Source organism: Acidilutibacter cellobiosedens (assembly GCF_004103715.1).
Classification (GTDB): Bacteria; Bacillota; Clostridia; order Tissierellales; family Acidilutibacteraceae; genus Acidilutibacter; species Acidilutibacter cellobiosedens.
The window spans coordinates 519,045-634,387 of sequence record NZ_CP035282.1; the positions used below are offsets into that span (position 1 = coordinate 519,045).

Here is a 115,343-nt window from a genome sequence, read left to right on the forward strand (position 1 = left end):
AACAAGGAGGAACAAATATATTTATAATGAATGTTGATAAATTTAGGAAGATGTAGTTGGGGGAATTATATGAATTTTCAGGATATAATAGGTCAGGAAAGAATAATTGAAAATCTTAAAAGAGCTTTTAAAAATAATAAACTCAGCCACAGTTATCTTTTTCAGGGAGCCGACGGAATAGGGAAAAAGATGACTGCCTTGGCTTTTTCAAAGGCTCTTTTATGTAAAGAAAAGGGAGAAGAGCCATGCAATCGATGCAGTTCATGCGTTAAATTTGAAACAGGAAATCATCCGGATTTTTTTTTAATTCAGCCGGATAGAGATATAATAAGGAAAGAACAGATTGAAGATGTTATAAGTGATATAAATTTTAAACCCTTTGAGAGCAGCAGAAAAATTTATGTAATAGATGACAGCCAGAAGATGACCAGAGAAGCTCAAAACTGCTTTTTAAAAACCTTGGAGGAACCTCCTGACTATGCTATATTTTTTCTCATTATCGGACAGAACATGGGACTTCTTCCTACAATATTGTCAAGATGTGAGATAATTAAATTTTTCCCTGTGAGAAAAGACGAATTGGAAAAATTTTTAATAAGTAAGTATAAAAAGAGCAAGGAAGAAGCGGAATTTATATCTTCATATTCCAAAGGCAGTGTGGAAAAAGCGATAAGCATTGCTTCATCTGATGAATTCGTTGAATTGAGAGAAGAAACCATAAAAATTATTACGGATATAGTAGAGGGAAACAGTTTAAAACCATTTACTTCAATGGAATTTTTTATAAAAAACGAAAAAAAGAAAGAAGAAATATTTAATATAATATTATATTGGTTCCGAGATATATACCTGTATAAAGAGCTGAAGAAAAAAGACCTGATAATAAATAAAGACAAATTAAAATTGATTTCTGATCAAACTTTTTTAGATATAGATAAAATCAATGATATAATAGATAATGTACAATATACAAAAAATAATGTAGATAGAAAAGCTAATTACCAACTTTCGATAGAAACAATGCTCTTAAACATACAGGAGGGATGAGATGGTAACCGTTGTAGGAATTAGATTTAAAAAAGCAGGAAAGATATATTATTTTGATCCGGACGGATTGAATATAGAAAAAGACGATTGTGTTATAGTTGAAACATCAAGGGGAATAGAATTTGGATACGTGGTGGTAGGAATGAAACAAGTCACGGAAGATGAGATAGTTCCGCCCCTTAAGAAAGTTTTAAGAATCGCAACGGAGGAAGATTATGAAACTCATAGGCTGAATAAAGCAAAAGCTAAAGAAGCCTTTGATATATGTTTGAAAAAAATTGCAGAACACAAATTAGATATGAAACTTATAGATGTGGAATACACGTTTGATAATAATAAGGTCATATTTTATTTTACCGCAGACGGCAGAATAGATTTCAGAGAACTGGTAAAGGATTTGGCAAGTATATTCAGAACGCGTATTGAGTTAAGGCAAATAGGAGTAAGAGATGAAGCAAAGATGATAGGGGGACTTGGTCCCTGCGGGAAGCCTATATGTTGTGCCGCCTTTTTAGGGGAGTTTGAGCCTGTTTCCATTAAGATGGCAAAAGAACAGAATTTATCCCTTAATCCTTCAAAAATTTCAGGTATCTGCGGAAGACTTATGTGTTGTTTAAAATATGAATATGAAGTCTATGAAGAGCTCCTCAAAAAAATTCCTTCTGTAGGCACTATAGTTATTACGCCTTTGGGAAGAGGAACAGTAGTAGACACTTATATCATATTGGAAGCTGTGAAGGTAAAAGTAAAATTAAGCGACGGTACTGAAGGGTTAGTCAATTATAAGGTTTCCGAATTGGAAGTAACGGAAGAAAGGGATCCGGATTATGTTGTCCCTGTGGAAGAAAATCAGGAATTAGAGAATATAGAAAATTTTTGTAATAATACAGGCTGTGAAAGAAACATAGATTGCAAAGGCTGTGAAAGAAATATGAACTGCCCCATGAGAGAAGAAATAGAAAAACGTAAAGAATGAATAATAAATAATAATTCCCCTTTAAATCTTTCTGAATAAATGGTAAAATAACTTTAGTTGTTAAGATAAGTATTTTAGGGGGTGAATGTAAATGGCATATGTAATAGGTGATGCATGTATAGCCTGTGGCAGCTGCGCAGCTGAATGCCCAGTTGAAGCAATAAGTGCCGGAGATGATAAATACGTTATTGATCCAGATAAATGTATTGAGTGTGGATCTTGTGCAAATGTATGTCCGGTAGATGCACCAAAACCAGAATAATGATCTTTAAAAGGCCCCCTAATAGGGCCTTTTTTGATAATGGGAGAGAAAATCTATGGGCATAACTTTGAATTCTGATGAAAGATTGGATACAGTACCGGGAAGTTGTTATAAAATAATACAGAATATAAAAAAATTTTCTTATGGAACAGATGCAGTTCTTCTTGCTAATTACTGTAATATAAAAAGAGGTTCAAAAGTTGTGGATCTGGGAACCGGAACGGGAATTATTCCTCTTTTGCTTGTGGGAAGATTTGAAGCGGATAAGATATATGGATTGGAGATTCAAAAGGATATGGCAGAAATGGCGGAAAGAAGCATTATATTGAATAAACTACAAGATAAAGTTAAAATAATTAATATGGATTTAAGGAATGTTTCTGATTTTTTTAAAAAAGAAAGTTTTGATGTAGTAACTTCAAACCCGCCCTATATGGTTAATGGAGGGGGAATTATAAATTCCGACGATAATTTCAGTATTTCCCGCCATGAAATATGTGCTACCTTAGAAGACATAGTGAAATCCGCAGAATTCCTTTTAAGGGATAAAGGGGAATTTTACATGATTCACAGACCATACAGAATAGCAGATATAATATGGAATCTCAGAAAGTATAAATTAGAACCTAAATCCATATGTTTAGTTTATCCCAAAATTGGGAAAAAACCTAATATGGTATTGATAAAAGGCGTGAAAAGAGGAAATCCCGAATTAAGGTTTGACGATCCTATATATGTTTATAACGAAGACGGAAGTTATACTGATGAAATATATAAAATTTATCGTATGAATAAGGAGAAAAATGATGGATAAAGGTACTCTGTATATATGTCCTACTCCTATCGGCAACCTGGAAGATATAACTTTAAGGACATTAAATATTCTTAAAGAGGCAGACCTAATTGCTGCGGAGGATACCAGACATACATTAAAATTACTAAATTACTATAATATAAAGAAACCCCTCATCAGTTATCACGAGCACAACAAAAGGGAAAGAGGAGAAAAAGTAATTAAAGAGATAATTGAAGGAAAAAGGGTAGCTTTGGTTTCTGATGCGGGAATGCCCTGTATACAAGACCCGGGAGAAGATCTTATTAAACTTGCAATAGAAAAGGAAATACAAATAGTAGCCCTTCCCGGAGCAAGTGCTTTTATTCTGGCATTGGTTCTCTCAGGATTTCCTACGGACAAATTTGTATTTGAAGGGTTTCTTTCTTCATCAAAAAAAGACAGAATTAAAGATCTAAACAGGATTAGAGACGAAAATAGGACCATAATTCTTTATGAGGCTCCTCATAGATTTTTAGATCTGATGGAGGATATAATTCAGGTACTGGGAGATAGGAAAATATCAGTATCAAGAGAACTTACAAAGATTCATGAAGAAACTTTTAGAGGAAAAGTATCGGAAGGAATTAAAAAATTCAAGGAGGAAGGAGTAAAGGGAGAGCTTGTCATAATTCTTGAAGGGAAAAAAGAAGAGGAAAAAAATTTTGATGATTTACCTGTAAAGGAACATATTAAACAGTACATGAGAGAAGGACTTTCTAAAAAAGAAGCAGTTAAAAAGGTAGCCAAGGAGAGAAAATTGCCAAGAAACCAAATATATAAAGAAGGAATAAATATAGAGGATAAATAACCCCTTCTGTAAGAAGGGGCAAATGGAATTATTTCTTTCTTAATTCTTCCAAGCAAGCAGGGCATATATTTTTACCTTTAAAAACTTGAACATCTTTAGCTTGTCCACAGAAAATACATGCTGGGGCATATTTCTTAAGTATAATTTGCTCTCCTTCAACATAAATTTCCAATGCGTCTTTCTCGGCAATATCCAGTGTCCTTCTTAATTCAATAGGTATAACCACTCTTCCAAGCTCATCCACTTTTCTTACAATTCCAGTTGATTTCATATTTCATTCCTCCCATTTATTTAATTTATATCGACTTTATTCTACAAGTTAAATAGTATCATATATGCCAAATTAAGTCAACATTTTTCTGAGTGAATTATGAAAAAATTTTGAGGATATAAAGTTGTAAAGTTTAAATGGAACGGAAAGGGGAAAACATGTATAAAGTTAGTAAGGAACTCAAAGATAGGACAAAAGAACTAAATGAAAAATTAAAAACCAAATACAACAAGGTTTTTCAGATGAGCAAGAATGAAATTATTTCATATATTGAAGAAAATATCGGGGAAATAATTAAACTGGAAAGTTTACCTTTGGAGGAACTTAAAAAATATTATGAAAAGGGAGGAATAATAGGAGTTGATGGCTCAAAAAACAGGATAGGGAGTGCTTCTCCTCATTTTGTGGAATTATATCAGGGCCTTGCTAAATGTACTAAAGGACAAGATTCCTCAGTATATAAGGGGGATTTTTATACTCCTTTGTACAATGAGGAAGAGAAAAATATTTTAAATGAAAATGAGGTAAAGACAAATTCGGAAGAAAAAATTCTTAATTATAAATTATCGAAAATAGAAGTGGATGCGGCTCTTGAAGGCATTAATAAATTTAATCCTTCCGTTGTGATGATGGATGGTTCCTTGATAAGGTACAATATTGAATGTAACAATGAATGGATAAAATTAAAAGATGAATGTGAAAAAAGAAAAATAATACTTATAGGCGTGATAAAAGAAATAGAAACCTCAATTATAGGAAACTCCATGATTAAAAACAAAATTCTCAAAGATTACGAAATATTTGGAGATAGGGAGATGCTCTACGGACTATTGGAATATAAGGATATGATTTTAATAGAAACAAATGTAGGAAATAAAAATGAGGCAGGGCTTTCTTCGGCATTCATCAGAAGTTCCTTTTCACCTACGGCTATCGGATTGGATATATTGGAAAGCCAAAGGGATTGTATAATCGATATGGGGAGGCTTGTTGTTTCACTTACGGCAGAAAACAGCAGGGGTGTTCCCCTGTGGCTTGATATTGTGGATAAAGAAGTAAAGATTTCAGATAAAATGATGAGAGGAATACTGGAAACCGCTTTGGACAGAGAAATATTGGAGAAACTTTTTATTTCCGAAAGAGATAAAAGATGGTTATAGGAGGGAAAGATATGAAGGTTGTGGGAGTAACTACGTGTCAGGAAATATATATAGGCTCAAGGTCCAGAAATTTCAGAATGAATGAATTTCTAATAATACAGGACTCATATCAGGGAGACCTTTTGGGAGAAGTAGTGGAGGCTCAGACTTATAACCGCTACATTCCTTTAAATATAAACGGAGATTTGGCAGACAATCATGTCTTAGAGTCCTTACGAGCAATAGGCTATGATATTGATGAAGATACTATTTACATAGCCAAAATCAGATTGGTAAACGAAGCTTCTTATCCTGTGGAAACCGGGTCGGATGTACGAATTCCGGAATTTTCCGAAGTAAAGGATTTAATGATTAAATCTTCTCTGGAAGAAGGGCTGATATTGGGAGAAATAAAAAATACGGATCAAATGGTAAAAGATATGGATGATGAATTCAAAGATATTCTATATACCTTTGAAAATAATGAACTTAATGAACAGAAAGGCATCCCTTTTATATTTAATTTAAGAAGTATGCATCAATATCCTCATATAGGTGTGTTTGGCGGTTCAGGCTCGGGAAAATCATTTGGACTCAGGGTTATTCTTGAAGAACTTATGAAATTGAGCATTCCGACCATTGTTTTAGATCCTCATTTCGAGATGGATTTTTCTCAGGAAGGAGAATATATTCCGAAGGATTTAAGAAAGGATTTCTCGGAGAAATTTAAGTGTTTTCAAGTAGGATATCATATAGGAGTGAAATTTGAAGAGCTTTCCAATCAGGATTTGAAAAATTTGCTGGAATCTTCGGGTAGAATGTCTGATTCCATGAATAATGTGGTAGATATCCTATTTAAAACGAGAGACTCCTATTTGAGCTTTCATGAAAGATTGAAAATGCTTATGGATGCTCAGGAAGAAGGCTCCTTAGATAAAATAATCAACAAAATAAACGCTGCCACTACAGCTCAAGAAAGGAAAGGATGGGAAAGAAGAAAAGAAATATTTTTAAATTATGATAAAATATGTCCTTACAGTTCAGTAAAAGGAATAATGTGGAGACTCAATAGGCTCAATAATGAAGGGATATTCAGCAAGGATATAAGAGAGGTGGAAGAAAACCTTAAAATGGGTAAACTTGTGGTAATTCAGGGAAGTACAAGAATTCTTCAGGTATTTTCTACCTATCTTTTGAACAATCTTTATCATAAGAGAAGGGAATATAAAGATGCCCAGTATAAAGGAATAGCAGAAGATTATTTTCCGCCTTTTATCATAGTTACGGACGAAGCCCACAATTTTGCCCCGAAGGGATATGAAAGCCCTTCTAAGTCCATACTTAGAGAGATATCCCAGGAAGGAAGAAAATACGGAACCTTTTTAATTTTGGCTACCCAGAGGCCTACCCTCCTTGATGAAACCATCACTGCTCAATTAAACACTAAATTTATATTCAGAACCGTAAGAGCATCGGATATTCAGACAATAAAAGAAGAAACGGATATCACGGAAGAAGAATCAAGAAGGCTTCCATATTTAAAATCGGGAGATGTATTTATTTCTTCTGCCGTAATGGGCAGAACGGTATTTGTAAGAGTAAGAGCAGCGGATACTACAAGTCCCCATATAGAGAATCCCTTTGATGAACTGGTAAGAAACAAATCAGATGATGAAGAAAAATTTTATGATATTATTAAGAACAGTATTCCCATAAATGAGCCTGATATTATATATATAATTCAAGATATAGAAAAAGAAACGGGAATAACATATACGGTGGAAGTTTTTAAGGAAAGGCTGGAAAAATTAGTACAGTCGGGAAGGTTAAAAAAAGAATCCACTCCGTTTTATGACGTATATAGATAGTGATGTTCTATAAAAAAGACTCTCCTCATATATTTAAACAAAAGGAGAGTTTTTTAATGATAAATACCATATGGTTTTTGCTTATATTTTTAGGAATAATTTATTCTCTGTTTTCAGGAAATCTTCAGGAAATAAATAATGCAATCTTAAAAGAAGCCGAGGCAGGAGTACTATTTTCTATAAATCTTATCGGAATTATGTCTTTTTGGCTTGGGGTAATGAACATAGCCGAAAAATCAGGAATATTGAAAAAGATTTCAAGACTGTTCAAAATACCCATTAAAATGCTTTTCCCCGGAGTTCCCGATAATCATCCTGCTCAAAGATGGATAATAATGAATTTGATTTCCAATATGTTTGGAATAGGAAACGGAGCAACAGCCTTTGGGCTGAAAGCAATGAAGGAATTGAATAGTCTTAATCAGAATAAAAAAAGAGCTTCTAATGCTATGTGTATGTTTCTCGTGATAAACATGTCATCAGTTCAATTAGTTCCGTTGACTGTCATCAAGATGAGAATGGATTTGGGATCTAAAAATCCCATGGAAATAATAGCCCCTGCTTTTTTGGCAACATCTGTTTCTTTAATAGTGGGAATAATAACCGTTAAGTTATTGGAGGTAAAATACAGATGTTAAATGCCATATCCGTAATCATCATACCGTTTATTGTAGGGACAATATTATTATATGGTTGGCTTAAAGGAGAAGATATATATTCTCTTTTTATAGAAGGAGCAAAAGAAGGACTAAAGACTTCCATGAAAATCATGCCCTATCTTATAGCGATATTTATAGCGGTAGGGATATTTAGGGCCTCCGGAGCAATGGATATGATGCAAACTTTATTTGAACCGGTGAATAAGATCTTAAAAATACCCGAAGGAATACTTCCGCTTATAATAATCCGTCCCATATCCGGAAGCGGAGCTTTGGGAGCGGTTAAAGACGTGTTGGAACACTGGGGGCCCGATTCTTTTCAAGGAAGAGTTGCGTCAATAATGATGGGCTCTACGGAAACTATTTTTTATACCATATCGGTTTATTTTGGCTCAATAGGAGTAAAAGACTACAGATATACCTTAAAAGCTGCTCTTATTTCTTATGCTGTTTCCATATTCTCATCAATATTGATTGCCGGAATTTTTTTTAGATAATGATAAATTTTAACTAAATTAAAAAAATAGGAGCTCTGAGCTCCTATTTTTTTAAAACATATACCCTTACCTTCCTTCTGCCAAAATCTTTGCAATCATCAGCAGAAGAAAAAAACAGATCTACTCTGCTTCCCTTTATAGCGCTTCCTGTATCTTCAGCTACAGCAAATCCATAATCCTGAGTATGGTCTAAACTTTCTATATACAGTTTAGAACCTAAAGGAATAATGCTTGGATCAACGGAAACTACCCCAGGCCGTGCTTTAGTACCCAAGGCGGTTAAGCCGTAACTATTGTCCCCGGGATTTTTACCTGTACTTTCATAAGATAAATCATAAGCCGTGGCAACGGCTACAAAAGAATGAGTATACCTTATGGCACCACGGGAAGACACAAAGTAATCCTTGGAACCTTTTTCCACAATTCTGGGAATTGGCTGAGAAACAATACTCTCTGATATTGTATCTTGAGAAGATAATTTTCCATCCTTAAATGTTGATTTTACAGTTATTTCTTTTAATCCGTTTGTTCCCTCTTGTACTACCTTTGTAGTTCCCTTTTCTAATTTATCCGTATGTTTTATGATACTCTCAAAGGGTAATTCTTTTTTAACTGTGTTAATCTTTTCTTCTACTCTTACGATTTTAATTTCTTCCATAGGTTCTATTTTTTCTCCTAATGCAGGATATGTGTAATCAAGTTCCCCCAATTTATAATTTAAATCTTTAAGTATATCTTCCACTCTATTATTTACAGATTGAACTTCGGCTGTTTTCCCTCCCATATTTATAACATAAGTTTTAGGCGTCTTAATGACGATAGTTGTGTCTCTATCAATCTTATAATTAGGTTTTAAATTTATTTTGGAACCTTCGGGAAGAGATATTTTTTCGCTTTTCAATAATTCTCCCACAGTAGACTGAAACGTATTTACTTTTCTTGTTTTATTGTCTATAGAAATAATAACCTCTTTTTGCTCCGCTTGATAAATCCCCAGAATTAATACAGCTGCTAATGATAATAAGGTCAAAATTTTTAGGTATTTGTTATTTTTATTCCAAAAAATTTTCATATTTTTTCCTCCTTCAATTTTGACTGTATAGTATTTTATTTCAAAATTATATGTTTGTCAAATTTTATAATAAAAAAGTGTAAACTTATGTAAATACAATAGCTCTATCAATAGGTTAGTATTGCCATAATATTTAATATTATTACATTTTGGATTTTAGTGGGTTGGAACAACAAAATAGATTGAATATTCTTGCATTTATAAAGAATTTATAATTCGCCCCTTGACAAAAATAGCTTTTTCCTATATATTATTTAAATAAATCATTATATGTGACAAATAATGAAGGGAAGAGTAAGCTTAAAAGAAAACTTTAGAGAGCCGGGTTTGGTGAAAACCGGTATTGGAAGTTAAGCTGAATATGGCCCCGGAGTTTTACGGCTAAACATGAAAGTGAAGCCGTAACGGAGTTATGTACGTTAACACATAAGGTTATTATTTGTAACTTAATGAGGTTTGAACTGCGAAGTTTAAACAAATTAGAGTGGTAACATGAAAAATAAGTCTTCATCTCTATAACAGAGGGGAAGACTTTTTTATTTGGAAAATATAATTTGGAGGGATTAAATTGAAGACTTATTATTTAACTACACCTATTTTTTATCCCAGTGACAATCTTCATATAGGGCATGCTTATACTACAGTAGCAGCAGATACATTAAAAAGGTATAAGAAACTTATGGGATATGATGTTTTATTAGTAACGGGAACGGATGAACATGGACAAAAAATTCAACAAAAAGCATTAGAATCCGGGGAAACTCCCAAGGAATATGTAGACGGAATTGTTGAAGATATAAAGAAACTTTGGAATATGCTGGATATTTCCTATGATATATTTATCAGAACTACAGACGAATATCATGAAAAAGCCGTTCAGAAAATATTTCAGAAGCTCTATGAAAAGGGAGATATTTATAAATCATATTATGAAGGACTTTATTGTACTCCCTGTGAATCGTTTTGGAGTGAAAGCCAATTAGTTGACGGAAAATGTCCCGATTGTGGCAGAGAAGTCCATTTTGAGAGAGAAGAGGCATATTTCTTCAGACTATCAAAATATAAGGACAGAATAATAAAATTATTTAATGAAAACCCGAATTTTATACAACCTGATTCCAGAAGGCATGAAATGATAAACAACTTTTTGAATGAAGGATTAGAGGACCTTTGTGTTTCAAGAACAGCCTTTGATTGGGGGATTAAAGTTCCCTTTGATCCGAAGCATGTAGTATATGTATGGATAGATGCTCTTTTATGCTATATAACTGCATTAGGATACGGAAGTGAAAATGATGAAAGATTTAAAAAGTATTGGCCTTGCGATGTCCATTTGATAGGTAAAGAAATAGTCAGATTTCATACTATCATATGGCCTGCCGTATTGATGGCTTTAGATATTGAGATACCTAAAAAGGTATTTGGCCATGGATGGATACTTCTTGAAAATGATAAGATGTCTAAGTCAAAGGGAAATGTCATATATCCGGAGCCTATGATTAAATTATACGGATTGGATTCCTTTAAATATTTTCTTTTACGAGAATTCTCATTTGGGCAAGACGGTTCTTTTTCAAGAGAGAAATTTTTGCAAAGGCTTAATTCGGATTTAGCAAATGATTTAGGAAACCTGGTCAGCAGAACCGTTACAATGATAGAAAAATATAGTGAAGGATTAGTACCTGAACCATCCGAAGAAGGGGAATATGATAAAGATTTAAAATCCTTGGCTTTGGAAATTCCAAAACAAGTTGAAAAGTATATGGACGCTTTGAATTTCAGCGATGCATTGGAAGAAATATGGAAACTGATTAGGAGAGCCAATAAGTATGTAGACGAAACATGTCCTTGGATTTTGGAAAAGGAAGGGAAAAAAGAAAGGCTGGATACGGTTCTTTATAATCTATTGGAGTCTTTAAGAATTATTTCTGTGCTAATAAGACCTTTCATGGAAAAAACTTCTGATGAGATATTTTCAAGATTAGGATATGAGACTAAAGACCATTCTTGGGAAGAAAGTAAAACATGGGGATTAATTCCTTCCGGCCAGAAAGTCCATAGAGGAGATGTATTGTTCCCCAGATTGGATATTGAAAAGGAACTGCTAAGATTAAACAAAGAAAACGAGAAGCTTATGGAAGAAAGAAGAGAGAAAAGATCTTTAGGAAAAAAACCAAAAGAAAAACTTAAGAAAAGCTATATAGATATTGATGATTTTGATAAAATAGATTTAAGAATCGGAAAAGTTCTTGAAGTAAAAAAACATCCCAGAGCAGATAAACTTTTAGTATTTAAAATCCAATTAGGAGAAGAAATAAGACAGATAGTATCGGGAATAGCAAAATATTATTCTCCTGAAGAATTAGTAGGGAAAAATGTAGTTGTAGTCGCTAATCTGAAACCTATAAAGCTAAGAGGGGAAGAATCTCAGGGAATGATATTGTCTGCTGCAGATGAAAAAAAACTTTCCGTAATTACTACCTTGTCCGGTATTGATTCGGGGGCAAAGGTAGAATAGGAGGTAGAAAATGTTAATAGACAGTCATGCTCATTTAGACGATGAACGGTTTGATCCCGACCGGGAAAATATTATTAGTTCCTTAAAGGAAAATGGAATATCTTTAGTTGTAAATCCCGGGTCGGATCTTTCTTCCAGCATTAAAGCAGTAAGGCTATCGGAGGAATATGAAAATATTTATGCCGCTGTGGGGGTACACCCCCATGAGGCAAAGGCAATGAGCGAGGAAACAATAGAAGCATTGAGAAGTCTTTCTGCAAGAGAAAAAGTTGTTGCCATAGGAGAAATCGGTCTTGACTATTTTTATGATAATTCTCCGAGGGACATCCAAAAAAAATGGTTCTTGGAACAGATAAGACTTGCTAAAGAAGCAGACCTTCCTATCATTGTTCATTCAAGAGATGCTTTTCAGGATACTTTTGATATAATTAATCAGGAAAAGGATAACAGGCTTAGGGGGGTTCTTCATTGTTACTCCGGAAGCGAAGAAATGGCAAGGGAATATATAAAATTAGGTTTCTACATTTCCTTTGGGGGACCAGTAACATTCAAGAACTCTAAAGTTTCAAAAAAGGTGGCTCAGGATATTCCTTTAGACAAGATGCTTATTGAGACCGATTCTCCTTATTTAACTCCCGAACCTAACAGAGGGAAAAGAAATGAACCCTCATATGTAAAATATGTAGCGCGCACTATTGCAGAGATAAGGGGAATAAGCTTTGAAGAGTTGGCGGAAAAAACAGCGGAAAACGCGAAAAATCTTTTTAAAATCAAAGAATAGATATGGAGGATATAATTGATTAAGGAAATAATAGTGGTAGAAGGCAAAGATGATATTCGGGCGGTAAAAAACGCCGTAGATGCGGAAGTCATAGCTACAGGAGGCTATGGATATTCTAAAGAACTTATAAACAGATTAAAAAAAATATCGGAGCGAAGAGGTGTGATTATTCTTACGGATCCTGATTTTGAAGGAGAAAGAATACGAAGGAATATCTCAAAGGATTTAAAAAATTGCAAGCATGCTTTTCTCCCGAGAAGAAAAGCATTGAAAAAAGGTGATATCGGAGTAGAAAATGCAGGTAAGGAAGATATAATAGAAGCTTTAAAAAAAGCAAGGCCTGCTTCTGTAAAAAGAATCGAAAAATTTACTCATGATGACATGATAAATTTTGGATTAACAGGCAGCAATAATTCTAAAAGAAGAAGAGAAATCTTGGGGGAAATCTTGGGTATAGGATACGGAAATTCTAAGCAGTTTTTAAACAGGCTAAATAATTATGGTATATCCAAAGAAGAATTTATAGATGGATTAAAGGAAATGGAGAAATGGAATGGAAGATAGAAGACTTTACTCTCCCAAAATGGTGAGAGATATCTTAGAAAAACATAATTTCAAACTATCGAAAAGCCTTGGGCAAAATTTTCTGATAGATGGGAATATTGTAAGAAGCATCGTAGAAAAAGGAGGGATAACTGAAAAGGATTTTATTCTTGAAATAGGGCCGGGAATCGGAACGCTAACGGAAGAACTGAGTATAAAGGCAAAATATGTTGTAGGAATAGAATTAGACGAAGCCCTTCTTCCCATATTAAAAGAAACACTCCGAGAGAGAAAGAATGTGGAAATAATTCATGGAGATATATTAAAAATAGATCTTGAAGAGCTTTTTCATAAAGAATTTAAGGGAGAAAGTATAAAAATAGTGGCAAATCTTCCCTACTATATAACTACTCCCATTATTGGAAGGTTGCTCGAAGAAGAATTAAACATCCAAGGAATAATAGTAATGATTCAAAAAGAAGTAGCAAGAAGAATGATTGCTAAAACTAATTCAAAAGATTACAGTGCATTATCCATATTTGTTCAATATTATACCGACCCTGAAATAATTCTTAATGTTCCCCGCTCCGTATTTCTTCCCAAACCCAAAGTCGATTCTTCCGTTATAAGGTTAAATTTGAAAAACCAAAAAATGAAGGTCGAAAATAAAGAAATATTTTTCAAAGTAGTACGGTCAGCATTCAATCAAAGGAGAAAAACTATCCAAAATTCTTTATCTTCCAAGGAATTAAATATTTCAAAGGAAAAAATAAAGGAAATACTAACTTTATGCAATATAGATCCCCAAAAAAGAGCGGAAAATTTAACTGCAGAAGATTTTGCAAAGATTAGTTCACTTTTTCCTCCTATTTAACATATATTAATAATAGTAACAAAAAGGGAGGGAGATATATGGGGACATCTTATATGAGAAAATTTTTTATACTTAAAGATGATCATTGTATGTTTTTAAATATTAAGCCTAAAGGTTTTGGCAAAATTATGGTAAAAGGGATAAAGGGAGAATTAGAGCTAAATATTGAAAACTGCGAGACGGAAGAAGATTATAAAATATTTTTAATAGGAAGAGGCAATCAGAAAATAGTATCACCCCTATTGGGGAGGATAATGACTGATGAAAGAGGTAAAGGAGCCGCAAAACTTACATTTAACTTGAATAGTATGGGAGAAGAAAAAATATCAATAGAAAAATATAGCGGAATAATTCTTAAAAGAGGAGAAAATATTTTGCTTACAGGATATATTGTTAAAGATGATGGTATAATAAATCAATATATAAGAAATTCTTCCCATGAAAAAGCATTTCCTCAGGAGGAAATTGTTAAAGAGCCTATTGAAAAAGAGGATAAAGTACCGGAAATATCTCATATACCTGAAAATCAGGAAAATATCTCAGAGCCGGAGCAACCTCTTCAGGGGCTTCACGAGGAACAGGAAATAGTAGAAGAAGAAAAGATACAAGATGTAGAAAATATGGTGGCAGATTCGGAAAACCAAGAACCATCTGATGATACTTTTGAAGAACAGGAAATGAAATACAAAGAGAGACAGCAAGATATGGAATACATAAAGAGAGTCAATTATAAATCTCAGATGACAAACTATTTATTGAGTATCCTCAGATTTTTTCCTAATATAAAACCATTTAAACTTGATCTTAAAGGATATGAATGGTGGAGAATAGAAAGTGGAGATCCTGACATGCACAGAGGTTTTCTTCCTTTTTATAATTATATATTTAATATGGGAAATGAATATGATTTTATGGGTGATACCCCCAATTGTAAAAGTATGATGAAAAAATACGGACATTATATCTTTGGAATGTATAAAGAAAGTGGAGAAGTTAAATATTATATATATGGGATTCCCGGAGAATTCTCTGCAGAAGAGCATCCATTAAGAGGTGTTACGGGGTTTAACACGTGGTTTGAGGGAGAAAGTGCCATAGGATATTGGTTAATATATATTGACCCTATGACAGGACATGTAATTCGTCTTCTTAATCCAATGGTTCCTTCTAATTGAACAGTATATGATATAATTATATTAAGGAATAGGAAAGGAGGAAATTTATAATCTTGCAATATATAAATAAAGGAAAAACTGAAGAAAATGGTTCAAGTTGTGCAGTCTGTTTCGACGAGAGAAATCTTAAAAAGGTTAAAGAGAATATGATTGAAGAAAAGAAAATAAAACTGCTTTCAGAAACTTTTAAAGCCTTGTCAGATCCGACGAGACTTAATATTATCTACGCTCTTTCTCAGAGCCCATTATGTGTGTATGATATAGCTCGGGCTTTAGATATGAGTCAGTCGGCAATATCTCATCAATTAAGAATTCTCAGGAATTTAAGATTGATAAAATATAAAAAGGAAGGGAGAATGATGATTTATTCTTTAGACGATGATCATGTTCTACAGCTTTTTAATCAAGGCTTGGATCATGTTAAGCATCAATAAAGAAGAGAAAAACTATAAATTCTTTGTTACTATATTAATGGCACTTATAATTTCGGACAAAACAGCTATTCGTTTTTGCCTATCTAAAATAAAAGCTTTTTTTTCTCCTTCGCTTATATTTGATAAAAAATACATTGGGGGCAGGTTATTAAGTGCTATGGATTTGACATCATTTGAATAATTAATATTTTTAAGGAAGGGGTAACCTTCTTTAATTTCATTTAATATTTCACATACCAAAATTTCCATATAATTTTTTACCATTTAATCCAGCTTCCCTTACATTAGATTTGTAATAAATATAATTTAAATTATATCATATAGTCTTTTAGTCATGCAATACTTTAGAGCAGAGGTCCTATAAGTTTTTAAAGAAAAAATTAACGAACCAATAAAAGGATTAAAAAAACTTGTTATATTTATAATGGAATGAGGTATATATATAATAGGTTTTTAATAAGGAGGAATTTAAATGTCAAATGTTGTAGTATATTCAACAAGTACTTGCCCTCATTGTGTAGCTGCAAAAGAATATCTTTCGGATAATGGAATAGAGTATACGGAAAAAAATGTACAAACGGACCCGGCTGCAAGAAAGGAACTTATGGCAATGGGGCATATGGGAGTTCCAGTTATATTGGTAGATGGAGAAGAAGTAGTCGGATTTGATAAGCAGAGATTAGATGATCTTTTATCATTAAACAAACAAAAACAGTAAATACTGTTATCAATTGAAAAATTTAGTAAAAAAGGCTTCCGTCAAAATAAATTAAGGAAGCCTTTTTTGAAGCCCATTTGATGGGAAATATAAATTAATGAAAACAGGATTTCCCTATGGGTTATAAAATAAAAGGCTTTTTCTTTATATATTATATAAAGAAAGAGCCTTTTAAAAGCTATATTTAATTATTCAAAGCTTCTAATAATTTTTCCAAATCCATTCCATGAACCATTGCGGCTTCTTCTAAAGATTCCATCTGGCTGGCAGGGCATCCAATACAACCCATTCCATTTTTTATAAGGATTTCAATAGATTCGGGATACTCTCTGATTATTTCACTAATAAGCATATCCTTTGTTATTGCCAATTTATATTTCCTCCTCTAATTTTTTTAGATAATAATATCATCTTTTATATACCCATTGTACTATATATATATCATTTCATAAACCCTAAAAATTATAAAAAATAATTAAAATTAAAAAATATTGATCATAAAGAATAAAAAAAATAATAATGGACATTCTTATAACAGGAGGTGAAAATATGGAAAATAATGATAATAACAGAAACAGGGAAAATGAAAAAAGCAGGGATAAAAATAATACAGGCGGTAGAACAAGTGTGGGGGAAGTGCTTTTAAGGATACTTGTTACAGCGGTAGTAGTAGCAATAGCAGCGTTTTTGACTCCCGGATTTACTATAAACGGATTGTGGAGTCTTTTATTGGCAGCAGTTGTAATAGCTCTTCTTGACTGGTTGATACAAAAGGTGGCTGGAATAGATGCATCACCTTTTGGAAGAGGAATCACAGGGTTTATAGTGGCAGCAATTATTTTATATGCTACAAAATTTATAGTACCCGGATTTAATATATCAATATGGGGAGCTATCATAGGAGCCTTAGTTATAGGCATATTAGATGTAATAATCCCAGGAAGAGCAATGTAGATGAAATACAGGAAAGCAGATTATTTGCTTTCCTGTATTTTATTGTTTTTGGATATCTCGTTAATTTTTTCATATAGCTTTTTGGTATTCCTATTGCTTATAAAAAATGGGAAATTTTTTATTATAATCTTTGATTCTTTGTATAAAAATAAAAAGCATACATAAAATACATAATGTACATTAAATAAAAATTATGATATAATGGGGGTGAAAGAGAGGTGTTTTTAATGTTATCTATAAATGCTACAGATATGAGAAAAAATTTTGGAAAATATATTGATGAAATTGTTAGGACTAAGCCTATATTTGTGAAACGTTCCAGAGACTGTTTTATGGGTATCAGTATAGAAATGGCTAAAGAATTGGTTAAAGATGTTACTTTTACCGTGGATAAATATATAGAAAAAGACAATTCTGTTACTTTATCACTCAATGGATTTGACTTGGTAGTAAATGAAAAGGATGAGACTACTGCAATAAATTCTTTGATAAAAGATTTTAGAGAATATGCCTTGGAATATTATAAAGATATAGAGTTTTGGTCAAGTGATATGAATAGAAGAAACCAGATGAAATCTATATTGAAAGTTCTCCTAACCGATAATGACGAAGAGATAAGAGAGAGTTTTGTATGCCAAGTTGGAAAGAATTAAAAAGATTTTGCGATAGATATGGATGGGAATTATATAAAAATACTGACCATTACTTCTATCGAAAAGTAGAAAAGGATGGAACCATCAGAAGGGTAAAGATTTCAAAAGGTTCGGGAGAAATAAAATATCATCTTTGGCGAGAGATACTTAAAAAACAATTAGGAATAACTCAGGAATATTTTAATAGTAAAATTTAACAACAGAATAAAGGAGGAATTATTGTTGGATAAAAATGAAATATACAAAGCGCTGGCAAAAGTCAATGATCCGGAACTTAACAGAAATTTAGCGGAATTAAATATGATAAAGGAAGTAACGGAAGAACAAGGAAATATTAATGTGGTACTTTCTCTGACTGTAATGGGATGTCCCATGAAAAATAAAATAGAGAACGACGTAGTTGATGAATTGATGAAGTTGGACGGAGCAAAAAATGTGACTGTAAAGTTTGTAGAGATGACCAATGAAGAAAAGAAAAAATTGTTTTCCGACAATAAAAAAACTATAAATGATTTTAAAAATACTGTTATTCTTGCAATAGGAAGCGGAAAAGGCGGAGTTGGAAAATCTACGATTACGGCTAATATTTCTATAGCATTAAGCAGACTTGGATTTAAAGTAGGGGTTCTTGATGCGGATATATTAGGTTATAGTATTCCTCAGATAATGGGTATTAAGGATCAAAGACCTAAAGTAATAGGAGAAAATATAATAATTCCGATAGAAAAGTTTGGGATAAAAATAATAAGTATGGGAAATTTGGTAGATGATGAAAAGCCTCTTATATGGCGAGGACCAATTCTTGCAGGAATATTTACTCAATTTTTAAATGAAGTAAGTTGGGGGAAACTGGATTTTTTGTTATTGGATCTTCCACCCGGAACGGGAGATATTCCTTTAAGCATTATGCAGCAAGTTAACGATTCAAAATTTATTATAGTTACTACTCCTCAGATTACGGCAAAGGATGTTGCCAGAAGACTGGGGTATATGGCTCAAAGAACCAATACAAAGATATTGGGAGTAATTGAAAATATGTCTTATTTTGTATGTGATAAATGCGGTGAAAAGCATTATATATTCGGTAAAGGAGAAGGGCTGAATTTGAGCAAAGAATTAGGAGTTGATTTGTTGGGAGAAGTTCCTTTGCTTAAAGAGATAAGAGAGGGAAGCGATAAAGGCAAGCTGCCTATTTTGAAATATAAAGAAGTAGAAAGAATATATATGAATATAGGAGAAAATATAGTTAACCATTTAAAATAAATTTGAAGCGGAGAGATTATCATGATAAAACCAAAAGCATTGAAAGTTGGAGATACTATAGGGGTTATATCACCTTCCGGACCTACTTCAAGGGAAAATGTTGAAAAAGCTCATGATGTACTTATGAAAATGGGCTTTAAAGTAAAAATGGGGAAAAGTGTATATGAGCATTATGGCTATTTATCAGGCCGGGATGAAATAAGAGCAGAAGATATAAATAATATGTTTTCGGATGATGAGATAGATGCAATAATATGCATGAGAGGGGGATATGGGGCTTCAAGGATATTGGATATGATAGAATATGATAAAATCAGGAACAATCCTAAGATATTTGTGGGATATAGCGATATCACCGTTCTTCATATAGTATTTAATCAGATATGCGGACTTGTCACCTTTCATGGGCCTATGGTTTCATCAGATATGATAGAAAATTTCAGCAATTTTTCGAGAAAAAGTCTTTTTAACTTTATATCCGAAAAGAATCCCGAAAAGAAAATCAAAAACCCAGGGGATGAAAAGATAGAAACCTTTAGTATGGGTGTATGTGAAGGAGAGATAACAGGAGGTAATTTGTCCCTTATAACGGCAACCTTAGGGACACCTTATGAAATAAATACAAAGGGAAAGATACTTTTTCTTGAAGACGTAAATGAGGAACCTTATAGTATAGACAAAATGCTTACTCAGTTGAAACTTTCAGGGAAATTTTCGGATGCCGCAGGGCTTATTCTCGGAGATTGGAATAATTGTACTCCTAAATCCCATGAATATTCAAACAGCCTTACTCTTGAACAAATATTTGAAGATATCATTAAGCCTTTAAAAAAACCTGTCATAAAAAATTTGAAATCAGGTCACTGCAAACCTAAAATCACAATACCCTTTGGAGTCAAAGCGCGGTTAGATGCGTCTAAGGGAGAATTATATATATTGGAAAATACAGTAGAATAAAAAATTGGACAAAATAAGCACCTGAGATTTAAGCTAAAAATAAATCTCAGGTGCTTTTTATTTATGGAAAATGACCACTTTCATCTTATTAAATGCTTTTGAAAGATATAACTATATTCTGCTGCTCATTTTTTAACAAATAATTAAAAAACGTATTGCATTTTGTTTTATAAGTAGTATAATAAGCTTAAGAAATATTTCTTAAGTGAAATTTTGTGCAAGGGAGTTGAGTTAACAAATGAAAGCAGCGGTTTTTCACGGTATAGAAGATATAAGAATCGAAGAAAGAGAAATTCCTAAAATAGATGATGACGGTATTTTAATAAAAGTCAGCTATTGTGCTATATGTGGAACTGATGTAAGAATATATTTTAATGGGCAAGATAATGTAATTCCACCGAGAATAACAGGCCACGAAATTTCTGGAGTAATTGATTCAATAGGAAAAAATGTGCAAGGATATAAAGTAGGGGACAAGGTTGTAGTAGTTCCTCAAATTGCCTGCGGAAAATGTTTTGAATGTTTAAGAGGAAATAGCAATATGTGCAATTCAGCAGACGTTATCGGCTACGGGCTTGACGGAGGATTTGCAGAATACATGGCCGTCCCCGGAAAGGCAGTGGAACATGGAAATGTAATAAAGCTTGAGAAAGATCAGGATTTAAAATTTTCGTGCATAGCAGAACCTCTTTCCTGTGTAATAAACGGGCATAAGAATTTAAATATAAAATTAGGAGATGATGTATTAATCGTAGGTGCCGGACCTATCGGGACAATGCACGCGCTTCTTTCAAAAGCCCAAGGAGCAACCCGTGTAATATTAGCAGATATCGAGGAGAACAGATTAAATTTAGCTCATGAATTGGGTACTGATTTTGTAATAGATACCAGCAAAACAGATCTATATGAAGAAGTTAATGAAATAACTAAAGGTCAGGGGGTGGATGTAGGTATCGCAGCGTGTTCAGTTCCATCTGTTCAGAGTCAGGTATTGAGTGTTATAAAAAAGGGGGGAAAAGCTCTTTTTTTTGCTGGTCTTCCTAAAGGTAAATCTATAAATCCTATAGATACAAATATTATTCATTATAAAGAGATATCATTGTACGGATCCTTTGGTTCAACTATAACTCAGCATATCACAGCACTTAAGTTGATAAATTCAAAGGTTATAAATGCAGATAGGCTGATAACTACAATACTTCCAATTGATAAACTTGTAGACGGGATTAAAATGGTAAGAAGAGGAGAAGGACTTAAAATAGCAATAAAGATGTCATAAAATATATATTTACAAACCACCTCAGTATATTATACAATTATATTATACGCATAATTTCTTATAAGAAAATTTGTGCATAAATAATTGTTATGAGGTGATAAAGTGATAGATATAAATCAAGAAAGATTGATGCTTAGAGTGCTGGATATGTATTATAATAAGGAACTTTCTCAGGAAGTTATAGCTAAAAAATTTCATATATCCAGGTCAACCGTATCGAGACTGATTAGTAAAGCTAAAAAACAAGGATATGTAAGCATTCATATTAACTATCCGGTGAATAACTGTATTGAATTGGAAGAGAAATTTGAAGGAAAGTTCCACTTAGAAGAAGCTATTATATTGAATGCTACCAGTACGGAATTTTCCGACATGGTTGTTCCTCGGGCGGCGGCAGAATATTTACTCAGGATAATTGATGACGATATGTACATATCTATGTCCTGGGGTACAACTCTGAGAAAAACAGTAGATAATATTGCTGCTTTAATGCCTGGAGTAAAAAGAATCTTTAAGGGAGTTAAAATTATTCCTCTCTTGGGATCTCCTAAAATGACTTTAAATATTGATGCTCAGCTTAATTATTCCAATGAGTTGGTTGAAAGGTTGGGGAAAATTTTGAATTCAGCCAGTTATAATTTATCCGCACCGATGATAGTTGAAAATAAGACTGTCAAAGGGGTATTAGAATCAGAGAAGCAAATAAGTGACATTTTAAATATGGCTAAAAAAGCAGATGTCGCTATTGTAGGAATTGGTTCGGTAGATGAAAAATCATCACCATTATTTTCAGGATTGATAACAAAAGAAGAGCAGAAAAAACTTCTTAGTCTGGGGATAGTGGGAGAAATTGCATTTCACTACTATAATGAATCGGGAGATATAATATCAACTGAGTTTGATGACAGGTGTATAGGGTTAAAAATAGGTGAAATATTAAATATACCATTGAGAGTAGGAATAGCTTATGGGGAGAAGAAGATTAAATCAATTCGGGCTGCTCTTAAAGGAAAATTAATAAATGTAATTATAACGGACAGCATTACAGCGGAGAAAATTTTGAAGGAAGGTTAAATTATGAATGATTTTTCTTTCATAGTTTTATTTTCAGCTTTAGGGTTATTCTGGATAATACAAGGAATTTTTACTTATTATCAAATGAAGAATATTAAAAGGAACTACCAAGATATTTGTAAGAATTATGATAAAGGATATTTTTTCGGAATGGGAAATAAAAAGGGAATACTGTCAAAGGGGTATATAGTATTCCTTGTGGCTAAAAAAAGCGGAGAAATTGTTCAAGGAAAAATATTAGGCGGAGTGTCGGTTTTCAATAGGTTTAAGAATTATGATGAGATAATTGGTAAGAATATCTACAATTATAAGCCGGACAGTACGACTTCAAAATATAAAGCTGTAATTATGGCAATAGAAAATATAAAAAATTATATAGAAGAGAAAAAAATTGAAACTAAGGAGTGTTAAAATGCTTGTAAATACAAAGGAAATGCTTTTAGATGCAAGAAGGAAAAAATATGGAGTTGTACAAGCCAATGCATGGGATTTAAATAGCTTGAGAGCTATTTTAAGAGCAAGTGAGGAGAAATCCTCTCCTGTAATAATCGGCCTTGCAGAAGCTCATTTTAAATATATATCTTTAGCTGAAGTTTATAGTTTAATTAGATACTATGAAAATACGTTTTCTGTTCCGATAGCCCTGCATTTAGATCATGGAAATTCTTATGAAGCAGTGATTGGTGCTATAAGGAATGGTTTTACTTCTGTAATGATAGATGCATCCGGTGAAAAGTATGAAGAGAATGTAAGAAGGGTTTCCGAAGTGGTAAAGGTTGCTCATGCTTGTGATGTGACTGTTGAAGCCGAATTAGGACATGTAGGCATGGGAGAGGATTATGAAAAAATAGATGGAGAATTAAAAGATAAGTTTACAAATCCAAAACAGGCCAAAGAATTTGTTGAACTAACAGGAGTAGATAGTTTAGCTGTAGCTATTGGAACAGCTCATGGTGAATATAAGGGAAAACCCAAATTGGATTTTGAAAGATTAAAGGAAATAGCAGATGCAGTAAAAGTCCCATTAGTTCTTCATGGAGGTTCCGGAACGGGAGATGAAGCTCTTAAAAAAACAGTAAAACTGGGGATTTCTAAAATAAATATTTGTACTGATCTGATGAAAGCGGCAAAGGCTGAGTTTAATTCAGTAATCAATAATAATAATGTAAATTATGCTGATGCGTTACTTGCCGGAGAAGATGCAATCAAAAATTGCTTGGAACATTATTTTGACATATTCGAATCATCGAATAAGGTAAATGCCTGCTTGTAAGCAGGTATTTACCAAAGATAATATTTAAACCGATAATAGTTATTTATAAAGTATAGTTTTTAAATATAAAGAAATGAAGTGAAATTATTATTTATTAAATATATTAATTCAAGGAGGGAACTATATGAATGCGTTATCTAAAGGAGCAGAATATTTTATTTCACTGTTTCAGGCAGGAGGTAAAACTTTAGTAGGACAAATTACCGGTATATTGCCGACCTTGGCATGTTTGATGGTAGTTGTAAAAGCAATAATAAAGTTTATCGGTGAAGAAAAGTTGGACAGTTTCGCACAGCACAGTTCGAGTAATACTTTTATGAGACATTTGATATTACCTGCAATTTCGTGGTTTGTACTTACAAATCCGATGTGTTATTCTATGTCAAAGTTCATGCCGGAAAAATATAAAGCATCCTTTATAGATTCGACATTTTCATTGGCACATCCTTTTACAGGGTTATTTCCTCATACTGACCCGGGAGAATTATTTATATGGCTGGGAGTAGCTTCGGGGATTCAAAAACTCGGGCTTCCTATAGGAGGACTTGCAATAAGATATTTGCTGGCAGGATGTGTTTTGGCCTTTATAAGAGGGTCATTAACTGATAAGTTATGGATGTATTTTGCTAAGAAAAATAATCTTCAAGTTGATTAGTATTTTGATGGAATGAAAACGTTGCTTGTTTTGTTAAAGGAGGAATAATATTATGACTTATAAAACAGTTAAAGTAGAAAAGGGTAGAGGAGGATGGGGAATTCCTTTACTAATTACGCCTGTACCCGGAAAAGATAAAATATCATCTATAACGGGAGGAGGAATTCATCCTGTAGCTCAGAAGATTGCCGAACTGTCGGGAGGAACTGCCATTGACGGGTTTAGGCATCCTGTAGCAGATGGTGAAGTAGCCTGTGCTGTTATTGACTGCGGAGGTACATGTAGATTGGGAATACTTCCGAGTAAAAATATTTTAACGATAAATATTAATGGGGGAGGGCCTTCAGGTCCTTTTGCAAAATTTATAAAGGAAGGATTATATGTTTCGGGAGTCAGGGTTGAAAATGTGAGTTTAGCGGAAAAACAAACAGGAGGGGAGAAATAAAATGGATAATAAAGCTGAAAAAAAATCCAATAGCTGGGAAAAAGCGTTAACTTCTTTCGGCAGAGGAGCGGGAGTTTTTACTTCAACATTTTTTCAGGCAGGTAAGGAAACAGTAGAAGTAATTATAAAAACAGTTTTGCCTTTTATGTTTTTTGTATCTGCCCTGATAGGGATAATTACAAAGACCGGAATAGGAAATGCTATAGCTAAAGTTTTGAGCCCTCTTGCATCGACTTTGTGGGGATTAATACTTATATCATTATTCTGTGGCATTCCGGTACTTTCTCCGTTACTGGGACCTGGAGCCGTAATTGCCCAAGTAATAGGAGTTTTAGTCGGGACAGAAATAGGTCGGGGTAATATTCCCCCACAATACGCGCTTCCTGCACTTTTTGCAATAAATGTTCAAGTTGGATGTGATTTTATTCCGGTTGCTATGGGATTAGGAGAAGCTAAACCTGAGACGATAGAATGTGGGGTACCTGCAATTTTAGTTGGAAGATTTTTAACAGGTCCGGTTGCTGTTTTAATAGGAGTATTATTTAGTATAGGATTATTTTAGAGGGTATGATATAAATTGAAGAAAATAATATTTGATACTAAAATTGTGGAAATAGGTAAGGATGCGCAATCAATGCTAAATAATAATCTTCTTATATTGTTTGGAACGGATGCACCTGAAATATTAAGAGATGTATGCTTTATGCATAATAACAAGGATTTAATTGGGAAAATCTCAGCCGGAGATGAAGTAGAAATAGACGACCAAATTTATACTGTCGGGTATGTTGGAAATGTTGCCTGTAGTACTTTGAGCACTATTGGGCATTGTACTTTTGCATTTGGATTAAATAAAAAGCAGTTTCTTCCGGGGACAATATATCTTAATGAAATAGAAATTCCTGAAATTAAACTTGGAACAATAATTAAAATAAGTAGTGGTTATTAATAAAAAAACGGAGGTTTTATAAAACCTCCGTTTTTTTATTAAATATGTTCTTTGGTATTTGCTCTAGAATTATCCTTTCAAAAATCTATTTTAATACATTATTCACTAACTAATCTTGCCGTTCATAAGATATATTAATAGTCGTATAAAAGGGGGAGATAATTATGGAGGACTATTTTTTTGTAAGATATTTTGATGTAGAAAACAATGAAAGAGTGGATAAACCCCTTGAGGAAGTAGTAAAGATATTGTTGCCTTCTCAAATTAATATAGATTTTCATGTGGAAGCATTAAAAGCTCAGGCTATAATACTTAGGACGAATATAATTCGGAAATCTATTAAACTTGGAGGAAAAGGGTGTGATAAACATGAAGGGGTTGATTTTTGCAGAAGTAGCCATTGTTATTCCTTCTCTTATTTAGAAGATTACAAAGACCTATGGAAAGATAAGTATGATGAGAATATAAAAAAAATCGAAACTGCAGTAAAGGAAACAGAAGGGTTGGCATTGACTTTTAATGGGAAACCGATTCTTGCAGAATATCATGAGACTTGCGGAGGCAGTACCCAAAATTCTGAGAATGTAATAAAATCCAATGTAGTATATCTGAGGAAGGTTTTATGCGAAAATTGCAAGTATTCTGCTAATTGGGAAAGCTATAAGGATTTTAATTTAGAAGATTTGGAAAAAATTTTTAATACCACTTTCTCAAAAGAAGCTTTATCTGATAAAGGTCAAATAGAAGGATTTTTAGAAGGAATAGAAAGAGATGAAAATGGAAGAGTATTGAGTATAGATGTGAATGGAGAAAAATATGAAGGCAATTTTATAGTAGAGAAATTAAAATTGAACTCTAATAAATTTAGTATTCACCCTTTGACCATAAGGTTTATTACAAGAGGGAAGGGGCATGGGCTTGGTTTTTGTCAGTACGGAGGAAACCAGATGGCAAAAGAAGGCAAGTCGTTTAATGATATATTGGAGTATTATTATACAGGGATAAAAATAGATAAATATCCTCTGCCATGTATAAAATATCCTCTTTATGGAAAAATAATAGTTATAGATCCAGGTCATGGAGGGAAAGATTTCGGCCATGTGGGAAACCTGGGATTTAAAGAAAAAGATATAACTTTGAATATTTCAAAAGAAATTAAAGAAGTTCTCGAAAATTACGGAGCCAAAGTTTATCTTACGAGAGAAAAAGATGAGGAAGTTCTTCTTATTAAGAGAGCGGAAATAACAAATAATATAAAGCCTGATTTTTTTCTTAGTTTTCATATGGATTATACTGCAAATTCCGAAGGAAAAGGATGTAAGATATATTATTACAGAAAAGATGAAGAAAGTAAAAAATTGGGCACTATATTTTTAGATAATCTTGAAAAAAAATTGTCTGTAGTAAACAAAAATATAAGGGAAGGAAATTTTTATCTTTTGAAATATATTAATGTTAGTTCCTTGATTATAGAAATAGGATATTTATCAAATATTGAGGAAGAAAAAAGATATATGGACGAAGAATATATAAAAAAGTTGGCTAATGTAATATGTGAGAGTTTTTTAGAATATTATGAATATTATTTTTTATGCTCTTAAACATTGACAATAAAACAAAACAATAGTATAATATTTATTTTATTTGACACATTGGACAACTTATGATATAATGAACTTTGTGGGTGTCCCATTGCACTCCTTCGGCCTCCTAAATATAGGAGAGTATCAAAGGGTAGGTGATTACGTTGTTAGAAAAAAACGGATTGTTGAAAATTCGTAAAGATGTTGAGGATTGTATAGGCAAGAAAGTAATACTCAAAGCAAATAAGGGAAGAAAAAAAACTACTGTGAGAGAAGGAATAATTGAAAGTGCTTATCCAAGCATATTTGTCGTAAAAATTTGCAATCAATATGATAATACTCGCAGGGTATCATACACCTATTCAGATATATTAACAGCAACGGTAGAAATAACTGTATGTGATGGAGAAGAGAGAAGAATAATGATTAGTTAAATTAGTTAATTAGCGAGAATTTATAAAAAAGGCTTCCATTAAGATATTAAAAATTAATGAAGCCTTTTTTGAAACCCACTTAACGGAAAATACACATTAAGGAAATCATAATTTTCCTATGGGTTATAAAAAAGGCTTCCATTAAGATATTAAAAATTAATGAAGCCTTTTTTGAAACCCACTTAACGGAAAATACACATTAAGGAAATCATAATTTTCCTATGGGTTATAAAAAAGGCTTCCATTAAGATATTAAAAATTAATGAAGCCTTTTTTGAAACCCACTTAACGGAAAATACACATTAAGGAAATCATAATTTTCCTATGTGTTATAAAAATGCTGCCGAAAACTTTCGGCAGCATTTTTTAAATTGTTATGGAATTTTACTTATGGTATAATTATTAATATAAAATTTTGTGAGGTGTAGTTATGACGACGAGAGAAAAAATGAGGAGAGAGAGGCAAAGGAAGAGAAGAATAAGATTTGGGTTTTTTCTTATAGCTCTAACAGCGGTAACTATATTTTTAGGGGTAAAAATCGGAGAATTTATACGAAAGGCTGATTTCGGTGATAAAAATAGTATAGGGGCTTCCATGGAAGTAAAAGAAGGAGAAGAAGCAGATGACAAAAATGACGATAAAAATGGTGAAGAAGTGTCTTATGAAGGAGAAGCCTTAAATGTGATAGAAAGAAACGGAATTACCAAAGTCTATAAGGAAAAGGATTTAAGCAGTGAAGTGATATATGAATTAAATGATCATGATAAAGTGGAACTATTAGAAACTTTGCCTTTTGGCTGGTTTAAAATAAAACTTCAAAATGGACAAACTGGCTTTGCCGATACCAGATACATACGTTCCAGAAGTATACCGCCTTTTGAATATGACGAAAATTCTTCAGAATGGGTATTGATGTTTACGGAAGAAGATCAAACTTTAAAGATATATAAAAATGGAAAAATCGAAAAGACATCCCTTGGTTCCAGCGGAGAATGGGATAATTTCACTCCTAAGGGAGTGTTTCAAATAGAAAAGGACAGGAGAGGAGATTGGGCTTATATTCCAAGGTTTGAACAGGGGATTAAGTATTGGGTAGGATTTAAGGATAGTTATTTATTTCATTCTTTGCCTTTTGATGAAAATAAGAAATTAATTCAGGAAGAAGCAGAAAAACTTGGAACTCCGGCAAGCCATGGCTGTATAAGACTTCCTGTAGAGATAGCAAAATATATATACGACAATGTGCCTGAAGGTTCAATAGTTATTATAAAATAATAAAAAAAATACCGACTGTCAAAGTCGGTATTTTAAAAAGGGAAATAAGCTAAACTATTTTAGTTAGCTTTTACGGGGAAGAAAGACCACTTGGAAGTCTCTTTTCTATTATATATTTTTTTTTGTATATAAGTAAATAGGACTTTAGAGCTATAAATTGACAATTTTATAAAATCTGTGACAAAAATTTCTCTTTTTTTTTAAATAAATTTTATCTTAATAATTTTGTAATTGACTTCATAATATATTTTGACTATAATAAAAAAATTTATTATAGTCAAAATACAGTACTTTTTTTGGACATTAACTCATATACTTCTCATAGGATATAGATATACAAATGGTATCGATAGGAGGGGTAATATGGCTGTAGAGCTTGTAAAGGACATACTTAAAGTAGATGAATTGAAAGGAAAAGACGAGACTCAAACTATGGTTGAAGCGGAAATATATTTGAATCAATCTAAACCGGAAATAGATAAAATACTGTGGGTAGATGGGAAAGCTCAAATAACAAATTCAAAGATTGTTCAGGATAAAGTAATTATTAATGGTATTGTTAAATTTAAAGCAGTATATAAGTCGAAGGAAGAAAATCCAAGGATATTTAAATTAGAAACAGTTCAAGACTTTAGAAATGAAGTAGAGCTTGAGGGAATAAATGAAAATATGACTTCTGATGTAAAGATAGGGCTGGAATATATAGAATATGAGTTATTAGATGAAAGAAAAGTGGGACTGAAGTCATTGGTAAATATACAAACTAAAGTAGGGCGAACCAACACATTGGAAGTTATAAAGGATATAAGAGGAGGAGAAGATACTCAAATACTTAAAGAAAAGATTAAATATAACGATGTAATAGGCATGAAAGAATCTTATACGATAGTTAAAGAAGCCTTTGAGATAGAAGAGGGGATGCCACCTATAGATGATATATTGAAGGCCGAATTAAATACATATGAAAAAGAATCTAAAGTGGTGGACGGAAGAGTTATAATTTCCGGAATATTGGATTGCTTAATTGTTTATAATGGCGGAGGAAATATTAATTCCTTAAAAAAAGAAATATCTTTCAATCATTTCCTTGAAATAGAAGGAGCGGAGAAGGATTTAAACTGTCAGATTAAAATGGAAGTCGAAAGTGTGGAATATGAAATAAAAGAAGATTCAGAGGGTATTTCAAGAATACTGGAGCTGGAATCAAAAGTTAAAATATTGGGCAAGGTTTATGACAACAGAGAGAAGGAAATAGTACTTGATATGTACTCTACGGATCAGAATATCAATTTGAAAAAGGAAAAGACTTTGCTGCTGGAGAATGTCAAGAATCTTATATGCAGAGAGACCGTTACAAGAGAAATAGATATGTTGGGGGATATACTTACAATCGAAGGCCGTGTTTCAATATTAGACAGTAGATATATAGAGGGAAAGGTAGTAACGGAAGGAACTGTTAATTTAAATATATTGTACGTTGAAGAGAATACCGGCGAAATAAAAAATAGTCAGGAAGAAATTCCCTTCAAGTTTTATAACGATATAGATGAATTAAAAGGGAATATATCCGTAGAAGTGGAGAGCATTTTAGAACAAATATCTTATAAAGTCAACGACGGAGGATTAAATATAGAAGCTGCGGTTAAGAATTCAATCATGTTGAACAGAGAAAAAGAAATAGATATAATAGTGGATTTGGAAGAAACGGGAGAAGCTTTAAATAAGAAAAACAGGCCGAGCATTACTGTATATATAGTTCAGAAAGACGATATTTTGTGGGATATAGCTAAGCGATACCATACTACGGTGAAAGAAATAATGTCAGCAAATAATATCACATCACCCCAAATTCTTATGCCGGGAGAAAAAATAATAATTGAAAAACATGTGGATACGCAATTCTAAGAAATTTATCTAAGCCTCGGGGAAAATCATGCCCGGGCTTATTTATTTTACTAAATTTTCACCGGAGTAAAAATATATGTGATATAATTTTATCTGAAAAATCTTATAACAAAGGAGACGAATTATGGATGAAGTAGTATTGGAAGCTTTCGGGAAAATAAATTTATACTTGGATGTTCTTTGGAAGCGAGAAGATGGTTATCATGAAATACGGAGTATTATGCAGAGTATAGATCTTAAAGATACTATTAAAATCAGAGAAACAAATTCGGGCATGAAAATAGATTGCGCTCATCCTCAAGTTCCTCTGGATTCTTCAAATTTAGTATACAAAGCTTGGGAGAAAATGAAGGAAATAAGTGGGATAGATAAAGAAGTAAATATTACCATACATAAAAGAATACCTGTAGCGGCGGGACTGGCAGGAGGAAGCGCAGATGCCGCGGCGGTTATTAAAGGATTAAATATATTGTGGGATTTAAATCTTAAGGAAGAAGATCTTATGAAAATAGGAATAAAAATAGGGGCAGATGTTCCTTTTTGTATCAAAGGCGGTACATGCTTGGCCGAAGGAATAGGAGAAAAACTTACATCCATTGAACCATTTAAAAGAAAGCTCCTTCTCATAGCTACTCCCAATATTCCTATTTCAACGGAAAAGGCATATAAAAATCTTCCCTTGGATAAGATCCACGCTCATCCGGATATAGACAGGTTTATTAAGGGAATAAAAGATAAGGATTTTAAATTTGTTGCCAAAAATATGATAAATGTTATGGAATACTCGGAATTGGATGAGCTTAAAATAATTCCTTCAATAAAAGAAGAAATGATTAGGTTTGGAGCTCTCGGAAGTATAATGAGCGGAAGTGGGCCAACGGTGTTTGGGCTGTTTGAAGATGAAAAACTAATGATGAAATGTAAAAAAAGTTTGGAAAGAAAAATAGAAAACGTGTTTTTTTCAAGAACAATTTGAATAATATTCCCATTCTTTGCAAATTATATAATTATAATGGCGAAGGGTGGGAATTTTGTTTGTGTACAGAATAATCAGAAACGCATATAATATTTATATTTTATTTACTATTTTTGGGATATCTTTATTTATTCTTTTTAAGGATATCCCAAAATATAAGGCTGATAAATCCATGAAAGAAGCAAAAATTTTAAAGATTATAGGACTTATATACCTTATTGCTAATCCAATAATATATATAATACTGCATATAGGAGGATAAGCATGGAATATAACATACCTTTGAAAAAAACATTAAAAGAGAATTCAGATGAATTAAAGAAAATATTAAATGAGTGCGATGATATAATTTTTAGAGAATTAAAGGTAGGAAGTAATAAACCTGTTTCTATGGAACTGATATTTGTAGATGGAATGATAGATAGGGATGATTTAAGTTCTTTTGTACTCAGGCCTCTTCTTCGTATTTCAGATGATATTCTGTCAAATGGGAATAAATCAATAGATTCGTTGATAGATATGCTTTCAAAAGAAAATATTCAAATTTCAGACATGAAAGTTATTCAAAATATGGAAGAAGTCATAAAAGCTGTTTTATCAGGCGAAACGGTACTTCTAATAGACGGTTCGGAAAAAGCTATAGATCTTTCCACAAGGGGCTGGCCTTCAAGAAGTATAGGAGAACCCGTTTCGGAAGAAACAGTCAGAGGACCGAGAGACGGCATGACGGAAACCCTAAAAACAAATATTGCCCTTATAAGAAGAAGAATTAGAGATACAAATCTTAAAGTAAAAATGATGCAGATAGGAAAAAGATCAAAGACCGATATGGCAGTCATGTATATGGAAGATATTGTAGAACCTAGGTTATTGAATGAAACATACAAAAGGCTTAACAATTTAAAGGTAGATGAAATAATAGACAGTTCCATGCTGGAAAGTCTTATTGAGGATCACTGCTATTCTCCATTCCCCCAAATAGAAAACACGGAAAGGCCGGATGCTGTTGCGGCATCTCTTTATGAAGGCAGAGTTGCCATAATAGTTGATAACTCTCCCTTCGCCTTATTGGTACCGGCTACCGTAGGAACTCTCATGCAGTCGACGGAAGATTATTATACGAGATGGAGTGTTGCCAGCATAGTTAGAATAATAAGGTATTTTGCGGCATTTCTTGCGGTTTTGGCTCCTTCTCTGTATATTGCGGTAACTTCCTATCATCCCGGACTCCTTCCTACCCGCCTTGCTTATTATGTGGCGGCATCCCGGGTGAATGTTCCTTTTCCTTCGGTGATAGAGGCATTTCTAATGGAAATCACATTAGAACTTTTAAGAGAAGCCGGAACAAGAATTTCAGGGCCTATAGGAACTACAATAGGAGTAGTGGGAGGGCTTATAATAGGTCAGGCAGCGGTAGATGCCGGAATAGTCAGTCCACTGATGATTATAATAGTATCCGTGACTACCATATCTTCTTTTGCAATTCCCAGTTACGAATTGGCGACAGCCCTGAGGTTCTTCAGATTTTTGTTCATGATATATGCGGCAGTACTTGGGCTTTACGGAGTGATGCTCGGGATAATAGTTATGATTACTCATATGGCAAAATTGGATAGCTTCGGAATCCCATTTACGTCTCCTTATTCGGGGTTAGGGAGAGAGAAAGGAGATTTGCGTGATACTATCATCAGAGTGCCATTTCAAAATATGAAAAAAAGACCCAGATTTACTTTTCCGAAAAACAGAACAAGATTAAAATAGGTGAAAATATGGAAAAACGAGTATCAAATACACAATTTAAAGCATTGATAATAACGGGAGTAGTCGGAGTGGGAGTCCTTTCCCTACCGAGTTCTATAGCCCGTATTGCAAATAATGACGGTTGGATTTCAATTGTTATGGGAGGAGCGATATCTGCCCTATTGATGTATCTAATGGTATCTCTTGCTCAAATGCATCCCGGGAAGGTCGTATTTGAATATGCCAGAGAACTCTTGGGTAATTTTGGATTTTATATATTTGCCGTAATATACATTATATATTTTATGATGGTGCTTGCCGTTGAAGTGAGGGTATTTGCCGAAGTCATAAAAGTATTTTTACTTGAAAACACTCCCATAGAAGTAATAATTATTTCTATGCTTGTTACTTCTATGTGGATAGGAAGATATAAGATTGAAGTTGTTGCAAGAATTGCTCTTCTTATGTATACGGTTTTATTTATAATCATTATATTTGGAGTCATAGCGGTATTTCCTCAATTGGATTTTACCAACATTTTTCCCCTTTTTCAAACAAATTTGAAGACGATTATTGGAGGCGTAAGAGAAACTTTTTTCAGTTACCTTGGAATTGATTTTGTTCTTGTATCTTTGGCGTATCTGGAAGAACCTAAAGAAGCGATGCACTACAGCATGAGGGCTATACTCTCCGTGACAATTTTATATGTTTTTGCTTTTGTTCTTACTATTTCAACATTCGGAGTCAGTGAGCTTAAACGTCAAGTATGGCCTACCATTGCCTTGGTCAGAGAAGTAGACTTTCCCGGGTTTTTTTTGGAAAATATTGATGGAATTATAATGGCGGCGTGGGTATTGATAATATACGGGAATATAGGACCTACAGCCTATAATTCAACACTTGTTCTTTCAAATATATTTAAAACCAAGGAGCACGGTTTATATGTTTTACCTCTTGTCCCCATTGTGTATTTCATAAGCCTGTTTCCTCAAAATCCTTATGAAGTCTATAAAAACATGTTAATACCAAATATCCTCGGATTTATTATAACGATAATATTTCCTATTTTGCTTTTTATATTATCAAAAATTAAAGGCAGGAGAACAAAATGAAAAGAATAATTATTTTATTTTTAATAATATCCATTGCCCTTCTTTCAGGTTGTTGGGATATGGAAGAAATAAACAACAGATCTTATGTATCCGTTATAGGGATGGACTTAAATAATAAAGGAGATAATGGTGAAAAATTTAAAGTTACTTATTCATATCCGAATATAAATGCTCTTGGGAAGAATCCGTCATCCGAACAAAACAGATTTATTGAGACTACGTCGGCAAGTACGGCCTATGAGGCTACAAGAAAATTGTCAACATCAACGGATAAGCCCTTATTCTTTAAAAATTTAAAAACCCTCGTTATAGGAGAAGAACTCTTTAAGGAAAAAGAACTGGTAAAAGAAATATTAGATGGTTTAGGAAGAGAACAAAGAATAAACAGAAAAATAAATATCCTCCTTGCTGAAGGGAAAGCAGAAGATATTCTGAAAATAACTCCGGAAAAGGAGACTGCATCAGCCGTTGGAACGTATTTAAGCGATATCCTCAGAAATGATAAGATTACAGGAAGATTTACCGCTCGAACACTTTCTCAAGTATTGGCAGATACGGATATATCCGATGCCGCTCTTGTTCCTAAGATAAAAATAGAAAAAAAGGATTTAGAAATTTCGGGAGGCGGAATTATTAAGGATTATAAATTGATAGGAAAAATCGGTGAAATGGAAAATATATGTATAGCAATGATGAATGGGGATTTTAACTCAGATGTTATAGAAGCTACGTACAATGACACTCACATATCTTATGCGGTAACGATATTTTCTTCTTCCAAAAGAGTATATGTAGAAGGAGGAAAGATAATTGCAGATATAGATCTTAATATTGAGGGTTATCTGCAGCAGTACAAATTAGATAAAGAATTGCAGGCCTTTGACGAAAAATTTTTACAGGGAGCTGAAAAATCCCTTGAAGACAGAATAAAACGAGAAACATTAAATACTATAGAGCTTCTTCAAAAAAAATATAACGCAGATGTAATAGGAATAGGAGAATGGATAAGTAAATTCAAACCAAGCCTTTGGAAAGAAATAAAGGATAATTATGATGAAGTATTTCCCAATATAGAAATAAGAGTTAATCCGACAGTTGAAATACGAAGAACCGGATTAAGCAGATAAAAACAGAGGGAAGGAATAAAACCAAAAAAATGGTCAATAATAATATTAATAGAATACAAGGAGGAAATAGTATGAAATACAAAAAATTAATACTCATACTTACTTCATTTATACTTATGACCGTTTATATATTTTATCCTTATGTGAAAGAAACGAATAAGCTGAAAGAAGGATTCAAAGAAAAAATAATAAGATTTCATGTAATAGCCAACAGCGATTACAAAGAAGATCAGGAAATGAAATTAAAGATAAGGGATAAAATACTAAGCAGCATGGGAGAGAAATTCGGAAGTTCCCATTCAAAGAAAGAAACGAGAGAAATAATATATAATAATTTAGAAAATATTAAATCGATAGCAGAAGAAGAAATTAAAAAAGAGGGAAAGGATTATACTGTAGATGTATCTTTAGGGCAGGATACATTTCCTACTAAAACCTATGGAGATGTTACATTTCCTCAAGGGGAATATGAAGCTTTAAAGGTAGTAATAGGAGAAGGGAAAGGAAAGAATTGGTGGTGTGTTATGTTTCCGCCATTATGTTTCATTGATATGACCCATGGGGTTACTAAAGATACGGAAAAGGAACTAAAAGGGGTACTTACGGAAGAAGAATATGCCCTTCTTTTATCCGAAAAGGAAGAGCCGGTGGTTTTAAAATCAAAAATTGCCGAAATATTCGAAAAAACAAAAGATTATCTGGCTAATATAAAATAGCAATATCCTCCTCATGAATAAAATATTTTCTTTTACAGAAAATATTATCAGAGAGGAGGATATTTTTATGAGAAAAAAAATTTTGATAATTGGTACATTCTTGTTAATATTTTTGACAATATTCACATTTATAGAGCCCGGTCTAAAAGATGCGTCTAAATATGATTATTATCAAGGAATAAGAATTCTCTATTGGGGGACTACGGGGGAAGATGTAAAAAGCGTTCAATGGCGACTTCTGCAGTGGAAATATTACAACGGAAAAGTCGATGGGATATATGGAACAGGGACCTATAGAGCAGTTCGTAAATTTCAACGTAAAAACGGGCTTAAGGAAGATGGAGTGGTAGGGCCTCAAACGGCGACCGCCATAGGAATATCCTTAGGGACAACTACAAATACGGCTTATGCCACATCTACGGCAGGAGTAAGCAGATCAGGAGATGAATACCTTCTTGCCAGAGTAATTCATGGAGAAGCGCGGGGAGAACCTTATTTAGGAAAAGTAGCGGTAGGGGCAGTAATACTCAATAGGGTTAAAAGCCCTTCATTTCCAAATACCATAGCCGGAGTAATATATCAACCGCTGGCATTTACGGCAGTAGCCGACGGACAAATAAATCTTACTCCCAACAATGATTCCATAAAAGCGGCGAGGGACGCTTTAAACGGATGGGATCCTACTTATGGATGTTTGTATTATTGGAATCCTGCTACGGCAACAAGCAAATGGATATGGTCAAGGAAGGTAATGCTAAAAATCGGAAAACATTGGTTTGGACTATAGGAGGTGAAAAAATATGAAGATAAGAGGAAAAGCATGGATACCTACCGTAATACTCTCCATAGCATTGATAGTATCTCTGATATGGGGATATAATCAATATAAGTTAAAAAATAAATATGAGATATCTTTATCAAATCAATATCAAAGGTTATTTTACGATGTGAAAAAGCATGTGGAAAACGTTCAGATAGATCTTTCAAAAGCTTTATTGTCGAACTCCAGAAATCAAAATGTTCTTATGCTTTCGCAGATAATGAGTGAATCCAATTCTGCACAAGATAAGTTATCTCAAATGCCCATAAATCATTCAGATGTGGGCAAGACTGAAAAATTTTTAAGCCAAGTTGCAGACTATAGTTATTATTTGATTCAGACTCATTTAAAGGGAGAGGAACTGACAAGCAAACAAAGAGAAACATTGTTTAACCTTCAGGGAAGTTCCTCAAATTTTAACAAAGAATTATCGGAAGCCCAGAATAAAATTGCCCAATCAATGGAAAATACAACCACGGCGCAGCTTAGTAAAGTTGAAGAAGCCAATCAAAGTGTATTGAATACACAGCTTTTAAACTTGGAAAAGGAAATGGGCAAATCTCCCGAACTCATATATGACGGACCTTTTTCGGAGCAAAATCTTGGGAAAAAGCCTGTAGGGCTTGGGACTAAGAAAGTTACATTAAAAGAAGCCCAGAAAATAGCAACAGATTTTATAGGAGTAAAAAAGGTGGAGGAAATAAGTACCTATGAGAACGGAAAGGATATATCCTTAGTTAAAATTCCGTCATATACCTTTAATATCGTTCCCGAAAATACATCGAAAGATAGGGCAATATATATGGGAGTATCTCAAAAGGGAGGAAACGTAGTGTGGATGTCGAATCCGAGGGCCGTTTCAAAAGTTAATATATCCATGAAACAGGCGGAACAAAAAGCGGCGGCTTTCTTAAAAGAAAAAGGCATGGAAAATATGGAACCTAATTATTCCTTAAAATATGACGGAGTGGGAATATTTAACTTTGCATATAAGAATGATGACGTAACTATATATTCGGATTTGATAAAAGTGAATGTAGCCTTGGATAATGGGGAAATAGTGGGATATGATGCAAATACCTATTTAATGAATCATCAGGAAAGGGATATTCCGGAACCTAAGCTGACTCAAGCAGAAGCCAGGGAAAAGGTCAAAGTCGATTATGATATAGATTCCGTCAGATTGGCAATAATACCAAAAGGGAGCAGGGAACCTTTATGCTATGAGTTTAAAGGAAAATATAGAGGCTCGGATTTCATCATTTATATAAATGCAGTAACAGGAGATGAAGAAGAAATACTCCAGATAATTAAAAATGAAAACGGAACTCTTACATTTTAAAATATAACAGTTGTAAATTTCCCCTTTTATTTATAAAATAGTATAGAAGGGGGAATTTTATTTATGGACTCAAGACCTATTGGAGTATTTGATTCAGGAATAGGAGGCCTGACAGTATTACAAGAGATAATAGAAAAACTTCCGGGAGAAGATATAATATATTTTGGGGATACGGCCAGAATTCCCTATGGATCAAGATCTAAAGAAACAGTTATAAAATATACTTTTCAATGTATTAGATTTCTTTTAAGCAAAAATATCAAAGCTATAGTTATAGCCTGTAATACGGCAAGTGCATTAGCTTTGGAAGAAGCCAAAAAGGTATTTGAAATACCTATGATGGGAGTAATAGAACCGGGCGCCAAAGCAGCAGCAGCTAAAACGAAAAACGGAAGAATAGGAGTTATAGGTACGATAGGAACTATAAACAGCGAATCCTATCAAAAAAAGATTAGAAGGATTCAGCCTTCCGCAGATGTTATAGGGATACCTTGCCCCCTTTTTGTTCCACTGGTAGAAGAAGGATGGGAGGATACGGATGTAGCGCTTATGACAGCAAGAAAATACCTTCTGGAATTGAAAGAACATCATATAGATACTTTAGTAATGGGATGTACCCATTATCCTATATTGAGATATACGATAAATAAGGTGATGGGAGAGGAAGTAACCCTTGTAAATCCTGCTTATGAAACGGCGAAAGTCGTTAAGGACATGTTGAAAGAAATGAATTTTCTTTCGGACAAATATGAAAATGGGAAATATCAGTTCTACGTAAGTGACGATCCCGAGAAATTCATAAGAATAGGAGGTAGTTTCTTAAAAAAGGAAATTTCTTCAGTTCGAAAAATCAATATTGAAATGTTATAGGCACTGAAACAGTGCCTGATTTTTAGCAACAGATGCCTAATTTTAGGCACTAATTAGAAAAATATTTATATAGGAGGGATAGAATGGAAGACTTATTTCTCAAAGAGAATATTTTTAAGATACTTGACTACCTTGAAGAAGGAATTCACATCATAGATAAAAGCGGAAAAATAATATATTATAATAAATTTGCCCAAAAGATAGATGGAATTGATAAAAGCAGTTCTATCGGAAAGCACCTTTTGGAAATATATCCCTCATTAACTCATGACAGCAGTACTCTCCTGAGAGTTATGGAAACAGGGAAACCCATATTTAATGTAGAACAGACATTTTTAAATTATAAGGGTAAAAATATTACCACAATTAATTCCTCCATTCCAATTAAATCAAAAAATAAAATATTGGGGGCATTAGAGATATCCAAGGATATTACTCATGTAAGAAAAATGTCTGAAAAAATTGTAGATTTGGAAAATGAATTATATAATAACGGCAAGGAGAATAAAAGCGCGGCAAAGGGAGGGGCGAAGTATACATTTTCAGATATAATAGGAGAAAGCAAAGAAATGTCGAAACTGAAATCCTATGCTTCAAAGGCGGCTGCAACAGATTCTCCCGTACTCATATACGGAGATACGGGGACGGGAAAGGAGTTGTTTGTTCAAGCTATTCATAACAGTAGCTTGAGAAGATACAAACCCTTTATTGCCCAAAACTGTGCCGCTATTCCCGCAAATTTACTCGAAGGAATATTATTCGGAACTTTAAAGGGAGGATTTACGGGAGCTGAAAACAGACCCGGGTTATTTGAACTTGCTGAAGGAGGAACATTATTTTTGGATGAAATAAACTCTATGCCTCTGGAACTTCAATCAAAGCTTTTAAGAGTATTACAGGATTGGACTATAAGGAGAGTGGGAGGAACTAAAGTTATAGATATCAACGTAAGGATAATATCGGCAACTAATGTTCCCCCGGAAGAAGCAGTTAATAATAAGCAGCTGAGGAGAGATTTATATTATAGGCTGAATGTAATAAACTTCGGGATTCCTCCTTTAAGGGATAGAAAAGAGGATATTCCTATTTTGGCAGATCATTTTATTAAAAAATTTAATAAAAAATTCAATCATCGGACTGCCGGAGTATCGAAAGACGTGATGAAAATATTCTATAATTATAAATGGCCCGGAAATGTAAGAGAATTAGAAAATTTAATGGAAGGGATAATGAGCATTTATGATGTAGATCTTATTGACAGGGATAAACTCCCTCCCAAATTTAGAGAAGAAAATACGGTATCGGAGAAAGATTCCCTTCCGGAGATATTGGAAGAGACAGAAAAACGTATAATTACGGAGGCATTGATAAAAAATCAATGGAATATTACCTATACAGCTCAGGACCTTAAAATACCACGACAGACTCTTCAATACAAGATAAGTAAATATGATTTGAAGAAACAGATGCCGGAAAACGGGCATATATTTTCACTTATATAAGGAGAAATGGCATATATTCAATGGCATAATATTTGCATTAATAATTTCTGCTGAACTTTTGATTTAACATTATAAGGAGGTAAGAAATTATGAAAAAAGGAAACCCCTATGGTATTCACAGAGTATTGGAACCAAAAGGAGTATTGCCTCAGCCTGCGCTTAAGATTGACAACAATATGGAAATATATGATAATGAAATCCTTATTGATGTTCAAACATTGAATATTGATTCTGCAAGTTTTACTCAAATTGAAAAACAAGCCAACGGAGACGTGGAAGAAATTAAAAAAATAATGAAAGGCATAGTAGCCGAAAGAGGAAAACATCAAAATCCCGTTACGGGCTCCGGAGGTATGTTAATAGGAACTGTAGAGGAAATCGGGCCTGCGCTGAAAGATAAAACAGACCTTAAAGTTGGAGATAAGATAGCAACTTTGGTATCTTTATCTTTAACCCCTTTGAGAATTGACGAAATACTGGATGTAAGAAAAGAAATAGATCAAGTGGATATCAAGGGGAAAGCGATTTTATTTGAAAGCGGGATTTATGCCAAAATTAGTAAAGACCTGCCTGAAAATTTAGTTTTATCAGTCCTCGATGTAGCAGGAGCGCCTGCTCAAACGGCAAAACTTGTTAAGCCGGGAGATACGGTGGTAGTACTTGGAGGAACGGGAAAATCAGGGATGCTTTGCTTATATGAAGCAAAGAAAAGAGCGGGAATTACAGGGAAAGTTATATGTATAGGTTCTCGGGATGAGACAATAGAAAGGGCTAAAAAGGCAAATCTTGCGGATGTATATATTAAAGCAAACGCAACGGATGCCATAGAGGTAATGGAAAAAGTATCAAAAGCCACAAATGGGAAAATGGCGGATATAGTGATAAATGTGGTTAATATTCCAAATACCGAGATGTCAAGCATACTATCGGCAAAAGACGACGGAGTGGTATACTTTTTCAGTATGGCAACAAGTTTTACAAAAGCGGCTTTGGGAGCCGAAGGAGTCGGAAAAGATGTAACCATGATAATCGGAAATGGTTATACCAAAGGGCATGCGGAAATTTCTCTTCAGATAATGCGGGAAAGCCCGGTACTTAGAAGAATATTTGAAGAGCTGTACGCTTAAAAGGGGGAGGCTGTATAAATGAGGTCATATAAGGATATTGAATTATGGAAAAATGTAACTTATGAACGGTGGAACGATTGGCATTGGCAGGTAAGAAACAGGATTACTACTGTAGAGGAATTGAAAAAAATTGTTAATATCACAGATCAGGAAGCAGATGATATAAACCAGGTACTGAAAAAATTCAGAATGGGAATTACCCCTTATTATGCATCCCTTATGGATCCTGAAGATCCCGGATGTCCTGTTAGAAAGCAGGCGATTCCCACTATTTACGAAACTCACTATAGTGAAGCCGATATGGTAGACCCTCTTCATGAAGAAGGGGATTCTCCGGTGCCGGGTCTTACTCATAGGTATCCGGACAGGGTATTGTTTCTCATAACGGATCAATGTTCTATGTACTGCAGACATTGTACCAGAAGAAGATTTGCAGGACAGCATGATATGGGAGCTCCCTTGGACAGAATAGATAGGGGCATAGAATATATAAGGGATACTCCTCAGGTAAGAGACGTGCTTCTTTCGGGCGGAGATTGCCTTTTGGTGGAGGACGACAGGCTTGAATATATTATCAGGAAATTAAGGGAGATTCCTCATGTTGAAATAATAAGGCTGGGGACCCGTACGCCTGTAGTCATGCCGATGAGGATTACCGATGATTTGGTTAATATGCTTAAGAAGTACCATCCGATATGGTTAAATACTCATTTTAATCACCCGAAGGAAATTACTCCCGAAGCGGCGGAGGCCTGTAGAAAATTAGCTGACGGGGGGATACCTCTCGGAAATCAATCGGTACTTTTAAGGGGAATAAACGATTCTCCCGAAATTATGATGAAATTAGTGCACGAACTTGTTAAAATAAGAGTTAGACCTTATTATATTTATCAATGTGACTTATCCATGGGCATTGAACATTTCAGGACGAAAGTATCAAAAGGACTGGAAATAATGGAATCATTAAGAGGTCATACTTCAGGTTATGCAGTACCTACTTTTGTAGTCGATGCTCCGGGAGGGGGAGGAAAAATTCCCGTTATGCCTCAATATTTAATCAGCATGAGTCCTACAAAGGTTGTTCTCAGAAACTATGAGGGAGTAATCACTACTTATACGGAACCTCAATATATTGAAGAGCCTTCTTCTTGTCATGAAGGTAAACATCTCTCTGGAGTAGCCGGGATACTTGAGGGAGAAGAAATCAAATCCCTTGAACCAACCAAAATGGAAAGAAGGGATAGAGCAGCATTAAGAAAAAGTAAAAAATAAAAAGCGGTAGAAAAGAGGTATTTTCATGTCTCTGATAGATCTCATCAAGGATAAATACAAAACAATATCGATAGTTGGAATGGCAAAAAATACAGGAAAAACGGTTACCATGAATCATATTCTCTTTGAGACTTTTGAAAAAGGATTGACGGCGGGAGTTACTTCCACGGGAAGAGATGGGGAAAACTTGGACATTGTTACGGAAACGGAAAAACCCAGAGTATTCTTGGAGGAAGGAACTATAGTGGCTACTACCACAAAAGTCTTGCCCTTGGAAGATGCTAAGGTGGAGATCTTGAAAGTTACGGATTACAGAACTCCTATGGGGTCAATAGTTATAGGGCGTGTGAAGGACAGAGGATATATTCAGATAGCGGGTCCTCAGAGAGTTAATGAAATAAAAGAAGTTTCTCAGATAATGCTGAATTTTGGTGCTGATTTTGTTATAATAGACGGGGCAATAGACAGAAGATCTTCGGCAGCACCTTTTATTTCGGAGGGGACTATCCTCTCTACAGGGGCTGTACTCAATAGAGATATGAACAGAGTAATAGAAGAAACTGCCCATGTGGTGAACCTCTTTAATATTCCGCAAATCAGAGACGAAAAACTTTTTGCCTTATCGGAAAAGATTATGAGAGAAGGTAAAGTTTGTTTAATAGATAAAGATTATAATACAAGCTATATAAATATAAAGACAGCTTTAAACAGTGGAAACATAATAGGAGACAATATAAAAGAATCTACAGAATATATAGTAATCCCAGGAAGTCTAAGTAAGAATACAATAGAAGAAATGCTTATAAATACAAGAAAATATAAAGACGTAAAAATTATAATCAAGGATGGAACCAAAGTTTTTATATCCCCCAAGGACTGGCTTAGGTTTATACATTACGGGGTTAAAATCGAAGTGATGTATAAAATTAACCTTCTGGCAATTACAGCAAACCCTTATTCTCCAAAGGGATATTATTTTGATCCGGAAAAATTCTTATATAAACTGAAAAAATATATAAAAGATATTCCAATATATGATTTGGTCTTAAGGGGGGATTAAAATGGAATTTATGGATAAATATACGGAAGAAAGCTTGGACTTTTTATATATATTAAAAAGAATAGATGTTCTTACTCCTTACGGAAAAATTTACAGAGATCGGATTAGACCTTATGTTTCAGGACAGGAAGAAGAATTAAAAGAAGAATTGGAGAAAGTGGAAAAAATTTTGGGTTATCTGAAACACAGAAAATTTTACCATGAGATTAAAAATATACTTATTCATGTTAAAGATTTGAGAAATTCTGTGGAAAGAGCAGCGGAAGGCAGCGTTCTTACAGAAATAGAACTCTTTGAAATAAAAATTTTTGTGTTGCTGATAAAGGATTTAGATGATTTTTTAAATAAGTATGAAGTGGAAACATGGGATGATATAAAAATCGAAAGAATGGAAGAATTGGAATATTTGTTGGATCCCGAAAAAACGGGTATTCCTACTTTTTACATCTATGATTCTTATTCTGAAGAGCTTTTGAAAATAAGAAAAGAAAAGAAAGGTATTGAAAAGGAAATAAAAATAAAAAAATCAACCCTAAAAGACAAAATTAAGAAAGATATAGGTTTAAACTTTCGTCCCGACGGAACGATAACAGTTCAAAGGGATGATGAAGAAACAGTTCAAAAGCTACAAGCTCACCCTTATCTGTCCCGTGTTTCCGAAACATATTTGACTATTAAATTCTCCGTAAAATCTACGGAAGAAATAGTATTTCTTGACAGAAAACTTTTCTTTATAAAAGAGAAGGAAGAAGAAGAAGAATATAAAATCATAGAGATGCTGACTCAAAAAATAGCATCAAATAAAAAGAAAATTTTTAGGAATATGGCATCAATAGGGAAACTTGATTTCCTCTTAGGTAAAGCCCATTTTGCAGAAAAAATAAACGGAGTAAAACCTGTCATACTTCATGAACACATGATCCTTATCGAAGAGGGAAGACATCCGAAAGTAGAAGAAAACTTAAGAGAGAGAGAATTAAAATTTACTCCTGTAACAATTTCCATAAAAGAAGGAGTATCCTGTATTACAGGGGCTAATATGGGAGGGAAAACTGTAAGCCTTAAGCTTGTAGGATTATTGTGCGCAATGGCCCAATACGGGCTCTTTGTCCCTGCCGAAAAGATGGAGATAGGGCTTAATAACTTTATAAATGCATCTATCGGAGATATGCAGTCTACTGATAGAGGTCTGAGTACTTTTGGCTCTGAGATACAAATGGTAAAAGAGGCAGTAAAACAATCAAAAAATAAAGGACTTATACTTATAGACGAACTGGCGAGAGGAACGAATCCGGAAGAAGGATTTGCCATATCAAAAGCTGTAGTAAATTATTTAAAAGATAAAAATTCGATTACCTTAATTACTACTCACTACGATAATATAGCAAATATGGAGGATATAGGACATCTTCAAGTAGTAGGTCTTTCAAATATAGATTTTGAGAAATTAAAAATTACTTTGGAAAATTATGATGGAACGGATTTGATAAATAAATATATGGATTATAGATTAATAGAAGTGAAAAATAAAAAAGAAGTTCCCAGAGATGCTTTAAATATAGCAAGGCTTATGGGATTAGATGAGGATATTATTAAAGAAGCGGAGAAAATATTGGAATTATAAGGGAGGTTGTATAGCGGTGATAAGTAAACTAAACCTTAATCCTGAAATCATTGATAGTGCAAGAAATTCCGCAAGGAATATTGCCGAAGATGTCCAGAGCTTTATAGATGTTCATACCACCGTATCTACAGAAAGAACTGTAGCAAGGCTTATGGGAATAGACGGGATTGACGAAATTGAAAAACCACTTCCCAATGTAATAGTGGATAATATTGGAGAAGGAGGAGGGTTGAGAAGAGGTGCGGCTTATTGGATAGGTAATGCTATGCTGAATACCGGTGATAATCCCCAGACTATTGCGGAAAGGATTTCAAAAGGAGAATTGGATATTACCAGAATTCCTATGGCATCTGAAGAGAAAATCAGAGATACCGTATTTTTGGTAGCACGAGAAACAGTTGAAAGGATAAGAAAAAATCGGAAACAAAGAGAAAGATATTTAAAGGAATTGGGAGAAGGAACTCAGCCTTATATATATGTAATAGTTGCTACGGGAAATATATATGAGGATATTATACAAGCTAAGGCAGCGGCAAAACAGGGGGCAGACATTATAGCAGTCATCAGAACTACGGGACAAAGCCTTCTTGATTATGTGCCTTATGGGCCTACAACAGAAGGATTTGGCGGGACATATGCTACTCAGGCAAATTTTAAGCTTATGAGAAAAGCCTTAGATGAAGTAGGAGAAGAAATAGGAAGATACATAAGGCTTTGTAATTACTGTTCCGGACTTTGTATGCCGGAAATTGCAGCCATGGGGGCTATTGAGAGGCTTGATGTGATGCTCAATGATGCTCTGTATGGAATACTTTTTAGAGATATAAATATGCAGAGAACTTTGGTAGATCAGTTCTTCTCGAGAGTAATCAACGGATTTTCGGGAGTAATCATAAATACCGGGGAAGATAATTATCTTACGACAGACGACGCCGTAGAAGCGGCTCATACCGTATTGGCATCTCAGCTTATAAATGAACAGTTTGCACTGAAAGCCGGCCTTCCAGAAGAACAAATGGGGCTTGGTCATGCTTTTGAAATGGATCCTTATTTAAAAGACGGCTTTCTCTTGGAATTGGCTCAAGCTCAAATGGCACGGGAGATATTTCCCGATGCGCCTTTAAAATATATGCCTCCTACGAAATATATGACGGGAAATATATTCAGAGGACATGTTCAGGATGCAATGTTTAATATGATTTCCATAATGACTCATCAGGGTATCCAGCTCTTGGGAATGATGACGGAAGCCATTCATACTCCCCATCTTCACGACAGATTTTTGGCAATAGAAAATGCTAAATATATATTTAATAATGCCAAGGATCTGGGAGACGAAATAACCTTCAAAGAAAACGGTATAATAATGAGCAGAGCGCAAGAGGTATTGGCAAAGGCAGAGAAACTTTTAAAACAAATAGAAAAAGAGGGGCTTTACTCCACAATAGAACAGGGGAAATTCGGCGGAGTCAAGAGATCAAGAACGGGCGGTAAAGGCCTTGAAGGCGTGACAACAAAAGATTCGGGGTATTTCAATCCCTTTATCTCTTTAATGCTTGGAGGTGACAGGAAATGACGGGAGTTGCGAAAGTTGATTTGACAAAAGTAAGACCCTATGGAGATACGATGGATGACGGCATGATCCAATTAGGGTTTACATTACCTGTTCCCGACGGAGATGAAGCCGTGGAGGCGGCAAAGCAGTTGGTAAAAAAGATGGGCGTTAATGAACCCAATGTAGTTCATCATGCGGATTTGGGCGTAGGATATACCTATTTTGTAGTATACGGCAAGTGCCAGCATACGGTAGATTATTCAAAGATAGAAGTTCCCAAAATAGATGTGGAAGTGATGTCAAAAGAACAAGTGGAACGATATATTAAGGACAATATAAAGAGGAAAATCGTTATAGTAGGGGCATGTACGGGAACAGATGCTCATACCGTAGGAATAGATGCGATAATGAATATGAAGGGATACAATCATCATTTTGGACTGGAAAGATATGAGGGGATAGAAGCAATAAACATGGGCAGCCAGGTTCCCAACGAAGATCTCATAGCAAAGGCCATAGAAACAAATGCCGATGCCATACTTGTTTCTCAGGTGGTAACTCAAAAAGACGTTCACATTCCAAATTTAACTCAGCTCGTAGAGCTTCTTGAAGCCGAGGGAATAAGAGATAAGGTAATATTAGTATGCGGAGGCCCGAGGATTTCTCACGAACTTGCAAAGGAATTAGGTTATGACGCAGGCTTTGGCTCCGGCAGCTATGCGGAAGATGTAGCCAGCTTTGTAGTCACGGAAATAGTAAACAGAAAGTTGGTAGAAGCTTAATGAATTGCGGGGACGGTTCTTTTTGTGTAAAAAATCAAGCAAAAACAACCGTCCAAGTGATTATTAAAATAAATAAACTCAATTTTTTCAAATTGTTCTCTCCTTACTTATTGAAATTTTTATATTTTTTATTTATAAACCCATAACCCTTTTGACTATTATTTTATATAATTTGATTATAAAAGTAGTTACATCTCGGTTACAAATGAGTTACAAATCTGTATAAACAAATCCTTCAGGGAAAATATTTTTGTGCCGATAAAAATAGTAGAATATCAAGGAGGTGCTTTTTTTGAAAACCGTTAAAGAAAGAGTTATTGCATTTATAATATTATTTAGTATGATCCTTATAATGGTTCCTCGGAAAACGGAAGCAAAAGGATATACGAATAATATTGATGTAGGATTGGCAGGAATGGGGATATCGGTGGAAGGTAAAAAAATATCAACTACCAAAGAACCCTTTATATATGAAGGAGAAATATGGGTACCCTTAGGAGAAGTTGGGAAAGGGTTGGAAATGAGGGTGACTTTCAGTTCTAATCATCGAACCGTATACCTGAATTCAAATGGAAAATTAAATACATCTGAAAATTCAAAAGAACTTTCATCCTTTATAAAGGGATATGAAATAGAAAATAAAGAGAAAAGGGTCAAGAATATAGATAAGGAATTGGAAAGCATTGAAAATGATAAGAAATATATATCGGAAGATGAATTTCCCGTAATTAAAACGGAAAAAAATATTTCCGTTTATTTTGGGGATGTGTCTGTAATATTGGACGGAAGAAATCTGAAATTTGACAAAGAACCTTTAATATATAATGATGATGTTTATGTGCCGATAATTTCTATTGCCGGTTTTCTTTACATAACTCCAAGCTATAACCCTGAAGCAAATACTTTGGAAATAGATTCAAACGGAGTACTTATAAATAAAAAAATATATTCCTCATTGGATAAGCTTTCTGTATTCAGAAACAGCAGAGACATTGCCCTTGATATGAAACTTGTGGAAATGGAAGAAAGAAAGTGGGTAGCAGAAGGGCTGGGTATTCCCTACAAGAATATATCAACCGTGGAAACACTTCAGAGTTATTTAAATAACTATATGTATAAATTAGGTAATATATCTCCTACAATTAAAGTGGAGAAAACAATGGGAAAATGGCTTTATGTGGCAGTATCCTTTCCTCAAAATCAAAATTCCAATTGGAACAAACTTCAGAGAAGAGATGTGGAGAATTGGATTTGGGATTTGTATTCAATTATAAATAATCTTTACCGGGAAAGTCCTTATGTGTACGGAGTTATAAGAAACCCCTATTATGATGAGTATTCTTCTTCCGTCTACAAAAATTACGTTATGTTTGAAACTACGGAAGACAATATAGATTTTGATTTTTCCAAGAGTAATCTGAAAAAGGATTACAGAGTGGATATATCTTATTTGGTAGATGCATTGATAAGAAACCTTGAAAAATATAAGAAAATTGAATTTTCCTATGATGGGAATATGAATGGGAATGAAGTGAATTTGGAAATTACTCCTAATTCCGATGATATGTACTCTTGGAAGGTATCCGATAAGATTGCTTATCTGAAAAGGCTTAATTCCGAAATATCAAAAGTGAAATCCGGATTGATCGTCAACGGGAAAATAATATTTTCCGATGAAGATAAAGAGCCTATAAGGTTTTCTATAGAAGACGGGAAAATAATATCGGAAGACTTATTGAGAGAAACAGAAGAATATTTAAACAGTAATTACGGAAGTTTTGACTATAAAGATTATTCATATAATCTAAACTACAGTATTTATCAGGAGGATTCCGAAAACTTGAGACTTGTGGCAGAAGGAGATTTTTCCCTTCAGGATAAAGGATGGAAGAGCTATGAAGAGAAACTATCGGGAAGGATGAAAATCGAAGTAGAGAATGCCATCAGCTATACTATGTCCTTATGGGCAAGAAATATATTTACAGAAGTATATGACAATGAAATGAACCCTATAGATCAAATTGATATATACAACAAAACCGTAGGACCCGTATATGCTAATCCCTCTGAAGGAGAAATAGAAAAGGGCACGAAGGTATACCTTTATACGGACACATCGGATGCACGTATATTCTATACATTAGATGGCAGCGAACCAAACACGGGCAGCTCTCTATACACAGCCCCTATAGAAGTAACACGGGATCTGGAAATAAGAGCATTTGGTTGGAGAGACGGGTATGGTTCAGGCCCCATATCTTCCTTTGAATATAAAATTGAAAAAGAAGAATAGATGTTAAAGTAAAGCAGGACTTATATAAAAAGATCCTGCTTTAAAGAAAACAATATCCGTGAACATAACGGATTATAATGCCATTCCTGAAAGTAAAAAACTTCACAGCAGTTTTAAGATATTGGAAAAGGACGAATATTTTCCGCTGGCGGAAGACCTTCAGATTCACTTTTTGGAACTGCCGAAGTTAAAACAAAAAGGAATAAAAGAATTAAGCGGAATAGAATTGTGGGCGGAATTTTTAAAGGAAGCAGGCAAAGAAGGAAGCGAAAAGAAAATAAAAGAATTGATGGAAAGGAGTGAGATCATGAAAGACGCAGTAGAAAACTTAGGAAAAATAAGTGAAGACGATAGAATGAGAGAAATAGCATGGGCAAGGGAAAAAGCAAGATTAGATGAAATATCAAGGATTAAATATGCGGAAAGGAAAGCGACAGAACAAGGTATGGAGAAAGGTATGGAGAAAGGTATGGAGAAAGGAATAGAAAAAGGCTTATTGCTTGGAAAGAAAAAGATAGCCCAAAATCTGCTGAAGTTGGGGTTTAGTCCGGAGAAAGCAGCAGAAGCAGCGGAACTTTCAATAGAAGAAATAATGGAACTTAAAAGAGAAATAGAAAAATAAAATGGTATAGTATAATAAGGAGGGAAAATACATCGCCTTCCTTATTTTTTTTATTCTTTTTATGTATTATAATATTAAAGTAGTATAAAGTTAATATTTGAGCCATTTTGTCGATATAAATTACATAACTTATAAAATAACGGAGAGGTGAAGCTGATGAGAAGGAAGAAGATTAAGGCTGTAATTACATATATTATACTATGGTGCATGCTCTTTAACGGAGTTATATTTGATACTCCAAAATCTTACGGAGCAGGTGAAAAAAAGTTAACATTGACAAATGTTTATGAAGGATTCAGCCGAACTGAAAAGAGAATAGAAATAGAAGATCCGGCTATGACAGATTTTCAGAACAAAAAAGTTCAGATAAGAATTGATGAGGGCTGGAAATCTCCAAAGAATACTCTCATAGTAGGTCAGACTATCATTCAGGCGGAACTTGAACCTATATGGGATATTACAGACGTAATGGTTCAGGGTACAGAAGGCGATCCGCCTCAAAATAAAGATAAAGAAATCAAATACAGCGGTATACATGAATCAGGTATTCCCGAAATCTTAAATGTGGACAAACCCATAGTTAAGACAAACGAGGCCATAGTACTTAACGGAAAAGATAACATCAAACAATTGACAGGCGAAGACTATAAAATAACAGTAGGAGGAATAGAAGCCGAAGCAAAATCTGTCGTCGGGACCAATCAGGTTAAGTTGGAACCTGCTTCGGGGCAGCAGTTTCCCAGAGGAATAAGAAATATTGTAGTTTCAAAATCCGAAACAGCAGGAGAAGGAAGCAATGCGTATGTCTTGGAAACATCGTTTATATACAAAAATGCTGTAAGAATAGTAGGAGAACTGGGAATAGACGGCATATCCATGTTTCCGACCATGGGGGAACCGAACTCAAGGGTCACCTTTTCAAGAAAAAATTTCCCCAACATTGACGGATATGATATATATTTTATCAAGGATTTAAACGACCAAAAAAGTTTTAATCAAAACAATATGATGAAGAATATAAGCATTACTCAATCTCAGGATGAAAGCAAGGATTCTACCATAACGGCCAATGTACCTCAGGTAAATTCAGGTCCTTATTACGTAGTATTTACAAACAAGGATTCCTTGAAAAACGGCATAGAGAGTATGTATGTTCTGCCCCAAAAATTTCAGGTAGTCACCATATCTCAGAAACCGACAATAGACAGTATACAGCCGAACAGAGCGCCTTCCATGACACCTACTACGGTTCAGATAGAAGGAAATTATTTCGTGAACCACAATATTCCCGGATTTACTCCGGATAATCTGAATAATGACTACCCGATTATTGCCGATGTAGACGAGGGAGACAAACAGGTGGTTATCGATTATGGTTCGGGTAAACTGGAAATACCCGACGAGTCGGGAACGATAAAGGAATATAACGTATCGGTGAAAAGAACGGTTGAAGTTGACATAGGAAGGGTACTGGGTTTTGAATCGGGAGGATTTAAAGCCGAGCTTGGAAACTCCTCGGACCCCAATACTTTTAAAATAAGAACGGAGACATTTACCCTTGATCAAACTCAGGTTGAAGATGCAATCGTAAGAGTACAGACCAATATAACGGGTGGATTTAATGCTGCAATGGAACAGGAAGTTACGGTCAAAGACGGATTTACATACTATCCTCCTTCGGAGACGCCAAAAGTCAGCGAAGTAGTGCCTAACATTATTCCTATTGAAGAAGACAGCGGAGGATTTTATCTGGACAATACAATGGAAAGACTCCTTTTATCCGTTGAAGGAAGTAATTTTCTTGTTACGAGATACACTGACCCGGCAGACGGCACAGAAAAAATCAATTATCCCAAAGTTACAATCGGAGGGGTAATCATAAATCCCAATGATAACAGATTAGCAAGCGAATACAAACCATATAAATTTGAAGTGCTGAATAACGGGAAATTGGTTGACGGAACATTGGGAAATGAAATAGGAAACAGAATACTTATAGAACTTAAAGCAGGGTCTGAAGGCTTTAAGGTGGAAAACAAAGACAGCAGAAACGTAAATATAAGAAATCCCATCAGGCAGAGCAGCCAGCATGGAGTTACAGATTGGATATTTGAAGATAAAGTTAAATTTGAACTCATAGACAAAAATAATTTTCCTGTTATAGAAAGTGTTACCCCCAGCCTTGTTTCCATAGACGGAGGAGAAAATGTAGTTGTCAAAGGTTCAAATTTCAGGCCCGGTGCAAAAGTGTATATTGAAAACAAACTGGTTCCGGGAGTAACCATTTCGGGAGATACAAAGACGATTACGTTCAAGGCGCCGAAAGGTTCAAGAGCTGGAGAAACCTTACTTCAGATAGTAAATCCCGAAGGAGGATTGGCAAGCTACGCCTTTACCTATACTCAGACATATACTGAACCGAAGCTTTCCTATATAAATCCTTCTTCCGGCACGGAGAATACATTGGTTACGGTTAAAGGAGAAAACTTTTTAGCTCCGGACCCCACTGTAGCAATCAATAATATAGACGAAGTGGATGAAGGATTGATATACAGGCTTATCGGGACAAGAATACTTATGGACAATCAAGATATAAACCAGTATAACAGAGGAGAGCAGAACAGAATAAAACTTACACCATTCAACGGAGGAAATATATTTAAATATAATGACGTTGAAAATAAGATAGTATTGGGAGAAGGATACGACAGCGTCATACTTTATAACGAAAGCACCAGTAAATTTTTTGCCCTGCGCAAAGACGTAAAGAATGATTTCTCCATAGAAGGAGGAGAGGGAATTCTTTATAAAATCACTTATAATAAAAATACAGGAGAATTCAAAGCAAATGATTATGTAATCACACAAGAAGACGGGAAAATATCCTTTAACGGTTTAGAGCTTCAGGCCTATACCCCTTATCTTATCAGAGACGGGAAAATAGTAGGAAATAATGTGAGGTTTATAGATTCGAATACCCTTACCTTTAAAGTGCCGAATCTATCAAATTCTCCTTGGACAGGAGAAGGCTATTATAATGTAACGGTAGTCAATCCGGACACAAAGAAGCAAACCATAAATAAAGGATTTTACTATTTTGCCGCATCCGCTACAAAGCCGGTTATAGCCGATGTAGTACCTGATACCGGACCTGATTCCGGAGGAAACATCATAACTTTGATTGGTCCGTCGAAAGATCCTTCCGATCCTAATGATAAAAATATAGGTTTTTCGGATATAGGCTCGGATAAGACAAAGATATTTATAGGGGGGCAGAGAGTGCCTGCCGAAGATATAACCATTTCTCCCGACGGAAGAGAGATGAAATTAAAAGTTCCCCCTACGATTGAAAACATAAAGGAAAAGGGAACGGACAGGATTACGGTGCCTATAGTAGCGGTTAACCCTGACGGGGGAACATTCAGCATATCATATGAAAACCCTCTGATAGTAAATGATAACGGAGTAGAAAAGATCATCAGAGGATATACTTACGTCGTTCCCACCAGCCATCCTAAGATATCGGAAGTAGTTCCCAAGGAAGGTTCAACGGCGGGAGGATATATAGTAGAAATATTCGGTTCCGATTTCAGGAACTTTAAGATAGTAAAAGATGAAGACGGAAAAGAAGAAAGAATCTCTGCCTCAACGGATAAGGAAAAATCCAGGTACAATGATTCCTACGAAAGATTGACGGATCCTTTGTATCCAAAGGTATACTTCGGTTCAAAGGAAGCAGACTTAGTTGAGTTCAGCTCAGGTTATCTGCAGGTAGTGGTTCCTCCGAATAATTCGGGCTCCACGGATTTATATGTAGTCAACAACGATGCCGGAATTTCAGATAAAGCCCAATTCAATTACCTGACATCTGCGATATCCGTTTCCGCCATAGTTCCCAATGTGGGGATAAAAAACGGAGGACAGAAAATAGATATTCACGGTTCGGGATTTGAAGTAGGAAAGGTGTCCTTAGTTGAAAAGGACAATCCGGATAAAATAACAGAAAAACAACTGCCCTTAGTTGTATTCGGAACCAGAACAAATGAGAATATTCCGAGAGAAAGCGAAAACAGCGGAGTTATTCGTTCATCACGGGCAACGGTAAAATTGGACGGCGGATTGGAAGTTAAATATGATGCCGTAAACAGTACTCTTGATATGAAAATAGAAGAGAACAAAAAAGTTTATTCCTTTACCTACAACAACTATAACGGAGAAAAGATATTTGTAAACACCAACAACTTTAAAACCGATGAGGGAGTTTATTACCCCCATGAAGAACTTATAAAAGCAGAAGTAAAGGATAACAGACTATTGGCAGAAGGGGGTTATGCTCCTGACGGAGAATACAGAAACAAAACTCAGATATCGGTTACTACACCTTGCTACTATACAGTAGGTCAGGTTCCAGTATTTGTCGTAAATCCTGACGGAGCCAAAGGCGGCGGAACTTTTGAATACAAAAATCCCAACAGTGTTCCTGCAATTACTAATGTCACAAGAGACAGCAGGAACCCTGTGGAAGAATACAGAGAAGAAATAGGCGGAAACGCGAAGATATTGAAAGTGAATTATAACGGGGGAAGTGTAATCAGCGTTTACGGTACTGACTTCAGAGAAGGGGCAGTTATTAAAGTATCCAATCTTCTTACCATAGGAGAAGGAAATATAGATTATTCTCTTCCCACTAAATTGTCTTTTGTCATCCCGGCTGTACCTGAAACGGAAGTAGGGAAGCTTTACAGGGTAGTGGTGGAGAACAAAGACGGCGGAGTTGCTTCTTCAGACACCTTAAATCCTCCTATATTCATAGAATTTACTAAAGGTGAGACAAACCCCGCAGTAAACACGATCACACCGGATAAAGGGCCGGCGACGGGAGGTACGAAAGTAGAAATTACGGGAGACGACTTCCGAAAGACCATGGAAGGATACGAAGGAGAAAGCATCAAAGTATATTTCGGAGAAAAAGAAGTAGATGAAGGCAATATAAAATTTATAGATTATCAGCACCTTGAAGTTACGGCACCGTCAAGTGAAAAACTGGGCAATGTCTCTGTAAGAGTTGAAAATCCTGACGGATCGTTGACTTCGGGAGATACTTCCTTTACTTATATAAGCAAGCCCACTATATCAACAGTCAGTCCAAATAAAATATTTACCAACGATACCGATACGGAAGTCACCATTACGGGGAATATGTTTCAACCGGGAGCAAAGGTAATCGTAGGAGGAAAGATTGTAGATAAAGATGATTTGACAAAAGAAATGGAAGTTACGGGAGAGGGAATCATAGGAGTGGATTCCACAGGTAAAAACAGGGAAGTATATGTAGTAGGCGGAATACCCGCAGCTTCCGTTGCCGTTGAAGGGGACAAGGTATTGAAGGTGAAATTCCAAGAAGCTGCCGATTTGGAGAATACTCACCTGATAATAGTAAACCCGGACGGCGGAGTTTCGGACCCTTACGACAGGTTTACTTATGAAAAGCCTATACCATTAAAACCCTTTGTACTGGAAGGCATACCCGGATACGAGTCCACAGTCAAACTTATATGGTCGAAGTCCGACGAAGATATTTTAAACAAAGCCACTCGATACGAAATATATGGAAAAGAAGACGGAGATGCGGAATATGCTTTAGTGGGAGATACGACGGAAGCGGAATTCTTAGTCAAGGGATTAAAAGTAAATACATCATATACCTTCATGGTAAGGGCTTTGAACCAATATGGAGGGGCAATAGATTTTGCAACGGTTAAAGTGAAAACTTTAACTTTACATGAGGATGAAAAACTTAAAGAAAAAGAAGAACAGCTTGAAAAAGAAAAAAAGGAACTTGAAGAGAAAGGCAAAGAAGAAATTTCAAACGGCAGCCTCCTAAGGATTGTGGGTTCGGATGAAATAAGAGGAGGAGTAGGTTCGATAGATCTCTCCTTATCTAAATACAAAAATTTAAATAAATTTACTATAGCGGTACCTTTATCACTGGCAAGGAACGATTCCCAAATTACCATTAAAGACGGCACATTAAACCTTATGATTAATCCAAAGGCAATGTATACCCTTGAAGTGAGCAAGAAAGATAAGGGAGACGAGGACTCCTATGTAAGGATAAATATTGTAAGGGCAAATGAATCCCATGTTCCGAGGAATAAAAAAGCCGCATCCAAATCCTACGATATATCCTTTGATTTTCAGTATGGCAAGGATATCTTAAAGATAAATACATTGATGAAAAGCGGAAAGATAAATATGAATCTTAATGCTGCCGGCTATTCAAATGCGAGAAATGTGTACATGGCAGTACTGGACAAAAATACAGGACAGTATGTAAAAAATACGGAAAGCGGGAGTATAAAGGAAGAAGGAAAATATATTCTCCTGTGCGACAGATAAAAAGAAGGGAGGGAAGGCATCTGCCTGAATATTTATGAACAAAAGATTAATATCAACGGTAATTTTTATACTATTAATAATGACAAGTATCAGCACGGCCTTTGCCGCGACTACCGTGTCCGGCACAATTCAATATATAGACTTAAAAAACAATTCCGTCACCGTCTTGGATTTTCAAAACAATATCCACCGGGCTTATATTGATAAAAACACGGATATCCTTACGGAGGGGAAAGAATCGGGCCTTAAGGATTTGTACTTCGGCCAGTATGTAGAGGTGTCATTATCGGGAAACAGGGCATTAAAGATAAATGCATCTTTACAAATAGAACCGGACAGACAGGGTTATATTGTTCCCGGAAGCAGGTTCAGACGGGGAGAGGTTTTTTCCATAGACAACAAGTCCATTGAAATCAAAGGAGAAAGGGGAAGAGAAAAATATGCCCTGACATCTTCCACCGAGGTATATAAAAAAGGAGAAGAAACAGGGCTGTCAAGGATCAAAGAAGGGGATAAGGTACTTCTTACCTTTGACGATATATATTCTTCCAACGTTTCTCAGATATCAATAGAAGATGAAGAAAAGCATATAGAAGGAGTACTGAAAGGGAAAATTGAATTCTTAGATGAAAACAAGAAGGACATCCAGTTAAATGAAGTCAGCATCTATAACAACGGAAAATGGGACAAGAATTCATCCTACAGCCTGAAATTAAAAATTCAAAACGATGAAATCTACTATAAAGGAGAAAAGATTTCTCTCAAAAGCTTAAAAGCAAAGGGGAAAAAGGAAGTATACATTGCCTTTGAAAAGAGCTTCGGGGAGATGACCGCATCTAAGCTTTTAGTAAAAGAAGGCTCTTCCTTCCAATATACGGACAAGATAAAAAGCATAGAATACGGAACAGGGAGAATGGTAGTGGATAACAATTCGCTGTATTTCAACCAGGGAACCATAGCAATCAAGGACAACAGGCTTATAGATCCTTTGAACATGAACAGGGGGCAGGACGTGTCCCTTTACGGAGAATTTTCTTCAGGGAATAAATTGACGTCCCTGGTATTCGTTCAGGGAACAGGGATACTGAACGACAGGGCTGATGATACCAAGATATTGGTGTACAGAGGAAAGATAGAGGATATATATGACTATCAGGTGAAAATAGGAAATATCAACTACAGGCTTGATTATATGCTTCTTGATGACAACAGATGGAAGGAAATGTCCGAAGGAGAAAGGTTCACCGTTACGGAAGATACGTATATATATGACAGTGATTTGAGGCTTACCGTTCCAACGGACGGATTTATTTCTTCCCGATATATAGATTTAAATGATGTTGAAGATAAAACATTGAGAGACAGAATCAAAAACAGCTTCTATAAAGGAAAAATCGCTTATTTTGTTGTTAAGGAATCACCTTACGGCAAAGAAGTGTTGGGAATGAACATCACTCCCCAATTATCTCAATACAGACAAAATGTTACCTTGGATTATTCCTCCATAGGAGAAATAAAGAGTGTGGATTATGACAATAACACCATTAAGATAACCAAGATGAAAAATTACAATACCCTGAATAATCAATGGGAAAGTACGTCGGATGAAAGTATAAGCCTGAATAAAACATTGATTCTTCTCAATGATAAACCGCTGAAAAATGATGAATTATACAAGCTCAGCGAAAAAAATACGGTATATATAATCAGAAACAAATCAACTTCTCAGGACGGAGTATATGTCCTTCTGGTAGAAGATTAAAGAAAGGGAAAGACAATGAAAAAAATTATATCTGTTATATCCATAATACTGATTATCATCATTCCTCTTCAGTCCTTTGCCATCAATGTTCCGGGCTACGAAGGGGGAATACAAAATGAAAACACCTATAAGGAAGTCATATTTGTTACGGGAGAACCTATAGTCATGGAAGGCACTCTTACTGTTAAGACAAAGGAAAAGGACAATACGGTAACGGAGCAATATACCTATAAACTTAAAAATGTTGCCAAAGATGCGGAGCTTTCCCGAAAAATCAAAATGATAGAAACACTGAATACAAACGGAAACCAAACTTCTTCCTCCAAAACATTGGATTCTTATGATGAAAAGATAGAAATAGGGGATAAAGAGTATGAAGTCGAAGATGAAGACTACCAGTGGAATCAGGGAAGTATATCCACCGATACTCCTTTGAACAGCTATTATGCGGGAGACTGGTCGGGAAGGAAGACATATGTGGTGGATAAAAGCAACGAAGTAGTCAATGTGGAAACCACGGGAAGTCTTGTGGGGTACGACAGCCCTTGGTCAGCAACGGAAACCCAGACAGTTCATATGACGGTAAATTATGAAAACAAAGAAGCAGCCGGCATTAAGTGGGGAGGAAGCGCAACAATCGAAACCTCCTACAACAGAACAAAGGATTATGCCTACGGGGAAAATCCGGTAAAACAGATAAGTTTTTCGGGAGGATACAGGATCACCGAAAAGGAGGAGAATGTCCTGAAGTATTCCTATGATCTTCCCAATATCAAAAATAACGCCGTATCTAAAGGGAGAAATACAGGGACAAACAGCTTCTCCCTTGATACGAATCCCATTATCACGAGGCTTAACATACCCGAAGTGAGAGATGTAGAAGGACATCCTTATGAAGATGCAATTCTTCTTCTTGCCAGTATGGGAGCTTTTCCCTTAAACAGTACTTCATTAGGACCCGATTCACCCATGAGCAGGGGAGAATTTGCCAAGGCCATATGCCTCTCCATGGGAGTTGAACCTGAAAGGGAAGAAGAAACCACTTCATCAAGAAGAAAGAAAAATCAGGCTGTAAAAGTTCCCACTTATACGGATGTGGGGAAAACTCACACCTATTATCCTTATATTGAAGGGGTAACCAAAAGAGGAATAATGGAAGGCGTGGGGAAGGGCAGATTTGATCCCAACAGAGCTCTTACAAAAGCAGAAGCGACAACCATCATCATAAGGCTTCTGGGATTTAAAAGCCTTGCACCCATTGGAAATTACTATACAGGATATACCGATGATAAAAATATTCCTTTATGGGCAAAAGATTCTATTTATGTAGCGAAAGAACTTGGTATAATAGAAAGAGGAGGATATTTTTACCCCAACAAAGAAATAACCAAAGGAGAAGCAGCAGAACTATTGGTTAATTTCATCAACTATCTTCAAAACAATTTGAAATATGATTACAGGGAAAATATACTCAACAATTAAAAGCCTAAGGGGGAATTTTTATGACACAAAGGAAGTTTTTCAGGAGGTTTACGGCACTTGCACTGGTGCTATTTATTTTCATCATTCAGTTACCTTCCTTTGGACAAGCGGCTGATTTTCAGTATAACACTGAGTATCTGCAGGAAGTAGAGGAATTTATTAAGGAATACTATCTTCACGACGTAACGGACGAACAGCTTATGAAGGGGGCAGTAAAGGGCCTTTTCTATAATCTCGACGATTACAGCGAATATTATACAAAGGATGAGTTCGATAAACTCATAGAAGACGTAAGCGGGAGTTTTGTAGGCATAGGTATTTATATGGGGGATGATAACGGCCATGTAACTGTATTTTCTCCCATCAAAGACGGCCCGGCCTATAAGGCGGGATTGAAAGCCGGAGATATAATAGTTTCCGTTGACGGAAAAGATGTGACTTCCTATTCTTCGGCGGATGTTTCCGATTTAATAAAAGGAAAGATTGGAACAAAAGTTAAGCTGGGGATAAAAAGAAATGATTCAAAGGATACATTATATTTTAATATCGCGAGAGACGAAGTAAAAGTAAACCCCGTTTCTTATGATACCGTAAATAAGTCGTTAGGTTATTTGAATATTTCTCAATTTAATGATTATACGGTAGAAAATGTAGATAAAGCATTAAATTATTTTGATCAGCACTCCATAAAAAACTTGATAATCGATTTAAGAAACAATCCCGGAGGGTCGGTGGACCAGGTAGTAGATGTTTTAAAAAAATTTATTCCGGCAGGAAGCATAGTTCATATAAAATATAAAGACGGAACAATCCGGACTTATTCTTCGTCTTTGAAAACTCCGAAATATAAGCTGGCCGTACTGATAAATGAGAACTCTGCCAGCGCATCGGAAATCTTTGCGGGTGCGATTAAAGACAGAAAAGTCGGAACTCTGGTAGGGGTTACTACTTACGGTAAAGGAGTGGTTCAGGAAATAATTCCTTTGGATAACGGAGACGGAATCAAACTCACTATTGCGGAATATTTAACTCCGAACAAAATATCAATCGACGGAAAGGGAATAACTCCGGACATAGTAGTGAAGAACACGGATCCGACAAAGGATTTACAGATGGAAAAAGCAATATCTTTATTCAAATAAAATTTCCTGTATTTTACTTGTAATTTACTTGTAACATAATTGTAATGGTATTTTTAAATTAACTGATATATAATATATATCATGAAGGGTTAAGATATAAGATCAATAAAAATCTTATATTACAATTTAATTACATTAGTATCAATATAGTTGACCTGAAAAAGGGATGATGCTATAATACTCTATAGAATGCAAGTCTCATTAAGATTTTGCAATCTATAAATTTTACAATAATTAAACATATATTAAAAGGAGGTCTTTGAAAAATGAAGAAAACCCTATCTTTACTGTTAGTACTTGCAATGGTGCTAACAAGCTTCACAGCCGTTTTCGCAGCTGACGAAACTGAAAAAACTCCTGGTGAAATATTACAAGAAATCGGAGTTTTGAAGGGAAATGCGGAAGGCGACTTGATGCTGAAAAAAGAAGTTTCAAGGCAGGACATGATAGTTTTACTTAGCCGTTTATTAGGGCAAGAAGACGAAGCAAAAGCATTCACAGGTGAAACAACATTTAAGGACATAGAAGATCCATACTATGTACCATATATAGCTTGGGCACAAGCTAACGAGCTTACAAATGGTGTTGCAGAAGGTGGAGAAGCTTTTGGTTTCGGAAGATCAGTAACACAGCAAGAAGTTCTGGCTTTCTTATTGAGAGCTCTTGGCTACGGATTTGACGAAGTTGAATTTGAAAACGTAGCAGCTAAAGCAGCAGAGCTTAAATTGATTGATGACGCTAAAGCAGATCTTACAGTAGCATCAACAAGAGAAGTATTAGCAGAATTATCATTAAAAGCTCTTAAGACAAAAGTTAAAGATTCAGACAAAACTTTAGCAGAAAAATTAGAGCTTACATTACCGGAAGCATCAAAATTGGAAGTTAAAGAAGTTGCAGCTGACAATTTGAAAGAAGTTAAGGTTGTATTCAACAAATCAGTTGACGAAGAATCAGCAGTTGATTTGAACAACTATGATTTGGAAGATGAAGACATAGAAGATGCAGTATACACAGCAGAAGACCATACAGTTATATTGACAGTAAAAGATGAATTGGAAAACAAAGAAGACTATACATTAACTATTGATGGCGTTAAAGATGACAAAACTGTCCTTGACGTTTCAAAGGACTTTACAGCACTTGACAATGCTGTTCCTGAAGTAGTAGAAGTAGTAGGACTTGGAACAAAAGCTGTTAAAGTAGTTATGTCAGAGCCGATTAACGGAGCAAAAGCTTCAAGCTTCAAGATTGACGGAAAAACTGTTTCCGGAACTATTCAAGCAGCAGGAAGAGATATAATTGTTAAGACATATTCAGCTATATCGGTTGGAGATCATGAATTAACAGTTGGACAATTAAAAGATTACAATGAATTCAAATCAGTAGAATCAAAACATTCATTCACAGTAGTGGAAGATAAGGATGCTCCGGAAGTATCTGATGCAGTTGCAACAGCTCTTGAAAGAGTAGTTCTTACTTTCAGTGAAGACGTAGATTCTACAACAGTTAATACAAAGACTGTATACTGGAAGAATGGTTCAACAAAAGTATATCCAGAAGAAGTTAAAAGATTAGCAGGAAATAAATATGCATTTACTTTTGAAGCAGACGATGCGTTACCGGTATATGAAACTACTTTGTATATAACAGGAGTTAAAGATTATTCAGGAAATACTATGGCAGATGCTGAAAAAGCTGTTAAACCTTCAATAGATGATTCAAGACCAGTAGTTAGAAGCGTTGATGTAGATGACAGCAAAACTATAATAGTTAAATTCAGCAAACCTGTAAATACAGATGCAGATGATAAAGCTAGTGCTACAAATCCAAATAATTACAAAATTACTGATTCAGATGATAACAAACAAGCTATAAGTGGTATTAAAGTTGATGATTCTTCAAATAAAGTAATGAAAATTACTCTTGGGAAAGCATTGGATGAAACTGAAGATTACACTATTAAAATTTCCGGAATAAAAGACAGAAACAAATATGCAAATTACATGGTTGATTACACAGAATCTCTTGGAGTAAAAGGAATTAATTCTCCGGAACTTACAGGAGTCGCAATAAAGAATTCAGGAGACGACCATACAATTTATTTGTATTTCAGCAAGGATATGGATCTTGATACAGTTTCAAATGCTGAGAATTATTTAGTTGAGATTGATGGAACCAGCAACAAATTATTATCAGCAATAAAAGGCTCGGAAGTAGAAGTAGTTACTTCTAACGGAAGAACCGTAAAATTAACTTTTGAGTTGGAAGATAAAGATCCAACAGGAGTTGCAGGCTTAGGACTTAAAGACACTTCAGGCAATACATTAAAGAACTATGGCAAGATTGTAAAACCTGTAGAATATAAGGATGTTAAGATAAGTGCAACTGCTAAATCAAAAACAAAGATTGTAGTAGAGTTCAAGACAACTGATGAAACAAAATTAGCTTTAGATCCTGAGAAGACAAAAGAAAGTGCGTTTATGACAGATAAGACTCAAGACGATGTTACTATTAATGAAAATAAGGTAACTATAACCTTGGCTAAAGATCTGAATGCTGATCCTAATGATAATACTCTAACTATAGATCCGACAAATGTATATCTATATAATGAAACTAAACTTAGTGATGTACTCAAAACAACAAATGAGATTAAATTTGGGAAGAATGGAAGTAACAAGATAGGAGACGAAATTTCTCCATCATTGATTGGCGTAGATGACGTAGATGCAAAAGTTAATGGTGAGAATGTAGATATTGTATTAACATTTGATGAAAATTTAGCGGCTGTAAATTCGGCTACATGGAGATCTGATCTTATAGTTGAAGCAGTTAATGCAACGGATGATCCAGATAATAGCAAATTAGAATTAGCTGCTGTAGGAACAGATGCTAAGCAATTAATACTTTCAGTACCTATTTCACAAATAGATGCAGAAGAAACTGCATTCTTAATTGGAGTAAAAGAGAATGCAAGATTTATAACAGATGCATCAACTAATTTGAATTTAGCAGATGAAACTGATCCGTTGTTAAGAACAAATGTTGTAAAAATTGAAGAAACTAGAGAAGAAAAAGCGGAAGCAGCAGTAAAAGCATTAGAAGATGCAGCAAAAGAAGATTTAAAACTTGAAGCAAAATTAGTAGCAGCAGAAAAAGCAGTTACCGATGCAAAAGATGCAGTAGCAAAGATTAGCGATGCAGATTTAAAAACAAAATTAACTGCAAGAATAACCACTGCAGAAAAGATAGTAACAGATGCAAGAGCTGCTTTTAACAAAAAAGCAGACGAAGATGCAGTTGTAGCAGAAGCAGCTAAATATAATGATACAGAAGTTCCAAACACTGTAGAAATAGGCGACGAAATAACATTAATAACTGGAGAACCAAATAAAGATGTTAAAGTATCTCTTGAGGTTATTGACGGAAACGACTATTTACAGGTTGTAGATGGAAAATTAATTCTTAAGAGAGTAGCTAAAGGAACAGATTTTATTGGAAAGGTTAAAGTATCGTTTGAAAAAGGAGAAGCAAAAGATTCAAAGGATATAACTGTAACAATAAAAGCTCAACAATAAAAGTGTGAAATGTTGCTCTATAAGTCAAGATGACGAAATGAGCGGAAGATGAAAATACATACAGGGACGGTTTTTACCGCCCCTGTATGTCTATCATCATCTAACTGTTTTACCAATCCGACAGGTGAAACCCCTGTCCCAACTCAACAGCTTATCATATACAAATCACACAAAGGGACGGTTCTTCTGTGTTGCTTTGAAAATCGACATTTTAGGATTTTAAGTATGATTCCTGTTATGTGATAAAAAATAGAGTTGGTGTCTGATCCCCCTGCACAGGTTTTAAGTCTGCTTTTCTTAAAATCTGTGAAGCCAGGTGAGGTCGTAATCCGTGGAATTCGGATGCGGGACTCCTTAAAAGACTGTCACGGTAAACATTATGCTAATCCATGTTGATGCGGTTTATAAAAAGTAGTTCATACTGTTAAAATATCGGCGTGCTTTGAGCTTGGTATGAACCTGTGAAATTGAAATATTTCATAAGGCTTAGGCACAATTAAAGCTGTTAAACCTAAGTAAAGTAAATCGTTAGTGGATGCCTAAAACAGTCAAAAAAAGGGATAGGTAAAACGGAACATTTGATGCTGTATATAGGGAGGGAGAGCAGCCCGAAGATATATATACAGGCTCAGCGGATTCATAGTAGCGATGACCTCTTGCCGTTATTACCGTATTGGCAACAACACGGGAGGAGAAAACAAGAGCAGCCAAGGAATCCAGTCGGCAGAAAGGGATTGAAGAATAAAATAATTTTTTTTTAACCTTCGTCCGGAAAAACGTGGAATAACAGGAATTGAATATAGGACTTAGGAACTATAAACCATCATAACCAACTAATTCTTCCCAATCTCCAATGTCGATAGAACGCCGTATGCGGTGAAAGCCGCACGTACGGTGTGGACCAAGCGAAATCCGTAAGGATAGCAAGGGATAGCGTACCGGTAAATAAAACTGCGTTGCAGACTGCAGTGTCGGGAGCAAACACAAATAAAGTGACAGCTGTAGTAAGCATAGACGGGTCAGACGTAGACCAAGATAATCATTGGGTAACACAAGTAGAGATGACAGCTTATGAAACTGCCATATCAAACGCTCAAGCAGTGTTAGACAAAGCAGGTGCCACACAAGAAGAAGTAGATGCTCAAGTTATAGCGTTAAATACAGCTACAGGCACATTTAACAATGCTAAAAAACCTGGAACAAAATTGGAAATAAAAAGTGTAACGTCGACCATTGTACATCTAACTGGGAATAGTACTGTAACTGCTGGTTTATCAGGAAATACTATAACTATAGGTGGTACAATTCCTAAATATCCGGATAGTATTTTAGGTCATGAACCAAACAGTAATTTGTTTGAAATTATGATAGTCTTGGATAATGTTAATAAAGAAACAGCAGTATGCAAGATAGTAGGGCCTAATAAAACTAACGAATATGCAGCAGGAAAATGGATGGACGGAGATAATTACTTCTACTTTGTAGGAGCAGTGAAGGATATCAATAGTACTTTTACGATTACTATTGACAATGATGGTGATGGTACTGCAGCTCCAATAACTTTTAATGTTGTAATTGCAGCAGATACTATATTAGGGCAATAAAAACTTGAGGACGTGGGGACGTTTCACTTGTCCGCATAACTCATCTGTCTAAGTAACAAAGTATTTCTATGCCGGCAATTATTGCAATTGCCGGCATAGATTTTTTCATACATAAAAAACAAATAATATTGTATAAATATGAATAATTTGGGATATGGGGACGTTTCGGGACCAGTGAAAAAGTCCGATTTTTTAATTTTTTATATCTACAAATCCGCATTTTTGCTGGAGTAATTTTTAAAAATAACAACTTTATCACTGGTCCCGGGCGTTTCACTTGTCTGCATAGTTCATCTGCCTAAGTGATAAAGTATTTTCTCTGCCAACAATTGCGATAATTGTCGGCAGAGATTTTTTTACTTTATTATAATTTAAAAAATCAATAAAAATAAATTGAAAATTATAATTATTATGATATTATTATACAAGAACATATGTTCTATATAATAATCGATAAGGGGGATTAATTTGGAAACCAAGATTACGTATCATGCCAAAGATGTATTATTTAAATCTTTAAGTGAAGTATATAAGGATCAGGCTTTGACATCTTATGGGCTGGACTTTCCCAAAATAGTAAGGATGCTTCCCAATGAATTTCCACAGGTTAAAGCAGATGAAAAGAAGGCAGACAGCGTATTTTTATTGGAAGATGATTCTGTTTTATTATTAGAATATGAAAGCAACAATAGAATTAAAGAAAATTTTATAAAATACGGAGAATATATAATAAGAATAATTAATAGGTATTATAGGGAATCAAGGGAAATAAAGACAGTGAATATGGCAGTAATATATGCAAGCGATATAGTAGAAGCCGAAAATAAAATAAGTTTTGGAAGTTTGAGTATAGGTGTTCAATCGGTGTTTATGAAAAATTTTGACGGGGAATTGGCATTAAGGAATATTCATGATAAAATAAAATCAGGATAAGAGTTGACGAACGAAGAAATAATAAGGCTTATACTCCTACCATTGATGAAGAGCAAAAAGAAAAGGCAGGAAATAATAGAGGAAAGTATGGACTTAGCAAAGAATATAAAAAGACGGAAAGAAGCAGTTGGCGGTAATAGCGGGATTGTTGACGGTGACTGACAAATTTATAGATGAGGAATATGCTAAAAATATAAGGGAGTGGTTGAGGATGACGAAAGTAGAGAAGATATACGAAGAAGAAAAGCAAAAACTTATTGAAGAGAAAGAAAAGGAAAAACAAAAACTTCTTAAAGAAAAGGAAAAAGAGAAGACATTGAAAATAGCAAAAAATTTATTGGATGTTTTAGTACCTGAACAAATAGCGAAAAAAACAGGGCTGACATTAGATGAAGTTTTAAAACTAAAAAATTTATAAGATAAAAGAGATAGTTATTTTTGGAGGACGAGAATGTAGTTAATTTTGTGCGAATATGAATAATCTGGTAAAATAGAATAAAGGTAATCGGGAAAAGTAGGGTGTGGATTGCCACCTCACTTCACAAACGGAAGGAGGTGGTAGGTATGATGAATACATATCAAGCAATATCATTAATGATTATGTTTGGCATGTTCGTTATATCACTAATCTCCTTAATAGTTAGCCTAAAGGATAACATTAAGAGAAAAAAATAGCCACCCTGCTGACACCAGGGTGGTAAAATTTTTTTAAACACTTTGGTGGCAACCGCACCGTTGCGGTGCCGATTACCTTATTAACATTATACCATAAATATATAAAAAGTAAACATATGTATTTAAATTTTACACTTGGGACGTGGGGACGTTTCGGGACCAGTGAAAAAGCTTGGATTCGAAAATATTAATGAATTTAGGGACTTTTTAAAACAATTATAAAGAATAAGCGGGACAAGGGAACAGATTTTTTGTCCCAATCAGACTTTTTGAATCACAATGTATAAGCAATAGGAATAATCCATCTGTTCATATAGGGAAACATTTTTATGTCGGCAGTTATCACAATCGCTGGCATAGATTTTTTTGTACGACATGAAGGGACAATTTGAAGTAGACCGGTATATGTAGGGGTGTATATTCGATATTTATAATAAACATAAAAGGTGTATAAGCATATAATTATATAGCAAGAAATATACCCTTGAAGAGGAATGAGAAAATTGTGATTATCCCTGAGAGGCTGATAAAAGAAAGAATGGGGAAGTTAAAATCTTAAATAAATCGACGATACGAGGGGATGATTTGAGATCGCTTCAGGCAGAAAGAGAACCGCTGCAAAACTAATTTACTCTGTTAGTTTTGTGGGCGGTCCCTATTGTTGTATTAAGAATAAAGAAACAAATTTTATGGAAATAGGAGTGCCTTCTACGGGTACCCGTTCTGCTTTTAATATAAGAATACCGGGTTCAACTATATAATTGCTTTTCGGCTGTATTACTCCATTTATGAAAAGGTTCAAATAAGAAATTTGCTGAGGATCAAGGATTCCTCTGTTGCCATACACGGTTAATTCGTCTGTATTTGTATAAACTTTTTTTCCGGATGCAAGAGTGTTATACTGATAAGTTTCCGCTTTCATAAGCCGATTATTTTCTTCCTTTATTTTTAAATACTGAAGGATAATCGGCACACCTTCCCGAGGGATATCTTCTGTTTTTAGTGTCAAGAGACCTTGTTCTAATGCATAGTTAATCTCGGGCTGCAATACCCCATTAATAAAAAGATTAAAAAAGGAGACTTCATTTGGATTAGGAATTCCTTCATCGGTAAATTCTCTTTTTATTCCGTCTGAATTAGTATTATATTGATTGTTTTCCGCGCTGATAATCTTATTGTCTTTACTGTTAAAGGATCCGGCGACCTCTGCCGTTAGTACAACCGTAGTACCGGAATTTAAAGTTCCGATATTCCAGATAATTTGGCTATTTTGTTGGAAAGCAGTACCTTGAGTAAGGCTGATAATATTAAGGTCAACTAAATTATCTAAAAACAAAGTATCTGTCATAACAACATTACTTACAGGAACATGCTTGTCATTAGATACACGAATTTCTATTCTCCACATATTGATGGCATTATTACTGACTTCTAAAGGCCCTGATGTGATATACTTTTTGATGGTTAAATTATCAAATTCAATGGGGTACTGGTCATTATTACCGAACCTTTCCGGTTTTTTATGAACATATAAATTATCCTGCAATGGATAAAAGTTAGGAAAATTCTTAAATTGAAAAATATCACAGCTTGAACTTTCTATAAATTCCCGACAGCAAGGAGGTTCTTGGCAGATTCCGAAGTTAGGTATTAATAGCTGGACTTTTCCTACTGCTTTAATAATAAGCACAACACCTACTGAGAAGTTTAATTGATTATTAAATATAATAGGGGTATCTAAAAGTTTTGAACTGGTTTCTACTGCAATATCAAATGAAAACTTATTTCTCCCTTCCGGTATAAACATGATAATATCATTAGCTATATCGGGTAGATATCCTTTTATTACATCTTTATTCATAGTAGTAATTTCAAATGGTATTCTCAATAGAAATTGAACTCTCTTGAAATTTGGCCTATTATTTATATCAGTTATTTTTAGAGTACCTTCTATAATGAATCCCGGCTTAAATGTAATACTTCTGAATTTACTATTGCCTATATCTGTTTTTATACATTCAAAGCAATCTTTCTGTTGATATTGAGAATGAACCTTGTTGGCAATAATACATGTATTTTTTAAATTATGTATATAATCTAAAACTTTTATTGATTCTCCGGAAGATATATCTGATAGTATATAGGTATCTGAATTTGAATTTAAAACTGATACAATGGCTCTGCCAAGAGAACGTAACCCGGGAGTATTGAAAAGGCCTTTGATTTCAAAAGTGGCCGTTAATGTCCTGCCGGGGGGAAGTTCTTCAATATTCCAAATAATAACGTTGTGGTATATGGAGATATTTCCTGAAGATACAAACAGAATATTGATATTGTCAAATTTATCAAACAGGATATAATCTGTTACAATGATATTTTTTAAAACGTTATTTGTTAAATTGGTAACCTTCAGAGAAAAATTCCACCTCATAAATTTACCTGAGAAGGCAACCAAAGGTCTATTTAAGATGGATTTTTGCAGCAGTAATTGTTTTTTTACCGGTTTTTCAGATGAAATTACCATGATTTGAATATCCTGCGAAGGTCCCGCAAATATTTTACCGGAAGGCATATTTCCGATTGCCGAAGCAGTATCTAAATTTCTGAATCCGTCTATAGCAAATGAACCGATAATATCTGCTACTAAAATGGAAATTTCCGATTTTTTCAGTGTATTGATTTCCCAGAGAATTTTATCGCCTGATAAGGAAGCATTTCCGTGAGATATGCTGATAATTTTAATATTACTGATATTTTCAATAAGCAAAGTATCTGTCACAAGGATATCCGATATAGCACCGCCGCTAAGATTGGTTATCTTTATTTCCACTCTCCAGGTGCTGATTTTTCCGATATTTATTTTTATCGGGCCTGACGTAATGGTTTTAGTAATATCCAATCCTTTAACAACTTCGATTGAGTTTCCGGAAACAATATCGGATATTATACTTCCTAAAGAATTATTGCCGGTTGATAGGCCACGACTAATGAATCGAATGCCGTCAGCTTTAAAAAAACCTTTTATTTTAAAACTTACAGTGGCAGATTCTGATGTATTCAGAACATCTACATTCCAAATAATCGTTTCATCATTTATAATAATATTACCTTGAGACGGAGGAGAGTTTTTTATGTTTAAAACAGAATCTATCAGAATATTATCTGTCACAACAATATTGTTAATCGTCGTATTTCCTATATTGCTTATTACTATTGCAAATTCCCAAGTGGCTGTATGGCCTATGGGAACAGATGTGGGGCCGGATATAATAATTTTTTCTAACTTCAGATAAGGCTGTAAAGTTTCTCTGATATTAATATTTTTATCCGATATAGGGCCAGCGGATATATGTCCATAAGGTAAGATGCCTTCAGCTATAGCAGAATTAAGATTAGCCGACCATTCCTCTTTAATGGTAACAAAGGTGATGATAATAGAGACATCTTTCGAAGGAATATCTTCTGTTTTCAGCAGGAGCAGTCCCTTTTCAATTTCATAGTTAGTCTTTGGCTGTAATACTCCGTTAATAAACAAGTCAAAGTAAGAAACATCATTAGGATCGAGGATACCCCTGTCTCCATATTCTATTAATTCATCATCATTTGTATAAGTCCTCTTTATACCGTCAGACAATGCGTTATATTGATAAATATCGGCACCCAGTAGTTTTTCCTTATACGGATATCGGGTGTTTTTATTTTTTAAATGAGGAGTAATCTTAGAAAGTTTATCTTTGGACATAACTATCACTCCCAGAATGAATATATTTTCCTTCAATTATTCTATGCTTATAACAAAAAGGATGTGCCAATCGGCACATCCTCGAATATATTTATTAAGTTGTTATTGTAGTTGTAGAAGTAGAAATTGGATTGAAGTTATTTACAGTTAAGGTAATTGGTGTACCAACAGGGATTGTAGATGCTTGATTAATGACAACTTGGGAACCGTCGGTACTAACTGTAAACAAACTGGATTGTTGTAATACACCATTTATAAATAACAGATAATATCCATTATCTGTAGATACAGTTGTCAGATTACCAGTCATGATATTGCCGGCATCGTCTGTGAATTGAGTAGCCGGAATAGTGAGTACATCATCAGTTCTTTCATCTTCCCTTAATTCATAAAAGTATTTGCTGATTTCCGGATTAATATCAACATCTGTTGTAGTGACAGCACTCATCACTAATTTTAATAATTTTGCAGCCATTATTTGTCCTCCTTTTTATTGGATTTTAAACCTGTTTACATAATAATATATTAGACAAGTTTTTAATTTGTTACTTATTTAAGCTGTATTTATACTTTTTACGGCTGCCTTTATCATCTCCCTCTACTTCTTATATATAAAATAAAACGAAATTTTACTATTGTAATTTTAAAAAAGTGATTGAGATTAAAAAAGTAGTAAGTGATGTTTCAAAGAAATATGATGTTCAGAGAGTTGCTTTTTTTGGTTCCTATGCACGAGGAGAAGCTAATTTAAATAGCGATATTGATTTACAGGTTGATAAGGGAGAAATAAAGGGACTTTTTCAACTTTCAGGCTTTCATTTAGATATTGAAGATAAATTGAATGTTGATGTTGATATTTTAACAACTGAAAGCCTCAGTGATGAATTTCTTACACGCATAGGGAAGGAGGGAATTATTCTCTATGAACGGTAAAGATAGAAATATATATATTTTTAACTATAAAATCATTTTATATTAAATATAATATCCATAGAAATATTTGTGAAAAGTTTTCCTTTAGTATATAATATAAATATATACAATATGAGGCGGGGAGAGGTGAATAACTGTGACCAACGAAGAGTTTCAGAAGATAGTCCTACAGGAGCTGAAAAGCTTAAGAGAAGGCCAGAATAGCTTAGAGGAAAGGCAGAAAAACTTAGAAGAAAGTCAGAAGGACTTAATAGAAGGACAGAAGACCTTACTTGAAGGCCAGATAAGGTTGGAAGAACGACAGACGAAACTGGAAGAACGACAGATGAAGCTGGAAGAACGACAGGGTAACTTAGAAGAGGAGATAAAAGATATCAAGAAGGATTTAAAAGCTGTAATCGATCAAACCGCTGATTTAACTGAATTTAGAGAAGAAGCAAATAAAAAGCTTGATTTTTTGATTGAAGACAACAGATCCATACATGAAATTTTAGGTGAACACGAAATTTCAATCAGAACTTTACGCAGAAGGCCTGTGGTTTAATAAAAGCCCTTTGAATTTGAGGATTTCCCAAATTCAAAGGGCTTTTATGTTAAGTTACAATATGCGTATAAACTTCTTCTTAACATATGAAAATGATATTGTATTATTCCCGATGTTATGATAATATTAATATCGATGATAATGATAATCATTATCGACGTGTTAATATAACGTTAATTATAAAGTTAAGGGGAGGTGAAATAATTATTATCTTAACGTTATGTTAAACCATTATGTTAAGGAGGAGATAATTTGATCAATAGAGCAGTTAAGCAAATATTGATATTTACATTGGTTTTCTCAATGATATTTACAGGTGTGATTCCTGGAATTGTAAATAATACGGTGAGAGCGGAAGAAACCGAAGCGGTATCCGATGAACAAGAGAAAAATATAATACCCGAGGAAGAAAAAACGGGAGAAGATACGTCTGAAAAAGAAGATGAAGTTAATCAGGAAGAAGAGAATAATTTGCCGGAAGAATCCGAAGAAGAAAATGCGGAACCTTCCGAGAAATTAACGGCAGACATTATAAATTTGAGCCTTGGAGGAAAAGGCTACAGCACAACTATGGCAGAAGCCGTGGAATACGCTCAGGATAAGGGAGTCCTTGTAGTTGCTGCTGCAGGAAATGAAGGAGAAGATGCTTCAAGATATTATCCCGCAGGACTTCCGGGAGTTTTAACTGCAGGTGCTGTGGACAGAAGCGGGAATATAGCAAGTTTCTCCAATATAGGCAGCAGAGTTGATATATTTGCTCCCGGGGTGGATATTGTATCCACATCTATAAAGGGAAGCGGAACAATGGGTAATGATGAAAAAGGATATTATGAAAAAGCAAATGGCACTTCTTTTTCTTCGCCATATACGGCAGGAGTGGCGGCAGTTTATAAGATCAAAAATCCCGATGCAAGTGCTGGTCAGATAATAGAAGTTATCAAGAATTCGGCCGTTCAAGGTAAAAAGTGTATAAAACTGAATATGTACAATGCTGTCGTTTTAGGGGAAAGTCATGAAAGCTACATACAGTTTCTTACTCCTAAGAAGGATAGCTATATATCGGATGTGGTAGAGATTAAGGCCCGAATTATAAAGAATTCCGATCAGATAGGGAAAGTAGGATTTTATTTGGATTCTGTCTCGGATAAAAATAAGATTGCCGAAATAGAAAATGACGGGAATAAAGAAATATATGAATACGAGTGGAATACAGAAAAAGTGAAAGAAGGCAAACATAATATAATAGCCGTTGTTTATGATACTGCCGGCGATATAAAAAATAAAGTGGAAACATCAATATATGTTATAAACGAAGTGAATTCCGGATTGGTATTGAAAGTAAAAGATCCAAGGGGAAATGTAGCTGTAAACGCACAAATACAGCTATATGATAAAAAAACCGAAGACGAAAAGGAAAGCTATGAGGAAATATGGGAAGGAACAACGGACGATCAAGGTCTGGTTCGTATACCGAATACTATAATAGACGATATGACTAAATATTATGTTCTTATAAACGGAGTATTTGATTTTGAAGGGTCCCCTGCGGGAAGTACTTTGTTTATTTACAGAAGAGAAGTGGAGGGGCCGAATACTGTTGAAATAAATGGGGAAGGCACTGTCCCAGTCAAATTCAATATAAACGACAAGAAAGGTGATACTATTTCCGAAGCCCAGTATTATGCTACTGCAGTTGATGAAAACGGGTTAAAAATAGGAAGTACAAGTTCCTTAAATTCTAAGACATATAATTCCCCTACCATTTATATGGATAAGGGAAAATATGATTTGTTTGCATACAGCAAAACCGACAACGAGACATATTTTTTAAGTGAATTTGGAAAGAACATAGATAATTCGGACAAGGAACTGATATTTGACGGAAAGAAAACAGGGTCCGTTTCTTTGAATTTGAATTATCCTGAAAATATAGAAGTGGTAAACAGTTATCTGTATTTGTACAATAAGTATACTGAAGCCTCTATAGGAATATCCGCAGATGAAGAAATTGCAGGGAAGGATATATTGGTATCTGCGGGAGATTATAGCTATACAACTGAAATTGAGATAAAGGTTCCAGGCTATGACACCAATTGGGTATATGTATTTGACAGCCTGGGGGATTCGGAGAATATAAAGGAAAATATGGATAATAAGATAACTCTCGGCGGAAATATTAAATTGGATGTTTATGAACTTGATAAGGATACCATGAAGAATTATGTTGAAGGAATAGGCGGAACTTTTAACGAATCCGATATTCAATATTCTGAAAGAGACGGAGTAAAGGTATACAAGATTCCGAGAGGTTATAACATGGAATATACGAAACACAGATTTACGGATGAAAATAACAACGGGCTGGTGGCTATATATAAGGGAAGCCTCGGAGAAGATTCCGTAAATATATATGGAAATGTTCAGGCTTCAAGTTTGGAAGAAGTAAATCCGTATTATTGTATAACGAGGCTTTCGGACGGATATCAACCTTATAACATGGCATTTAATTTGTTCTATCAATATGCTTTCTGGTATATCGGAAATCCTGCCTTGACCGTAGGAGAATATGATGTCGATTTAATTCTTGAAAAAAACCCTCTGGCTGAAAGCGGAATCAAAGGCCACATGATTCAGAATATATATGATGAAGATGTCAAGGTATTGAAGTTAAAAGACGAAAAGGGAAATGTCCTTAAGCCTTATACTTGGATATACAGGTTGGAAAAAGACGAGGAAGGCAATAGTTATTGGGAACAAAGCTACGGATTGTGGTGCGATAGGACCGGCAAGGATATTGGCGCCATAGTTATAGATTCCGGTACGAAACTTTCGGAAAAGAAAAACGGAAATATGGCAGTATTTTATTATACTGATGAAAAAACGGATAAGAATGTGTTTATATTTAGAACCTTTACGACTTTGGATGAATTAGAAAAGAATATGACCATAAATATAGAAGACCTTCAACTGGTCAGATTCAATCCGGTAGACAGCAAGGGCCAAAAACTTGATGCTATGGATTTAAGCCAAAGTATAATAATCGAAAATGATAATTTAGCAATTCCTTTTAGCCATAACATAGATATGTTATATACGGACGGAGTTTATATGGAACCGGGAGAATACGGGTTTAACGGCATATATATTACTCCAAAAGATAATGGGGGCAAATACAACTGCTATTATTTAATTAACACGGGTGTAGATATAACAAAGGATGGGAAAAACAATGAAGTAAAATTGGACGGAGCAAATACCGCCAAGATAAACGTAGAAGTGGATAAAGGAAAATATGAAAGCATAAGAGGCATACAACTTTTGCCATTTAACAAATATCAGTACAGCATCAGTGAGGCCCAGCTTCAAGGAAATGTATTCTATGTTTCTGCTGGAATTAAATATGATGATGTCAAATTGGTATACGTGTTAGGTGATCCTGAAGATTCTTCTTATCTTTGGAATTACTTTGTTGACAAGGATGATTGGAAGGGAAAAGAATTTAAAAAAGGTGAAGAATATACTTTGAATTATGGGGCCAAGCTCAATTCTTCAATCAAATTGAATAAGAATCTGATAAATACGGGAGACAGCATATCGGGGATATCGAGTATTACTGACCAGTACGGCAATAGAATAAGCCAAGTGGAAGTGACTTCAAATCCCTATTGGATAATGGATTCGGAGAATACGTCTGATTATAATCAAGTATATACTTATCTTCCGAACGGGAAGGTATCCATAGTACCATATCAGTTTAAAGATGATGTTTATGGAATTAATCATGATGACGACAGCTCATTTGAAATAAGGCATGTAAATCCTCATTTGAAGGTATATAAATTAACCGAAGGCAAAGAACAAACGGTACTTAATGAAGCTAAAGAAGAATATTACAACGGATTTAATGAAAGCACTAAAAACATGACACTCGGAGAATACAGGGCAGAATTATCATTAAGTACGGGGCCTGACGGAATTATTTCTACGGGAAGCAAAGACGGCTTGTTTACTATAGCTAAAAAGGAAATAACCCCTCCGACAGACGACGATGACGACAACGACAATAATGACGATAATGATAGTGGCAAAAAAGAAAGCAAGGACGGAAGTCCATCTAATACTCAAACAGCGGAGAATAAAGAAATTACATCTGATCAAACTTCGGCAGAGTTGTTAAACGGCGAAATTAAGATGGAATTTGATAAGGGACTTTTAGGTGAGAAGGCTAAGGTATCGGCAAGCGTAATAGATGAGAAAAATGTATCTGTTCCTAAGGCACAAGATATGGAAAAGTTGAGTTTGGCGGGAAAGATATACAAAATTGATTCTTCTGTTAATAAGTTTGACAATCATATTTCCCTAACTTTGAAATATGATAAGGAAAAAGTGAAAGATGTAAATAAATTGGGGATATATCGATATGATGAGAAGGATAAACAATGGATATATGCAGGCGGAAAGGTAAGCTCCGACAGAACAGGAATAATGGCCGAAATAGAGAACTTTGGCATATATGCGGTTATGGAATATGAGAAAACATTTAAAGACATACAAAATCATTGGGCTAAGGAAGATATAGAGATATTGGCATCCAAGCATATAGTGGAGGGAACAGGAGAAGATTTCCTTCCAAATGAGAAGATAACAAGAAAGGAATTTGCGGTATTGTTGTCAAGGGCACTTAGAGTTAAAGGTACGGATTTGGATAATAGCAAATTTACGGATGTTTCCTCAGATGAATGGTATGCACCTTATATAAACGGGGTATATGAAGCGGGGATAATAGAAGGTACGGAGGAAAACAGATTTGAACCTGACAAAGAGATAACGAGGGAACAAATGATAACAATGATAATGAGATGCTATAACAATCTTACAAATAGTGATTACAATGAGATGATGGCAACATCTCAACTGAGGTTTAAAGATGAGGAAACCATAAGTGAGTGGGCATATCAGGCGGCTGTAATAGGAAATTCTCTGGGGATTGTAAAAGGAAAAGAAGGAGAAGTGTTTGCTCCGAAGGATACTGCAACAACACGCGGGGACGGTTCTTCTGTGTTAAAAACACAGAAGAACCGTCCCTGCGTGTTTAAATTAATTTTTATTTAAATAAAAATTAATTCTTGAAATACCATTTCATAAGATATATAATATTTATGAAATGGTATTTCAAGAATTGAATTGGGGGTATAAAATGTTGATAAAAGAAATGATTTCTAAATTATCTCCTTCAGAGAAAAAAGTTGCGGAATATATAATGGCAAATCCGGAGGAATCGTTAAAGCTCAGTGTTGAACAACTGTCCAAGGCTTGCGGGACAAGCGGAGCCACCGTAGTAAGATTTTGCAAGACTATGGGTTTGAACAGTTTTCAAAATTTAAAGTTAAGGATTTGTTCCGATTTGAACAAGGAAAACGATCTATTTTATACTGATATAGTTCCTGACGAGAAAAAAGAAGTGATTGTAAAGAAAATCACCGATAACAACATAAAGGCAATAGTGGATACAAGTAACACAATCGACATGAATGAACTTGAAAAAGCTGTTGAAGCAATAAAAAAGGCGGATAGGATAGTTTTCTTCGGAGTCGGGGCTTCTTATATAGTTACAGAAGATGCGGCCCAGAAATTTTTAAGAATAGGCAAAAATTGTTTTTCACCTTCGGAAACTCAACTGGCGGCAGCCATAGTAGGTACTTTAAAGGAGAATGATTTGGTATTTGGAGTATCCTTTTCAGGAGAGACGGAAGAAGTTTTGGGGATATTAAATCTTGCAAGGAATAAGAATCTGAAAACAATATCTTTAACCCAGCTGGGTAAATCAAAAGTGGCAAATGCGGGAGATATAAAATTATTTACTGCGCCTTCCATTGAAGCTCCCCTCAGAAGTGCCGCCACATCTTCGAGGATGGCCCAACTCCATGTAATAGATATTTTGTTTATGTGCGTAGCTGCTTCGGATTTTGATGAAACAATTAATTCCCTTGAAAAAACGAAAGAATCTATCCGTTCCCTTAAGAATATGACATACAAAAAAATTAAATGAAGAGGGACGCTGAATAATAAAGATGTTTTGATATTAGGATTGGTTCAGAGAAAGATAAATATAATACGAAAGGTGATGATAAAGGAAAATAATAGCATTTAAAGAACTACGGGAAATTGTTTCTTAAAAAAAGACAGGAGGGAGAAAATTTTGGAATTATCACTTATGCAGATTCTTTTAATAAGCTTATATGCTTTTATTTCAGATGTTGACGGACTTACCTTCCAGATGGGATTGTCAAATGCCATCTTTGCAGGAGCTTTTACCGGAATTGTTGTCGGGGACATTAAACTTGGACTGGCTATCGGTGCTACTTTGCAGTTAATGGGACTTGGAGTGGCAACTTATGGAGGAGCTTCCGTACCTAATTATAAGGCTGCCGCTATGTTGGGGACTGCTTTTGCCGCCATAACAGGGCAAAGTATTGAATTTGCCATTGGTATTGCTGTTCCCGTTGGTATATTGCTTACACATATGGGGACTTTGGTAAGATTCGTAAATGTATTTTTCCAACATAAAGCGGAAAAATATGCGGATGAAGCAAACCTGACGGGAGTTTCGAGGTCTAATGCTCTTTGTTGCCTTACTTGGGGTTTCGGAGCCGCTATTCCTGTATTTTTAGGATTATATTTCGGCAGTGAGGTTGTAGGGTTTGTAACGGATAAAATACCGGTATGGCTTTTAACCGGACTGAAAGTATCCGGAAAAATACTTCCTGCGATGGGTATTGCCATTTTGATGAGATATCTTCCTCTTAAAAAGTTTTACCCATTTATGATTTTGGGTTTTGCCATAGCCGCATTTTTAAACGTAAGTTTAGTCGGCGTAGCAATAATAGGATTTGCTATAGCGGCAATATGGTTGATGATTAAAAACCAGGGGCTGCAAGTTCAATCCCAGGATGAAGGAGGAGATATTGATGACTGACAGTACACAGATAAAGAAAATAGATAAAAGCGATATGAGAAAAGTATATTGGAGACAGTTATTCGGTATTCAGGTAGGATGGAATTATGAGAAAATGATGGGATTAGGTTATTGTTACAGTATGATACCCGTAATTAAGAAATTGTATAATACAAAGGAGAAGATATCGGAAGCATTAAAACTACATCTTCAATTCTTTAATACAAATCCCACAATGGCACCTTTTATTCTCGGGGCTGATATAGCTTTGGAAGAAAAAATGGGTTTGGAAAATAAGGATGCCGTTAACAGTATGAAAATAGGTCTTATGGGACCTTTTGCAGGAATAGGGGATACCATATTTGTGGCAATTTATAGGGCTATAGTTTTCAGTATAAGTGCTTACCTTGCATTGGAGGGCAATATCTTCGGAGCAATTTTTCCTATAATAACAGCTGTTGCTATGTGGTGGGTAAAATATAAGTTTTTGTGGATAGGCTATCACCAAGGGCAGAAAATTGCTTCGGGATTTTCAAATTCCCTTCAACGACTGAATGAAGCAGCTACCATACTTGGATTGATTGTAATAGGAGCCCTTATACCTTCCGTTATAACCGTCGGCGTTCCTTATGTATATAAGAGAGGGGAAGTTACAATGGAACTTCAAGGTATGCTTGATAAGATCATGCCTTCTATGGTTCCTGTAGCGGTTGTATTACTGTCTTACTGGTTATTAGGCAGAAAGAATATGACTTCCACAAAACTTATTTTCATCCTTTTATTCTTGGGAATAATATTGGGAGCATTGAATATCTTAGGATAACAGGGTACGGTCAAAGACCGTGCCCGGCAAATATAGGATGGGGTGGTAGATAATGAGTATAATTCATGTGAGAATTGACGATAGGTTAATTCATGGTCAAGTAGCCGTGGTATGGACGAATACTTTGCAGGCCAGCCGCATAATGGTAGTTAATAATAATGCTGCAGGAGACGATATGCAGAAGAGCATATTGAAAATGGCAACTCCTCCGGGAGTAAAACTTTCGGTATTGTCCGTAGACAAAGCTGTGGACAGGATAAAAGAAGGGAGATACGATTCGGACAGAGTTTTTATGATTCTAAAAAACCCTTCGGATGTATTGGAATTAATAAAAAGAGGAATTGATATAAAAGAAGTTAATGTAGGAAATATGGCGAATAGAGGAGGAACCACTCAAATAAAAAAATCCATAAGCATATCTGAAGAAGATTTAAAGGCATTCTTGGAACTTAATAAGATGGGGGTTAAATTGACCGCCCGCATGATTCCCAATGAAGGAGAAAATGATTTGATGGATTTTATTAAACAGAAGGGACTTGTATAATATGATTCTTCAGCACAGAATAGATCTTCTTGATGATTATTTGAAAGACTGTATCGATAAAAGGGTGTTTCCGGGAGTTTCCTATGCTGTTGTTACTAAGGATGAATCCCATATAAATTCTCTTGGTTTTTCTCAGATAATGCCGGATAAATTACCTTTGGAACCTAATCCCATATATGATATTGCTTCACTAACTAAGGTAGTGGGAACTGTTTCGGGGATTTTATTTTTAATGGAAGACGGAAAGGTAAGTTTAAGTACTAAAATTAAGGACATTATACCTGAGTTCAAACACGACGATATTACAATTTTGAATTTATTAACCCACACATCAGGTCTTCCGAGTCTTAAAAAATATTATGAGGAATGTAAGGACAAATACGAGCTGATCCATCAGGTTTGCAATGCTGATTTGGTTTACGCTACAGGTTCTAAGGTTGAATATTCCGACTTGGGGTTTATGGTTCTGGGATTTGTTATAGAAAAAACAACAGGATCTCTTGAAAAATTTATTAAGGAAAGATTATTTGTTCCTCTCGGCATGAAGGATACGGGGTTTAACCCCGGAGAAGAAAAGATAAAAAGATGTGCCGCTACTGAAAAAAAGGAAGGACGAGGAATAGTAAAGGGAAAGGTTCATGACGGAAATGCCTATTTTATGGGAGGAATATCGGGACATGCAGGTCTTTTTTCTACTGCAGAAGATCTGTCTCATTTTGTAAAGACAATTATACGGAATGGTTTTTATGAAGAAAAGAATGTATTGAATTATAAAAGTATCAGGCTTATGACTCATTCATTTACTGAAAACTTGAATGAAAGCCGAGGGATGGGATGGCAGATTAACAGAGGTTTTTCTTATTGCGACTTGGCTTCGGAGAATGCCATATATCATACGGGGTTTACAGGGACATCCATATTAATAGATAAAGATTTTGGTTTTGTTCTTCTCACAAACAGGGTACATCCCGATAGAAATAATATGAAGCTGATAGGTTTGAGAAAGATGATAAATAATCTGGCTTCTGCAGCCGTTTCAGTATAAAAGAAGATTATACTTAAGCAAGATATGAAGAAAAATTCAGATTTAGGAGAGATGAAATTTTGAATACGGAAAAGGCGATTACTGAGGAAAGAAATCCTGATACAATGGACATTGATTTGCTTTCTACAGAAGATATGTTAAAAAAAATAAATGATGAAGATAAAAAAGTGGCCTATGCGGTGGAAAGAGAGATTCCCAATATTGCTAAAGCGGTAGATGAAATTGGAAATAGATTACAGAATGGAGGAAGACTTATATATATAGGAGCAGGAACCAGCGGAAGGTTGGGAGTGCTGGATGCTTCCGAATGTCCCCCGACCTTTAGCACCGACCCCCAATTAGTTCAGGGAATAATAGCCGGTGGGGACAGTGCCCTAAGGATTTCTGCCGAAGGGGCCGAAGATGATTATAGTGGAGGAAAAAAAGATTTAAAGGATAAAAATATTACTTCAAAGGACGCTATAGTGGGGATTGCCGCCAGCGGGACAACTCCTTATGTTATTGGTGCCCTGGAGTATGCAAAAGGGATAGGGGCTTATACCTCAGGCATATGCTGTATAAAAGAGACTCCTATGAGCCGGTTTACCGATGTTATGATAACTCCCATTGTAGGACCTGAAGCTATAGCCGGTTCTACAAGAATGAAAGCGGGAACGGCACAAAAACTCGTATTAAATATGATTTCTACGGGAGTGATGATAAAACTTGGGAAAGTATGCGGCAACTTAATGGTTAACGTAAAAGCATCAAATAAAAAACTCGTGAAGAGAGCAAAAGGAATAGTTAAACAGGTAACCGATGCAGATGAAGAATATATACAAAAAGTATTGGAAGAGAATAATTATGACGTGAAACTTGTAATAGTAATGATTCTTGCAAACATAGACAGCAAGGAAGCTCAAAGAATATTAAACAGGGAAGGGAATATAAGAAAAGCATTAAAGTGGAGCAAGTAATTGTATCTGAGAGGATAAAGTCAGGACAGGTAGACTGTTTTTTACCTGTCCTTTATTTATTATATGAGATAAAAAATATTTACAATTGTTTTTTCAATTTTTTTAATGCGGTTGTTTTGGTGTTTATCACAGTCCTATATGATATTTTCAAAATATCGGATATTTCGCTTATGCTTTTGTTTTTTATATAATAATAAAAGATTACATCTCTTTGTCTTTTAGTTAATATGCTCATTGCTTTTTTTAAATGTATTTTTTCTTCTTTGTCTAAAATTTTATCTAAGGGAGATTTGTCCATACTTGGAATCAAATCCAACATTTCATCTTCCTCTTCCCCGATATGCTCGTTCAAAGAAAATATTCTTTTTTCCTTATAGTTATCTTTAAGTTTCTTGAGATAATGAAATTTAAGGAGCATCTTTATATATCCTAAAAAATTTACATCTCTTTTTTCATCAAAGCTGTCTATTCCCTTGAGAATTACTTCATATCCCTGCTGGATTAAATCCTCATATTGGGAGAATTTGTTGCAATATCTTCTGATACTTTTTATAATTAAGGGTTTGAGTTTCATTAAAAGTTCTTCTTTTTTATGGTCATTCCCGTCTTTAACTGATTTGAATAATCTTTCTATATATGAACTCATCTTAATTTCCTCCTATGCAGTATGAAGAAGACTTCTTCATTAAGTTATATATTAAGCGATCTCAACATTTGTTCCATATTTATCGAGCAAACGCAAGGGAACACGCGGGGACGGTTCTTCTGTGTCTTTGACACAGAAGAACCGTCCCCGCGTGTTTGTTGAAACAATATAGGTTTATATGCTAATATATTTTTATATGAACGAATTTAAAATGAAGGTGATTATGTTGCAGGACATGATATTAGCTGTAATAGTTGATTTTTTACTGGGAGATCCGTATAATTTTCCTCATCCGGTGAAATTTATGGGTAAAATTATTTATTATGAGGAAAAGATTGTAAGAAAGTATTTTAAAAGCAATATAGGACTTAAAGTGGGAGGATTTCTTATTGTTATAATAAATATGGGAATAGGTTTTTTTGTTCCTTATTTTTTATTAAAAGTCCTCAGAGGATATAATATGGTTTACCATATCGTTAATATTTACCTTATATATACTTGTATATCTGCTAAGTGTCTTCATATTGAGGCAAAGAAGGTATACGATGCTTTAAGCAGAGGAATAGACGAGGCAAGAGACAGACTCTCCTATATCGTAGGAAGGGATACAAAGAATTTAGATGAAGGGGAAATAATCAGAGCGGATGTGGAGACTGTGGCGGAAAATACTTCCGACGGAGTTATAGCGCCTCTTTTTTATATAATGATATTTGGAGCTTCCGGGGGAATGATGTACAAGATGGTGAATACTATGGATTCTATGTTGGGATATAAAAATGAAAAATATAAAGATATAGGGTATTTTCCCGCTAAGAATGATGATCTGTTTAATTTGATACCTTCAAGATTATCCGGTATACTTATGTGTATTTCTTCTGTTTTCAGGTTTGACGTGAAAAATGGGTTCAAAATAATGTTTAGGGACAGAAAAAATCATAAAAGTCCTAATAGTGCTTATCCTGAAGGAGCTGCAGCGGGACTCTTGAATATTCAATTAGGGGGAAATAATTATTATTCGGGAGAATTAGTTGAAAAACCTACTATAGGAGATAAAACAAAGGTTTTGGAAAAGAAGGATATAATAAGGACTATAGAAATAATGTATAGAGCAGAAATACTGTTTCTGTTGATTTATATAGTTATAAAAATAGTTTAATAAGAATTGATTCCTAAAAAGGCTTCCATTAAAACATTAAATTAATGAAGCCTTTTTTGAAGCCTATTTAGTTCAGATATAAGTTAAAAGAAATATAATTTTTCTATGGGTTAAAAAATATTAGGATTTTATAGTATAAAATGACGATTTTGTTCATTTTTTTGTATCAAAAAAAATTTTTTTCAAAATATTAAATTTTTTTTTGTAAAGAAGAAGGATTTTTTTTAAAGACATAGAATAATAAAAATATTAAAATATTTCACAGAAGAAAATTCATTTCTAATTCACTGCTCGTTAAAAAGATTTATATAAAATGCATAAAGAAAATATTTGCCGAATAAAACATAGAGTTGTATGGGTTTAAGGTTATGTTTATATGAACATAACTTTAAACTGTGATTTTAACATTACATAATTATAGACTCATGACATCTTAAGCTAAATTTAATTTGCTTAAAGGATAGATGCCAAATATATAAGAAAGGAGGTTCTAAATAGTAAGGGCAAATATCTTTTAAAATAAAGGGGATTAGGAGTGATTAGAAAAAAATGGGTATTAAGGGAAAAGTAAAACGAAGAATTGCTATCTCAGTATTCCTTTTAATGGTTCTAAGTTCATTCTCGGCTTTTGCAGAAAATGGTTCTTCTCTTCCGGTTTCTTCCGTGAAGCAAGAACTAAAAACGGAATCAGTTAATAAGATAGAAGATAACTTTATTGATTCCATTTCTCAGGGGGATTATGCAGAAGCCATAGTTTATATGAAGAGCCAAGTAGACAGTATGGAAGTTGCCAAGGAAGCCGAAAGTAAACTTTCATCGGCATTAACTCCATATAAAACTAAAATTGAAGTAAGAAAAGCTGTAATCAATGCTCTAAAGGATAATGCAGAAGATACTCAACAAAAGTTATTGAAGTATTTGGCTCAGGAAGAGGAAAAGGGAAATGTAGCAGAATATAAACCCTATTATATAATCAATGGAGTTTATGTAAAAGCTACAAAAGATGTAATAGAGAATATTTCCTATATGAGTGAAGTAGAGAAAATATATGAAAATAAACTTATCCAATTGGATGAGCCTGAAATTACATCAGGGGAAATTCAGGCAAATGAAGATGGAGTAGAATGGAATATAGAGAGAATAAATGCAGATGCAGCATGGGATCTTGGAGTAGACGGAACCGGAGTTGTTGTAGGAACAATAGATACAGGGGCAACCTGGAATCATCCTGCACTTCAGGCAAAATGGAGAGGATATAATGCTGACGGTACAACAAATCCTGACGGGAACTGGTTTGATCCTATAAACGAAACTACGATGCCTGTTGATGAACCTACTATTCCTCACGGGACTCATGTTCTGGGGACAATATTAGGTCAAGAACCGGATGGAAGCAACAAAGTAGGAGCGGCACCGGGAGCGAAATGGATAACAGCAAAAGCATTTACTCCTGACGGAGGATATGATAATGACATATTAGCCGCAGCACAGTGGATGTTGGCACCCGGCGGAGACGCTACAAAAACGCCGGATATAATAAACAACTCATGGGGCGGAGGCTCAGGTTTAGATGAGTGGTTCAGGCCTATGGTACAATCTTGGAGAGCAGCCGGAATACTTCCTGTGTTTTCAGCAGGGAATCAACAAGGCAGTGCGGCACCTCCAGCTTCAGTGAGTGCACCGGCAAATTATCCCGAAAGTTTTGCTGTAGGAGCAACAGATATAAACAATGTTAAGGCTGATTTTTCACAAAGAGGCCCAGGGCCATATGATAATTTAAAACCTGAAGTTTCGGCTCCTGGAGTAAACATCCGTTCATCAGTACCAGGGGGATATGAAAGCGGATGGAGTGGAACAAGTATGTCAGCGCCGGCAGTTACAGGAACTGCAGCATTGATATTATCAGCAAATAATTCTCTTTCAATAGAAGATGTAGAAAACCTGTTGAAGGATACGGCAGTACCATTGGAAGATAATGATGACCCGGGACATCCTAACAATGGTTACGGATATGGGCTCATAGATGCCTTTGAAGCGGTATCGAGAGTAGCAAGCGGTACTGGAATAATAGAAGGCAAGGTGTTAAAAGAAGGAGAAGATTTAGAAAATCCTGTAATAGTTCATGAACAAGAAGTATTTGATGCTTATGTAGGTTCTGATATAGACATAAGTGCACAAATTTCAGACGATGTTTCCATTACTGATGTAGAGCTGCTTGTAAAGGTAACAGGAAGATCATATTGGATAACACTGCCTATGATGAGGACATCGGGAGATTATAAATCCGGAGAATATGTAGGAACTATAACTGCCGATATAATAGAACAACCCGGATTCTCATACAAGATAAAGGTAAGAGATTATGACGGAAACGTAGTAGCTACGGATGAATACAATGTAGAAGTTAAATTCGGAGTTGTACCTGATGAATATATAACAGATTTTGAAACTTACCCGTCGGGTTGGATATTAGACGGAGACTGGCAGTGGGGTGAACCTGCAGAAGGTATAGGGCCTGCCCCATTGAGCGGAACCAAACTTGTAGGTACAAACTTAAGCGGAAATTATTCCAACAACGGAGATAATTATTTAATATCGGTACCGTTGGATTTAAGAAATCCGGAATTGAATCTTGCACAATTCAGAATAAATCAATGGTATGATATGGAAAACAATTCTGACAAAGGTTTTGTATATGTGACAAATGATTACGGAGAAACATGGACTCAGGCAGGGCCTACCTATACGGGTACACAAACCGAGTGGAAGGAAATTGTTATAAACTTGAATGAATATATAGGATCACCTAATCCTGTATTCATAGCTTTCAGATTGACTACAGACGGGTCTGTACAAAAAGCAGGATGGTATCTGGATGATGCAAGGCTTATAGCAACTGATGAAGTGGCTCCATCTGCACCGGCTAATCTAACCGGCAGATTTATATTGAATACCGTAACATTAAATTGGGATGCAGCCCCCGATAATGACATAGCGGGATATAAAGTTTACCGTTCCGATTTAATAGACGGAGAATATATAGCTTTAGGAGAGACTTCAGGAACTTCTTATGGAGACAGGGATATTTTACCGGAGACCACATATTATTATAAAGTTTCATCTTATGATTATGCGGGAAATGAAAGTGAATTATCACTTCCGTTGACTATAGAAGTACCGGCATTGGGAGATTATACTTTCTTGACTGATTTTGAAGCTGATAATGGAGGCTTTACAACCGGCGGAGATAATAATAGCTGGGAGTGGGGAATACCTACATCAGGTCCCGGAGCAGGATTCTATGGTGAAAAAGTTTGGGCTACCAGTCTTGCGGGAACTTACCTTAATTACAGTAATAGCTGGATAGAATCTCCTGAAATTAACTTACCTGCGGACCAAAACAGCGTATTAACTGTTGGACAATGGTATGAATTTGAGAACAATTATGACAAGGCATATATTCAAATATCTCAGAAGAATGGTGAAGAGTGGTCTGAGTGGGCGAATTTGCTTCCAGGAACAGGATATATAACAGGAAGCGGAACTACATGGACTGATTTTGAACTTCCATTGCCTTCTTCATATGCAGGGCAAACAGTTAAAATCAGATTCCTATTGACTACCGACGTTTCTGTTGTGAAAGCAGGTTGGTATATAGATTATGTTATGATTGATTCGTCTGACGAGCCTGCACCGGAAGTAAAACCGGCAGAAAGAAAGAAATTAGGACTTGATGTTGACTTGACTGCTCCAAAGAAAGAAATTGAGGAAAAACCATTCGATCTCAATTTGGAAACGAAACAATCAGTTAATAATGTAAAATACGAAACTATAAGTGATAATGAAGTTCAATCCATTCCTTCAGTAACAACAGGATTACCTGTTGATGCAGTGGTAACCGTTCTTGAAACAGGAAGAAGTGCAAGGACTAATCCTGTGGACGGAAAGTTCAAATTGAAACATGCTGTTAATGAAGGGGACGACACATGGACATTAAGAGCAGAAGCTTATGGATTCTATCCTGCAGAAGCTCAGGTTCATTTGGAAGAAGATCAAACAGTTAAGAATAACTTCGTATTGGAAGAAATGCCTAAAGGAACTATAGTAGGAAGAGTATTTGATAGATATTCTCACGATCCAGCACCATTTGCAACTATAAGAGTTAAAGAAGATCCGAATGTACCAGTTGTTACTGCCGATGAAAACGGAGAGTTTACAATACCGAACGTATACGTTGGAGATTATACTCTTAAGGTAATAGCAGACGGATTTGAACCGGGAGAAGTAAGCGTAACAGTAGCAGGAAATGAAACTACCGAGATAGAGGTACCGTTGAAGAGATTCGTAGGCTATGAAGAAGAAATAGTTTACGATGACGGAACGGCTGAAAATGCTCTTGTATTAAATGCATCAGGTAACGGTCTGGCAATAAGAGTGACTCCGTCTCAATACGGAAAAGTAAAAGGAGCAAACATATTCTTCTGGGGAACCGACTGGCCAAGTCCGGGAGGAACTCAAATAGGAATAACCTTGTATGATACGGATGAGAACGGAAATCCTGTAAAACTTGATGTTCAGCCTAAGATGGTTAATGTAGTAAGAGGAGAATGGAACTATATTGATTTATCGGAATTTGGATTCTCAACGGACAGAGATTTCTTCGTAGCAACTTATCAGGCTGTAGTAGGAACTTCTTCACCTGGAACAGGAATAGATGAAGCAAGTCCATATGAAGACAGATCATATCTGTATGTAGGAGATACATTCAGTCCTCTAGCAGATGAAGGTATAGCCGGCGGATTGATGATAAGAGCAAGGATGGAATATTCCGTTGACACTCCTGTGATTACTAATTTGGAAGAAGTTAACTATATAAATACTGATACCATATTAGTAGAAGGAACAGTAACGGCAGACGGAAAAGTAAATATATATGCAAATGGAGTTAAAATTGACGAAGTAAATGCTGTAAATAAGGTATTCAGCAAGGAAGTAACCTTGACTGAAGATGAAAGTATAATTACGGCAACTTCGGAAATGAACGGAAAAGAAACCGAACCATCAGCAGGAAAGACCGTAATAAAGGATAAAGTTGCACCGGAATTGATAATTACGGCACCGGCAGATGGGTTAGTAACAAATGAAAGAGTAGTGGATATAGTAGGAACTGCTACAGATGCTCATTTCGGAAGATTGGAAATAAACGAAAAGAATGTTCCGGTTGTAGAAGGAGCTTTCCATTCTGAAGAGATAATCCATGAAGGAGAGAATATATTTAACGTAAAAGCTTATGATTTGGCAGGCAATATTACCGAAAGCTCAATAAGAGTTATCGTTAGAAACGAACTGCCTGTTATAACGGATTTAGAACCTTCGGAAGATGTTAACCTGACAGAAGGAGAGACTCTTACCGTAAGTTTCAGAAGTGAAGCAGGCGGACATGGATATTTCAGAGTAGCATTCCCAAGCGAAAATTCAACCCAAAGCAGTATGATACCGATGGAAGAAGTAGAAGAAGGATACTATGTAGGAACATGGACAGCTCCGGATGTAAGAGCAGGTGGGCTTATAGTCGAAGTGGAATTTACAGATATAGCAGGGAATAAGGTATCAGCTACGGCAGACGGGAGAATCAATATAGGAGAAGATGAAGAAGAAGGTATAGTAGATTTAGAACCATCACAGGATGTTACATTAGAATGGGGAGAAACATTGACCGTAAGCTTCAGAAGCGGAGAAGGCGGAGCAGCATCCTTCAGGATGGCTTTCCCAGGCTATAATGTAAATAAATCAGTTATGGTTACAATGAGAGAAGTATCACCGGGGTATTATGAAGGGACATGGACAGCTCCTAATAATACAGTAGTGAGCGGTATATTAGTAGAAGTAACATATACCGGTACTGACGGAACTACATTAACTGCTACTGCAAATGGTAGAGTTAATGTAGTTGCACCTGACGGAGGAGCAGGAAATCCGTTGAAACCTGTGAAACCCGGGCAACCGATAAAACCCACATTACCAAGTAATCCAACTAATCCTATAAATCCTGTAGAACCTAAGGATATATTTTAAGTAGTCAATTCAGGAAAGGGCGAGAAATTTTTTCTCTGCCCTTTCTTTTTCTTATAACTGATCTCTATATTTTATGTTATAATTATTTTTAGTTGAAGGAGGGGTTTAAGATTGCATCAATATAGTGGAAAACTTATTGTACATACAGGATCAATGTTTTCGGGAAAAACATCAAATTTGGAAAATGATGTAAAACGATTTAAGATTGCAGGATATAATACTGTCGCTTTTAAACCTGCTATAGAAAACAGATATTCTGAAAGCCAAATAGTTACTCATGACCATACATCTATAAATGCTATTTCGGTAAAAAACATTGAGGAAATAAATGAATATTTAAGTGAATTTAATCCTAATGTGATTGCGATAGATGAGATTCAATTTTTAGGCGGAAAGATAGACGATATAGTAGAGAGCATAAATGGGTTTTTAAAAAAAGGGATTACGGTAGTTGTGGCAGGATTGGACATGGACTATACGGGGAAACCCTTTGAAATTGTCAAGGAATTAATGCCCATATCGGATTATCTTTATAAACATCATGCCGTCTGTGTAAAATGCGGAGGCGATGCGTGGATAAGCCATAGAAAATCCGGAGGAAAAGAAAGAATAAAGATAGGTGCTGACAAAGATTATGAACCCTTATGTCGAAAGTGTTTTTTGAGGGAAAAATAACTTAGCAATATGGCTAAGTTATTTTTTTATTGTTTTTTTCCCGGGAAATATGTAGAAACATAAAATAAAATTTATATAAAAATTTACATTTAATTAACATACCAATTATAATTTTAAGAGGATTTTTGTTTTTATTGTAGAAATATTTAGATATCAGAATTGATGAAATAAATAAGGAAAAACCTAATTTTCAGTCAAAAAGGCATAAACTTTGACATTAAGTTTAAAGTTTATGCCTTTTTTGAAATTCATTTAAGCAGGATTTCCCTATGAGTTATAAAATAATTTTTTATTTTTGGATATGTTATCGGATATTTCATCTATTTTTTCATCTAATTTTATTATATGATCAGAGATTGTAATAATGTCCGGATCTGTAATTTCTCCTTTTTTTACTTTCTCATAAGAAATTGCTCCTAATGATGCTATAAATTTTTGCTTTTCACTTTCGAATTTTGCCTTCTTGAGTTTCAGGATAGTAACTTCTTTAAATTCTTTAATCTGCTCATGGGTAGATGGCTCATAAGGAGATTCCATTTTCGTATTCATCAGATCACTTCCTTTATTTTTATATTATTATTATCGATAAGTTTTAGTATTTAAATTACATTATTTACATAGAAAAGGAATAATAGTAGTATGTTACTATTTAATAACGATAATTTGTGGTTCTTAATACCTATTCCAAAAATAAATTGAAAATTTATTCAAATTTTAAAAAATCATTGAAAGAAATACTTCCTTGTGATAAAATTAAAATATAAGTAAATATTAAACGTATTTCCTCTGATTAACTTATTATTTTTATAAAACATAAAATTTAATTAAGTATTAAGTTTTTGTAACATTAATTGCATAAAAATAAATTATAGGTATATTTATAAAAAGAAAACGTCACCATCATTTCCCAAATAATTGAATATATAACCTTTTAATTTGAATATATATTCTTAGGCTCTATTGTAAAAGCTATAAAAACAGAGAAAAGACGTTTGACAGAGATATTTCCGTAATATATAATCAAGCTGTAAATTTTACATCTATCGACAAAATTTATTAAGAATAACTTATAAATGGAGGGGACAATTTTGGAAAATAAATCTTTACACATTACTTCTGAGATTGGAAAATTGAAGTCAGTTTTACTTCACAGGCCCGGGAAAGAATTGGAAAATTTGACTCCCGATCTCTTGGAGAGATTATTGTTTGATGATATTCCATATTTAAAAATTGCTCAAGAGGAACACGATGAATTTGCTAAAACTTTAAGAGATAACGGAGTTGAAGTTCTTTATCTTGCCGAATTGGCCGCAGAGTCTCTGTATGATGAAAAGATTAAACTCAATTTTGTAAATCAGTTTATAGATGAAGCTAATATTGAAAGTGAAGGGTTAAAAGAGGCTTTAGGGGAATATCTGTATACATTTTCCAATAAGGAAATGGTTGATAAAATGATGGCTGGAATCAGAAAGGATGAAGTACCAAAGTATAAGAGAACATCTCTTTCCGATATGATTGATGATTCTTATCCCTTCATATGTGACCCGCTTCCAAATTTATATTTTACAAGGGATCCGGCTGCAGCTATAGGAAATGGAGTCACTTTGAATCATATGAGAACCCAAACCAGAAACAGGGAAACTATATTTACAAAATATATCTTTGAACATCATCCTAAATTTAAAGATATGAATATTCCTTTTTGGTATAACAGAAACGAAACTACTTCATTGGAAGGAGGAGATGAGCTGATATTAAACGAAAAGACATTAGCTATAGGTATTTCTCAAAGAACCGATGCTCGCTCCATTGAAAAGGTTTCTAAAAAACTTTTCAATTCCAATACTAATTTTGAAAGAGTGTTGGCATTCCATATTCCGAAGAAGAGAGCTTTTATGCACTTGGATACTGTGTTTACTATGGTAGATTATGATAAATTTACTGTTCATCCCGGAATTGAAGGGCCTTTAACGGTATACGAAATAACAAAAGATGAGAAATCGGAAAATGGGCTGAAAGTAAATAAAGAAAACGGTACCCTTGAACAGATATTGACTAAATATTTGAACAGAAAAATTACTCTTATAAGATGTGGCGGTGGGGATCCGATAAATGCAGCCAGGGAACAATGGAATGACGGTTCCAATACTTTGGCTATTGCACCGGGAGAAGTTGTGGTTTATTCAAGAAATTATATAACCAATGAACTTCTTGATAAATATGGAATTAAACTTCATATTGTTCCGTCTTGCGAACTTTCTCGAGGCAGAGGGGGTCCAAGATGTATGAGTATGCCCCTTATAAGAGAAGATATATAATAAAAATATATAAAGGAGAGATGCTATTGTGTCGTTTAATTTAAGGAACAGGAGTTTTTTGACTTTAATGGATTTTTCTCAAAAAGAAATCCAATATATGCTTGACTTGGCTAAGGATTTAAAGAAAGCTAAATATACTGGTACAGAACAGCCGAAGTTAAAAGGGAAGAATGTTGTACTGCTATTTGAGAAGGACTCGACGAGAACTCGTTGTTCATTCCAAGTTGCGGCTCAGGACCAAGGAGCTTATGTAACTTATTTGGGGCCAACAGGAAGCCAAATGGGTAAGAAAGAGTCTATCCCTGATACTGCAAGAGTTTTAGGAAGAATGTATGATGGAATTGAATACAGAGGATTTTCTCAGAAAACCGTTGAAGATTTGGCAAAATATTCAGGAGTTCCGGTATGGAACGGACTTACAGATGCCGATCATCCAACCCAAGTATTGGCGGATTTTATGACTGCTCAGGAACATTTGAACAAACCTTATAATAAAATGATATTTGTATACTCAGGAGACGGACGAAATAATGTAGCCAATGCTCTAATGATTGGCGCTGCCAAAATGGGAATGGATTTCAGAATAGTATCACCGAAGAAACTATTCCCCGCAGAGGATTTACTGAACAAGTGCAGAGAAGTAGCCAAGGAAAGCGGCGGAAAGATAACTATAACCGACAATGTAGCCGAAGGAGTAAAGAATGCAGACGTTCTTTACACAGATGTTTGGGTATCGATGGGAGAACCTGATGAAGTATGGGGAGAAAGGATAAAATTATTAAAGCCCTATCAGGTAAATTCCGAGATGATTAAACTGACAGGAAACGAAAAAGTAATATTTGAACATTGTCTTCCTTCATTCCATGATTTGAAGACCAAAGTCGGGAAAGAAATACATGAAAAGTTCGGTCTAAATGAAATGGAAGTTACAGATGAAGTATTTGAAGGAAAACATTCAGTTGTATTTGACGAAGCAGAAAACAGACTTCATACAATAAAAGCTGTTATGGTAGCTACATTAGGAGACTAATATAAATATATAATTGAAATAGATTATTGCAGCAGGAGGTAATATTGATGAAAGTAGTAGTAGCACTGGGAGGAAATGCACTGCAGGCAGAGGGTGTGCCGGCAGCAGCAGAAACCCAGCTAAAAGTAGTAAGAGACACAGCGGTTTATTTAGTTGACATGATTGAAAAAGGAAATGAAATCATAATAGCCCATGGAAATGGGCCTCAAGTAGGAAGGATAGTAATTCAGAATGAATATGCAGCCCAAGTTACACCCGCTATGCCCTTTGACGTATGCGGAGCTATGAGCCAGGGAATGATAGGCTATCATATTCAGCAAGCACTAAGAGATGAATTAGTAAAAAGAGGAATAAAAAAACCTGTTGCAACAATAGTTACTCAGGTTGTAGTAGATAAGAACGATAAAGGATTTCAAAATCCGACTAAACCAATAGGTCCTTTTTACAAAGAAGAAGAAGCCAAAAAGATAATTAAAGAAAAAGGCTACGCAATGGTTGAAGACGCAGGAAGAGGTTACAGGAGAGTTGTAGCATCTCCCAAGCCCGAAAAAATAGTAGAAATAGAAACGATAAGGAGACTTGTAGAAAGCGGACAAGTAGTAATTACAGTAGGAGGCGGAGGGATACCCGTAATAGAAAAAGATGATAATACCCTTGAAGGAGTAGCAGCAGTAATAGATAAGGATTTCGCATCAGAAAAACTTGCAGAGGATTTAGACGTAGAAGTGCTGATGATCCTGACAGCAGTAGACAGAGTAGCAATAAACTTTGGCAAACCGAATCAAAAAGACCTGTCAACCATGACAGTAGAAGAAGCGCAGAGATATATTGAAGAAAAACAATTTGCCCCGGGAAGCATGCTTCCGAAAGTTCAGGCGGCAGTAAAATTTGTTAAATCAAAACCGGGTAGGAAATCCATAATAGCATCCCTCGGGAAAGCAAAAGAGGCATTGGTAGGGAAAAGCGGTACTATAATAAAATAAGGATATGAGAAGCAGGTTAGCATAAAATTACAGTATGGAAATAGAATATATTTATATATATAATTGAAAAGAAGATATCATCCTATTAAAATATATGTTGTCAAAACAAATAAATTAAAGAAAGGATGATATCTTTTTATGTATAATAATACAGAATATTTCATCATTATCAATTTCAGCAGTTAAATCAGAAGTTATAAATGCAGTACACTATGCTTTCTGCGGAAATTTTAGTTACATAAAATGAAAGGTGATTGAATGGTAAATAAACGAGATAAAAGCATTATATATATAGTGTTGTGCTTTATAATATTAGTATTTGTTATAAAATTTATTAGATCAATAAAAACTGACAAAAGTATCAATGACATCTTAAATAGATGGCAACCGGATATTCAGCTAAGCAACTATGTTGTTAAAGATTATACGAAGAGTAAATCGGGATGGTATGGTGAAAGATTAACAATTATTACTTTAGAAAGTAAATCTGCTTTGAAAGATGAAGAATATAAAACCAAGACTCCGCCATCAGGGTTTATTGATGATGTTTTAAATGTTCAGGAACAATTTGGAATATATAAAATTTCCAGCTATGAACTGATGAATTTAAAAGGATGGGAAAAACGTATTAAAAAAAAGTACTCTAATTCAGCGGAACAATATAATGATGAATTTTATATGGTCATTGATATTAATGGTAATAAAAAAGGGAAATATTATGAGAAAGTTTATTTAATTGAAAATTTAAATGTTCTTGATATGGAAAGATATAGGAATTAATTTTATAAAATAGAAAATTAGAAGTTTATAAACAATTAAGGGATAGTGGCCAACTAATAAAATTTTTGCAAAATGAATTATTTTACTCTAAGATTTCTTTTAAAAATTGAAATATCTCATAAAATATAATGAAACTGAATTAATCAGGAGGAAGTTGCCTCCTGCTTTTTTTTATGATATTCTATTAATAGTAATGTTAAAAAGGAGAATCTGTAATAAGTGTAGGGCGGGAAATGTTTGTGGAAGGAGTACGGCATATTATGTTAAATAAATATTTGGAAATTGAGGAAGAAGTACAATATGCATTGGATAATAATAAGCCTATAGTTGCCTTGGAATCTACCATAATATCTCATGGGATGCCCTATCCTCAAAATGTGGAGACGGCATTGGAATTGGAAAGGATAATAAAAGATAGGGGAGCAGTTCCTGCAACTATTGCTATATTGGAAGGGAAACTGAAAGTAGGTCTGACGGAAGATGAAATAGAATATTTTGGGAAGTCAAGAAAAATACTGAAGGTAAGCAGAAGTGATATTCCTTATGTTGTTTCCGAAAAGCTTGACGGAGCCACTACTGTAGCAGCCACAATGATTATATCCAATCTTGCGGGGATTAAAGTATTTGCCACAGGAGGAATAGGTGGGGTTCACAGAGGGGCCGGAAGAACTTTTGATATTTCGGCGGATTTGCAGGAATTAGCGAAAACCAATGTTGCAGTTGTGTGCGCAGGGGTAAAGTCCATTCTTGATATAGGTTTAACTCTTGAATATCTTGAAACATACGGAGTTCCCGTTATAGGATTTAAGACAGAGGAATTTCCTGCGTTTTTTACAAGAAAGAGCGGCTTTGGAGTAGATTATACAGTAGACGATGAAAAGGAATTAGCGAATATTATTAAAACAAAATGGAATTTAGGACTTCAGGGAGGAGTAGTAATAGGTAATCCGATTCCCGAAAAGTATGAAATGAATTACATAAGGATTAACAGAGCTATAGAGAAGGCATTGAAAGAAGCGGAGATAAACGGAATAAAAGGTAAAGAGGTAACCCCGTTTCTTCTTTCCAAAGTGAAGGAGGAAACAGGGGGAGACAGTTTGAAGTCAAATATTCAGCTGGTATACAATAACGGAAGAGTAGCGGCTGATTTAGCGGTAAATTTGCTTTAGCTTGAAAAGTTTTAATTTTAAAGAGACCTGTGCACTAACTATTTAGTGTTACAGGTCTTTTTTTTAAAAATAAAGTAATCATCAGACAAGTTGTATAGAGAATATATATTTAAAGAAATCAAAAATCCTGCTTATTTAATAGATTAACAGTTTAAATTGACAAATTATTAAAATCATAATATACTCTTTATTAAGAATATTTAATAAAATGAAATAATTCTTCTTAGTTTGAACTATAGTAAAATTATTTTTAATTTTTTGTAAGACATGTCGGAAGGACGTGTCTGTAATTATCTTTAAGAAGGAGGAGTAAAATGTTAAAAAAAATTTTAATTTTAGTATTAGTGGTAGCATTATTATCTACGTCCCTTCTTGGCTGTTCTAATTCCTCAGATGAGAAGAATAAAGGGGCCTCGGATTCAGGTTCGGATGTTATTAAGATAGGAGTCTTTGAACCGATGACAGGAACATCTGCAGCCGGGGGAGAGATGACGGTGGAAGGAATAAAGCTTGCGAATGAAATGAAGGGGGAAGTTTTAGGCAAAAAAGTAAAATTGGTTGTTGTGGATAATAAAAGCGATAAAGTAGAAGCCGCAAACGCTGCTTCAAGGTTGATTGAAAAGGATAAAGTGGCAGCAATTATAGGAAGTTACGATAGCTCTTTGTCAATGGCGGCAGGAGATATAGTTAAGAATGCTAAGGTACCTGCAGTAGGCTGTTCACCGACGAATCCTTTAGTTACGTTGAACAATGATTATTATTTCAGAGTATGTTTTATCGATCCTTTTCAAGGAACGGTAATGGCAAATTATGCATTTAAGGAATTGGGCGCCAAAAAAGCGGCAATCATTCAGGATGTAACTCGAGATTATTCGGTAGGATTAAGTAAGTATTTTGTTGATGCGTTTAAAAAAATTACGGGAGATGACAACAGTATAGTAGGCGTTACTTCATATAATACGGGAGACCAGGACTTTTCCGCTCAGCTTACAAATATTAAAGGATTAAACCCTGATGTAATATTTGCTCCCGGAAACTATGGGGAATCGGCTCTTCTAATTAAACAGGCAAGAGATCTCGGAATAAAAATTCCGATTCTCGGAGGAGATACATGGGAAGCTCCGGAATTTATTCAAATCGGTGGGAAAGCTGTTGAGGGAGCCGTATTTAGCACTCACTTTACTGCCGAAGCACCTGTAACCGAAATGTCTACTAAATTTTTAGAGGCTTATAAAAATAAATATAATAAAGATGCCAATGCTTTCTCGGCATTAGGGTTTGATGCTTATATGGTTATTCTTGATGCTATAGAGAGGGCAAATTCCACTGATCCCGAAAAAATAAGGGATGCTATAGCATCGACCAAAGATTTTGTCGGAGCTACAGGAAATATAACTCTTGACGAAAACGGAGATGCGGTAAAGAGTGCGGTTATTAAAAAAGTATCAAATGGAGAATTTAAGTATTTGACCACGGTAGAACCATAACAACTATACTGGGGGAAGTAAATATGAATATGAGTATTCAAGATTTTTTACAGCATTTAACTAACGGAATATCCTTAGGCAGTTTATATGCATTGATATCTATAGGATATACAATGGTATATGGAATATTAAGACTTATAAATTTTGCTCATGGAGATATATTTATGCTTGGGGCGTATATAACTTATTATGGTCTTGTATTTACGTCTATACCCTGGTGGCTTGTATTTATTTTATCTGCCGTGATAACAGGATTATTGGGCGTTTTATTGGAGAGAGCCGCATATAAACCCCTTAGAAATTCGCCGAGAATTACGGTCCTTATATCTGCTATAGGAGCATCGTTCTTCTTAGAGAATTTAGGGACTGTAGTATTTGGAGGCAGACCTAAGGCTTTTCCTACCCCTTCAATATTTAACTCAGTAGTACGAATAGGGGGAGTATCTATAGTAGGAGTTACTTTCATTATCCCTGCAATCACAATCGTTCTTCTCATTTTGCTCAACTATTTTACAAAGAGGACTAAGACAGGAATGGCAATGAGAGCTCTATCTAAGGATTATGAAGCGGCAAGCCTTATGGGTATTGATATCAACAAGATTATATCTGTAACTTTTTTAATAGGGTCTTTTCTTGCAGCAGTAGGAGGAATTATGTGGGGAACCAAATTCCCTCAGTTAATGCCGCTAATGGGAATGATGCCCGGGATTAAATGTTTCATTGCAGCAGTAATAGGAGGAATCGGAAATATTACAGGGGCAGTAATAGGAGGTTTCATTTTAGGATTGGGCGAAATAATGATTGTGGCATTTCTTCCGGGGCTTACAGGGTACAGGGACGCTTTTTCCTTTGTATTCCTTATAATAATACTTCTTCTTAAGCCTACAGGTCTTATGGGAGAAAATATGACGGAGAAGGTGTAGCCTATGAAATATAAGAAAAAGTATAAGAAAAAATCTAATTCAATTTTATATATATGTATATTTTTAGTAATTTTATATATATTGAATAAAACTCTTGACCCTTATAAATTAAGAATACTGAATCTGTGCGGTATATATGTAGTATTGGGATTAAGCTTGAACCTTATTAACGGATTTACGGGACTTTTTTCCTTAGGTCATGCAGGATTTATGGCAATAGGCGCTTATACTACGGCTCTGCTTACTATGCCTCCCGCTATGAAGGAAATGAATTTTTTCATGCAGCCGATAGTACCATTTTTGGCGAATGTAGAATGGCCTTTTCTGCAGGCTCTTCTTATGGGAGGATTGGTATCCGCAATGATGGGATTTTTTATAGGGGCACCTGTTTTAAAGTTGACAGATGATTATTTGGCGATTGCAACTTTAGGATTTGCTGAAATAATTCGTGTTGTGTTTACAAATTTGCAGGGTATAACCAACGGAGCTTTAGGATTAAAGGGGATTCCCGCAACCACTAATGTATGGTGGAGTTGGGGAATGGCAATTCTTACTATATTATTGTTGAAATATTTGATGAAGGGAAGCTATGGAATAGCATTTAAATCCATCAAAGATGATGAAATAGCAGCTCAGGCAATGGGGATAAATCTTTTTAAACACAAAATTATGTCTTTTACTATAGGATCTTTTCTTGCAGGAATAGGAGGAGGGCTTTTAGGAAATCTTCTTGGGACTATTGACCCAAATATGTTCAGGTTTCCCCTTACATTTAATATCCTTCTGATAGTAGTGCTGGGAGGTCTCGGAAGCATTAAGGGAACTACTGTTGCAGCTGTCATTATTACAATTATGATGGAAGCATTGAGATTTTTGGATGAATCTATAAATTTAGGCTTTATAAGCTTCGAAGGAATACCTGGGATGAGAATGGTTGTTTTCTCAGTACTCTTGATGGCAGTAGTAATATTCCGAAAAGAAGGACTGTTAAAAGAGAGCTAATAAAGGATGTGAATGATTATGCTTAAAATAGATAATGTGACTGTAAAATTTGGGGGACTTACGGCTGTCAACAGTTTTAAACTTGAACTGACAAAGGGTGAGATTGTAGGGCTTATAGGTCCCAACGGGGCAGGGAAAACTACTGTATTTAATGTAATCACGGGAGTGTATAAACCGACAGAGGGTAAAATTACTTTTATTAAGGATAAATCGAAAATCAATATTACCGGGTTGAGGCCGGATCAGATATCAAAACTGGGAATTTGCAGAACATTCCAGAATATAAGACTGTTTAAAGACCTTACTGTCCTTGAAAATGTATTTATAGGGAATCATTTGAGAATTAAATCAAATATATTTTCGTCCATTCTAAGATTACCTAACTATACCAGAGAAGAAAGGGAAATGTATGAAAAATCTATGTACCTTCTTGAACGGGTTGGGCTTACGAAGGAAAAGGATGAAAAAGCCTATTCTCTGCCCTATGGAAAACAAAGAAGGCTTGAAATCGCAAGAGCCCTGGCTACGAATCCTTCGATACTTCTTCTTGATGAACCTGCAGCGGGGATGAATCCTCAGGAGACTAAAGAATTGATGAAGTTTATCGAGAGCATTAAAGATGAATTTGATTTAACTATATTTCTTATTGAACATCATATGGAGGTTGTTATGGGGATATGTAAAAGAATACTTGTCCTTGACTATGGCATTTCTATAGCCGAAGGCAGTCCTCGGGAAATTCAAAATAATCCTAAAGTTGTTCAGGCTTATTTGGGGGTGGAATAATGCTGTCGGTAAAGGATCTTCATGTAAGTTATGGTGGAATTAGGGCCTTAAGGGGAATAAACATAAATATTGAACAGAATAAAATAGTTACCTTAATCGGAGCCAATGGCGCGGGAAAGTCATCTGCTTTGAGAGCTATCATGGGGCTTGTAAAAGCCGAAAAAGGAAGTATAAAATATGATGACCGTGAACTCTTAGGAAAAAGTACTAAAAATATAGTTAAAATGGGGATATCTCTTGTTCCGGAAGGGAGAAAGGTATTTTCAAACTTGACTGTTGAAGAGAATTTGATTTTAGGAGCATATACAAGAAACGATAAAGAAACGATTAAAAAGGATATTGAAAGACAGTATGAACTGTTTCCAAGACTTAAGGAGAGATCCTGGCAGAAAGCAGGAACCCTTTCCGGCGGGGAACAGCAAATGCTTGCCGTAGCAAGGGGACTTATGATAAGGCCCAAACTATTGATGATGGACGAACCTTCCTTAGGCCTTGCTCCTTTATTGGTGAAAGATATTTTTGAAATAATAAAGGAAATTCACAGACAAGGAAATACCATTTTACTTGTAGAACAGAATGCTAAAAAAGCATTGGAAATTGCAGACTATGGATATGTTCTCGAGACGGGGCAATTGATATTGGAAGGAGAAGGAAAAGAGCTTCTTAACAACCCTAAAGTACAGGAAGCTTATTTGGGAGAAATGAAAAATTAATTTTTATATAAAAAAATATTATATAGCAAAGGGGGTGATAAAATCATTCATAAATTTGTCATAAATAATATTGTAACAAATGTTGATGAGTATTTGACAAAAGTGTTATATTATTAGATAATAATTTTGTCGATATAATATTATAATAGGTATATTTATAAGGTTTTTTGTTTAAATTTATCAATATTTAGTTTTTAAAATTAATACTATAAAGAATATGGGAGTGATTGTGACATGTATAAACAAGAATTAACATTACAAAATGAAGCGGGGCTCCATGCAAGACCTGCAAGTTTGTTTGTAAGGGAATCAGCAAAGTATAAATCTGAAATATTGGTGGAGAAAGACGGAAAAGAGTATAAAGCTAAAAGTATAATGAGTATACTCAATATGGGAGCTTTTAAAGGAGACAGGATTACAGTTAAGGCTGATGGACCTGACGAAAGAGAAGCAGTTGAAGGGCTGGCAAAGCTTGTAAACGGTAAATTCGGCGAGTAAAAATTTGATAATTTGGGGCCTAACAATTTATTTGTTGGAAAATTAATAATTCCGCTGTTTATTTTCTATCTGATGAGACCTTTGGAAAGGATGAAAACATGACAAGAAAAGAGAAGATTTATAATGCGTTGGTATTGCTTTCAGAAAATATAACCATTGAAAAGATAAAAAAAGGCTTTAAAGGTTATGAGGCTGAAGAAATCGCGGAAATGACGAATATAGACAGATCAAATGTCAGCAGAGAACTAAACTGTTTGATTAAAGAAGGAAAGATTATTAAAATTACAGGAAGGCCTGTTTATTTTATGGACAGGCATATTGTTGAAGATCTATTCAACAAGAATTTTTCAACAAATACGATTTTCAGTTCCTATGATGATTTTATGAATGTTATTTCGAATAAGGATAATAATAAAGATTCAAAGGATCCTTTCAGCAACATGATTGGCTCAAAGGGGAGTTTGGAATTAGCGATTAAGCAGGCTAAGGCGGCGGTGCTTTATCCTCCTAAAGGACTTCATACTTTGATTACAGGACCTACAGGAGTAGGGAAGACTACTTTTGCGGAAATGATGTATAAGTACGCTCTGTCCGTAAGAAAAATAAAGGAAGATGCTCAGCTTGTTGTATTTAATTGTGCAGAATACGCAGAAAATCCACAGCTTGTTTTGTCTCAGCTTTTTGGACATGTAAAAGGTGCTTTTACAGGTGCGGAAAAGGATAAAGAAGGATTGATAGAAAGAGCAAAGGGAGGCATAATACTGCTGGATGAAGTCCATAGATTGACTCCTGAAGGGCAGGAAATGCTTTTTATACTGATGGATAAGAATAAATACCGCAGACTGGGAGAAACCGAAACTTTCAGAGAGGCAAATGTTTTAATAATAGGTGCGACAACGGAGGATATCAATTCGGCTCTTTTGAAAACCTTTTTAAGAAGGATCCCAATGCTCATAAATCTACCGTCTTTGTCCCAAAGACCTATATCTGAAAGATATGAGCTTATAAAATGCTTTTTTAAAGAAGAAGTAAGGAATGTTCAAGTTCCCATAAAGGTCTATAAAAATGTAATGGAAGCTCTTTTGTTATATGATTGCCATGGGAATATAGGACAACTAAAAGCGGATATACAGCTTTTATGTGCCAGGGGATTCTTGGAATACAAAACCTTTGGCAAGAATGAAATAGAGATTGATACTCCTATACTTCCCGATTATATTTACAATGGTTTTCTTAATGGAGAAAAAAGAAGAAACGAAATAGTAAATTTAATGGAATTTGGAGCAGACAATTTTAGTATATTCACGGATTATGAAAAAGAAAAATTTGCTTTAATAGATAATTATCAGATATCGGATAATTTATATCAAAGATTGGCCGAAAAATACAACAAATATTTGGAAGATGGCTATTCATTAGAAGATGTAAATAAGATATTGAGTTCCGAAGTAGAGGAGTATCTAAAAAATTTATTAAACAAATCCGATACGGAAAAGGGAATTCCGGACAAAGAAGAATTGTTCAAGATAGTGAGCCCGAGAGTATACAATGCTGTTAAAGATGCAGCGAGTGTTGCCGAACAAAAATTGAATAGAAAAATCAAGGATAATATTATTATAGGTTTAGCCCTTCACTTTAGTGCATTAATAGAAAAAATTCAAAACGGTAACTTGGATTACAGTGAAGATGTTGAGCAGATAACACTAAATAATCCCCAAGAGTTTAAAATAGCGAAGATAATGACAAAAATAGTTGGAGAGGAGTTAAATATCAATATTCCTTTTCAGGAAGCAGGATTTTTAACTATGTTTTTGGCGACTCTTTCCCAGAGCAGCGGCAGCAGAAAGAAGATTGGCTGCATAGTATTATCTCATGGCGACAGTACTGCCACAAGTATAGCAAAAGTAGTTAATGAACTTCTTGGTGTAAATGTTTGCAGAGCCATAGATATGCCTTTAGATGCAAAGGTCAAAGATATCTTGGGAAAAACTGCAGAGATGGTGAGAAATATAGATGAGGGTAAGGGAGTTGTTCTTCTGGTGGATATGGGAAGCTTAACTGCGTTTTCTGAGATAATAACCCAAAAAACCGGAATAAACACCTATTCTTTTGAAATGGTTTCCACCCCTTTAGCTTTAGAAGTTGTAAGAAAGTGTATGACTCCCGATATGACTTTGAAAAAGCTTATAAAAGAAATGGATTCGGTCTGTCCCTATATCGGCAGAAATGTAGTGGATAATATAGTGGAAGAATTAAATGCTCAGCAGGAAGTTGTTATAACCGTATGTATATCGGGAAAGGGATGCGCGATTAAAATAGCAAATTTAATAGAAAATAACATGCCTATCATCAAGGATAAGAAAATAGAGCTGATTCCTATTGGAATGAGCGAATTTAATGAATGCGTAAGGGAATTGAATAACAAATCCAAGAGAATATTGGCCATAGTGGGTTCTTTAAATCCGGAGGCCGGTATTCCGTTTATCCCTGTGGATGAAATAATAGTAGGCGAAGGCTTAGAAAAATTAAACAAAATAGTACTGGAAGATAAACATTCCGAAAATAAAAACATACAAACCTATTACTCTGATGGAGAGAAAGTAGTTATTGAAAATGAGAAGGATATTTATATAAAAATTTTGGAAAGAACCTTAACGTTCTTAAATCCTGTTAAGGCCTACGATATAGTTAAACAGACTTTTGACTATATAATAGATAAACAAAATATTGAAGCAGATGACAGTATGAAAATCGGCTATATTATTCATTGCAGTTGTATGATTGAAAGGCTGTTAATAGATAGTCCCCTTGTATATAAAAATGTAAGAAAATTAATACAGAAAGAAAGGAAAGATTATGAAATTATCAAACAGTCAATGAAAATCATAGAACAATATTTTGGGCTAATAATTCCTGACACAGAAATAGGTTATATAATAGATTTATTTGACACACATAAGAAAACGTTGGCATAGATATTCTACCATAAAATTTTGAATATAAATATATTTTAAACATTAACACAGAAGCCCCTAATTTAGAATCCTCTTTTATTAACTGAGGGTTCTAAATTTATTTTTTGTGTATTTTATCCCTTTTCTTAAGGGAGTCTTTAATTGACATACAAATTGGTATTAAAATTGCAATTATAATCTGTAAAATCAAAAATCTAATTAATTTTTATAGCATTGGAAAGGCGGGAAGACATGATAGGGATTTTAATAGTTACTCATGGAAATTTTAGTGTGGAATTGCTTAAGAGTGCGGAGCTGATAGTGGGGAAACAGGAAAAGATAAACACTATAAGCTTTAATTACGGAGATAATGTTGAAGTATTACAAAAGGAAATATATCAAAATATAATTTCTTTAGATGAAGGAGATGGAACTCTTGTATTAACCGATGTTTTTGGGGGCAGTCCGTCGAATGCTACTCTATTAAATATGAAGAATTTAGAATTTAGGGCGTTGTCGGGAGTTAATTTGCCTATGCTTTTAGAGCTTTTCTGTTTGAGGGACGAATGTAATGATATCGATATTGTAGCGGAAAAGGTTTTTGATGCAGGGAAGGAAGGTATTAAAGATTTAAACGGAATTATGGCCAGAAGTTAATTTTATATAGAATATTGCAAAGGGGGATTGAATCATAAATTTACTATATTAAATTGATGCTGTTTAAATTAAATGGAAAGGGAGCGGAATATTTATGGCAAATATTGTATTGACAAGGATTGATGATCGTTTAATTCATGGACAAGTAATGACCGCATGGGTTAAACAAACTAAGGCTACAAGAATAATAATTATAGACGATGTCGTCGCAAAGGATGATTTCATGAAAAAAGTGCTTACGATGGCAGCACCACCGGGGATATCTGTCAGCGTTTATAATATCAAAGAGGCAGCAGATGATCTCAAAAATTTTCAGGATTCAAATGGAAGAATAGTAATATTGGCAAAGGTACCCGAAAGCGTAGAAAGAGTTATTAACGAAGGTGTAGACATAAATGAAATCATTGTTGGAGGAATGGGAGCTGCGCCTGGCAGAAAAAAGCTTTATAAAAATGTATCTATTTCAGAATCAGAAAAGGAAACTTTTTTAAGACTTTTGAAAAATGGAGTTAAAGTAACTATTCAGATTGTTCCTGATGAACGCCCAATGCCTATAGAAAAGGCTTTTAAATAAATAGGGCAAAATAAAAAGGAGGGATAATTTATGCAAATCAGCATCTTTCAGGCTATCTTAATCGGACTTGTCTATTATCTTGGAAACGCAACATGGTTGATTGGAATAGGCTATTATACTATGTACAGGCCTTTAGTAAATGGATTTTTCGTAGGATTAATACTCGGAAATCCTGTTTTAGGTACGATGGTAGGAGCTACCATAAACTTGATGTATCTTGGCTTTATATCCGCAGGAGGAGCACTTCCGGGGGATCCGTGCCTGGCAGGTACTTTGGGTACGGCTATAGCGATAGCATCGGGAATAGAACCGGAAGCGGCTTTGGCGTTAGCAGTTCCTATAGGATTGCTAGGTACTTTGATTTGGTTTGCAAAAATGACGGTAAATGCATTTTTCGTTCATAAAGCCGATCAGTATGCAGAAGAAGGAAATACTAAAGGAATAGCTTTTATGAATATAGTTCCGCCTCAAATATTCTTGTTTATTATAACTTTCTTTCCGGTATTCTTCGCGGCCTTATATGGACCGACAGCTATAAAATCGGCAATTGATTTCTTGGGTACAAACGTATTGAATTCTTTAATTGTAATAGGCGGAATGATGCCGGCTTTGGGAATTGCAATGAACTTAAAAGCTATTTTTAAAGGAGATAATAGGATATTTTATTTCCTCGGATTTTTACTGACAGTATATTTAAAATTAGACATTATAGCTGTGGGGTTGTTTGGAGTTGTATTGACTTTAATCTATATGAAATTAAAGAAAGGGGGAAGCGAGGTTGTCAGATAATACTTTAAATAACCAAGATGTTAAAAGAAAACAACTTACAAAAAAGGATTTAAGAAAATCTTGGATAAGATGGATGACGTTTTCTCATTCCTGTTATAACTATGAAAGAATGCAGTCCTTAGGATTTGCCCATTCTATGTGTCCGATAATCAATAAACTTTATGATAAGAAAGAGGACAAGGCAGCAGCTTTAAAAAGGCATTTAGCATTTTTTAATACAGAACCGAATGTAGGTACAATGGTTCATGGGATAACAATTGCTATGGAAGAGGAAAGAGCAAATGGAGTGGAAATATCTGATGAAGCGATAAATTCCGTTAAAACCGGACTAATGGGACCATTAGCCGGAATCGGAGATACAATAACTCAGGGAGTAATAACTCCTATACTTCTTGCTCTCGGAATTGGTATAGCAAAAGAAGGAAATTTGATGGGCCCGATTTTATATACGGTACTTATATCTACGATAATTGTATGGATAAGCTATACCCTTTGGATGAGAGGTTATAAATTAGGCAAAAGTGCAGTAGAACAAATATTGGGAGAAGGAATATTTAATAATGTTATTGAAGGAGCAGGAATTTTAGGATGTACTGTAATAGGCGCTCTTACCGGGAAATATGTAACTTTGTCGACTTCCGTGGTAATGAAGATGGGAGAAGGCCAAGTAGCTCTTCAAGCAGACCTTTTTGATAAGATTATGCCGGGATTATTGCCTCTATTGTTAACTTTGGGTGTATATAAGTTACTTGAAAAAGGCAAAAGTCCAATAAAAATAATGCTTTACATTATATTAATTGGAGCAGTGGGAAGTTTAATAAAAATATTTTAGCATATAGGAGGTAACAAGATGAAAAGAAGACTGAACAATATATTTAAAAGTGACGGAAAGGCTGTAGTTTTAGCTATGGATCATGGGAATGGCATGAGTGTCCTTCCTGAGCTGAATAATCCGGGAGAAATCATTAAAAAAGCTGTTGCCGGAGGAATAGACGCTTTGCTGACAAGCTATGGCATAGCAACTACTTTTCAGAAAGAAATAGGCAATATCGGTTTAATTTTGAGAGCAGACGGAGGAACATCCCAATTAGCTAAATCGACAGATAAAAGTATGGAAATAATTTATCAGGTGGAAAATGCTATAAAAATCGGAGCAGATTCAATGCTGGCAATGGGATTTCCGGGAGCGTCAAATGAAGACATAACTCTAAAGGGTTTAGCAAAACTCATAAATGAAGCCAATAAATATAACTTACCTATTGGAGCGGAAATGCTTCCGCGAGGATTTGAACCCGCAGAAGATTCCAGGACAGGAGACAATTTGGCTTTTGCCTGCAGAATAGGAGCAGAATTAGGTGCCGATTATATTAAAACCGCTTATTCGGGAGACAAGGAATCCTTTAAAAAGGTAGTAGAAGGTTGTTATAAACCGGTATTAGTTCTTGGCGGAGGAGTTTCAAAGAAAGAAAAAGATTTGTTCCAAATGATTAAGGACTCATTGGAAGCAGGAGCAAGCGGTGTGATAATAGGCCGAAATATTTGGAAACATCCGAATCCGGATAAAATATGTGCTGCAATAGCCGCTATTGTTCACGAAAATGTTACAGTAGAAAAAGCAGTAAAAATGATATAAAAAAGAAGGGGATCCGCAAGATTCCCTTCATGAGCTGGTAATATTATAAATTATTTTTAGGAGATTAATCAATGATTGTAAAATCTAAAATAGGAATGGGAGAATCATTATCCTTAGTGTCTGCAGTTTCTTATGCATTATCAAACGTAGTTCAGGCATGGACCATGGCAGAGGCTCCTCTATACGTGGGAGTTGCCCTTAAATCTTTACCTATCTGGATAATTGCTACTATAATTTATATAAAAGGAAAACATGGTGAGAATACAGAGTTTAAAAGGGAGAAGATTTCTCTAAACGCTTTTTTGTTTCTTATTCTCCTTGGTATTTTTTTTCACGTGTTAGGAAATGCCACTTTGATTTCAGCATTGAAATATGGAGGAGTAATTATTTCAACACCTATAATGGGAACTCAGGCAATATGGATTTCAATATTGGCTTATTTTTTCCTAAGGGAAATAATAAATATTCCTATGATTATAGGAATGGTAATTAGTGTATTAGGAACAGTTGTATTAACCTTAGGTAAAAGTAGTTCCAATATATATATTGAAAATTTAAATTTATCGATAATTCTATCTTTAATTACTGCAGTAAGTTTCGCAATAGGAGGATTAATTCAAAGATATTTGCTTACAAGAGAGAAATTGTCGGAGTGGACCGTAATGTTTTACAGTTTGACGTCAGCTCAATTGATACTTTTTGTATTAGTAATTCTTAATGGAAATATGAATTTCTATTTTACAGTTGGTCTGCTTACATTTTTAAAGCTAATGCTAACCGGTATATTTTGTGCCGTAGCAATTATAGCTTTGACAAAGGCTATGGTCTTTACACAAGCAGCCATTGTGACAACAATTGGTTCTCTGCAGACTGCCATAGCACCATTGCTGGCCGCAATTTTTTTGAAAGAGGAAATAAACGGCTTAATGATATTTGGGATTTTGTTGATAATGGCCGGTGTGTATATAGTTCAAAGGAAGAGAGCAGTTTAAGGCGGGAGGTAAATATGGATAATGAAAAGTTTATACTCTTAACATTGGAGGAAAATATAGAAGTCTTAGAAAAAACTAAAAGTACTCTTTCCAAAGACATAATGGGGTTAATAAATGAATTTGAAGAAACATTTGAAAGAGGAAATAAAGTGTTTGTCTTTGGAAATGGCGGATGTGCAGGAGTTGCCCAGCAGATGGCATCGGCGTTTATAGGAAGGTTTAAATCGGGAAAGCCAAGTAGGCCGGTAATTTCTCTTTCTTCAGATGCTTCATTGATTACGGCACTATGTAATGATTATGGGTTTGAAAATATTTATAAAAAACAGGTTGAGGCTTACGTAAAAGAAGGAGATTTGGTTATAGGATTGACAGCAAGCGGAAATTCTTTGAATGTATTAAAGGATACCCAGCGGTAATCCCACATTTATAGAGAATATTATGGCAGAGATTAATTCAATATTATGTAAAACAATTGATTGATTTCTAATTGACGAGGAGGTAATTTTATTATGGAAAAAATGAAAGCAGCGGTTATAACCGGTAAGAAAAAGGCAGAGATACTGGAAATAAAAAAACCTCAGCCAGGCAAAGGCGAAGTTTTAGTAAATATTAAGGCTAATGCTTTATGTACTTGGGAACAAAGAGCTTTTTTAGGAGTAATTGATATGAAGCTTCCTTTTCTTGGAGGGCATGAAATAAGTGGCGTTGTTGAAGAAATTGGAGAAGGAATAGATGAAAAAGAATATAAAATAGGTCAGAAAGTTGCGGTCAGAGCTTTATATTCATGCGGAAGCTGTTATTACTGCAGACAAGGAGAAGAAAATTTATGTATAGGAAAACCGGGCAAAGATCCAAACAAGGAAATCTGGGGCCCAGGCGGACTGGGAGAATATTTGGTTGCCACTCCGAGAGAATTATTTAAACTTCCTGATGATTTACCCTTCGAATATGGGGCATTTACTGAACCCTTGGCTTGCGTAGTAAACAGTGTTGAACGAAGCAAAATAGAACTTGGAAACGATGTGGTTATTATAGGAGCAGGCATAATGGGATTGCTTCATGTGATGGTAAGCAAATTAAAGGGAGCAAGAACAATAGTAAGCGAACCGGATGAAAACAGAAGAAAATTAGCAAAAGAAATTGGAGCAGACATAACGTTTGATCCGACTAAAGAGGATTTAATAGAAAAGGTTAAGAGCTTAACAGAAGGAAGAGGAGCAGATGTGGTATTTAATACTACTGCAATTGCCGCGGTTGCGGGACAAGCAATAAAAGCGACGGGCAAATCGGGCAGAGTCATAATGTACAGTTCTATTCATCCGGATAAGCCTATAGAAGTGAGTCCTAATTGGATTCATAGCACACAGGTAGAAATTATAGGAGCTGTAAGTCCGACTATTGAATCTTTCCAAACATCATCAATATTATTGTCCAAGAAACTGATAAATCCGGAAAAATTAATCTCCGCTAAGTATCCTTTAGAGGAAGCCCAAAAAGCATTTGAACATGCTGTTAGACCGGATTCTTACAGAATAATAGTTACTCAGGAATAAAAAGGATTGTAAGATTAGATGAAGAAATTCATCTAATCTTACAAAAATAAAAAACAGACTACTATATATTTTATTATATATATAAATAAAATAAAAGGATTAAATGATGAGGTGGAGTCATGAATTTTAAAACTTTTAATAGCGCCAATACTATTTTGGGAGAAAATGCTTTAAAATATCTGAACGATATTGAAGAAAAACGCATTGCAATTGTAATGGGAGGAAGAAGTCAACAGAATATAATAGATGATATAATCAGTAATTTAAAAAAATCAGGGAAAGAAAGCAAAGTAGTTGCTAATATAAAAAATGAACCCTCTATGGGTGACATTGTCCAACCCTTAAAGAACGTGATGAATTTTAAACCGGATTGTATATTAGCTTTGGGTGGCGGCTCGGTAATTGACAGTGCTAAGGCTTTATGGATATTTTATGAATACCCGGACCTTAAGTGGGAAGATGTTCTTTTACCAAATCCGGTACCGGTTTTAGGGAATAAGGCAAGATTAATAGCAGTCCCGACTACAAGCGGAACTGTTCATGTCAGAAGCTTATTATGGAAGGAGATGATCCAATGCTAAATTTTAATTATTCTATACCTACAAAGATTTTTTTCGGTAATGGTCAGATTAAAGTTTTGGGAAAAGAAATAAAAAAATACGGAACAAAGGTACTTTTGGTATATGGAGGAGAAAGCATAAAGAAAAACGGTGTCTATGACGAAGTTATAGATCAATTAAAGGGAGAGGATATACCGTTCTGGGAACTAAATGGTGTAAAACCTAATCCGAGAATAGACAGCGTCAGAGAAGGCATAAAAATCTGCAGAGAAAATAAGATAGATTTTTTACTTCCGGTAGGAGGGGGAAGCATAATAGATTGTGCTAAGACTATAGGAGCAGGGTATTATTACGATGGAGATCCTTGGGATCTTGTAATAGGGAAGGGAAAAATAGAAAAGGTACTTCCTATAGGTACAGTGTCGACTATAGCTGCTACCGGTTCGGAAATGGATAATTACGCCGTAATAAGTAATTTGGAAACTAATCAAAAATTAGGTTTGTTTCATGATAATATGTTTCCGAAGTTTTCAATATTGGACCCTGTTTATACTTT

The 115,343-nt window shown here is 34.9% G+C and carries 102 protein-coding genes, 1 pseudogene and 1 other annotated feature (2 of these 104 cut by a window edge); of the genes and pseudogenes, 95 read left to right on the top strand and 8 right to left on the bottom strand.

Going from position 1 to position 115,343, the window contains the following annotated elements; translation table 11 throughout:
• The 6 genes from EQM13_RS02555 to rsmI form a co-directional block, all read left to right on the top strand.
• A protein-coding gene (locus EQM13_RS02555) for a cyclic-di-AMP receptor (RefSeq protein WP_071139487.1) crosses the window boundary here: on the top strand, positions 1–56 show its 3' portion. Its footprint begins 229 nt before the window's first position; only the last 56 of its 285 coding nucleotides appear in the window; its start codon lies off the left edge, out of view; its stop codon occupies positions 54–56.
• Complete coding sequence (gene holB / locus EQM13_RS02560; RefSeq protein ID WP_083381812.1) at positions 31–1,047, top strand: DNA polymerase III subunit delta'; 1,017 nt, start codon at positions 31–33, stop codon at positions 1,045–1,047. The genes EQM13_RS02555 and holB overlap by 26 nt, the downstream gene beginning before the upstream one ends.
• 1 nt (position 1,048) lies before the next feature.
• Positions 1,049–2,023 (top strand): PSP1 domain-containing protein, encoded by a 975-nt coding sequence (locus EQM13_RS02565; protein WP_083381813.1) that lies wholly within the window; start codon positions 1,049–1,051, stop codon positions 2,021–2,023.
• Between the two features lie 91 nt (positions 2,024–2,114).
• Positions 2,115–2,285 carry a DUF362 domain-containing protein gene (locus EQM13_RS02570; RefSeq protein WP_071139488.1) on the top strand — a complete coding sequence of 57 codons (171 nt, stop codon included), beginning with the start codon at positions 2,115–2,117 and terminating at the stop codon, positions 2,283–2,285.
• A gap of 55 nt (positions 2,286–2,340) precedes the next feature.
• Positions 2,341–3,099, top strand: a complete 759-nt coding sequence (locus EQM13_RS02575) for a tRNA1(Val) (adenine(37)-N6)-methyltransferase (protein WP_128751871.1) — start codon at positions 2,341–2,343, stop codon at positions 3,097–3,099.
• On the top strand, positions 3,092–3,928 hold the full coding sequence (rsmI, locus tag EQM13_RS02580; protein WP_128751872.1) for a 16S rRNA (cytidine(1402)-2'-O)-methyltransferase: 837 nt from the start codon (positions 3,092–3,094) through the stop codon (positions 3,926–3,928). The genes EQM13_RS02575 and rsmI overlap by 8 nt, the downstream gene beginning before the upstream one ends.
• A gap of 28 nt (positions 3,929–3,956) precedes the next feature.
• Here rsmI and EQM13_RS02585 read toward each other — a convergent pair whose 3' ends face one another.
• On the bottom strand, positions 3,957–4,199 hold the full coding sequence (locus tag EQM13_RS02585; protein ID WP_071139491.1) for an AbrB/MazE/SpoVT family DNA-binding domain-containing protein: 243 nt from the start codon (positions 4,197–4,199) through the stop codon (positions 3,957–3,959).
• Between the two features lie 158 nt (positions 4,200–4,357).
• On the opposite strand from EQM13_RS02585, the gene EQM13_RS02590 reads away from it, so the two are divergent.
• The 4 genes from EQM13_RS02590 to EQM13_RS02605 are packed head-to-tail and all read left to right on the top strand — an operon-like array spanning position 4,358 to position 8,362.
• Complete coding sequence (locus EQM13_RS02590) at positions 4,358–5,359, top strand: DNA double-strand break repair nuclease NurA (RefSeq protein ID WP_128751873.1); 1,002 nt, start codon at positions 4,358–4,360, stop codon at positions 5,357–5,359.
• Between the two features lie 11 nt (positions 5,360–5,370).
• The gene (locus EQM13_RS02595) at positions 5,371–7,206 is read left to right on the top strand and encodes an ATP-binding protein (RefSeq protein WP_128751874.1); all 1,836 of its coding nucleotides are present in this window, start codon (positions 5,371–5,373) and stop codon (positions 7,204–7,206) included.
• Between the two features lie 56 nt (positions 7,207–7,262).
• The gene (locus EQM13_RS02600) at positions 7,263–7,844 is read left to right on the top strand and encodes a nucleoside recognition domain-containing protein (protein ID WP_071139493.1); all 582 of its coding nucleotides are present in this window, start codon (positions 7,263–7,265) and stop codon (positions 7,842–7,844) included.
• Positions 7,838–8,362, top strand: a complete 525-nt coding sequence (locus tag EQM13_RS02605; protein WP_128751875.1) for a spore maturation protein — start codon at positions 7,838–7,840, stop codon at positions 8,360–8,362. Before EQM13_RS02600 ends, EQM13_RS02605 begins: the two co-directional genes overlap by 7 nt.
• Positions 8,363–8,405: 43 nt before the next feature.
• Here EQM13_RS02605 and EQM13_RS02610 read toward each other — a convergent pair whose 3' ends face one another.
• Positions 8,406–9,434, bottom strand: a complete 1,029-nt coding sequence (locus EQM13_RS02610; RefSeq protein WP_071139495.1) for a 3D domain-containing protein — start codon at positions 9,432–9,434, stop codon at positions 8,406–8,408.
• A gap of 273 nt (positions 9,435–9,707) precedes the next feature.
• Positions 9,708–9,952, top strand: a binding site (T-box leader).
• A gap of 44 nt (positions 9,953–9,996) precedes the next feature.
• Here EQM13_RS02610 and metG point away from each other — a divergent pair.
• The 6 genes from metG to EQM13_RS02640 are packed head-to-tail and all read left to right on the top strand — an operon-like array spanning position 9,997 to position 15,759.
• A complete protein-coding gene (metG, locus tag EQM13_RS02615; protein ID WP_128751876.1) occupies positions 9,997–11,952 on the top strand; it encodes a methionine--tRNA ligase in 1,956 nt (651 codons plus the stop codon).
• 10 nt (positions 11,953–11,962) lie between these two features.
• On the top strand, positions 11,963–12,733 hold the full coding sequence (locus EQM13_RS02620; RefSeq protein ID WP_128751877.1) for a TatD family hydrolase: 771 nt from the start codon (positions 11,963–11,965) through the stop codon (positions 12,731–12,733).
• Between the two features lie 15 nt (positions 12,734–12,748).
• A complete protein-coding gene (gene rnmV, locus EQM13_RS02625; protein ID WP_071139498.1) occupies positions 12,749–13,297 on the top strand; it encodes a ribonuclease M5 in 549 nt (182 codons plus the stop codon).
• Complete coding sequence (gene rsmA / locus EQM13_RS02630; protein ID WP_128751878.1) at positions 13,287–14,150, top strand: 16S rRNA (adenine(1518)-N(6)/adenine(1519)-N(6))-dimethyltransferase RsmA; 864 nt, start codon at positions 13,287–13,289, stop codon at positions 14,148–14,150. Before rnmV ends, rsmA begins: the two co-directional genes overlap by 11 nt.
• Positions 14,151–14,188: 38 nt before the next feature.
• Complete coding sequence (locus tag EQM13_RS02635; protein ID WP_128751879.1) at positions 14,189–15,325, top strand: hypothetical protein; 1,137 nt, start codon at positions 14,189–14,191, stop codon at positions 15,323–15,325.
• A 53-nt stretch (positions 15,326–15,378) separates the two neighbouring features.
• Positions 15,379–15,759 (top strand): ArsR/SmtB family transcription factor, encoded by a 381-nt coding sequence (locus EQM13_RS02640; protein ID WP_373419501.1) that lies wholly within the window; start codon positions 15,379–15,381, stop codon positions 15,757–15,759.
• Positions 15,760–15,771: 12 nt separating this feature from the next.
• Here the strand turns inward: EQM13_RS02640 and EQM13_RS02645 are convergent, their stop codons facing one another.
• Positions 15,772–16,008 (bottom strand): late competence development ComFB family protein, encoded by a 237-nt coding sequence (locus EQM13_RS02645; RefSeq protein ID WP_161567158.1) that lies wholly within the window; start codon positions 16,006–16,008, stop codon positions 15,772–15,774.
• A 223-nt stretch (positions 16,009–16,231) separates the two neighbouring features.
• Between EQM13_RS02645 and EQM13_RS02650 the strand changes: the two genes are divergently transcribed.
• The gene (locus tag EQM13_RS02650; protein ID WP_128751880.1) at positions 16,232–16,477 is read left to right on the top strand and encodes a glutaredoxin family protein; all 246 of its coding nucleotides are present in this window, start codon (positions 16,232–16,234) and stop codon (positions 16,475–16,477) included.
• A 184-nt stretch (positions 16,478–16,661) separates the two neighbouring features.
• Here the strand turns inward: EQM13_RS02650 and EQM13_RS02655 are convergent, their stop codons facing one another.
• Positions 16,662–16,847 (bottom strand): DUF1858 domain-containing protein, encoded by a 186-nt coding sequence (locus EQM13_RS02655; protein ID WP_071139503.1) that lies wholly within the window; start codon positions 16,845–16,847, stop codon positions 16,662–16,664.
• A gap of 179 nt (positions 16,848–17,026) precedes the next feature.
• Between EQM13_RS02655 and EQM13_RS02660 the strand changes: the two genes are divergently transcribed.
• The 44 genes and pseudogenes from EQM13_RS02660 to EQM13_RS18985 all read left to right on the top strand — a co-directional run bounded on the left by EQM13_RS02660 (position 17,027) and on the right by EQM13_RS18985 (position 69,292).
• Positions 17,027–17,431 carry a phage holin family protein gene (locus EQM13_RS02660; RefSeq protein WP_083381814.1) on the top strand — a complete coding sequence of 135 codons (405 nt, stop codon included), beginning with the start codon at positions 17,027–17,029 and terminating at the stop codon, positions 17,429–17,431.
• A gap of 227 nt (positions 17,432–17,658) precedes the next feature.
• On the top strand, positions 17,659–18,084 hold the full coding sequence (locus EQM13_RS02665; protein WP_128751881.1) for a hypothetical protein: 426 nt from the start codon (positions 17,659–17,661) through the stop codon (positions 18,082–18,084).
• A complete protein-coding gene (locus tag EQM13_RS02670) occupies positions 18,063–18,281 on the top strand; it encodes a type II toxin-antitoxin system HicA family toxin (RefSeq protein WP_128751882.1) in 219 nt (72 codons plus the stop codon). The genes EQM13_RS02665 and EQM13_RS02670 overlap by 22 nt, the downstream gene beginning before the upstream one ends.
• Before the next feature lie 25 nt (positions 18,282–18,306).
• A complete protein-coding gene (locus EQM13_RS02675) occupies positions 18,307–19,347 on the top strand; it encodes a P-loop NTPase (protein WP_200796050.1) in 1,041 nt (346 codons plus the stop codon).
• Positions 19,348–19,368: 21 nt separating this feature from the next.
• Positions 19,369–20,304, top strand: a complete 936-nt coding sequence (locus EQM13_RS02680) for a S66 peptidase family protein (protein WP_128751883.1) — start codon at positions 19,369–19,371, stop codon at positions 20,302–20,304.
• Positions 20,305–20,542: 238 nt separating this feature from the next.
• Positions 20,543–21,583, top strand: a complete 1,041-nt coding sequence (locus EQM13_RS02685) for a zinc-dependent dehydrogenase (RefSeq protein ID WP_114218315.1) — start codon at positions 20,543–20,545, stop codon at positions 21,581–21,583.
• Between the two features lie 102 nt (positions 21,584–21,685).
• Entirely contained in the window at positions 21,686–22,657 is a 972-nt protein-coding gene (locus tag EQM13_RS02690; protein ID WP_128751884.1) for a sugar-binding transcriptional regulator, read from the top strand.
• Positions 22,658–22,660: 3 nt separating this feature from the next.
• Entirely contained in the window at positions 22,661–23,068 is a 408-nt protein-coding gene (locus tag EQM13_RS02695) for a transcriptional regulator GutM (RefSeq protein ID WP_114218313.1), read from the top strand.
• Between the two features lies 1 nt (position 23,069).
• Positions 23,070–23,930, top strand: a complete 861-nt coding sequence (locus EQM13_RS02700; protein ID WP_071139511.1) for a class II fructose-bisphosphate aldolase — start codon at positions 23,070–23,072, stop codon at positions 23,928–23,930.
• A gap of 124 nt (positions 23,931–24,054) precedes the next feature.
• Complete coding sequence (srlA, locus tag EQM13_RS02705) at positions 24,055–24,585, top strand: PTS glucitol/sorbitol transporter subunit IIC (RefSeq protein ID WP_128751885.1); 531 nt, start codon at positions 24,055–24,057, stop codon at positions 24,583–24,585.
• A 52-nt stretch (positions 24,586–24,637) separates the two neighbouring features.
• A complete protein-coding gene (locus EQM13_RS18660; RefSeq protein WP_240662987.1) occupies positions 24,638–25,030 on the top strand; it encodes a PTS sorbose transporter subunit IIB in 393 nt (130 codons plus the stop codon).
• Between the two features lies 1 nt (position 25,031).
• Positions 25,032–25,592 (top strand): hypothetical protein, encoded by a 561-nt coding sequence (locus EQM13_RS18665; RefSeq protein ID WP_240662988.1) that lies wholly within the window; start codon positions 25,032–25,034, stop codon positions 25,590–25,592.
• A gap of 15 nt (positions 25,593–25,607) precedes the next feature.
• Entirely contained in the window at positions 25,608–25,979 is a 372-nt protein-coding gene (locus EQM13_RS02715; RefSeq protein WP_128751886.1) for a PTS glucitol/sorbitol transporter subunit IIA, read from the top strand.
• Positions 25,980–26,143: 164 nt separating this feature from the next.
• Positions 26,144–27,580: an N-acetylmuramoyl-L-alanine amidase gene (locus EQM13_RS02720; RefSeq protein WP_128751887.1), complete on the top strand. Its 1,437-nt coding sequence runs from the start codon at positions 26,144–26,146 to the stop codon at positions 27,578–27,580.
• 146 nt (positions 27,581–27,726) lie between these two features.
• Positions 27,727–27,996, top strand: a complete 270-nt coding sequence (locus tag EQM13_RS02725; RefSeq protein ID WP_071139515.1) for a Veg family protein — start codon at positions 27,727–27,729, stop codon at positions 27,994–27,996.
• A 430-nt stretch (positions 27,997–28,426) separates the two neighbouring features.
• Entirely contained in the window at positions 28,427–29,272 is an 846-nt protein-coding gene (locus tag EQM13_RS18435) for a L,D-transpeptidase family protein (RefSeq protein ID WP_071139516.1), read from the top strand.
• Between the two features lie 363 nt (positions 29,273–29,635).
• Positions 29,636–31,177 (top strand): DUF3794 and LysM peptidoglycan-binding domain-containing protein, encoded by a 1,542-nt coding sequence (locus EQM13_RS02735; RefSeq protein ID WP_114218309.1) that lies wholly within the window; start codon positions 29,636–29,638, stop codon positions 31,175–31,177.
• Between the two features lie 124 nt (positions 31,178–31,301).
• Positions 31,302–32,153: a 4-(cytidine 5'-diphospho)-2-C-methyl-D-erythritol kinase gene (ispE, locus tag EQM13_RS02740; RefSeq protein ID WP_128751888.1), complete on the top strand. Its 852-nt coding sequence runs from the start codon at positions 31,302–31,304 to the stop codon at positions 32,151–32,153.
• A gap of 61 nt (positions 32,154–32,214) precedes the next feature.
• The gene (locus tag EQM13_RS18980) at positions 32,215–32,415 is read left to right on the top strand and encodes a CLC_0170 family protein (protein ID WP_406565239.1); all 201 of its coding nucleotides are present in this window, start codon (positions 32,215–32,217) and stop codon (positions 32,413–32,415) included.
• A 2-nt stretch (positions 32,416–32,417) separates the two neighbouring features.
• Complete coding sequence (locus EQM13_RS02745; protein ID WP_128751889.1) at positions 32,418–33,914, top strand: spore germination protein; 1,497 nt, start codon at positions 32,418–32,420, stop codon at positions 33,912–33,914.
• Between the two features lie 8 nt (positions 33,915–33,922).
• The gene (locus tag EQM13_RS02750; RefSeq protein ID WP_128751890.1) at positions 33,923–35,005 is read left to right on the top strand and encodes a GerAB/ArcD/ProY family transporter; all 1,083 of its coding nucleotides are present in this window, start codon (positions 33,923–33,925) and stop codon (positions 35,003–35,005) included.
• Positions 35,002–36,132 carry a Ger(x)C family spore germination protein gene (locus EQM13_RS02755; RefSeq protein WP_128751891.1) on the top strand — a complete coding sequence of 377 codons (1,131 nt, stop codon included), beginning with the start codon at positions 35,002–35,004 and terminating at the stop codon, positions 36,130–36,132. Before EQM13_RS02750 ends, EQM13_RS02755 begins: the two co-directional genes overlap by 4 nt.
• A 71-nt stretch (positions 36,133–36,203) precedes the next feature.
• A complete protein-coding gene (spoIIR, locus tag EQM13_RS02760) occupies positions 36,204–36,848 on the top strand; it encodes a stage II sporulation protein R (protein WP_128751892.1) in 645 nt (214 codons plus the stop codon).
• 67 nt (positions 36,849–36,915) lie between these two features.
• Positions 36,916–37,635, top strand: a complete 720-nt coding sequence (gene sleB / locus EQM13_RS02765; RefSeq protein ID WP_128751893.1) for a spore cortex-lytic enzyme — start codon at positions 36,916–36,918, stop codon at positions 37,633–37,635.
• 13 nt (positions 37,636–37,648) lie between these two features.
• Positions 37,649–39,010 carry a germination protein YpeB gene (ypeB, locus tag EQM13_RS02770; RefSeq protein WP_128751894.1) on the top strand — a complete coding sequence of 454 codons (1,362 nt, stop codon included), beginning with the start codon at positions 37,649–37,651 and terminating at the stop codon, positions 39,008–39,010.
• A gap of 63 nt (positions 39,011–39,073) precedes the next feature.
• Positions 39,074–39,880 (top strand): glutamate racemase, encoded by an 807-nt coding sequence (gene murI / locus EQM13_RS02775; RefSeq protein WP_128751895.1) that lies wholly within the window; start codon positions 39,074–39,076, stop codon positions 39,878–39,880.
• An 83-nt stretch (positions 39,881–39,963) separates the two neighbouring features.
• Positions 39,964–41,382, top strand: a complete 1,419-nt coding sequence (locus EQM13_RS02780; RefSeq protein WP_071139527.1) for a sigma-54 interaction domain-containing protein — start codon at positions 39,964–39,966, stop codon at positions 41,380–41,382.
• 89 nt (positions 41,383–41,471) lie between these two features.
• On the top strand, positions 41,472–42,509 hold the full coding sequence (gene kdd, locus EQM13_RS02785) for an L-erythro-3,5-diaminohexanoate dehydrogenase (protein WP_071139528.1): 1,038 nt from the start codon (positions 41,472–41,474) through the stop codon (positions 42,507–42,509).
• 18 nt (positions 42,510–42,527) lie between these two features.
• Positions 42,528–43,781, top strand: coding sequence for a lysine 2,3-aminomutase (kamA, locus tag EQM13_RS02790; protein WP_071139529.1), 1,254 nt, complete (start codon positions 42,528–42,530; stop codon positions 43,779–43,781).
• 25 nt (positions 43,782–43,806) lie between these two features.
• Positions 43,807–44,841, top strand: coding sequence for a lysine 5,6-aminomutase reactivase subunit KamB (kamB, locus tag EQM13_RS02795; protein WP_128751896.1), 1,035 nt, complete (start codon positions 43,807–43,809; stop codon positions 44,839–44,841).
• A gap of 1 nt (position 44,842) precedes the next feature.
• Positions 44,843–46,465, top strand: a complete 1,623-nt coding sequence (gene kamC, locus EQM13_RS02800; protein WP_071139531.1) for a lysine 5,6-aminomutase reactivase ATPase KamC — start codon at positions 44,843–44,845, stop codon at positions 46,463–46,465.
• A 16-nt stretch (positions 46,466–46,481) separates the two neighbouring features.
• On the top strand, positions 46,482–48,041 hold the full coding sequence (kamD, locus tag EQM13_RS02805) for a lysine 5,6-aminomutase subunit alpha (protein ID WP_071139605.1): 1,560 nt from the start codon (positions 46,482–46,484) through the stop codon (positions 48,039–48,041).
• Positions 48,038–48,802 carry a lysine 5,6-aminomutase subunit beta gene (kamE, locus tag EQM13_RS02810; protein ID WP_071139532.1) on the top strand — a complete coding sequence of 255 codons (765 nt, stop codon included), beginning with the start codon at positions 48,038–48,040 and terminating at the stop codon, positions 48,800–48,802. Before kamD ends, kamE begins: the two co-directional genes overlap by 4 nt.
• 292 nt (positions 48,803–49,094) lie before the next feature.
• On the top strand, positions 49,095–51,095 hold the full coding sequence (locus EQM13_RS02815) for a chitobiase/beta-hexosaminidase C-terminal domain-containing protein (RefSeq protein ID WP_128751897.1): 2,001 nt from the start codon (positions 49,095–49,097) through the stop codon (positions 51,093–51,095).
• Positions 51,096–51,144: 49 nt separating this feature from the next.
• Positions 51,145–51,717 (top strand): annotated as a pseudogene (locus EQM13_RS02820) (Rpn family recombination-promoting nuclease/putative transposase); the annotation flags it as partial.
• Between the two features lie 156 nt (positions 51,718–51,873).
• A complete protein-coding gene (locus EQM13_RS02825; protein ID WP_128751899.1) occupies positions 51,874–58,116 on the top strand; it encodes an IPT/TIG domain-containing protein in 6,243 nt (2,080 codons plus the stop codon).
• 34 nt (positions 58,117–58,150) lie between these two features.
• Positions 58,151–59,878 carry a hypothetical protein gene (locus tag EQM13_RS02830; protein WP_114218293.1) on the top strand — a complete coding sequence of 576 codons (1,728 nt, stop codon included), beginning with the start codon at positions 58,151–58,153 and terminating at the stop codon, positions 59,876–59,878.
• Between the two features lie 15 nt (positions 59,879–59,893).
• Positions 59,894–61,360, top strand: a complete 1,467-nt coding sequence (locus EQM13_RS02835; RefSeq protein ID WP_128751900.1) for an S-layer homology domain-containing protein — start codon at positions 59,894–59,896, stop codon at positions 61,358–61,360.
• Between the two features lie 20 nt (positions 61,361–61,380).
• Complete coding sequence (locus tag EQM13_RS02840) at positions 61,381–62,502, top strand: S41 family peptidase (protein WP_128751901.1); 1,122 nt, start codon at positions 61,381–61,383, stop codon at positions 62,500–62,502.
• A gap of 266 nt (positions 62,503–62,768) precedes the next feature.
• Positions 62,769–66,080, top strand: coding sequence for an Ig-like domain-containing protein (locus EQM13_RS02845; RefSeq protein WP_128751902.1), 3,312 nt, complete (start codon positions 62,769–62,771; stop codon positions 66,078–66,080).
• An 896-nt stretch (positions 66,081–66,976) separates the two neighbouring features.
• Entirely contained in the window at positions 66,977–67,684 is a 708-nt protein-coding gene (locus tag EQM13_RS02850) for a hypothetical protein (protein WP_128751903.1), read from the top strand.
• A 468-nt stretch (positions 67,685–68,152) separates the two neighbouring features.
• Positions 68,153–68,617, top strand: coding sequence for a hypothetical protein (locus tag EQM13_RS18440; protein WP_206172785.1), 465 nt, complete (start codon positions 68,153–68,155; stop codon positions 68,615–68,617).
• A gap of 127 nt (positions 68,618–68,744) precedes the next feature.
• Positions 68,745–69,035 carry a hypothetical protein gene (locus tag EQM13_RS18445; RefSeq protein WP_206172786.1) on the top strand — a complete coding sequence of 97 codons (291 nt, stop codon included), beginning with the start codon at positions 68,745–68,747 and terminating at the stop codon, positions 69,033–69,035.
• Positions 69,036–69,184: 149 nt separating this feature from the next.
• Positions 69,185–69,292, top strand: a complete 108-nt coding sequence (locus EQM13_RS18985; protein WP_373419507.1) for a putative holin-like toxin — start codon at positions 69,185–69,187, stop codon at positions 69,290–69,292.
• Between the two features lie 655 nt (positions 69,293–69,947).
• Here the strand turns inward: EQM13_RS18985 and EQM13_RS02865 are convergent.
• Positions 69,948–73,034, bottom strand: coding sequence for a DUF4183 domain-containing protein (locus EQM13_RS02865; RefSeq protein ID WP_128751904.1), 3,087 nt, complete (start codon positions 73,032–73,034; stop codon positions 69,948–69,950).
• 94 nt (positions 73,035–73,128) lie between these two features.
• Positions 73,129–73,482, bottom strand: coding sequence for a DUF4183 domain-containing protein (locus EQM13_RS02870; protein ID WP_206172787.1), 354 nt, complete (start codon positions 73,480–73,482; stop codon positions 73,129–73,131).
• A gap of 203 nt (positions 73,483–73,685) precedes the next feature.
• Between EQM13_RS02870 and EQM13_RS02875 the strand changes: the two genes are divergently transcribed.
• The 9 genes from EQM13_RS02875 (at position 73,686) to murQ (ending at position 84,834) form a co-directional block, all read left to right on the top strand.
• On the top strand, positions 73,686–73,967 hold the full coding sequence (locus EQM13_RS02875) for a nucleotidyltransferase family protein (protein ID WP_114218281.1): 282 nt from the start codon (positions 73,686–73,688) through the stop codon (positions 73,965–73,967).
• 136 nt (positions 73,968–74,103) lie between these two features.
• On the top strand, positions 74,104–74,511 hold the full coding sequence (locus tag EQM13_RS02880; protein WP_114218280.1) for a hypothetical protein: 408 nt from the start codon (positions 74,104–74,106) through the stop codon (positions 74,509–74,511).
• A 252-nt stretch (positions 74,512–74,763) separates the two neighbouring features.
• Positions 74,764–79,623: a S8 family peptidase gene (locus EQM13_RS02885; protein ID WP_128751906.1), complete on the top strand. Its 4,860-nt coding sequence runs from the start codon at positions 74,764–74,766 to the stop codon at positions 79,621–79,623.
• An 85-nt stretch (positions 79,624–79,708) separates the two neighbouring features.
• Positions 79,709–80,560 carry a MurR/RpiR family transcriptional regulator gene (locus tag EQM13_RS02890; RefSeq protein ID WP_161567161.1) on the top strand — a complete coding sequence of 284 codons (852 nt, stop codon included), beginning with the start codon at positions 79,709–79,711 and terminating at the stop codon, positions 80,558–80,560.
• A gap of 150 nt (positions 80,561–80,710) precedes the next feature.
• A complete protein-coding gene (locus EQM13_RS02895) occupies positions 80,711–81,487 on the top strand; it encodes a PTS mannose/fructose/sorbose/N-acetylgalactosamine transporter subunit IIC (RefSeq protein WP_071139548.1) in 777 nt (258 codons plus the stop codon).
• Positions 81,480–82,289, top strand: a complete 810-nt coding sequence (locus EQM13_RS02900) for a PTS system mannose/fructose/sorbose family transporter subunit IID (RefSeq protein ID WP_071139549.1) — start codon at positions 81,480–81,482, stop codon at positions 82,287–82,289. Before EQM13_RS02895 ends, EQM13_RS02900 begins: the two co-directional genes overlap by 8 nt.
• A 52-nt stretch (positions 82,290–82,341) precedes the next feature.
• Entirely contained in the window at positions 82,342–82,833 is a 492-nt protein-coding gene (locus EQM13_RS02905) for a PTS system mannose/fructose/N-acetylgalactosamine-transporter subunit IIB (protein WP_206172788.1), read from the top strand.
• 1 nt (position 82,834) lies between these two features.
• Positions 82,835–83,878: a serine hydrolase domain-containing protein gene (locus tag EQM13_RS02910; RefSeq protein ID WP_128751909.1), complete on the top strand. Its 1,044-nt coding sequence runs from the start codon at positions 82,835–82,837 to the stop codon at positions 83,876–83,878.
• A 59-nt stretch (positions 83,879–83,937) separates the two neighbouring features.
• Positions 83,938–84,834 (top strand): N-acetylmuramic acid 6-phosphate etherase, encoded by an 897-nt coding sequence (gene murQ / locus EQM13_RS02915; RefSeq protein WP_128751910.1) that lies wholly within the window; start codon positions 83,938–83,940, stop codon positions 84,832–84,834.
• A 79-nt stretch (positions 84,835–84,913) separates the two neighbouring features.
• Here the strand turns inward: murQ and EQM13_RS02920 are convergent, their stop codons facing one another.
• A complete protein-coding gene (locus EQM13_RS02920; RefSeq protein ID WP_071139552.1) occupies positions 84,914–85,480 on the bottom strand; it encodes a sigma-70 family RNA polymerase sigma factor in 567 nt (188 codons plus the stop codon).
• A 196-nt stretch (positions 85,481–85,676) separates the two neighbouring features.
• On the opposite strand from EQM13_RS02920, the gene cbiB reads away from it, so the two are divergent.
• From cbiB to EQM13_RS02935, 3 genes are all read left to right on the top strand, one after another.
• Positions 85,677–86,636: an adenosylcobinamide-phosphate synthase CbiB gene (cbiB, locus tag EQM13_RS02925; protein ID WP_240662989.1), complete on the top strand. Its 960-nt coding sequence runs from the start codon at positions 85,677–85,679 to the stop codon at positions 86,634–86,636.
• A 549-nt stretch (positions 86,637–87,185) separates the two neighbouring features.
• Entirely contained in the window at positions 87,186–92,711 is a 5,526-nt protein-coding gene (locus tag EQM13_RS02930) for a S8 family serine peptidase (RefSeq protein WP_128751911.1), read from the top strand.
• 111 nt (positions 92,712–92,822) lie between these two features.
• Positions 92,823–93,386 carry a thymidine kinase gene (locus EQM13_RS02935; protein ID WP_071139554.1) on the top strand — a complete coding sequence of 188 codons (564 nt, stop codon included), beginning with the start codon at positions 92,823–92,825 and terminating at the stop codon, positions 93,384–93,386.
• 267 nt (positions 93,387–93,653) lie between these two features.
• Here the strand turns inward: EQM13_RS02935 and EQM13_RS02940 are convergent, their stop codons facing one another.
• A complete protein-coding gene (locus EQM13_RS02940) occupies positions 93,654–93,935 on the bottom strand; it encodes a hypothetical protein (RefSeq protein ID WP_128751912.1) in 282 nt (93 codons plus the stop codon).
• Positions 93,936–94,459: 524 nt separating this feature from the next.
• On the opposite strand from EQM13_RS02940, the gene arcA reads away from it, so the two are divergent.
• The 22 genes from arcA to EQM13_RS03050 form a co-directional block, all read left to right on the top strand.
• Positions 94,460–95,704, top strand: coding sequence for an arginine deiminase (gene arcA / locus EQM13_RS02945; protein ID WP_206172789.1), 1,245 nt, complete (start codon positions 94,460–94,462; stop codon positions 95,702–95,704).
• A 28-nt stretch (positions 95,705–95,732) separates the two neighbouring features.
• Complete coding sequence (gene argF / locus EQM13_RS02950) at positions 95,733–96,734, top strand: ornithine carbamoyltransferase (RefSeq protein WP_083381822.1); 1,002 nt, start codon at positions 95,733–95,735, stop codon at positions 96,732–96,734.
• Positions 96,735–96,778: 44 nt separating this feature from the next.
• On the top strand, positions 96,779–97,717 hold the full coding sequence (arcC, locus tag EQM13_RS02955; protein WP_234958840.1) for a carbamate kinase: 939 nt from the start codon (positions 96,779–96,781) through the stop codon (positions 97,715–97,717).
• A 258-nt stretch (positions 97,718–97,975) separates the two neighbouring features.
• Positions 97,976–98,497, top strand: a complete 522-nt coding sequence (locus tag EQM13_RS02960) for a hypothetical protein (protein ID WP_114219641.1) — start codon at positions 97,976–97,978, stop codon at positions 98,495–98,497.
• Positions 98,498–98,757: 260 nt separating this feature from the next.
• Positions 98,758–99,666, top strand: a complete 909-nt coding sequence (locus tag EQM13_RS02965) for a pseudouridine-5'-phosphate glycosidase (RefSeq protein WP_071139558.1) — start codon at positions 98,758–98,760, stop codon at positions 99,664–99,666.
• A gap of 314 nt (positions 99,667–99,980) precedes the next feature.
• Entirely contained in the window at positions 99,981–101,153 is a 1,173-nt protein-coding gene (locus EQM13_RS02970) for an ABC transporter substrate-binding protein (protein ID WP_128751913.1), read from the top strand.
• 23 nt (positions 101,154–101,176) lie between these two features.
• The gene (locus tag EQM13_RS02975; RefSeq protein WP_234958842.1) at positions 101,177–102,076 is read left to right on the top strand and encodes a branched-chain amino acid ABC transporter permease; all 900 of its coding nucleotides are present in this window, start codon (positions 101,177–101,179) and stop codon (positions 102,074–102,076) included.
• A gap of 3 nt (positions 102,077–102,079) precedes the next feature.
• The gene (locus EQM13_RS02980; protein ID WP_128751914.1) at positions 102,080–103,078 is read left to right on the top strand and encodes a branched-chain amino acid ABC transporter permease; all 999 of its coding nucleotides are present in this window, start codon (positions 102,080–102,082) and stop codon (positions 103,076–103,078) included.
• A gap of 18 nt (positions 103,079–103,096) precedes the next feature.
• Positions 103,097–103,864, top strand: a complete 768-nt coding sequence (locus EQM13_RS02985) for an ABC transporter ATP-binding protein (RefSeq protein WP_255417537.1) — start codon at positions 103,097–103,099, stop codon at positions 103,862–103,864.
• Entirely contained in the window at positions 103,864–104,577 is a 714-nt protein-coding gene (locus EQM13_RS02990; protein ID WP_128751915.1) for an ABC transporter ATP-binding protein, read from the top strand. The genes EQM13_RS02985 and EQM13_RS02990 overlap by 1 nt, the downstream gene beginning before the upstream one ends.
• 234 nt (positions 104,578–104,811) lie before the next feature.
• The gene (locus EQM13_RS02995; protein WP_071139563.1) at positions 104,812–105,075 is read left to right on the top strand and encodes an HPr family phosphocarrier protein; all 264 of its coding nucleotides are present in this window, start codon (positions 104,812–104,814) and stop codon (positions 105,073–105,075) included.
• 98 nt (positions 105,076–105,173) lie between these two features.
• The gene (locus EQM13_RS03000) at positions 105,174–108,050 is read left to right on the top strand and encodes a sigma 54-interacting transcriptional regulator (RefSeq protein ID WP_071139564.1); all 2,877 of its coding nucleotides are present in this window, start codon (positions 105,174–105,176) and stop codon (positions 108,048–108,050) included.
• A gap of 231 nt (positions 108,051–108,281) precedes the next feature.
• A complete protein-coding gene (locus EQM13_RS03005; protein WP_071139565.1) occupies positions 108,282–108,686 on the top strand; it encodes a PTS sugar transporter subunit IIA in 405 nt (134 codons plus the stop codon).
• 94 nt (positions 108,687–108,780) lie between these two features.
• A complete protein-coding gene (locus EQM13_RS03010; RefSeq protein WP_071139566.1) occupies positions 108,781–109,260 on the top strand; it encodes a PTS system mannose/fructose/N-acetylgalactosamine-transporter subunit IIB in 480 nt (159 codons plus the stop codon).
• Positions 109,261–109,290: 30 nt separating this feature from the next.
• Entirely contained in the window at positions 109,291–110,049 is a 759-nt protein-coding gene (locus tag EQM13_RS03015; protein WP_128751916.1) for a PTS mannose/fructose/sorbose/N-acetylgalactosamine transporter subunit IIC, read from the top strand.
• Entirely contained in the window at positions 110,039–110,881 is an 843-nt protein-coding gene (locus EQM13_RS03020; RefSeq protein WP_128751917.1) for a PTS system mannose/fructose/sorbose family transporter subunit IID, read from the top strand. The genes EQM13_RS03015 and EQM13_RS03020 overlap by 11 nt, the downstream gene beginning before the upstream one ends.
• An 18-nt stretch (positions 110,882–110,899) precedes the next feature.
• Complete coding sequence (locus EQM13_RS03025; RefSeq protein ID WP_128751918.1) at positions 110,900–111,682, top strand: class I fructose-bisphosphate aldolase; 783 nt, start codon at positions 110,900–110,902, stop codon at positions 111,680–111,682.
• Between the two features lie 71 nt (positions 111,683–111,753).
• Positions 111,754–112,674, top strand: a complete 921-nt coding sequence (locus tag EQM13_RS03030; RefSeq protein WP_071139569.1) for a DMT family transporter — start codon at positions 111,754–111,756, stop codon at positions 112,672–112,674.
• Between the two features lie 14 nt (positions 112,675–112,688).
• Positions 112,689–113,090: a D-sedoheptulose-7-phosphate isomerase gene (locus EQM13_RS03035; protein ID WP_128751919.1), complete on the top strand. Its 402-nt coding sequence runs from the start codon at positions 112,689–112,691 to the stop codon at positions 113,088–113,090.
• A 93-nt stretch (positions 113,091–113,183) separates the two neighbouring features.
• Positions 113,184–114,227 (top strand): zinc-dependent alcohol dehydrogenase, encoded by a 1,044-nt coding sequence (locus tag EQM13_RS03040; protein ID WP_234958844.1) that lies wholly within the window; start codon positions 113,184–113,186, stop codon positions 114,225–114,227.
• Between the two features lie 119 nt (positions 114,228–114,346).
• A complete protein-coding gene (locus EQM13_RS03045) occupies positions 114,347–114,808 on the top strand; it encodes an iron-containing alcohol dehydrogenase (protein ID WP_128751920.1) in 462 nt (153 codons plus the stop codon).
• Positions 114,802–115,343: the 5' portion of an iron-containing alcohol dehydrogenase gene (locus tag EQM13_RS03050; RefSeq protein WP_128751921.1), read on the top strand. The gene runs 628 nt beyond the window's last position; only the first 542 of its 1,170 coding nucleotides appear in the window; its start codon is at positions 114,802–114,804; the stop codon falls past the right edge of the window. Before EQM13_RS03045 ends, EQM13_RS03050 begins: the two co-directional genes overlap by 7 nt.

Excerpts from the sequence above, each read along its gene's own strand:
- EQM13_RS03005 (WP_071139565.1), top strand. The coding sequence starts at position 108,282 with ATGATAGGGATTTTAATAGTTACTCATGGAAATTTTAGTGTGGAATTG.
- EQM13_RS02755 (WP_128751891.1), top strand. The coding sequence starts at position 35,002 with ATGAAAAGAATAATTATTTTATTTTTAATAATATCCATTGCCCTTCTT.
- EQM13_RS02830 (WP_114218293.1), top strand. The coding sequence starts at position 58,151 with ATGAACAAAAGATTAATATCAACGGTAATTTTTATACTATTAATAATG.
- EQM13_RS03045 (WP_128751920.1), top strand. The coding sequence starts at position 114,347 with ATGAATTTTAAAACTTTTAATAGCGCCAATACTATTTTGGGAGAAAAT.
- EQM13_RS02930 (WP_128751911.1), top strand. The coding sequence starts at position 87,186 with ATGGGTATTAAGGGAAAAGTAAAACGAAGAATTGCTATCTCAGTATTC.
- EQM13_RS02565 (WP_083381813.1), top strand. The coding sequence starts at position 1,049 with ATGGTAACCGTTGTAGGAATTAGATTTAAAAAAGCAGGAAAGATATAT.
- EQM13_RS02835 (WP_128751900.1), top strand. The coding sequence starts at position 59,894 with ATGAAAAAAATTATATCTGTTATATCCATAATACTGATTATCATCATT.
- EQM13_RS02840 (WP_128751901.1), top strand. The coding sequence starts at position 61,381 with ATGACACAAAGGAAGTTTTTCAGGAGGTTTACGGCACTTGCACTGGTG.
- kamC (WP_071139531.1), top strand. The coding sequence starts at position 44,843 with ATGGAATTTATGGATAAATATACGGAAGAAAGCTTGGACTTTTTATAT.
- EQM13_RS02605 (WP_128751875.1), top strand. The coding sequence starts at position 7,838 with ATGTTAAATGCCATATCCGTAATCATCATACCGTTTATTGTAGGGACA.
- EQM13_RS02650 (WP_128751880.1), top strand. The coding sequence starts at position 16,232 with ATGTCAAATGTTGTAGTATATTCAACAAGTACTTGCCCTCATTGTGTA.
- EQM13_RS02970 (WP_128751913.1), top strand. The coding sequence starts at position 99,981 with ATGTTAAAAAAAATTTTAATTTTAGTATTAGTGGTAGCATTATTATCT.
- rsmI (WP_128751872.1), top strand. The coding sequence starts at position 3,092 with ATGGATAAAGGTACTCTGTATATATGTCCTACTCCTATCGGCAACCTG.
- EQM13_RS18435 (WP_071139516.1), top strand. The coding sequence starts at position 28,427 with ATGACGACGAGAGAAAAAATGAGGAGAGAGAGGCAAAGGAAGAGAAGA.
- EQM13_RS02990 (WP_128751915.1), top strand. The coding sequence starts at position 103,864 with ATGCTGTCGGTAAAGGATCTTCATGTAAGTTATGGTGGAATTAGGGCC.
- EQM13_RS02575 (WP_128751871.1), top strand. The coding sequence starts at position 2,341 with ATGGGCATAACTTTGAATTCTGATGAAAGATTGGATACAGTACCGGGA.
- EQM13_RS02680 (WP_128751883.1), top strand. The coding sequence starts at position 19,369 with ATGATAAAACCAAAAGCATTGAAAGTTGGAGATACTATAGGGGTTATA.
- EQM13_RS02620 (WP_128751877.1), top strand. The coding sequence starts at position 11,963 with ATGTTAATAGACAGTCATGCTCATTTAGACGATGAACGGTTTGATCCC.
- EQM13_RS02995 (WP_071139563.1), top strand. The coding sequence starts at position 104,812 with ATGTATAAACAAGAATTAACATTACAAAATGAAGCGGGGCTCCATGCA.
- EQM13_RS03030 (WP_071139569.1), top strand. The coding sequence starts at position 111,754 with ATGATTGTAAAATCTAAAATAGGAATGGGAGAATCATTATCCTTAGTG.
- EQM13_RS02985 (WP_255417537.1), top strand. The coding sequence starts at position 103,097 with ATGCTTAAAATAGATAATGTGACTGTAAAATTTGGGGGACTTACGGCT.
- EQM13_RS02780 (WP_071139527.1), top strand. The coding sequence starts at position 39,964 with ATGGAAGACTTATTTCTCAAAGAGAATATTTTTAAGATACTTGACTAC.
- kamE (WP_071139532.1), top strand. The coding sequence starts at position 48,038 with ATGACGGGAGTTGCGAAAGTTGATTTGACAAAAGTAAGACCCTATGGA.
- EQM13_RS03025 (WP_128751918.1), top strand. The coding sequence starts at position 110,900 with ATGAAAAGAAGACTGAACAATATATTTAAAAGTGACGGAAAGGCTGTA.
- cbiB (WP_240662989.1), top strand. The coding sequence starts at position 85,677 with ATGAACGAATTTAAAATGAAGGTGATTATGTTGCAGGACATGATATTA.
- EQM13_RS18985 (WP_373419507.1), top strand. The coding sequence starts at position 69,185 with ATGAATACATATCAAGCAATATCATTAATGATTATGTTTGGCATGTTC.
- EQM13_RS02890 (WP_161567161.1), top strand. The coding sequence starts at position 79,709 with ATGTTGATAAAAGAAATGATTTCTAAATTATCTCCTTCAGAGAAAAAA.
- EQM13_RS03000 (WP_071139564.1), top strand. The coding sequence starts at position 105,174 with ATGACAAGAAAAGAGAAGATTTATAATGCGTTGGTATTGCTTTCAGAA.
- EQM13_RS02610 (WP_071139495.1), bottom strand. The coding sequence starts at position 9,434 with ATGAAAATTTTTTGGAATAAAAATAACAAATACCTAAAAATTTTGACC.
- EQM13_RS02585 (WP_071139491.1), bottom strand. The coding sequence starts at position 4,199 with ATGAAATCAACTGGAATTGTAAGAAAAGTGGATGAGCTTGGAAGAGTG.
- EQM13_RS03040 (WP_234958844.1), top strand. The coding sequence starts at position 113,184 with ATGGAAAAAATGAAAGCAGCGGTTATAACCGGTAAGAAAAAGGCAGAG.
- sleB (WP_128751893.1), top strand. The coding sequence starts at position 36,916 with ATGAGAAAAAAAATTTTGATAATTGGTACATTCTTGTTAATATTTTTG.
- EQM13_RS02735 (WP_114218309.1), top strand. The coding sequence starts at position 29,636 with ATGGCTGTAGAGCTTGTAAAGGACATACTTAAAGTAGATGAATTGAAA.
- EQM13_RS02980 (WP_128751914.1), top strand. The coding sequence starts at position 102,080 with ATGAAATATAAGAAAAAGTATAAGAAAAAATCTAATTCAATTTTATAT.
- EQM13_RS02900 (WP_071139549.1), top strand. The coding sequence starts at position 81,480 with ATGACTGACAGTACACAGATAAAGAAAATAGATAAAAGCGATATGAGA.
- EQM13_RS02595 (WP_128751874.1), top strand. The coding sequence starts at position 5,371 with ATGAAGGTTGTGGGAGTAACTACGTGTCAGGAAATATATATAGGCTCA.
- EQM13_RS02865 (WP_128751904.1), bottom strand. The coding sequence starts at position 73,034 with ATGTCCAAAGATAAACTTTCTAAGATTACTCCTCATTTAAAAAATAAA.
- EQM13_RS02720 (WP_128751887.1), top strand. The coding sequence starts at position 26,144 with ATGGAGGACTATTTTTTTGTAAGATATTTTGATGTAGAAAACAATGAA.
- EQM13_RS02670 (WP_128751882.1), top strand. The coding sequence starts at position 18,063 with ATGCCAAGTTGGAAAGAATTAAAAAGATTTTGCGATAGATATGGATGG.
- EQM13_RS02745 (WP_128751889.1), top strand. The coding sequence starts at position 32,418 with ATGGAATATAACATACCTTTGAAAAAAACATTAAAAGAGAATTCAGAT.
- spoIIR (WP_128751892.1), top strand. The coding sequence starts at position 36,204 with ATGAAATACAAAAAATTAATACTCATACTTACTTCATTTATACTTATG.
- EQM13_RS02600 (WP_071139493.1), top strand. The coding sequence starts at position 7,263 with ATGATAAATACCATATGGTTTTTGCTTATATTTTTAGGAATAATTTAT.
- EQM13_RS02960 (WP_114219641.1), top strand. The coding sequence starts at position 97,976 with ATGGTAAATAAACGAGATAAAAGCATTATATATATAGTGTTGTGCTTT.
- EQM13_RS02635 (WP_128751879.1), top strand. The coding sequence starts at position 14,189 with ATGGGGACATCTTATATGAGAAAATTTTTTATACTTAAAGATGATCAT.
- EQM13_RS02660 (WP_083381814.1), top strand. The coding sequence starts at position 17,027 with ATGGAAAATAATGATAATAACAGAAACAGGGAAAATGAAAAAAGCAGG.
- EQM13_RS02570 (WP_071139488.1), top strand. The coding sequence starts at position 2,115 with ATGGCATATGTAATAGGTGATGCATGTATAGCCTGTGGCAGCTGCGCA.
- EQM13_RS02750 (WP_128751890.1), top strand. The coding sequence starts at position 33,923 with ATGGAAAAACGAGTATCAAATACACAATTTAAAGCATTGATAATAACG.
- EQM13_RS02700 (WP_071139511.1), top strand. The coding sequence starts at position 23,070 with ATGCTTGTAAATACAAAGGAAATGCTTTTAGATGCAAGAAGGAAAAAA.
- EQM13_RS02940 (WP_128751912.1), bottom strand. The coding sequence starts at position 93,935 with ATGAATACGAAAATGGAATCTCCTTATGAGCCATCTACCCATGAGCAG.
- ispE (WP_128751888.1), top strand. The coding sequence starts at position 31,302 with ATGGATGAAGTAGTATTGGAAGCTTTCGGGAAAATAAATTTATACTTG.
- kdd (WP_071139528.1), top strand. The coding sequence starts at position 41,472 with ATGAAAAAAGGAAACCCCTATGGTATTCACAGAGTATTGGAACCAAAA.
- kamA (WP_071139529.1), top strand. The coding sequence starts at position 42,528 with ATGAGGTCATATAAGGATATTGAATTATGGAAAAATGTAACTTATGAA.
- holB (WP_083381812.1), top strand. The coding sequence starts at position 31 with ATGTTGATAAATTTAGGAAGATGTAGTTGGGGGAATTATATGAATTTT.
- EQM13_RS02845 (WP_128751902.1), top strand. The coding sequence starts at position 62,769 with ATGAAGAAAACCCTATCTTTACTGTTAGTACTTGCAATGGTGCTAACA.
- EQM13_RS02685 (WP_114218315.1), top strand. The coding sequence starts at position 20,543 with ATGAAAGCAGCGGTTTTTCACGGTATAGAAGATATAAGAATCGAAGAA.
- EQM13_RS02910 (WP_128751909.1), top strand. The coding sequence starts at position 82,835 with ATGATTCTTCAGCACAGAATAGATCTTCTTGATGATTATTTGAAAGAC.
- EQM13_RS02645 (WP_161567158.1), bottom strand. The coding sequence starts at position 16,008 with ATGGAAATTTTGGTATGTGAAATATTAAATGAAATTAAAGAAGGTTAC.
- srlA (WP_128751885.1), top strand. The coding sequence starts at position 24,055 with ATGAATGCGTTATCTAAAGGAGCAGAATATTTTATTTCACTGTTTCAG.
- EQM13_RS02695 (WP_114218313.1), top strand. The coding sequence starts at position 22,661 with ATGAATGATTTTTCTTTCATAGTTTTATTTTCAGCTTTAGGGTTATTC.
- EQM13_RS02590 (WP_128751873.1), top strand. The coding sequence starts at position 4,358 with ATGTATAAAGTTAGTAAGGAACTCAAAGATAGGACAAAAGAACTAAAT.
- EQM13_RS03015 (WP_128751916.1), top strand. The coding sequence starts at position 109,291 with ATGCAAATCAGCATCTTTCAGGCTATCTTAATCGGACTTGTCTATTAT.
- kamB (WP_128751896.1), top strand. The coding sequence starts at position 43,807 with ATGTCTCTGATAGATCTCATCAAGGATAAATACAAAACAATATCGATA.
- EQM13_RS02665 (WP_128751881.1), top strand. The coding sequence starts at position 17,659 with ATGTTATCTATAAATGCTACAGATATGAGAAAAAATTTTGGAAAATAT.
- rsmA (WP_128751878.1), top strand. The coding sequence starts at position 13,287 with ATGGAAGATAGAAGACTTTACTCTCCCAAAATGGTGAGAGATATCTTA.
- EQM13_RS02905 (WP_206172788.1), top strand. The coding sequence starts at position 82,342 with ATGAGTATAATTCATGTGAGAATTGACGATAGGTTAATTCATGGTCAA.
- ypeB (WP_128751894.1), top strand. The coding sequence starts at position 37,649 with ATGAAGATAAGAGGAAAAGCATGGATACCTACCGTAATACTCTCCATA.
- murI (WP_128751895.1), top strand. The coding sequence starts at position 39,074 with ATGGACTCAAGACCTATTGGAGTATTTGATTCAGGAATAGGAGGCCTG.
- EQM13_RS02920 (WP_071139552.1), bottom strand. The coding sequence starts at position 85,480 with ATGAGTTCATATATAGAAAGATTATTCAAATCAGTTAAAGACGGGAAT.
- EQM13_RS18665 (WP_240662988.1), top strand. The coding sequence starts at position 25,032 with ATGGATAATAAAGCTGAAAAAAAATCCAATAGCTGGGAAAAAGCGTTA.
- EQM13_RS02825 (WP_128751899.1), top strand. The coding sequence starts at position 51,874 with ATGAGAAGGAAGAAGATTAAGGCTGTAATTACATATATTATACTATGG.
- EQM13_RS02965 (WP_071139558.1), top strand. The coding sequence starts at position 98,758 with ATGTTAAATAAATATTTGGAAATTGAGGAAGAAGTACAATATGCATTG.
- EQM13_RS02975 (WP_234958842.1), top strand. The coding sequence starts at position 101,177 with ATGAATATGAGTATTCAAGATTTTTTACAGCATTTAACTAACGGAATA.
- EQM13_RS03035 (WP_128751919.1), top strand. The coding sequence starts at position 112,689 with ATGGATAATGAAAAGTTTATACTCTTAACATTGGAGGAAAATATAGAA.
- EQM13_RS02870 (WP_206172787.1), bottom strand. The coding sequence starts at position 73,482 with ATGAGTGCTGTCACTACAACAGATGTTGATATTAATCCGGAAATCAGC.
- EQM13_RS18660 (WP_240662987.1), top strand. The coding sequence starts at position 24,638 with ATGACTTATAAAACAGTTAAAGTAGAAAAGGGTAGAGGAGGATGGGGA.
- EQM13_RS03010 (WP_071139566.1), top strand. The coding sequence starts at position 108,781 with ATGGCAAATATTGTATTGACAAGGATTGATGATCGTTTAATTCATGGA.
- arcA (WP_206172789.1), top strand. The coding sequence starts at position 94,460 with ATGGAGGGGACAATTTTGGAAAATAAATCTTTACACATTACTTCTGAG.